78 protein-coding genes, 1 other RNA gene, 1 pseudogene and 1 riboswitch are annotated in these 89,555 nt (G+C 38.5%); of the genes and pseudogenes, 68 read left to right on the top strand and 12 right to left on the bottom strand.

Going from position 1 to position 89,555, the window contains the following annotated elements; genetic code table 11:
• The first annotated feature begins 521 nt into the window (after positions 1 to 521).
• A complete protein-coding gene (locus ACEN36_RS04245; protein WP_407126018.1) occupies positions 522 to 1,430 on the top strand; it encodes an alpha/beta fold hydrolase in 909 nt (302 codons plus the stop codon).
• A 351-nt stretch (positions 1,431 to 1,781) separates the two neighbouring features.
• Here the strand turns inward: ACEN36_RS04245 and ACEN36_RS04240 are convergent.
• Both ACEN36_RS04240 and ACEN36_RS04235 read right to left on the bottom strand, forming a co-directional pair.
• Positions 1,782 to 2,219, bottom strand: a pseudogene (locus ACEN36_RS04240) (IS3 family transposase); the annotation flags it as partial.
• A gap of 213 nt (positions 2,220 to 2,432) precedes the next feature.
• Positions 2,433 to 3,371 (bottom strand): NADP-dependent oxidoreductase, encoded by a 939-nt coding sequence (locus tag ACEN36_RS04235; protein ID WP_407126017.1) that lies wholly within the window; start codon positions 3,369 to 3,371, stop codon positions 2,433 to 2,435.
• Between the two features lie 171 nt (positions 3,372 to 3,542).
• Between ACEN36_RS04235 and clpB the strand changes: the two genes are divergently transcribed.
• On the top strand, positions 3,543 to 6,158 hold the full coding sequence (gene clpB, locus ACEN36_RS04230; RefSeq protein WP_407126016.1) for an ATP-dependent chaperone ClpB: 2,616 nt from the start codon (positions 3,543 to 3,545) through the stop codon (positions 6,156 to 6,158).
• A 71-nt stretch (positions 6,159 to 6,229) separates the two neighbouring features.
• Here clpB and ACEN36_RS04225 read toward each other — a convergent pair whose 3' ends face one another.
• Positions 6,230 to 6,412: a YjzD family protein gene (locus tag ACEN36_RS04225; RefSeq protein ID WP_407095309.1), complete on the bottom strand. Its 183-nt coding sequence runs from the start codon at positions 6,410 to 6,412 to the stop codon at positions 6,230 to 6,232.
• 212 nt (positions 6,413 to 6,624) lie between these two features.
• Here ACEN36_RS04225 and dnaE point away from each other — a divergent pair, with 212 nt between their 5' ends.
• The 22 genes from dnaE to ACEN36_RS04115 all read left to right on the top strand — a co-directional run bounded on the left by dnaE (position 6,625) and on the right by ACEN36_RS04115 (position 32,490).
• Positions 6,625 to 9,954 carry a DNA polymerase III subunit alpha gene (gene dnaE / locus ACEN36_RS04220; RefSeq protein WP_407101770.1) on the top strand — a complete coding sequence of 1,110 codons (3,330 nt, stop codon included), beginning with the start codon at positions 6,625 to 6,627 and terminating at the stop codon, positions 9,952 to 9,954.
• Positions 9,955 to 10,145: 191 nt separating this feature from the next.
• Positions 10,146 to 11,108: a 6-phosphofructokinase gene (pfkA, locus tag ACEN36_RS04215; RefSeq protein ID WP_407097611.1), complete on the top strand. Its 963-nt coding sequence runs from the start codon at positions 10,146 to 10,148 to the stop codon at positions 11,106 to 11,108.
• A gap of 115 nt (positions 11,109 to 11,223) precedes the next feature.
• Positions 11,224 to 12,981: a pyruvate kinase gene (gene pyk, locus ACEN36_RS04210; protein ID WP_407101772.1), complete on the top strand. Its 1,758-nt coding sequence runs from the start codon at positions 11,224 to 11,226 to the stop codon at positions 12,979 to 12,981.
• A gap of 131 nt (positions 12,982 to 13,112) precedes the next feature.
• Entirely contained in the window at positions 13,113 to 13,991 is an 879-nt protein-coding gene (locus ACEN36_RS04205) for a S1 RNA-binding domain-containing protein (protein WP_407101774.1), read from the top strand.
• A gap of 77 nt (positions 13,992 to 14,068) precedes the next feature.
• Complete coding sequence (xerD, locus tag ACEN36_RS04200) at positions 14,069 to 14,959, top strand: site-specific tyrosine recombinase XerD (protein ID WP_407097614.1); 891 nt, start codon at positions 14,069 to 14,071, stop codon at positions 14,957 to 14,959.
• 82 nt (positions 14,960 to 15,041) lie between these two features.
• The gene (gene deoB, locus ACEN36_RS04195) at positions 15,042 to 16,211 is read left to right on the top strand and encodes a phosphopentomutase (RefSeq protein ID WP_407126015.1); all 1,170 of its coding nucleotides are present in this window, start codon (positions 15,042 to 15,044) and stop codon (positions 16,209 to 16,211) included.
• A gap of 18 nt (positions 16,212 to 16,229) precedes the next feature.
• Positions 16,230 to 17,051: a purine-nucleoside phosphorylase gene (locus tag ACEN36_RS04190; protein ID WP_407126014.1), complete on the top strand. Its 822-nt coding sequence runs from the start codon at positions 16,230 to 16,232 to the stop codon at positions 17,049 to 17,051.
• A gap of 176 nt (positions 17,052 to 17,227) precedes the next feature.
• A complete protein-coding gene (gene lysA / locus ACEN36_RS04185; protein WP_407097623.1) occupies positions 17,228 to 18,547 on the top strand; it encodes a diaminopimelate decarboxylase in 1,320 nt (439 codons plus the stop codon).
• A 59-nt stretch (positions 18,548 to 18,606) separates the two neighbouring features.
• Complete coding sequence (locus ACEN36_RS04180) at positions 18,607 to 18,966, top strand: GNAT family N-acetyltransferase (protein ID WP_407097617.1); 360 nt, start codon at positions 18,607 to 18,609, stop codon at positions 18,964 to 18,966.
• A gap of 72 nt (positions 18,967 to 19,038) precedes the next feature.
• Complete coding sequence (locus ACEN36_RS04175) at positions 19,039 to 19,809, top strand: segregation/condensation protein A (RefSeq protein WP_407097618.1); 771 nt, start codon at positions 19,039 to 19,041, stop codon at positions 19,807 to 19,809.
• The gene (scpB, locus tag ACEN36_RS04170) at positions 19,802 to 20,386 is read left to right on the top strand and encodes an SMC-Scp complex subunit ScpB (protein ID WP_407097619.1); all 585 of its coding nucleotides are present in this window, start codon (positions 19,802 to 19,804) and stop codon (positions 20,384 to 20,386) included. Before ACEN36_RS04175 ends, scpB begins: the two co-directional genes overlap by 8 nt.
• A gap of 34 nt (positions 20,387 to 20,420) precedes the next feature.
• Positions 20,421 to 21,140, top strand: coding sequence for a pseudouridine synthase (locus ACEN36_RS04165; RefSeq protein ID WP_407097620.1), 720 nt, complete (start codon positions 20,421 to 20,423; stop codon positions 21,138 to 21,140).
• A 237-nt stretch (positions 21,141 to 21,377) separates the two neighbouring features.
• Positions 21,378 to 22,100 carry a response regulator transcription factor gene (locus ACEN36_RS04160; RefSeq protein WP_407126013.1) on the top strand — a complete coding sequence of 241 codons (723 nt, stop codon included), beginning with the start codon at positions 21,378 to 21,380 and terminating at the stop codon, positions 22,098 to 22,100.
• 12 nt (positions 22,101 to 22,112) lie between these two features.
• Positions 22,113 to 23,933: an ATP-binding protein gene (locus tag ACEN36_RS04155; RefSeq protein ID WP_407126012.1), complete on the top strand. Its 1,821-nt coding sequence runs from the start codon at positions 22,113 to 22,115 to the stop codon at positions 23,931 to 23,933.
• A gap of 82 nt (positions 23,934 to 24,015) precedes the next feature.
• Positions 24,016 to 24,144: riboswitch (FMN riboswitch) on the top strand.
• Positions 24,145 to 24,273: 129 nt separating this feature from the next.
• Positions 24,274 to 24,861: an ECF transporter S component gene (locus tag ACEN36_RS04150; protein WP_407126011.1), complete on the top strand. Its 588-nt coding sequence runs from the start codon at positions 24,274 to 24,276 to the stop codon at positions 24,859 to 24,861.
• Positions 24,862 to 25,010: 149 nt separating this feature from the next.
• Positions 25,011 to 26,087, top strand: a complete 1,077-nt coding sequence (locus ACEN36_RS04145; RefSeq protein ID WP_407126010.1) for a helix-turn-helix domain-containing protein — start codon at positions 25,011 to 25,013, stop codon at positions 26,085 to 26,087.
• Positions 26,071 to 27,522 (top strand): RecQ family ATP-dependent DNA helicase, encoded by a 1,452-nt coding sequence (locus ACEN36_RS04140; protein ID WP_407126008.1) that lies wholly within the window; start codon positions 26,071 to 26,073, stop codon positions 27,520 to 27,522. Before ACEN36_RS04145 ends, ACEN36_RS04140 begins: the two co-directional genes overlap by 17 nt.
• Before the next feature lie 60 nt (positions 27,523 to 27,582).
• Entirely contained in the window at positions 27,583 to 28,221 is a 639-nt protein-coding gene (locus tag ACEN36_RS04135; RefSeq protein WP_407097650.1) for a LysM peptidoglycan-binding domain-containing protein, read from the top strand.
• A gap of 210 nt (positions 28,222 to 28,431) precedes the next feature.
• A complete protein-coding gene (cmk, locus tag ACEN36_RS04130; RefSeq protein WP_407097651.1) occupies positions 28,432 to 29,109 on the top strand; it encodes a (d)CMP kinase in 678 nt (225 codons plus the stop codon).
• A 96-nt stretch (positions 29,110 to 29,205) separates the two neighbouring features.
• Complete coding sequence (gene rpsA, locus ACEN36_RS04125; protein WP_407097652.1) at positions 29,206 to 30,432, top strand: 30S ribosomal protein S1; 1,227 nt, start codon at positions 29,206 to 29,208, stop codon at positions 30,430 to 30,432.
• Positions 30,433 to 30,626: 194 nt separating this feature from the next.
• The gene (gene der, locus ACEN36_RS04120) at positions 30,627 to 31,940 is read left to right on the top strand and encodes a ribosome biogenesis GTPase Der (RefSeq protein WP_407097653.1); all 1,314 of its coding nucleotides are present in this window, start codon (positions 30,627 to 30,629) and stop codon (positions 31,938 to 31,940) included.
• A 274-nt stretch (positions 31,941 to 32,214) separates the two neighbouring features.
• Positions 32,215 to 32,490, top strand: coding sequence for an HU family DNA-binding protein (locus tag ACEN36_RS04115; protein ID WP_204210794.1), 276 nt, complete (start codon positions 32,215 to 32,217; stop codon positions 32,488 to 32,490).
• Positions 32,491 to 32,761: 271 nt separating this feature from the next.
• On the opposite strand, the gene ACEN36_RS04110 is transcribed toward ACEN36_RS04115, so the two are convergent.
• Entirely contained in the window at positions 32,762 to 32,947 is a 186-nt protein-coding gene (locus ACEN36_RS04110) for a hypothetical protein (protein WP_407126007.1), read from the bottom strand.
• A 408-nt stretch (positions 32,948 to 33,355) separates the two neighbouring features.
• Between ACEN36_RS04110 and ACEN36_RS04105 the strand changes: the two genes are divergently transcribed.
• Both ACEN36_RS04105 and ACEN36_RS04100 read left to right on the top strand, forming a co-directional pair.
• On the top strand, positions 33,356 to 34,624 hold the full coding sequence (locus tag ACEN36_RS04105; protein ID WP_407126006.1) for a tetratricopeptide repeat protein: 1,269 nt from the start codon (positions 33,356 to 33,358) through the stop codon (positions 34,622 to 34,624).
• Positions 34,625 to 34,667: 43 nt separating this feature from the next.
• A complete protein-coding gene (locus tag ACEN36_RS04100; protein ID WP_407097656.1) occupies positions 34,668 to 35,243 on the top strand; it encodes a ReoY family proteolytic degradation factor in 576 nt (191 codons plus the stop codon).
• A 118-nt stretch (positions 35,244 to 35,361) separates the two neighbouring features.
• Here ACEN36_RS04100 and ACEN36_RS04095 read toward each other — a convergent pair whose 3' ends face one another.
• From ACEN36_RS04095 to ACEN36_RS04085, 3 genes are all read right to left on the bottom strand, one after another.
• Positions 35,362 to 36,273, bottom strand: coding sequence for a YitT family protein (locus ACEN36_RS04095; protein WP_407103284.1), 912 nt, complete (start codon positions 36,271 to 36,273; stop codon positions 35,362 to 35,364).
• A 694-nt stretch (positions 36,274 to 36,967) separates the two neighbouring features.
• The gene (locus ACEN36_RS04090) at positions 36,968 to 37,102 is read right to left on the bottom strand and encodes a hypothetical protein (RefSeq protein WP_407097342.1); all 135 of its coding nucleotides are present in this window, start codon (positions 37,100 to 37,102) and stop codon (positions 36,968 to 36,970) included.
• Positions 37,103 to 37,281: 179 nt separating this feature from the next.
• Positions 37,282 to 37,686: a hypothetical protein gene (locus ACEN36_RS04085; RefSeq protein ID WP_407097341.1), complete on the bottom strand. Its 405-nt coding sequence runs from the start codon at positions 37,684 to 37,686 to the stop codon at positions 37,282 to 37,284.
• 167 nt (positions 37,687 to 37,853) lie between these two features.
• Here ACEN36_RS04085 and ACEN36_RS04080 point away from each other — a divergent pair, with 167 nt between their 5' ends.
• The 8 genes from ACEN36_RS04080 (at position 37,854) to nth (ending at position 46,724) form a co-directional block, all read left to right on the top strand.
• Entirely contained in the window at positions 37,854 to 38,198 is a 345-nt protein-coding gene (locus ACEN36_RS04080) for a nucleotide pyrophosphohydrolase (protein ID WP_407097340.1), read from the top strand.
• A 1-nt stretch (position 38,199) separates the two neighbouring features.
• Positions 38,200 to 38,991, top strand: coding sequence for a 4-hydroxy-tetrahydrodipicolinate reductase (gene dapB / locus ACEN36_RS04075; protein WP_407097339.1), 792 nt, complete (start codon positions 38,200 to 38,202; stop codon positions 38,989 to 38,991).
• On the top strand, positions 38,934 to 40,205 hold the full coding sequence (locus ACEN36_RS04070; RefSeq protein WP_407126005.1) for a CCA tRNA nucleotidyltransferase: 1,272 nt from the start codon (positions 38,934 to 38,936) through the stop codon (positions 40,203 to 40,205). The genes dapB and ACEN36_RS04070 overlap by 58 nt, the downstream gene beginning before the upstream one ends.
• Before the next feature lie 289 nt (positions 40,206 to 40,494).
• On the top strand, positions 40,495 to 43,296 hold the full coding sequence (dinG, locus tag ACEN36_RS04065; protein WP_407126004.1) for an ATP-dependent DNA helicase DinG: 2,802 nt from the start codon (positions 40,495 to 40,497) through the stop codon (positions 43,294 to 43,296).
• A gap of 80 nt (positions 43,297 to 43,376) precedes the next feature.
• Positions 43,377 to 43,853: a DUF5590 domain-containing protein gene (locus tag ACEN36_RS04060; RefSeq protein WP_407097336.1), complete on the top strand. Its 477-nt coding sequence runs from the start codon at positions 43,377 to 43,379 to the stop codon at positions 43,851 to 43,853.
• Between the two features lie 97 nt (positions 43,854 to 43,950).
• Positions 43,951 to 45,249 carry an asparagine--tRNA ligase gene (gene asnS, locus ACEN36_RS04055; protein WP_407102821.1) on the top strand — a complete coding sequence of 433 codons (1,299 nt, stop codon included), beginning with the start codon at positions 43,951 to 43,953 and terminating at the stop codon, positions 45,247 to 45,249.
• A 108-nt stretch (positions 45,250 to 45,357) separates the two neighbouring features.
• Positions 45,358 to 46,080 (top strand): DnaD domain protein, encoded by a 723-nt coding sequence (locus ACEN36_RS04050; protein ID WP_407126003.1) that lies wholly within the window; start codon positions 45,358 to 45,360, stop codon positions 46,078 to 46,080.
• An 11-nt stretch (positions 46,081 to 46,091) separates the two neighbouring features.
• A complete protein-coding gene (gene nth, locus ACEN36_RS04045; protein ID WP_407097333.1) occupies positions 46,092 to 46,724 on the top strand; it encodes an endonuclease III in 633 nt (210 codons plus the stop codon).
• A gap of 142 nt (positions 46,725 to 46,866) precedes the next feature.
• Here nth and ACEN36_RS04040 read toward each other — a convergent pair whose 3' ends face one another.
• Together ACEN36_RS04040 and recU are read right to left on the bottom strand one after the other, a co-directional pair.
• Positions 46,867 to 49,473 carry a PBP1A family penicillin-binding protein gene (locus ACEN36_RS04040; protein WP_407126002.1) on the bottom strand — a complete coding sequence of 869 codons (2,607 nt, stop codon included), beginning with the start codon at positions 49,471 to 49,473 and terminating at the stop codon, positions 46,867 to 46,869.
• Positions 49,474 to 49,643: 170 nt separating this feature from the next.
• Positions 49,644 to 50,267, bottom strand: a complete 624-nt coding sequence (recU, locus tag ACEN36_RS04035) for a Holliday junction resolvase RecU (protein WP_407097331.1) — start codon at positions 50,265 to 50,267, stop codon at positions 49,644 to 49,646.
• A gap of 68 nt (positions 50,268 to 50,335) precedes the next feature.
• On the opposite strand from recU, the gene ACEN36_RS04030 reads away from it, so the two are divergent.
• The 4 genes from ACEN36_RS04030 to ACEN36_RS04015 all read left to right on the top strand — a co-directional run bounded on the left by ACEN36_RS04030 (position 50,336) and on the right by ACEN36_RS04015 (position 53,017).
• Positions 50,336 to 50,878: a DUF1273 domain-containing protein gene (locus ACEN36_RS04030; RefSeq protein WP_407126001.1), complete on the top strand. Its 543-nt coding sequence runs from the start codon at positions 50,336 to 50,338 to the stop codon at positions 50,876 to 50,878.
• 137 nt (positions 50,879 to 51,015) lie between these two features.
• The gene (gpsB, locus tag ACEN36_RS04025; protein ID WP_407097329.1) at positions 51,016 to 51,354 is read left to right on the top strand and encodes a cell division regulator GpsB; all 339 of its coding nucleotides are present in this window, start codon (positions 51,016 to 51,018) and stop codon (positions 51,352 to 51,354) included.
• Between the two features lie 26 nt (positions 51,355 to 51,380).
• Positions 51,381 to 51,755: RNase P RNA component class B (gene rnpB, locus ACEN36_RS04020), an RNA gene on the top strand.
• 107 nt (positions 51,756 to 51,862) lie between these two features.
• Positions 51,863 to 53,017 (top strand): class I SAM-dependent RNA methyltransferase, encoded by a 1,155-nt coding sequence (locus tag ACEN36_RS04015; RefSeq protein ID WP_407102824.1) that lies wholly within the window; start codon positions 51,863 to 51,865, stop codon positions 53,015 to 53,017.
• A 162-nt stretch (positions 53,018 to 53,179) separates the two neighbouring features.
• Here the strand turns inward: ACEN36_RS04015 and ACEN36_RS04010 are convergent, their stop codons facing one another.
• The gene (locus ACEN36_RS04010) at positions 53,180 to 53,602 is read right to left on the bottom strand and encodes a ribonuclease HI family protein (RefSeq protein WP_407097327.1); all 423 of its coding nucleotides are present in this window, start codon (positions 53,600 to 53,602) and stop codon (positions 53,180 to 53,182) included.
• Between the two features lie 119 nt (positions 53,603 to 53,721).
• Here ACEN36_RS04010 and ACEN36_RS04005 point away from each other — a divergent pair, with 119 nt between their 5' ends.
• Entirely contained in the window at positions 53,722 to 54,162 is a 441-nt protein-coding gene (locus ACEN36_RS04005; protein WP_407126000.1) for an EbsA family protein, read from the top strand.
• A 147-nt stretch (positions 54,163 to 54,309) separates the two neighbouring features.
• On the opposite strand, the gene ACEN36_RS04000 is transcribed toward ACEN36_RS04005, so the two are convergent.
• A complete protein-coding gene (locus tag ACEN36_RS04000; RefSeq protein ID WP_079650851.1) occupies positions 54,310 to 54,513 on the bottom strand; it encodes a cold-shock protein in 204 nt (67 codons plus the stop codon).
• Positions 54,514 to 54,767: 254 nt separating this feature from the next.
• Here ACEN36_RS04000 and ACEN36_RS03995 point away from each other — a divergent pair, with 254 nt between their 5' ends.
• The 21 genes from ACEN36_RS03995 (at position 54,768) to ACEN36_RS03895 (ending at position 76,271) form a co-directional block, all read left to right on the top strand.
• Positions 54,768 to 56,438 (top strand): formate--tetrahydrofolate ligase, encoded by a 1,671-nt coding sequence (locus tag ACEN36_RS03995; protein ID WP_407102825.1) that lies wholly within the window; start codon positions 54,768 to 54,770, stop codon positions 56,436 to 56,438.
• A 200-nt stretch (positions 56,439 to 56,638) separates the two neighbouring features.
• On the top strand, positions 56,639 to 58,531 hold the full coding sequence (locus ACEN36_RS03990) for an ABC-F family ATP-binding cassette domain-containing protein (protein WP_407125999.1): 1,893 nt from the start codon (positions 56,639 to 56,641) through the stop codon (positions 58,529 to 58,531).
• Positions 58,532 to 58,587: 56 nt separating this feature from the next.
• Positions 58,588 to 59,535: a thymidylate synthase gene (locus tag ACEN36_RS03985; RefSeq protein ID WP_407125998.1), complete on the top strand. Its 948-nt coding sequence runs from the start codon at positions 58,588 to 58,590 to the stop codon at positions 59,533 to 59,535.
• 27 nt (positions 59,536 to 59,562) lie between these two features.
• A complete protein-coding gene (locus ACEN36_RS03980) occupies positions 59,563 to 60,063 on the top strand; it encodes a dihydrofolate reductase (RefSeq protein ID WP_407125997.1) in 501 nt (166 codons plus the stop codon).
• Between the two features lie 163 nt (positions 60,064 to 60,226).
• Positions 60,227 to 61,060: a GDSL-type esterase/lipase family protein gene (locus tag ACEN36_RS03975; protein ID WP_407102828.1), complete on the top strand. Its 834-nt coding sequence runs from the start codon at positions 60,227 to 60,229 to the stop codon at positions 61,058 to 61,060.
• Between the two features lie 38 nt (positions 61,061 to 61,098).
• Positions 61,099 to 61,719 carry a YpmS family protein gene (locus tag ACEN36_RS03970; protein WP_407102829.1) on the top strand — a complete coding sequence of 207 codons (621 nt, stop codon included), beginning with the start codon at positions 61,099 to 61,101 and terminating at the stop codon, positions 61,717 to 61,719.
• Between the two features lie 20 nt (positions 61,720 to 61,739).
• Positions 61,740 to 62,264, top strand: coding sequence for a peptide-methionine (S)-S-oxide reductase MsrA (gene msrA, locus ACEN36_RS03965; RefSeq protein ID WP_407125996.1), 525 nt, complete (start codon positions 61,740 to 61,742; stop codon positions 62,262 to 62,264).
• The gene (locus ACEN36_RS03960) at positions 62,261 to 62,482 is read left to right on the top strand and encodes a YozE family protein (protein WP_407102831.1); all 222 of its coding nucleotides are present in this window, start codon (positions 62,261 to 62,263) and stop codon (positions 62,480 to 62,482) included. Before msrA ends, ACEN36_RS03960 begins: the two co-directional genes overlap by 4 nt.
• Before the next feature lie 30 nt (positions 62,483 to 62,512).
• Positions 62,513 to 63,226 carry a purine-nucleoside phosphorylase gene (deoD, locus tag ACEN36_RS03955; RefSeq protein WP_407102832.1) on the top strand — a complete coding sequence of 238 codons (714 nt, stop codon included), beginning with the start codon at positions 62,513 to 62,515 and terminating at the stop codon, positions 63,224 to 63,226.
• A gap of 78 nt (positions 63,227 to 63,304) precedes the next feature.
• Positions 63,305 to 64,804: a S41 family peptidase gene (locus ACEN36_RS03950; RefSeq protein ID WP_407102833.1), complete on the top strand. Its 1,500-nt coding sequence runs from the start codon at positions 63,305 to 63,307 to the stop codon at positions 64,802 to 64,804.
• A gap of 118 nt (positions 64,805 to 64,922) precedes the next feature.
• Positions 64,923 to 65,465, top strand: coding sequence for a signal peptidase I (gene lepB, locus ACEN36_RS03945; RefSeq protein ID WP_407102834.1), 543 nt, complete (start codon positions 64,923 to 64,925; stop codon positions 65,463 to 65,465).
• Between the two features lie 22 nt (positions 65,466 to 65,487).
• Positions 65,488 to 66,156: a signal peptidase I gene (lepB, locus tag ACEN36_RS03940; protein ID WP_407125995.1), complete on the top strand. Its 669-nt coding sequence runs from the start codon at positions 65,488 to 65,490 to the stop codon at positions 66,154 to 66,156.
• A 121-nt stretch (positions 66,157 to 66,277) separates the two neighbouring features.
• On the top strand, positions 66,278 to 67,150 hold the full coding sequence (gene ylqF / locus ACEN36_RS03935) for a ribosome biogenesis GTPase YlqF (RefSeq protein WP_407102836.1): 873 nt from the start codon (positions 66,278 to 66,280) through the stop codon (positions 67,148 to 67,150).
• Entirely contained in the window at positions 67,143 to 67,943 is an 801-nt protein-coding gene (locus ACEN36_RS03930) for a ribonuclease HII (RefSeq protein WP_407125994.1), read from the top strand. The genes ylqF and ACEN36_RS03930 overlap by 8 nt, the downstream gene beginning before the upstream one ends.
• 120 nt (positions 67,944 to 68,063) lie before the next feature.
• Positions 68,064 to 68,936 carry a DNA-processing protein DprA gene (dprA, locus tag ACEN36_RS03925; protein WP_407102838.1) on the top strand — a complete coding sequence of 291 codons (873 nt, stop codon included), beginning with the start codon at positions 68,064 to 68,066 and terminating at the stop codon, positions 68,934 to 68,936.
• Between the two features lie 252 nt (positions 68,937 to 69,188).
• Positions 69,189 to 71,267, top strand: a complete 2,079-nt coding sequence (topA, locus tag ACEN36_RS03920) for a type I DNA topoisomerase (RefSeq protein WP_407125993.1) — start codon at positions 69,189 to 69,191, stop codon at positions 71,265 to 71,267.
• 228 nt (positions 71,268 to 71,495) lie between these two features.
• On the top strand, positions 71,496 to 72,395 hold the full coding sequence (xerC, locus tag ACEN36_RS03915) for a tyrosine recombinase XerC (protein WP_407097309.1): 900 nt from the start codon (positions 71,496 to 71,498) through the stop codon (positions 72,393 to 72,395).
• A gap of 34 nt (positions 72,396 to 72,429) precedes the next feature.
• Positions 72,430 to 72,972 carry an ATP-dependent protease subunit HslV gene (hslV, locus tag ACEN36_RS03910; RefSeq protein WP_407102839.1) on the top strand — a complete coding sequence of 181 codons (543 nt, stop codon included), beginning with the start codon at positions 72,430 to 72,432 and terminating at the stop codon, positions 72,970 to 72,972.
• A gap of 53 nt (positions 72,973 to 73,025) precedes the next feature.
• On the top strand, positions 73,026 to 74,450 hold the full coding sequence (gene hslU, locus ACEN36_RS03905; protein WP_407097307.1) for an ATP-dependent protease ATPase subunit HslU: 1,425 nt from the start codon (positions 73,026 to 73,028) through the stop codon (positions 74,448 to 74,450).
• Between the two features lie 18 nt (positions 74,451 to 74,468).
• On the top strand, positions 74,469 to 75,266 hold the full coding sequence (gene codY / locus ACEN36_RS03900; protein WP_407125992.1) for a GTP-sensing pleiotropic transcriptional regulator CodY: 798 nt from the start codon (positions 74,469 to 74,471) through the stop codon (positions 75,264 to 75,266).
• A gap of 126 nt (positions 75,267 to 75,392) precedes the next feature.
• Positions 75,393 to 76,271 (top strand): aldose 1-epimerase family protein, encoded by an 879-nt coding sequence (locus ACEN36_RS03895; protein ID WP_407097305.1) that lies wholly within the window; start codon positions 75,393 to 75,395, stop codon positions 76,269 to 76,271.
• Between the two features lie 251 nt (positions 76,272 to 76,522).
• Here ACEN36_RS03895 and plsY read toward each other — a convergent pair whose 3' ends face one another.
• Positions 76,523 to 77,125, bottom strand: coding sequence for a glycerol-3-phosphate 1-O-acyltransferase PlsY (plsY, locus tag ACEN36_RS03890; RefSeq protein WP_407102840.1), 603 nt, complete (start codon positions 77,123 to 77,125; stop codon positions 76,523 to 76,525).
• 412 nt (positions 77,126 to 77,537) lie between these two features.
• On the opposite strand from plsY, the gene parE reads away from it, so the two are divergent.
• The 8 genes from parE to ACEN36_RS03850 all read left to right on the top strand — a co-directional run bounded on the left by parE (position 77,538) and on the right by ACEN36_RS03850 (position 89,458).
• The gene (gene parE / locus ACEN36_RS03885; RefSeq protein WP_407097303.1) at positions 77,538 to 79,532 is read left to right on the top strand and encodes a DNA topoisomerase IV subunit B; all 1,995 of its coding nucleotides are present in this window, start codon (positions 77,538 to 77,540) and stop codon (positions 79,530 to 79,532) included.
• A complete protein-coding gene (gene parC, locus ACEN36_RS03880) occupies positions 79,522 to 81,996 on the top strand; it encodes a DNA topoisomerase IV subunit A (protein WP_407125991.1) in 2,475 nt (824 codons plus the stop codon). Before parE ends, parC begins: the two co-directional genes overlap by 11 nt.
• A 176-nt stretch (positions 81,997 to 82,172) precedes the next feature.
• Positions 82,173 to 82,715, top strand: coding sequence for a cysteine hydrolase family protein (locus ACEN36_RS03875; protein ID WP_407125990.1), 543 nt, complete (start codon positions 82,173 to 82,175; stop codon positions 82,713 to 82,715).
• 78 nt (positions 82,716 to 82,793) lie between these two features.
• Positions 82,794 to 84,017: an MFS transporter gene (locus ACEN36_RS03870; RefSeq protein ID WP_407125989.1), complete on the top strand. Its 1,224-nt coding sequence runs from the start codon at positions 82,794 to 82,796 to the stop codon at positions 84,015 to 84,017.
• 304 nt (positions 84,018 to 84,321) lie between these two features.
• Positions 84,322 to 86,550, top strand: coding sequence for a formate C-acetyltransferase (gene pflB, locus ACEN36_RS03865; RefSeq protein ID WP_407125988.1), 2,229 nt, complete (start codon positions 84,322 to 84,324; stop codon positions 86,548 to 86,550).
• A gap of 111 nt (positions 86,551 to 86,661) precedes the next feature.
• A complete protein-coding gene (pflA, locus tag ACEN36_RS03860) occupies positions 86,662 to 87,429 on the top strand; it encodes a pyruvate formate-lyase-activating protein (protein WP_407097682.1) in 768 nt (255 codons plus the stop codon).
• Positions 87,430 to 87,530: 101 nt separating this feature from the next.
• A complete protein-coding gene (locus tag ACEN36_RS03855; protein ID WP_407097683.1) occupies positions 87,531 to 88,478 on the top strand; it encodes a LysR substrate-binding domain-containing protein in 948 nt (315 codons plus the stop codon).
• Positions 88,479 to 88,528: 50 nt separating this feature from the next.
• Positions 88,529 to 89,458 (top strand): manganese-dependent inorganic pyrophosphatase, encoded by a 930-nt coding sequence (locus ACEN36_RS03850; protein WP_407125987.1) that lies wholly within the window; start codon positions 88,529 to 88,531, stop codon positions 89,456 to 89,458.
• Positions 89,459 to 89,555: the final 97 nt, after the last annotated feature.

Genomic DNA, 89,555 nt, shown 5'->3' with positions numbered 1-89,555 from the left:
CCATAAGTTGGGTCCTTTTTATTGGTCTTGGATAAGTCATCCAAGTTCAGTATAAAGGACTTTTTTGCATATTGGAATAGGATACATAACATTGTGAAACATATTATGTTTCATGCAACACTAGTGATCGGCTCTATTTTGTTTGTGATTATGCTTCCCATCATGAGTTGGCTTTTGTATAGAGAATTAAAAAAAATAGAGAGTTGCCCACCATATTATCTAAATGAACAGTTATTTAGTACCCGCTAATTATACTCGATTCTCAATCAAAAGCTGAAAAATAGAAGGTTAGGATGACAATGAACTAGCTTTATCGGGAACGAAGAGATTTTAATTAAGCTATATTCAAAAAAATAAACCGATAGTATTGCATGTGAGGATATTACCGGTTTGTTTTTTCACCTATTAGTATTCGTAAAAGACGACTAGAAGAATTATAATCAAAAAAGAGTATGGTGCTGTTATTCGCGAAACAATGTTTAGCATACAGCTTATGAGAAAATAGTCAGGAGTGTGATGGTATGCGAAAGACGCTCACCATTTCTTTCTTCATTATTTTATTCAGCTTGCTGAGTATAGGGTGCGGGAAGGAAAAAACGGAGCCAGTTAAAGAAAGCCGCACATCTGTTGTATCAAATTTAACGAATACTAGTGATGCTGTTCTTTCCAACAGTATTTCTCTAAACAGAAATCAGACAGCCATTCCGTCTTTGTTCATACATGGATATGGAGGAACAAAGGGGAGCTTTGATGGGATGTTGTCTCGTTTTGAATCCAACTATTTTGGAAAGAAGGTATTAACTGTAACTGTTCAGCCAGATGGAACTGTTTCTGCTACAGGGACTTGGGATGACCAGGTAGTCAATCCCATGATTCAGGTATTGTTTACGGATAATAAAAATAGTGAACTGAACCAAACCGAGTGGATCAAAGCTGTTTTAAGCTATTTAAATCAGACGTACCAGATTGAAGAGGTAAATCTAGTGGGCCACTCTATGGGTGGTGTGAGCAGTTTCCGGTATTTAATTACTTATGGAAAGGATGAATCGCTGCCAGTGGTCAACAAATTTATTGCGATCGGCGCACCGTTTAATAATTTTGTTTCAGGTAATGAAGAACAATCTATAGATGCATTGAATCAAAATGGTCCACTAGTCCTCAGTGAACGGTATAGTAACTATGCAGCTGGTATCCAAGATTACCCTAAAGCAACTAAAATGCTGAATATTGTGGGGGATTTAGAAGATGGATCAGAAGGAGATGGGACTGTCCCAAGCAGAAGTGCACTCGCCATTGGTTATTTAATGCAAATGAATGGATTAGAGTATCGAACTGAAATCATTACCGGGTCGCAAGCTCGCCACAGTCAGCTGCATGAAAATACTCAAGTGGATGAGCTTGTGGTGAATTTTTTATGGGATGGGCCATAAAAACACAATAAGGACAGTAGAATGTTGATATCCTACTATCCTTATTTTTGTGTTTTAGTTAGTAAATATAAACAGCTACTATTTCTAACTTTTCATTTAAAAAGACTAGTTAGTAATTTGATGGAGTCAATAATTCTGTTGTTGTTGCATCAGTAGACTGTCTAATCAAATTAGAATTTAACGTGATATTAAGTTCCTGCTTCTTTTCTATGGTGGTAGTAACTTCAGAATAGGGCAGGTTTACCTCATCAACCATGTCACTAAAGTTACCGTCTTGAAAAAGAACCCATAAAAGTTTCTTCATCATTTTGAAATGGACCCTATGTCAAGGACATTAAAAAAAAAGAGACCTTATGCAACATCCATAAAAAACTGCTTCCTGTATTGAGCAGGGGGCAATTTTTTTAGATTCCATTGTCCGCGTTCATTATTATAATAGTCAATGTAATTATCTACAATTGCTCGCAATCCTTTTAAATTTGTACACTCTTTATACTTCATTTCATCTTTCAAATGCCCAAAGAACGACTCTTGTGGAGCGTTATCCCAACAATTACCTCTTCTAGACATGGACTGCCCTAACTGATTAGCTGCCAACTTTTTATGAAATTTTGGACTAGTGTAATGGACACCTTGGTCTGAATGGATAAAGGCATCTGCGTGTAGCGTTGCGCCGTGGGCGCTTATTCATAAATCAACAGTATTTAAAGAAATATCCAGTTTTAGGTTATCAGACACATAATGAGATAGCACCTCTTTTGTCGTACCGTCTTTAATGGTCGATAAATAACCTATGAACAGAACAAAGGAGAGTATCAGAAAAAAGTTCAAGATTTTGTATCAGAGTATATATCGTAATTAAGCACGCCAACAGATTAGTGAATGGAACCATTATTAAAATAATACTTTTGAGCCATTAAAGAACCCCCGCTGAAGAATTTTCATTTCGAAAATTCTTCAGCGGGGGTTCTTATGCCCTAATCAGAATAACTCTGACGATTTTTATTTGCCTATCTGAACCACGATTTTTCCAACCACTCCGTGTTCTTCACTAACTCTATGAGCTTCACGCAGACCTTCCTCAGTAAAAGGAACAGTCTTACCAATGGTGACTTTCAATTCGTCATTTTTCATTAGTTCAGCTAATTCCTGCAATCTTTCTCCATCTGGTTCTAAGAAGAAATAGCCAGTCTTAATGCCTTTTTCAGCAGCTTTTTCTTCATCCGGCGGAGCAGCAATAGAGACTAATGTGCCGCCGCGTTTCAGCACCGAAAAACTCTTTTCTTGTGTTTCTCCACCTTGCGTATCTAGTACGATGTCGTAATCACTCAATAAGGTTTCAAAGTCTTGTTCTTTATAATTAATGAACTCATCCGCACCCATCGATTGAACAAAAGCTTCATTTTTTCCACTAGCGGTTGCGGCTACATAAGCGCCGAAATGTTTGGCGATCTGGATCGCTAAATGGCCAACACCACCAGAACCTCCATGAATTAGGACACGGTCGCCTTTTTTGATGTGTGCAATCTCTACTAACGCTACCCAAGCTGTTTGGCCTGTGAGCGGAATGGCTGCAGCTTCATCAAAAGAACTGTTTTCTGGAAGAGAACACACCAAATCCTCCTCAACAGCTACATATTCTGCATAAGTACCGGTTGGGTTGGTTTTAGGCCGTGCAAACACTTTATCTCCTGGTTGGAAAGCGGTCACCTGATTTCCAACTTTTTTTACGATCCCCGCTGCATCCCAGCCTAAAATGATTGGAAATTTATAAGGCAACATCTCTTTTAGATAACCTTCACGCATTTTCCAATCAACAGGATTGATGGAAGTAGCTTTTAACTCCATTAATACCTGGTCATCGTTTATTTCTGGAAGAGGTACCTCTTGTTCGACTAGTTCGTCAGCAGAACCGTATTGGTTGATAACGATTGCTTTCATAATGACATCCTTTCTATGAGTTTCTCGTAAGCTATCCGCTTGTATTTAGTATACACTTGTCATAGAATCTCCAAAAATAGTTTGTTTGAGCAATGAAAATGTTTGACCATTATTGACCAAAAGAGTAAAATAGACTTATAGTAAATCATTCAACTGAAAGTGGTGGAAAATATGGAGCTGAACAAATTAACAAGTACGATGCAAGAAGCCTTAAGCGAGGCACAACAGATCGCTGTGACTAGACAACATCAAGAGATTGACATTGCTCATTTATGGAAAATATTTTTGACACCAAATCATTTTGCAAAGAATATTTATGACCAAGTCGGCATCGATACGGATCAATTTGAACAAGTGATTGATCAGGAATTAGATAAAATATCGGTCGTTCAAGGAAGTAACCTTCAATATGGGCAATCGATGAGCCAAAATCTGTTTAACTTGATGACGGAAGCCGATAAAATCAGTGAGACCTTTCAAGATGAGTTTGTGTCTACGGAGATTTTTTTATTGGCCTTAATGAAACTTAAAAATCATTCACTGACGAAAGAATTAACGGCTCAAGGGCTGACAGAAAAAAACTTGCGCACTAAAATTGAAGAACTAAGAGGTGGGGAACGAGTGACTTCACAAAATCAAGAAGAAAACTATGAAGCATTGAAAAAATATGGGACTGATTTGATTGAAGCCGTTAAAAGCGGGAAACAAGATCCTATTATAGGAAGAGATGAAGAAATACGAAATGTGATCCGGATATTATCTCGGAAAACAAAGAATAATCCTGTCTTGATAGGAGAGCCGGGGGTAGGTAAAACGGCTATTGTAGAAGGACTAGCGCAACGCATCGTGCGCAGAGATGTTCCAGAGAATTTGAAAGATAAAACCGTTTACTCCTTAGATATGGGTGCTTTGATCGCTGGAGCGAAATACCGAGGCGAATTTGAAGAACGATTAAAAGCAGTTTTAAAAGAAGTGAAGAAAAGTGATGGACAAATTATCTTATTCATTGATGAAATTCACACCATCGTGGGAGCGGGCAAAACAGAAGGCAGCATGGATGCTGGAAACTTGCTGAAACCTATGTTGGCTCGTGGAGAGTTGCATTGTATTGGAGCAACGACGTTAGATGAATACCGTCAATACGTGGAAACGGATAAAGCGTTAGAACGTCGTTTCCAAAAAGTATTGGTTAATGAACCAACCGTTGAAGAAACCATTAGTATCTTACGTGGACTAAAAGAACGTTTTGAGATTTATCACAGTGTCAACATCCACGATAATGCTATTGTAGCGGCAGCAACCTTATCGAATCGCTACATTACGGACCGTTTTTTGCCGGACAAAGCCATTGATTTAGTTGATGAAGCTTGCGCAACCATTCGTGTGGAAATGAATTCGATGCCTACTGAACTGGATCAAGTCAGAAGACGTGTGATGCAGTTGGAAATCGAAGAAGCGGCTTTGAAAAAAGAGCAAGATGAAGCCAGCAAGCGAAGACTGGACATCATTCAAGAAGAACTGGCCGAGTTGAAAGAAGAAGCCAGTCAATTGCAATCGAAATGGGATGCTGAAAAGAATCAAGTAAATCATTTAAGAGATAAAAGAGAAAAATTGGATCAGTTACGCCATGAATTAGAGGATGCTGAAGGACGTTATGATTTAGAACGTGCAGCCGTCTTGCGTCATGGAGAAATTCCAGCGCTTGAAAAAGAATTGAAAGAGTTGGAAGACAGCCAAGCTCAACTCGATTCGAATGTGAATCGTTTAGTGCAAGAATCGGTTACGGAAGAAGAAATTGCCTTAGTCGTCGGTAGATTGACTGGTATTCCGGTTAATCGATTAGTCAAAGGCGAACGCGAAAAACTATTGAATTTGGCGGAGAATATGAAATCAAGAGTGATTGGCCAGGATGAGGCAGTAGAGAGTGTGACAGATGCGGTTATTCGAGCACGTGCAGGTATCCAAAATCCAAATAAACCATTAGGCTCATTCTTATTCTTGGGACCAACCGGTGTAGGAAAAACCGAATTGGCTAAAACTTTGGCTGAAAACCTGTTTGATTCCCAAGACCATATGGTGCGTATTGATATGAGTGAGTATATGGAGAAACACACCGTTTCCAGATTAGTCGGAGCACCTCCTGGTTATGTAGGGTACGAAGAAGGTGGGCAATTGACGGAAGCTGTCAGAAGAAGTCCGTATACGATTATTTTATTGGATGAAATTGAAAAAGCTCACCCCGATGTGTTTAATATCTTACTGCAAGTGTTAGACGATGGACGATTAACGGATTCTAAAGGTCGCGTAGTAGACTTTAAGAATACCGTCTTGATTATGACCAGCAATATTGGATCAGGTTTGCTATTGGACGGAACCAATGAAAAAGGCGAAATTGCGCAACACACGAAAGATGAAGTGTTGAACTTGCTAAGAGCCAGCTTCAAACCAGAGTTTTTAAATCGGATTGACGATACGATTCTATTTGCACCATTGAATTTTGAAGTCGTGAAGAAAATCGTGTTGAAAATGACTAAAGACTTAGAAAAACGGTTGCTACAGCAAGAGATCAGCTTGGATATCACGGAAGAAGCCCAATCTTGGATCGCTGAAAAAGCGTACGATCCAGCCTATGGAGCGCGGCCTTTGCAACGGTATCTGACAAAAGAAGTAGAAACGCCGATTGCCAAACAAATTATTGCAGGAACAATTTATCCTGGAGCGACAGCTGTATTAACTGTCAGAGAAGAGCATTTGGCCGTTGAGGTTGCCCAATTAGATTCAGAATAAGCAAAAAAGAAGCCGGGATTTAAATTCCGGCTTCTTTTTTTTGAGATGATTTCATTCAGTTGAATAGTAGATTAATGTTGTGTTTCTGGAGGTTTCGGAATAGCAGAAGTCAATAAGATAACCAGTACTGCACTCAATAAACCAATTAAAGTAGCTGTGAAAAAGGAATAAGTTCCGCTGGTTAAAGAACTTCCGATGTAATTCACTACTTGTCCTAAGCAAAATCCCCAAAATAATGTTGCGATATATTTCATGGTATCAACACCCTCTTTCTTCATCCTCATTCTACCACTTTTTTTTAAGAATGAAAGTAAAAGCTGATGATTTTTGAGGAGAATTTGCGGTTTTCCTCCACTTCAGAGTATAATAAAGAAGTGTGCAATTCGAAGACGAATCTTAGTAAAGAAGAGATGCAGTAATACATAATTGTAAAAAGGATTCAAACTTATGAAGAGGAGGATACCGGATGTCTTTTGTGCAATTACAGGTGAATAGTGCCTACTCATTGCTTCAAAGTACTTTATCTGTTGAAGAACTAGTCTTATCTGCTAAAGAAAGAGGCTATGAAGCTCTAGCTTTGACCGATCAAAATGTACTTTATGGAGCCGTCGACTTTTATAAATTGTGTCTCAAACATGAGATTAAACCCATTGTAGGGCTGACACTTGAAATGATGGGATCTGTCCAATCCGATCAAACATTTTCGCTGGTCTTACTAGCTGAAACAAACCAAGGTTATCAACAGTTGATTTCGTTGTCTACGAAAAAAATGCTGTCTCCTGATCAGCCTTTCTCTTTTGCAGAATTGGCCCCTTATATAGAAGGATTGATTGCTTTATCACCAGGAGAAACAGGGGAAATCGAACAATTATTGTTAAATGGACAATTTGATGAAGCTGGAACAGTGGCTAGGAAATACAAAGAACTATTTTCAGCCGATCAATTTTTGATCGGTATCCAACTGCACGAAGACTTGTCGTCGATCAAGGATCAGTTAATTCATTTAACAGAGGAACTAGCGATAGAGACGGTCGCTTTGAATGATGTGCGTTATTTAAATCAAGAAGATGCATTCAGTTTAAAAGTACTTCGATCGATTGATAAAGGAGAACAGCTGACAAGCCAAGACGGAACTTTATTTGGTACGCGCAATTTACCAGAATGTTCAGCGATGGAGCAGCAATTCAGAGAAGCTGGTCTAGAAGAAGCAGCTCAAAATACAGCTAAGATAGCTAAGCGTGTTGCAATGGACATCCCTTTGCAGCAACGATTGCTGCCTAAATATCCGATTGAAAATGGAAAAGCTACGACAGCTTACTTAGAAGAGTTATGTCAAAAAGGGCTGAAAAAAAGAGTTCCACATGCAGATGACCGCTATAAAAAACGATTGGCTTATGAATTGAGTGTGATTCAAAAAATGGGCTTTGAAGATTACTTCTTGATTGTTTGGGATGTCATGGCTTACGCTCATCAAGCTAAAATCGTTACTGGGGCAGGCCGAGGATCCGCAGCTGGTTCTCTCGTTTCGTTTGTACTTGAGATAACAGATGTAGATCCTATACGCTACAACTTGCTGTTTGAACGGTTTTTAAACGAAGAACGATACAATATGCCGGATATCGATTTGGATTTTCCCGATAATCGACGAGATGAAGTTTTACAATACGTCAAAAACAAATATGGAAAAGACCATGTCGCACAGATTATTACATTCGGTACGTTGGCAGCAAAAATGGCACTTAGAGATACGGCCCGTGTATTTGGGTTGAAACAAGAAGAGTCTAACCAATGGTCAAAAGCGATTCCTAGTCAGCTGGGCATTACTTTAGAAGAAGCTTATCGACAGTCTTCTGCTTTACAGCAGCTGGTCAATAAGAATAATCAAAATCAATTGATGTTCGAGACAGCTAAAAAAATCGAAGGGCTGCCCCGACACACTTCCACACATGCGGCAGGTGTAGTGATCAGCGACCAGAAGCTAGAGTCTGTTATTCCGCTTCAAGAAGGCAGCAATTCAATAGCATTAACACAATATCCGATGGGAAATGTAGAGGAAATTGGTTTATTGAAAATGGATTTTCTAGGATTGAAAAACCTGACGATTTTAGGAGAAGCATTGAAAATCATTCAACAAGACACCGGAACACCTCTCCAGGCTCAAGACATTCCGATGGATGATCCAGAAACACTGAAATTGTTCCAACGAGCAGATACAGTAGGGATTTTCCAGTTTGAGTCTGGTGGTATCAAAAATGTATTGCGAAAACTCCATCCCGAATCGATAGAAGACATTGCAGCGGTCAATGCTTTATATCGTCCAGGTCCAATGGAACAGATCGATGTATTTGTCAAACGGAAGAAAGGCGAATTGCCGATTGAATATCCGCACGAAAGTTTAAAAGAGATTTTAGAAGTGACTTATGGAGTAATGGTTTATCAAGAGCAAGTTATGCAAGTGGCTTCTAAAATGGCAGGGTATTCTTTAGGACAAGCTGATATCTTACGCAGAGCTATCGGGAAAAAGAAAAAAGAATTGATTGATGCTGAAAGAGTCCATTTTGTAAAAGGGGCTAAAGAACAGGGGTACGCTGAACAAGACGCTAAAAAAGTGTACGATTATATTGAACGCTTTGCCAACTATGGTTTTAACCGTTCCCATTCGATCGCCTATTCTTTTATCGGGTATCAAATGGCCTATATCAAAGTGCATCACCCACAAGCTTTCTATATCGCGCTGTTAAATTCAGCGCTGCACAATACCACTAAAATGAAAGATTATTTGTTGGAAGCGAAAAAAAGGAAAATCCCTGTATTTAATCCAGACATCAATCAAAGTTATTCGCATTTTACCAAAAAAGGATCCGGCATTCTCTTTGGTTTAGCTACTATAAAAGGATTGAGAAGAGACTATGTGTCTGAAATCATCCAAAAGAGAAGAAATGAAGGATCGTATAAAGACTTTATTCATTTTTTGAGAAGAATGGATACGAAGTGGTTGAAAGAAGAATTTATCTTGCCGTTGGTTTATGTAGGAGCATTTGACGACTTCCAATATTCCAGAGGGACGTTGATCCATTCACTGGAAAATATTCTGACAAGCGTCAAATTCAGCGGTGACAATGTAGGACTGTTTGATGTATTGCAGCCTAAGTACGAAGAAGCTCCTGACATGACTGCAGCTGAAAAATTGGAAGCAGAAAATACGTATTTAGGAGTGTATTTGTCTGGACACCCTACTGAAAAATACGATGATTTGCGCAAAGTAAAACAAGCTTCTTACATTAAAGATCTGGTCAATGGAAAGACCGCAAAACTAATCGGACAAGTAAAAGAAATCAAAAAAATCACCACTAAAAAAGGTGAACCGATGGCTTTTGTAGAAATCAGTGATACTTCCGGAGACATCTCTTTGACATTGTTCCCAAAAGTTTACCGTAAATACATCCAATCGCTCGAAAAAAGCAAAGTGTTGTACGTGGAAGGAAAGGTAGAAGCCAGAGCGGGACAAGGTCTGCAGGTCTTGGTACATCAAATACAAGAAGCCGAGAAGTTGGAAGAAAACCGAGAGACGAAAAAATGTTTTATTCGCATAGAAGAGACCAATGAAGACAACGCTACTCTAAACCGATTACAAGAATATTTAGCAGATTATCCAGGTGCGATTCCGGTTATTTTATATTATGTCAAGACCAATAAAAAAATGGGATTGCAAGAGAAATTTTGGATAAAAAATTCTCCAGAACTCGTAAAAGCAGTTGAAGATTTATTAGGCAAAGGAAACATTGTGATCGAGTGAGATTAAAATATTCTAAAAAATGAAAAATATCTGAAAAGAATAACAGAATTCATAAGACAATTTATCTGAAAAATGGTAGAATGTCCTTGTTGGCTTATTTATGTATAAATAAATATCACATTATTTATACAGGATCATCTTTATATTTATATTTTTTGTTTACTATAACTTTTATGAGGTGAAAGTGGAATATGAAACGTATCGCTGTTTTAACAAGTGGAGGAGACGCTCCTGGAATGAACGCAGCTATTAGAGCTGTTGTTCGTAAAGCTCTTTACGAAGGAATGGAAGTTTTCGGAATCAATTATGGATATGCTGGCTTAGTAGCTGGAGATATTCGTCAATTACACCATAACGATGTAGGAGATATGATTTCTAGAGGGGGTACTTTTCTTTATTCAGCACGTTATCCTGAATTTGCTACTGAAGAAGGGCAATTAAAAGGGATTGAACAATTAAAGAAATTTGGTATCGAAGGCTTAGTAGTTGTTGGTGGAGACGGTTCTTATAGAGGCGCTCTTGCTCTTACAAAACATGGGTACCCAACTATTGGTCTTCCAGGAACAATCGACAACGATATTCCAGGAACTGATTTTTGTATTGGATTCGATACTGCTATCAATACTGTTTTGGACTCTTTAGATAAAATTCGTGATACGGCTACTAGTCATGTTCGTACTTTTATTGTAGAAGTTATGGGACGGAATGCTGGAGACATCGCTCTTTGGGCAGGCGTATCTGGTGGAGTAGAACAAATCATCATTCCGGAGAAAGAATTTGACATGGCTGAAGTAGCTGCTAAGATTACTGAAGGCCGTGAAAAAGGGAAAAAACATACGATTATTATCCTTGCTGAAGGGGTAATGAATGGGAATAATTTTGCAGAAGAATTGTATAAATTTGGAGATTTCCATGCTCGTGTAACTGTTTTAGGACACGTTCAACGTGGAGGATCGCCTACTGCCAGAGACCGCGTTTTAGCTAGCCAATTTGGAGCTAGAGCTGTTGACTACCTAAAAGAAGGTATGGGCGGACTTTGCTTGGGAATCGTGAACAATAAAATGATTGCTTCTGATATCGTTACAACCTTGGAAAAAGGAATACACCAACCAGATGTTTCATTATACAAACTAAACCAAGAAATTTCTAACTAAAGATTTCTTCAAAAAGTGGATTTACTTATTTTTCTGCGGTAAGATAAATAGTGAATCCAATAATCATGTGTATAAAATTTAAAAAGTTAAACTAATAAGTTAGGAGTTTTGAATAATGAAAAAAACAAAAATTGTTTGTACTATTGGACCAGCAAGTGAGTCCGTAGATTATTTAGTAAAGATGATCGATGCAGGAATGAACGTTGCACGATTAAATTTCTCACACGGGGACTTTGAAGAACATGGAGCAAGAATTAAAAATATTCGCGAAGCTTCAAGAATCACTGGGAAAATGGTTGCTCTCTTATTAGATACAAAAGGACCAGAAATACGTACTCACAACATGAAAGAAGGAAAAGTAGTCTTTTCTACTGGAGAGGTTGTACGCGTTGCAATGAACGAAGTTGAAGGAACACAAGAAAAGTTCTCTGTAACTTACGCTGAATTGATCAACGATGTAAATCCTGGTTCTCACATTTTATTAGATGATGGTTTGATCGATTTATTGGTAACTGATATTGACATGGACAACCAAGAAATTGTAACGACTGTACAAAATGCCGGAACATTGAAAAACAAAAAAGGTGTAAACGTACCAGGCGTTTCTGTTAACCTTCCTGGTATCACTGAAAAAGATGCTGCTGATATCCGTTTTGGTTTAAGCCAAGATATCGATTTTATTGCAGCAAGTTTCGTACGTCGCGCTACTGATGTATTAGAAATCACTCAAATTTTAGAAGAAGAAAACATGACTCATGTTAAAATCATCCCTAAAATCGAAAGCCAAGAAGGCGTAGACAATATTGACGAAATCTTAAAAGTTTCTGATGGTTTAATGGTTGCTCGTGGAGACCTTGGTGTAGAAATCCCAACGGAAGAAGTTCCTATTGTTCAAAAAGACTTGATCCGCAAATGTAATGCTTTAGGTAAACCAGTTATTACAGCAACACAAATGTTGGATTCAATGCAAAACAATCCTCGTCCAACACGTGCTGAAGCAAGTGACGTGGCAAATGCTATCTTTGACGGTACAGATGCAATCATGTTATCTGGTGAAACAGCTGCTGGAGATTACCCAGTTGAAGCTGTTCAAACAATGGCACGTATCGCTGTTCGTACTGAAGAAGCATTAGTAAACCAAGATTCATTCACATTAAAAGCTTACGACCAAGGCGATATGACAGAAGCTATTGGACAATCTGTAGGATATACAGCCCGTAACTTGAACATTGATACTATCGTTGCGGCAACTGAATCAGGACACACAGCTCAAATGATTTCTAAATACCGTCCAAAATCTACTATTGTAGCAGTTACTTTCTCTGAAAGAACTATGCGCGGATTAGCTTTATCATGGGGTGTTTACCCAACAGTTTCTGAAAAACCAGAATCCACAGACGATATGTTCAACTTAGCTACAGGTATTGCTCAAGATAAAGGGTATGCTAAAGAAGGCGATTTGATCATTATTACGGCTGGTGTTCCAGTTGGAGAACGTGGAACAACTAACTTGATGAAAATTCAAATGATCGGTTCTAAACTAGTACGCGGACATGGCGTTGGTAATGAATCTGTTATTGGTAAAGCTGTTGTAGCTTTAAACGCTCAAGAAGCTAATGAAAAGAGTGTAGAAGGTTGCGTATTAGTAACTAAGACTACAGACAAAGATTACTTGCCTGCTATCGAAAAAGCTGCTGCAATTATTGTTGAACAAGGTGGTTTAACAAGTCATGCTGCAGTAATTGGGATTGCTATGGGAATTCCAGTTATTGTTGGTACAGAAGATGCAACTAGTGTTATTTCTGACAATGAATTGATTACAGTAGACTCTCGCCGTGGTATCGTATACCGTGGAGCTACATCTGCTATCTAAGTTCATTCAAGCAATAAAAAAGGCAACTCTCAGAAATCTACTTTCTGGGAGTTTTTTCGTTTTAATTTGTATTTTACATAATAAAATTATGGTAAACTAAAAAAAGAAAAAACTTTAAGGAGTGTATAACTATGAATCAATCATTAGGAACAATTATTACGGGAATCGTAACCGATATTAATGACAAAGCTTACTTTGTGCAAAAGAGCGGTATTACTTATGAGCTGCCAAAGACGGAAACAACGTCATATGAACTTGGAGATGCTGTAGAAGGGTTTGCCTATGTTTCTTTAAACAAGGATTACAAGCTAACTCAAGATCTTCCTAAGGTACAAATCGGACAATATGCTTTCAGCAAAGTTATTGATGTACGCAGAGACTTAGGTGTTTTCGTGGATATTGGATTACCCGATAAAGAAATTGTTGTTTCGCTGGATGAATTGCCGACAGAAAAACAATTATGGCCTAAAAAAGGCGATCAATTATTAGTAACCCTTCGCGTGGATGAAAAAGACCGGATGTGGGGCGAATTAGCGGATGAAGAATTTTTTGTTTCATTGTCAAAAAAAGCTTCGGAAGAATTAGTCAATAAAGACATTAAAGGCATTGCTTACCGTTTAAAAGTTGTTGGAACCTATGTGTTGACAGAAGGCAATCATTTAGGCTTTATCCATCCTTCTCAAAGAGATGCAGAACCCAGACTAGGAGAAGAAATTTCTGGTCGTGTCATTGGAATCGGACAAGAAGGAACCGTCAATATTTCCTTAAAACCTAGAGCCCATGAAGCTATTCCTGAAGATGCGGCTATGTTGTTAGCCATCTTGGAACGTTCAAGAGATGGCAGCTTCCCATATACAGATAAAAGTTCTCCCGAAGAGATCAAATTGCATTTTGGAATCAGCAAAGGCCAATTCAAGCGCGCTATCGGAAACTTATTGAAACAACGAAAAATTGTTCAAGTTGACGGTGAAACACGCTTAGTAAAAAACGATTCAGCTGAACAGGAATAATGTTTAGACCGAATAGCGCACTTTTTGAAAAAGGAATTAAGAACCGACCTTTTTAAGCGGAATGGAGCGGATTTTAAGTGAAGGAAGATTTAGAAGAATACATCCGTTATTTGAGGATTGAACGTGGCTTAGCGGATAACACTATTGAAAGCTACAACAGAGACTTAAAACAGTATTTGGATCATTTAGCAAAAGAAGCCATAGACGATTGGCATCAAGTGGATCGGTATACGATATTATCTTTTCTACAGCACTTAAAAGAGCTGAAGAAGTCTTCTGCTACCGTTATTCGAATGGTTTCCAGTTTAAGAAGATTCCACCAATACTTGAAACAAGAACAACGGTCTTCTGTTGACCCGATGCTGCATATTGATACTCCAAAAAAAGCACAGACCTTACCAAAAGTGTTGTCGATGACAGAGGTCGAAAAAATGATTGAAACACCAAATGTGGATGAAGTTTTAGGCCTGAGAGACAGAGCTATTTTGGAAGTCATGTATGCGACAGGCTTGAGGGTATCCGAGTTGACGGAATTAAAAATGGATGATCTGCATTTATCTTTGGGGTTGATTCAGACCATTGGAAAAGGGGATAAAGAGCGGATCATTCCAATCGGTGATCTGGCTATCAAATGGATCGAAAACTATCTGAAGTATAGCCGAAGAAAACTAGAAAAACCGGATAAGAGAAGCCCTTATTTGTTTTTGAATCATCACGGAAGAAAATTAACTCGGCAAGGCATATGGAAAAACTTAAAAGCTTTAGTAGAAAAAGCTGGAATAGAAAAAGAAGTGACACCTCATACATTGCGGCATTCATTTGCGACACATCTGCTCGAAAATGGGGCTGATTTAAGAGTGGTGCAAGAGTTACTGGGGCATTCGGATATTTCAACTACTCAAATTTACACACACATTACTAAGCAGCGGATGGCAAAAGTATATAAAACCTATCATCCAAGAGCATAAAGACAGCGAAAACTCTCGATATTTTATCCGTTTTCATCTATAATTGGAGTGTCATACAGATAAGTTATAAGGAGGAATTATGTTGGAATATAAAAGAGTACATTTGATCGTAATGGATTCAGTAGGTATCGGAGAAGCTCCCGATGCTGATAAATTTAATGATGTAGGCAGTGACACATTAGGTCATATTGCTGAAGAAGTTGGGTTAAAGATCCCCCATTTAGAAAAATTAGGACTGGGAAATATTCGTCCTTTAAAAGGTGTTCAAAATATAGCTGACCACCTAGGTTACTACACTAAACTAGAAGAAGTATCTGTCGGAAAAGACACGATGACTGGACACTGGGAAATCATGGGATTGAATATCCAAACACCTTTTAGAGTATTTCCAGATGGTTTCCCAGATGACTTGATCCATAAAATCGAAGAACATACAGGACGTAAAATCGTTGGGAACAAACCAGCTAGTGGAACAGAGATTATTGATGAATACGGCGAACATCAAATGAAAACAGGTGATTTGATCGTTTATACATCAGCAGATCCTGTTCTTCAAATCGCAGCTCATGAAGAAGTCATTCCGTTAGAAGAATTGTACAGCATTTGCGAATATGTAAGAAACATTACTTTAGAAGATCCTTACATGATCGGCCGCATCATTGCCCGTCCATACCTAGGAGAACCAGGAAACTTCACGCGTACCAGCAATCGTCATGATTATGCGTTAGATCCATTCGGCAACACCGTCTTGGATTCCTTAAAAGATGCTGGAAAAGATGTGATCGCAATTGGTAAAATCAATGATATCTATAACGGACAAGGCATCACAGAGTTTGTTCGTACCAAGAGCAATATGGATGGCGTAGACCAACTATTGAAAATAATGGATAAAGAGTTTACCGGGTTAAGCTTTTTGAATCTAGTAGACTTTGATGCAGCTTTTGGTCATCGTCGTGATGTAAAAGGTTACGGTGAAGCTATTGAAGACTTTGACGGACGAATGGAAGAGATTCTTGGCAAATTGAGAGAAGACGATTTACTGTTGATTACAGCAGATCATGGAAATGATCCTACAGCACCAGGAACCGATCATACACGTGAATATGTACCATTATTGGCTTATTCTCCATCAATGAAACAAACAGGAGAAATGACTCAAGGACATTTTGCAGATATTGGAACCACTATTGCAGAGAATTTTGGTGTGCCTAGCACAGGATTTGGCGAAAGTTTTCTCGATCAATTAAACTAAACTATTCAGGAGGATATTATGACTCAAACCATGCAAGAAAGAATTACAGAAGCAGCAGCTTACATTAAAGAACAAGGGGTAACTCAAGTAGATGTAGGATTGATTCTTGGGTCAGGGCTTGGAGAATTGGGCGAAGAAGTAGAACAACCTGTTGCGATCCCTTATGAAACGATTCCCCACTTCCCGGTGTCTACAGTTGTGGGACATGCTGGACAATTAGTATACGGTACATTAGGCGGACAAATGGTGTTAGCTATGCAAGGAAGATTCCATTACTATGAAGGGTATTCGTTGGAAGAAGTGACTTTCCCGGTTCGTGTGATGAAAGAATTAGGTATTCACTCTGTTGTTGTCACGAATGCTGCAGGTGGAGTCAATACATCATTTGAACCTGGCGATCTAATGATGATCACAGATCAAATCAACTTCACAGGCGTCAATCCTTTGTATGGCCCTAACGATGAGAATCTAGGACCGCGTTTTGCAGATATGAGTCATGCTTATGATGCGGAATACCAAGAAATAGTGCGCAAAGTAGCACAAGAGCAAGGTATCGCTTTACAAGAAGGAGTTTACATGGGCTTTTCTGGTCCAACCTACGAGACGCCTGCAGAAATCAGAATGGCTCGTACTTTTGGAGCAGATGCAGTTGGAATGTCAACTGTACCGGAAGTAATCGTAGCAAATCATGGTGGATTAAGAGTCATGGGTGTTTCTTGCATCACTAACTTAGCTGCTGGCATGCAAGCTAACCTGAATCACGAGGAAGTGGTTGAAACCACTACTCGCGTAAAAGAAACATTCAAGTCTTTTGTAAAAGCTATTTTAGCGAATATGTAAATCCGCAACAATTTTAGAGGGGTACAAAATCAGCAAGGTGTTAGATCAAAATCACTATTTGATCTAACACCTTCCTATTTGCACAGAGCCAAGCTGTTGTTTAGGCACGTTGTGAAAAACCGTATATTATGATACAGTATCTAAAGTATATTAAGGGAGTAAGGGGTATGGTAAAGATGAATGAAAATATGTTGACTGGAACAATGAAAATCAATGCTGACAATCATTTAGAGATCGGCGGAGTCGATACAGTGGATTTAGTCCAAAAATACGGTACTCCCATCTATGTTTACGATATTGCACGAATAAAAGCACAAGCAAATGAATTTAAAACAGCTTTCGCAGATAAAAATGTCACTGCACAAGTCGCTTATGCGAGTAAAGCTTTTTCCTGTTTAGCCTTGTATCAAATCTTAGCTAAAGAAGGCGTTTCATTAGATGTGGTTTCTGGCGGAGAATTGTATACTGCTATCCAAGCGAAATTTCCAAGTCATAAAATCCATTTTCATGGGAACAATAAGTCTGAAGAAGAAATACAAGCTGCATTAGACTATCAAATCGGCTGTTTTGTAGTAGATAATTTTTATGAATTGGACCTATTAGATAGGTTGACGCGGAACTGTGAACAACATACGAAAGTTCTTATTCGAGTTACACCTGGAGTGGAAGCTCATACGCATGAATATATATCTACTGGTCAAGTGGATTCAAAATTTGGATTCGATATGAATAGTGGACAAGCCGAACGGGCTCTTCAATTGATTTCCAAAATGCCTTATCTTGAGGTATTAGGGTTACATAGCCATATCGGATCGCAAATTTTTGAGACGGACGGCTTTAAAATGGCTATCGAACGACTATTCAGCCAAACTAAAAAGTGGCAGACAGATTTTGGTTTCGAGTTGAAGGTGCTGAATCTCGGTGGCGGATTTGGTATCCGTTATGTGCCGGAAGATGAACCTCTAGCTATTGAAGAACATGTAAAAGCGATTATTTCGGAAATGGAGTCCAGTACAGCACGCTTAGATTTGCCTATACCAGAAATTTGGATCGAACCAGGCCGAAGTTTAGTGGGAGATGCAGGAATTACGTTGTATCAAACAGGTTCACAGAAACACATTCCAGAGGTGAGAAATTATTTGGCTGTGGACGGAGGTATGTCAGATAACATTCGTCCAGCCTTATATGATGCAAAATATACAGGTATTTTAGCAAATAGAGCCGGTGCCCCTGTCGATGACGTGTATTCCATAGCAGGAAAAGCCTGTGAATCAGGTGATATGCTGATCTGGGATTTACCGTTGCCTAAACCGGCGTCTAAAGATATTTTAGCTGTTTTCAGTACAGGTGCATATGGCTATGCAATGGCAAGTAATTACAATCGTATTCCTCGCCCGCCAGTGGTTTTTGTCGAAAATGGAAAAGACTTCTTGGCAATTAAACGCGAAACGTATGCAGATTTAATGAAATTAGAGCAATCTATTGTATTAGAGTAATTTTTAGATACTGTAAAAAAGCTGTTTGTTCAAGCTTTTTGAAACATCAGGAGGATAATATGTTAGTAGGCTATAAGAAAAACTATAAAAAAATCACGATGGGATTATTATCGTTTATTCCAGACTTAAAAGACATTCAACGATTGAATGATGAAATGGAATGGTATGAACGAGAAGAAAACCGGCAACTGTACTTGTGGTCAAGTGAAGAAACAAGTGATTTTATTGGAGTAATAGGGGTAGAAGCTGGAGAAGAAATGGTATTGCTTCGTCATATTGCTATCAATCCTTCGTATCGTAATGAAGGGATTAGTTTTGATATGTTAAATGCTTTAGAAGAAATGTATCCAAATCAAAAAATTATCAGCACCTTGGAAACAGGTCAAATCGTTGCGAAATGGGAATTAGAAAAGAAATGATGAGAAATTAGGGGGGATTTATGTTCCAACGTTGGAATATGGAAAACCTAAAGTATAAGGAGGATAACATCAATGTCAGAGATCACTATAAAAATTGATGTTTTCGAAGGACCTCTGGATTTATTGCTGCATTTAATACAGCAATTAGAAGTAGATATTTATGATATTCCAATTGCGGAGATCACTTCTCAGTACTTGGCATACGTCCATACAATGAAAATGTTGGAACTGGACGTGGCAGGAGATTATTTGATCATGGCAGCCACTTTAATGGCCATAAAAAGCAAATTATTATTGCCGAAGCCGGATTTAGATGAAGAGGAAGATTTCTATGAAGAAGGAATAGATCCAAGAGAAGCACTAGTGGATCAATTGTTGGAATATCAAAAATACAAACAAGCGGCTTCTATGTTGAAATCAAAAGAAGAAGAGAGAAGTCTTTATTTTACAAAAGAACCCAGTAATTTAGAAGATTATCAAATCGATATTGAACTGGAGCCGGAAAAAGTTCAAGTGATCGATTTAGTTTTGGCATTTCAAGAAATGTTGTCTAAAAAGAAACTAAAAGCGCCAGTTCAGACTAGAATTGTTTCTGAAGAAGTGACTTTAGAAGAAAAAATGGACACCATCATTCATAAAATAAAACGTCACGGGAAAAGCAACCCGATTTTATTTTCAGAATTATTTGATTCTGGTGACCGAAATGAAATTGTACTGACTTTTTTAGCCTTATTGGAATTAATGAAAGGCAAAGAAATTGAGATCCAGCAGGAGAAAGCATTTGAAGAAATCAAGATTTTTTCAACGGATTCAGAACGAATAGGAGCGAGTATACATGGATGAAGCGGCAATTGAGGCATTGCTTTTTGTTGCAGGAGATGAAGGTTTGTCTTTAGAAGAAATTGCCTCCTTATTGGAAACCTCAACCCAAACAGTCTATGCTGAGTTAATGAAGTTGCAAGAAAAATACAAAATCAGTGAAAGCGGTTTGACTTTATTGGAAGTTGGAAACCGATTTGAATTAGCTACCAAGAAAGAGTATTCGACGGTTGTAAAAAAATATGCTGCTTCTCCTTTCGCTACAAACTTATCCCAAGCTGGACTAGAAACCTTGGCTATCATCGCTTACAAACAGCCAATCACGCGAATGGAAATCGATGAGATCCGTGGTGTGCAGTCTAGTGGATCTTTACAGAAGCTGGTTTTAAGAGGATTGATCAAAGAAAGAGGACGAGTGGAAACTCCCGGTCGTCCAATTCTGTATGGAACAACCGATTATTTTATGGATTATTTTGGGTTGAAAAAACTGTCAGAATTGCCGGATATAACTGAACTGGACATGGAGAATGAAGAGAAAGAAACGGATTTGTTTTTTGAACGTTTCAATGAGCAGTTCAATGATGCCATGAACAATCATTAAATAGAATCGTATAAAAAATAAGGGGTGAAAACGTGTGGAAAGATTACAAAAGGTAATGGCACATGCGGGCGTGGATTCACGACGCAAATGTGAGACTTTAATTACACAAGGACGTGTAAAAGTAAATGGAAAAGTAGTAACTGAGTTGGGCGTTCAAGTCAATCAAAGTGATTTGATCGAAGTGGACAATATTCCAGTTGATCGGGAAGAACCTGTATACTTTTTATTGAATAAACCGAGGAATATGATTACAGCCGTTTCAGATGACAAAGGAAGACCAGTCGTAACGGATTTATTTTTTGGTGTTGAACAACGCATCTACCCTGTGGGCCGCTTAGATTATGATACTACAGGTGCACTGATTCTGACCAATGATGGAGAATTTTCTCAATTATTGATGCATCCAAAACATGAGATAGAAAAGGTCTATGTGGCTAAAGTAAAAGGCTTGATTCAACGTAAAACATTGCGTCAACTTGAAAAAGGTGTCGTGATTGAAGGGAAAAAGACTGCTCCAGCCTCAACGAAATTGTTGTCTTCAAATGTTGAAAAACAAACTTCTATTGTACAGATTACTATTCATGAAGGTAGAAATCGACAAGTTAAAAAGATGTTTGAAGCAGTAGGGCATCCCGTTCAAAAATTGACTAGAGAAGCCTATGGAAATCTAAATTTAAACGGACTTAACTCAGGGGACTGGCGAGAATTAAAACATTTTGAAGTTCAGCAATTGCGTGAATTAGCAAAAGATTAGTCAACTCTGCTAAAAAGCATTCGCTTTTTGATTTTTATCAAAAGCGAATGTTTTTTTTGAACAAATTGTGTCTTAGGTATGTTATGATTAATTTATGCTTTTTAATAAGAAAATGTAAGTGCTGCCGAATTGGAGTTTATTCAATTGGATGAAAGCGAATCAGTTGATTAAGATACTTTACGTTCTGTATAATGAACTCAATAAAGTATACACTTGGCGAAAGGGTGTAAGATTATTATGAATAATGAAACAGTAAATATACTTGTAGTGGATGATGAAGACCGTATTCGTCGTTTGTTGAAAATGTATTTAGAACGCGAAAACTATGTGGTCTCCGAAGCATGTGATGGTGAAGAAGCTTTAGAAATGGCTTTAGAAAATGATTACGATTTGATTTTATTGGACTTGATGATGCCGAACACGGACGGTATTGAAGCAGCAGAAAAGATCAGAGAAGAAAAAGCGACACCTATTATGATGATCACTGCTAAAGGAGAAGAAACGAACCGGATCCAAGGGTTTGAAATTGGAGCAGATGATTATATCGTTAAACCTTTTAGTCCTCGTGAAGTGGTTTTAAGGGTCATTGCTGTATTGAAAAGAACACATGTGGAGAAAAAAGATGAAGAGGATTCCGATGTGATCACAACGCCTCATATCGAGATTGACAACCGGTCGCATACCGTTTTTGTCGACAAAGCTGTTATCAATCTTACACCAAAAGAATATGATCTTCTGCTTTATTTAATGAAATCTCCCAATCAAATTTTCGGTAGAGAACAATTATTAAGAGAAGTATGGAAATACGAGTTCTTTGGTGATTTAAGAACGGTTGATACCCATATCAAACGCCTAAGAGAAAAATTAGCCAAACAATCTAAAGAAGCATCAAAAAATATTGTAACGGTTTGGGGTTTGGGGTATAAATTTAATGCGTCTCCTGAGGACTCAGAAAAGTAGGTCGAGAAGTAAATGAGAGTAACCAACATTTCTACAAAAATATGGCTGATTATTATGGGGATCATAGGATTGTTTTTTTTTACATGTATCTTGTCTTTTCGTTCTTTGTACAATCAAAGTATAGAACGGCAATACATCACAGAGTTTGAAGAAACGATTCTGGAAATAGAAAACTATGTTGAAACAAATCCACAGCTGTTCTTAGAGCAGCTCGATAATATTAATAATGCCAGTATGCATATTCAATACAGAGTATTCAACAATGAGGATTTAGCTCAGCAAGTTGATTTGAATAACCTTGGTTTAACGGATTTTCAACAAAAGGTGATTGAAGATCCCAAAGTACTGACTATTTTAAAAGAAAGAGATGACGCACAGATTGTTCAAACGGTACGTCAAGAAAACCGTTTAAAAGCTCCTTTTATTCTGCGTTTATATAATTTTGAGGCAAATCAACAAGACATGCTGCTCATCTCTTTCGGAGATTTATCCTTCCTGAATGAAATGCAAAGCAGTTTTAGAGATTGGATAGCGATTATCATCGTATTTTATTTGATTATTGGAGTCTGGTCGTTTTATTATTTGAGGAAACGTCTAGGTGAACCTGTGACTGAACTTCGAGATATTGCTTTTGATTACGCTACAAATGATTTTAGTCGAAAAGCTCAAGTGAGGCATAAAGACGAATTGTCTCAATTAGGTTTAGCAATGAATAAAATGGCTCGTTCTTTAGAAACCAGCGGTGCAGCAACAAGACAAGAAAAAGAGTTACTGGAAAATATCGTTACCAGTATCACCACCGGGATTTTATATTACAATCAGGATAAAACTTTATTGATGTCCAATCCCAGTGGAGAAGAGTTTTTAGAAAACTCCGAACAAGGGTATTTACCAGAAGACATTCGAGTACCAAGTTTTTTACAAAAAAAAATCGAAGAAGTGATTTCAACTTCAGAAAAAATACATTTTGAGCATATTGCCAATGATTATTATTATGAAGTCTACATTATCCCTTTGTTTGATGAAAATATTGAAAGTGTACGGGGTGTTCTGGTTTCTGCGCAAGATGTCACTCAAGAACGGCGTCTGGACACTATGAGGATCGATTTCATCAACAATGTTTCTCACGAACTGCGGACTCCTTTAGTGATGATCCAAGGGTACAGTGAAGCAATTGTAGACGATATTGCAGAAACAAAAGAAGAAAAACAGGAGATGGCGAAGATCATTGGAGAAGAATCACGCCGAATGAATCGTATGGTCAATGAAATGCTTGACTTATCAAGAGTAGAGTCCGGGTACATTACCCTAGAAAAGACCAAGGTCAATCTTCCGCAATTCTTCAATCAATTGTTCTCACGATTCAGTACGATGGCTTCCAATGGAAATGTCGCTTTGAGTTTAGACATACAGCCTGATTTAGAAACGTACATTATGGATAGAGATAAAATGGACCAAGTTTTTGTCAATTTAGTAAACAATGCTATCCGTCATACGATTATGGCTGACCGAGAAAAAGGACAAGTTAAAATCAAAGTATATTTAGATGTTATCGTGGATGAAGTTCTTATGGAAGTACAAGATAATGGAACAGGCATTCCCGAAGAGGATATCCCCTTTGTTTTTGAACGATTTTATAAAGCGGACAAGTCTAGAGCTACTCAAAGAGATAACCGTATTGGAACGGGAATCGGCTTGTCATTGGTCAAAAATATTGTAGAAGCACATGAAGGCTATGCAGAAGTGAAAAGTGAATTGGGCAAAGGTTCCAGTTTTATTGTTCATATGCCTTACATTGATGAAAATGAAATTGATATTGAGGAAAATAAGTAATTTACTAAAAAAAAGTAAGTGGAGTGCTTGATTTTTTTTCACAATAAGATATAATGTTTTATGTAAGGAAAATAAAAAATTGATTCGTCTTCAGGGGCAGGGTGTAATTCCCGACCGGTGGTAAAGTCCACGAACTGAATGAGCTTACTCATTCTGGTTGAACTGGTGTAATTCCAGTACCGACAGTAAAGTCTGGATAAAGAAGATGGGGTTATTTGAATCGTTATATATTCAAATGCTCCGTTTGCTATTCTGAAGAAGAGCAGACGGAGCATTTTTTATTTCTATTCGTATTAACCGCAAGATGCTCACGCTGATGAATCCTTTTAGGAGGATTTTTATGCAAACAAGAAATACAAAGAAAATGGTTGGAGTAGCTATATTAGGCGCTATGTCGTTTATCCTGATCAACTTCTCTTTTCCATTAGTACCAGGAGTCTCTTTTTTGAAAGTAGATTTCAGCGATATGCCTAGTATCATCGGAATGTTTTTATACGGTCCAGTTGGCGGCATTGCTATCGCGTTTATCCGAAGTTTATTACATTATGTACAAACTGGTGGAGATGCTGGATTCCCAATTGGAGATGCTACAAGCTTTATCGCTTCCGTAGCGTATCTTCTTCCTCTTTACGCGGTTGTCCGTGCAAAAGGAACATCTTTGAAAGGTCTCATCCTAGGTAGTGCTGCTGGAACCATTGTCTTGACGATCGTGTTGTCAGTATTGAATTACTATGTTGTTGCACCACTTTACATGATGGTCTTAAATTTTGATGTTGGTCCAATGATAAATTACGTATTGTATGGAGTACTTCCATTTAATATTGCAAAAGGTTTCTTGATCAGTGTAGTCTTTATTGTATTATTTGGTAAATTAAAACCATGGCTTTTACGAAATAGCCAATACAAACAGGTTTCTGTAAATAAATAATCACACAAGCAAAAAAACTGCCTTTAGGGCAGTTTTTTTTGTACCAAAAACAATATTTTAGGTCTATATTTGGTATAGTAAGGTTAAGAGATCTCAACTGCCTCTTTTAATGAAACAGAAATTTAACATGTAAAGGCTGGAAAAAAGTCATGGCACTCACATATAACGACTTATTTATATTAGCTCTTTTTTCTAACACTCAAGCTAAAAAAGGGTCAACGGTATTTCATATTCTGCAAGGGAAGCGGACAGCTTCTATTTTATATCGTGCAGTAGATTATTCCTTGGAACCTTTTTTTGGTTTTTTCCCACAACTAGATCGTTCAGTGTTTTATCAAAAATTAGAAGAGTTGACCTCTAGTGGGCATTTATTGTATACGCATAACAGCAAAGAATACCTTCTATCACAAACAGGTGAAAACAGTGTTCGACAATATCTTTCAGATCATTATCAGCCACATCATTTAAACTGGTTGACACAAGGTCGTATGGTACGAGACGTTCAACGAAAGATCTATTTTATTACCCAAATTCTCTCGGAAATCCGGTATGAAAATAAACGCTATTTACCTGTAGAAAAAGAGTATGATATTCAACAATGGGTCAAGAGGTGGATTGCAACACAATCCAAGCCCCTTAAAGAGTTGGCAGCTGCCTTTGGGATGGAGTGGAAAGTACTCCTATCTAATTTAGAAACAGAAAATGCGGTTATTTTAGTTCATCTGATGTCGGGACATGATATCGTAGGTCTGACCAAAAAACAACTGGCACAACAAATGAATATCCCGGAATTGGAGATAACGGTAAGGCAATACGATGCTATGAGTTGCCTTATCCAACAAATCCATGAAATCCATCAACAAGTTCCTTTATTTGCCTCTATCGTAAAAGACACGGCTGCTCCTAATAAAAATGGGTTGTCACATAGCGCCAAAGAAACAGCTTTGTTACTGGAAAAAGGGTTCTCTATTGAAAAAATTGTTCACATCCGTCGGTTAAAGAAAAGCACCATTTCCGAACACTTGATAGAGTTGGTGATTCTTTTTCCAACAGTAGAGATTGAGCCATTTATACCAAAAGAAATCTACACTTCTTTAAAGACATTGCTGGCAGATTCTCCGGAAGTTTCATTTCAAGAAGCTTCAGACCGTCTTGTTAATTTGGAATTCTGGTGGTTTCGATTAATGCAAATTGAAAGGAGGAGAGCAAATGAAGGAAAAAACTGATATATATCAATTGTTAGCCGACAAATTTGGTTTCCACAGTTTTAGAGAAGGGCAAGAAGAAGCGATAACAGCGGCTTTGTCGAGACAACATTCACTAGTGATGCTGCCGACAGGGACTGGAAAATCGATTTGTTACCAATTGACTGGCTACGCCTTGGGCGGTACTACCGTTATCATCTCTCCTTTGATTTCATTGATGCAAGATCAAGTAGAACAATTAAAAATGAACGGCGAAAAAAGAGTGGTTGCACTGAACAGTATGCTTCCATCCAGATACAAACGGCAAGTACTGAACCAATTGCATCAATTTAAATTTATTTATTTGTCTCCTGAGATGCTGCACCAGCCAACGGTTTTAGAAGCGCTGAAGAAAATCCAGTTGAGTTTATTTGTGGTGGATGAAGCTCATTGCATTTCACAATGGGGAATGGATTTTAGGCCGGAATATTCTACTTTAGGAGCGGTGCGAAAAGTCCTTGGAAACCCTCTGACAATGGCTTTAACTGCTACAGCTACTCCGCGAGTAAGAGAAGAGATTTTAACGAGTTTAAAGCTGGATCGCAGCACTACTCAACAGGTACTTTATTCTGTCAATCGACCCAATATAGCATTTGGAACGATTTTGTGTGAAAATAATAAAAACGAATTGATTATTGAGCAACTGCAAAAATTACAGAAGCCAGGTATTATCTATTTTTCAAGCAAAAAGAAAGCTGATGAAATCGCTGGGATGATTCGAGCGAAAACGGCTCTGTCAGCAGAAAGTTACCACTCCAGTTTAGAGACAGAAGATAAAATAAAAATCCAAAATCAGTTTATCCAAGATCAAATCGACATCATTTGTGCAACCAGTGCTTTTGGAATGGGAATCAATAAAAACAATATCCGGTTTGTGTTCCATTATCATTTACCTGCCAGTCCAGAGGCTTATCTGCAAGAAGTAGGAAGAGCTGGAAGAGACGGTGACCCTAGTATAGCTTTGCTATTTTATGAACGAGGAGATCATTTTATTCATCAGCGGTTCCAAGAAGAAGCACTTCCGTCAGATGAGGTGATCGAAATGGTGTACCGGGATCCGTCTAAATTAGATTTGGTCCACAAAGATGATGTTCATAAACAATTGTTGAGTTACTTTATAGAGACTCAGCAACCTATCCAAGAAGTTAAACAGAAAATAGCTTTGCAGCGACAAATAAAAGAAAATCAGCTCTATTTTATGCTGCACTACATTCAAACAGCGGATTGTAAACGAGAGATGCTGCTGCATTATTTCGAAGAGACCTTGCAACATAAGCCTGAACAGTGTTGTATATCTTGTGGGATCAATTTCGAAAAATATGAGCTGCCTCATGAAAGCAGAGAACATAGTCATAAAGAGTTCAAAAATGAATGGGAAAACAGCCTAAATGACTTATTTTTGTTGAAAAATTTATGAGGAAAAGAGACTAATCCTATGCTATAATAATCTAGAAGTTTAGAAAGGAGAGGGATTAAGATGGCCAGAAAGAAAAAAGGTCATTCAAATGATACAGACGAATTATGGTCTCGTACATTTGATGAAAATGAGGGATATACAAATGGCAATTACTCAAGAACGGAAAGAAAAAAAGCGGATAAAGCTATATCACCTGTATTGAAGTCATTATGGATATTTTTAGCCCTTTTTATTATTTTACCAACTAGTGCTTATATTTTTTATACTCACAACGCTCAAAATACAACTGAACCTGAAACTGAAAAATTAGTGGTTAAAGAAAACGAATCAAGCGAAAGCAGTCAAGCAGAAGAATCAGAAAGCGAATCAATGGGTTCAGAATCGGAAGAAGTTGAGGAGTCTAAAGCAGTTCAATCTGAAAGTGAAACTACTCAGGCCGAGGCAGCTTCTAGCGAACCGGAAAGTGCTGCATCTTCTAAAGTTGTGGAAAGCGAATCTCAATCTGTTCAAGAAAGTACAGTCAGTGAAGAATCTACAGAAGTTGTTGAATCTCAAACGACTAATACTTATACGGTTAAAGCAGGCGATAACTTATACAGAATCGCGTTGAACCATGGTATGTCGACCGATCAATTAAAATCGTTAAATGGATTAACAACGGATGAAGTGTCAGTAGGCACTACACTTGTCGTAAACTGATGTAGAGTAAAAGGAAAATTTCCTGTTACTTAGTTGAATCAGGAGCTTGTCTTTTTTTTCAGACCGTTAACAATAAATAGTCTTTTAAAGGAGCTGTGACACAACTGTCTTGGCTCCTCTATTTTTGCGCAAAATTTTTGTGAGTAAATCGCTTATCTGATGTATAATAACAGATAGTGATATTTTGTAAGAACAGAAAGTAGGTTAATCATGAATAAAAAAATTAAAATTGCGATTGATGGTCCAGCATCTGCTGGGAAAAGTACCGTAGCCAAAATATTGGCCAGTGAATTAAATTACGTTTATTGTGACACAGGAGCAATGTACCGCGTGCTGACATTGCAAGCATTGAGACACGAAATAGACGTAGAGGATGAAGAAAAGCTGGTAGCTTTACTAAAAGATACTCAGATCTCATTTGAACCGGACGAAAATCAACAAAAAGTATTTTTGAATCATGAGAACGTTACGGCGGATATCAGACAACCAGATGTGACCAACAATGTTTCAGCTGTCTCTGCTCATAAAGGTGTTCGGGAAGAATTGGTACGCCGCCAGCAGGAGATTGCTCAAGCAGGCGGCATTGTAATGGATGGCAGAGACATTGGAACCGCCGTCTTGCCAGATGCTGAAGTGAAAATTTTCTTAGTGGCCAGTGCAAAAGAAAGAGCTGAAAGAAGATACAAAGAAAATATCGGTAAAGGGATTACTACTCCATTAGAGGTATTGCAAAAAGAAATAGAAGACCGTGATTACAAAGATTCTCACCGAAAAGTGTCTCCGTTGGTACAAGCTGAGGATGCCATTCGTTTAGATACGACTAGTCTGTCAATCGAACAAGTGGTGGAGAAAATGAAAGAATTGATGAGTAATTTCATTGAATTTTAATCTTTTTTAGGAAATGCATGTCTTTTATTGGCATTCTGCTGTATAATTCGGTAAAATAAACATGTAGGATTTATTTGGTTATTAGGAGGAAGTCACATGACAGAAAATGAGAACATGCATGAAGTAGAAGAACAACAATCTATGTCAGAAGTAATGAAGGATGTTGAAGAAATCAATATCGGCGACGTTGTCCAAGGCGAAGTGTTAGCAATTGACGAAAACAAACAAGCAATCGTTGGGCTAGGCGGCGGACTAGAAGGAGTTATTCCACATAATGAATTGTCGGCATCTCCTTTTGAAAATGTGTCAGATGTCATCACTGTAGGCGAAACGCTTGATTTAGTGGTCATCAAAGAAAGCAAAGATAAAGAAAATGGCAGCTATATGTTGTCCAAACGACGCATTGATGCGAAAAAAGTTTGGGAAAAAATCCAAAAAGAATACGAAGAAGGCACTATTATTGAAGCTCCAGTTACGAATGTCGTAAAAGGCGGCCTAGTAGTAGATGTTGGCGTTCGCGGTTTTGTTCCTGCTTCTATGGTAGAAGTACAATTTGTAGAAGATTTTTCTGAATATAAAGGAAAAACATTGACCTTTAAAATCATTGAAATCGAACCAAGCGAAAATCGTTTGATTCTTTCTCATAAAGCTGTTGTTGAAGCTGAAAATGAAGCTAAAAAAGGCGAAGTTCTTGACAGCTTAGTAGAAGGCGACGTGGTCAAAGGAACAGTGGCTCGTTTAACAAACTTTGGTGCTTTTATTGATCTTGGCGGAGTTGACGGGTTGGTTCATATCTCTCAAATTTCTTACGGTCACGTGAATGAACCAGGTGATGTATTGACTGTGGGAGAAGAAGTGGACGTGAAAGTCCTTTCTGTCAATAAAGAAGAAGGCCGTATTTCACTATCTATTAAAGATACCTTGCCAGGACCTTGGGAAGATATTGAAGAGCGCGCTACTGCAGGGGCAGTACTTGATGGTGAAGTGAAACGTCTAACCAGCTTCGGAGCTTTTGTGGAAGTATTCCCGGGAGTAGAAGGATTGGTTCACATTTCTCAAATTTCACACAATCATATCGCAACACCGCATGAAGTATTAAATGTGGGAGATAAGATCAAAGTGAAAGTATTGTCTGTCAGTCCAGAAGAACAACGCTTGTCATTAAGTATCAAAGCGTTAGAAGCTAAACCAGAGCGTATCCATCAAGAACCTAAGGCTGAGGAAGTTCCAGAAATGGACGAAGATACCGGTTTTACATTAGGAGATTTGATTGGAGACCAACTAGCAGATCTTGACACAGAAGATCAAAACGAAGACAACTAATTCTTTATAAATAAGCGTATGGTTCTAGTTGGAACCATACGCTTATTTTTGTATCAAAAAATAAAAATGAGAAACTTGTCCATAATGTAACAATAAAATGGTAAAATAGGGTAAAATACAATTGGTGTTTGCAAGTTTAAAGGAATTCAACTAAACTAGTAAAGTACTAAAGTAGAAAAAGAGGAGGCTAGAACATGGCAAAACCAGTAATCGCCATCGTTGGTCGTCCAAATGTAGGAAAATCAACAGTTTTTAACCGTATTGTCGGAGAACGTGTTTCTATCGTTGAGGATATAGCAGGGGTAACCCGTGACCGGATATATTCTCCAGCAGAATGGTTAGGAAAAGAATTTAATGTGATTGATACAGGTGGAATTGATATAGGGGATGAACCCTTTCTAGAGCAAATTAAACAACAAGCAGAAATTGCTATTGAAGAGGCAGATGTGATCGTCTTTCTTACTAGTGTAAGAGAAGGTGTAACGGATGCGGATGAAAATGTAGCTCAAATATTGTACCGAAGCAATAAACCCGTATTATTAGCGGTAAACAAAGTTGATAACCCTGAAATGAGAGCAGAAATCTTTGAATTTTACTCTTTAGGATTAGGAGATCCGTACCCTCTTTCTGGAAGTCACGGAATTGGGTTAGGAGACTTACTAGACGCAGCCATTAAGTTTTTCCCTGAAGAGGAAGAAGAAGAATACGATGATTCTGTCATTAAATTTAGTTTAATCGGAAGACCGAATGTAGGGAAATCTTCATTGGTGAATGCTATTTTAGGTGAAGATCGTGTAATCGTGTCGAACGTAGCGGGAACAACACGTGATGCAATTGATACTTCTTTCACATCAGCTGACGGGGAAGAATTTGTGATGATCGACACTGCCGGTATTCGTAAAAAAGGGAAAGTGTACGAAAATACAGAGAAATACAGCGTTTTAAGAGCCCTTAGAGCCATTGAACGCTCAGATGTCGTCCTAGTGGTCCTGAATGCAGAAGAAGGCATTAGAGAGCAAGATAAGAAAGTTGCCGGTTATGCACATGAAGCTGGAAAAGGGATCATTATTTTAGTCAATAAATGGGATGCGATCGAGAAAGAGAACTCTACAATGAAAGAATTTGAAGAAACTATTCGAGAAGAGTTTGCCTACTTAAGCTATGCGCCTATCATTTATGTATCAGCTTTGACAAAACAAAGATTGCACAAATTGCCGGAACTGATCAGCATGGTCAGCCAAAATCAAAAACTGCGTATCCAATCTTCTACATTGAATGAAGTTATCTTGGATGCAGTAGCGATGAATCCGACACCGACAGATAAAGGAAAACGTTTGAAAATCTACTATGCTACTCAAGTGGCGATCAAACCGCCTACTTTTGTCGTGTTTGTGAATGATTCTGAAATGATGCACTTTTCTTATGCGCGTTACTTGGAAAATCGTCTTCGTGATACCTTCTCGTTTGAGGGAACACCTATCCGTTTGATTACTCGTAACAGAAAATAAAAGAGCAACCAAAAACTGGTAAACGGCATTTTATCACAGTTTGTGATGAAGTTCAATAGTTTTGAAAGATTAACGCAAACCTTGCGAAAAAATGCCGAAAATCAGTAAAAAACATTGCAGTATCAACTTTTGTGTGATATCTTTTTAATTGAAATGTCATTTAGATCAACTAATTTTCATTTCGCTGGATGTCATTTTTGGACCACTCAAAAATGGCTTAGGATGTTTACAAAAACAAAACATCGAATCTTCTTTTCGAGGAGGTGAAATATAAATGGCTAACAAAGCACAATTAATCGAAAGCGTAGTATCTAAAACAGATCTTAACAAAAAACAAGCAACTACAGCAGTAGACGCAGTTTTCGGATCTATTCAAGAACTATTAAGCGATGGCGAAAAAGTTCAAATCATCGGATTTGGTAACTTTGAAGTACGTGACCGTGCAGCTCGTAAAGGACGTAATCCTCAAACTGGGGAAGAAATCGAAATCGCAGCAAGCAAGGTCCCTGCATTCAAACCAGGTAAAGCGCTTAAAGATTCAGTTAAATAAGACCAGCAAAAAACCCTTGAGAAATCAAGGGTTTTTGCTATGTCTGGAGAATCAATAGTATTGTAAAGGAGCACAAATTTTCAACTTCTCGGATTAAAGAACGATCATCCTCATTTTTAATATCCAATACAGAACATAGGTCTTTACCTAAGCAGCTATTCGATGTGTAGAAGTCATTGACAGAGTTCGTTTCTTCCTAGTTGTTGAAACGGACTCTATGCATACTTTTAAATATGGGGCAGCTGTTTAGATGTATTTAAAAACCCATGTTTTACTGGAATGGAGAAAGGTCGTTTTGGGTCTGTTTTTTATAAATTGCATATAGTTGCGACAGTACCATAGGATCTTTGATGGTCGTATCTAAAAAGTAAAGGATCGAATCGATTATTTTTGTATCGTTATTGTGTTCGATCATATCTTTGATCACAAAATTGTAATCGTACAATTTCTCCAACATGTGGTGATAGTCTTCAATAAAACACCTGAAATTTAGCCTATCTTGCAAAGCTTCTTTAGTGAACCGTTTTTCTTATGGAGACATAGAAATTACTCTTCTTTGGTCAACGTTAAATTACTTACAAATGCTTCAATATCCTGAGATTCTTCCTTTGTAAAATCTAAATGCATGATTAAGTACCTCCTAAGATGGATTGATAAATTTTTCGTTTTTAGAGTACAGCACTATTTCTATTTTGTAAAGGTCTAGACCAAAAATAATTGTGAAATTTTAAATTTGTTGGAATATTGTTCAAACAGTGCCATTTATTTTAGATCAGTGACTGATCAGGACAACTATTTTTATCTTAAAAATTGTGTTAAACTGGTGAATAACTAAATGAATTGAACTGCGAAAGAGGTTTTAGGAATGTCATACGGAAAAAAAATGATTCAGGCTTTACATGATAACGATTTAGGAGAAGCTACTGAGCTGTTCCGACAAGCCATGAAACAAGATTCAGATGAAGAATTGTATCTTTTAAGTGATAGTTTATATCAACTTGGATTTAACGAAGAAACCAAAGCAATCAATGTGCATTTGCTTGAACTATACCCAGAAAATGATGAATTAAAAGTGAGTTTAGCAGAAATTGCTATCGAAGAAGGCGATATGGAAGCAGCCTCTGACTGGTTATTGCAAATCAAAGAAACCAGCGACGCTTACCCTCAAGCTTTATTGGTGTTGGCAGATTTGTACTATGTACAAGGATTATATGAAGTGAGCGAACACAAACTGCTTCGTGCTAAAGAAGCAATGGGAGATGAACCGGCCGTAATTTTTGCGTTAGCTGAATTACATTTTTCAATGGGGAAATACGCTCAAGCCATCAAAGGCTATGAAGATTTATTGATTCAAGGACACGCAGAATTATCCGGAATCAACTTGGCGGCCAGATGCGGTGGAGCATATAGCGCCTTAGGTGATTTTGAAGAAGCTGTCAACTACTTGAAGCAAAGCTTAGAAGAACATGAACACGTGGATACTTTATTCCAATTAGGATTTACGTATTTGCAACAGAAAGAATTCCAACGCGCAAATGAAACCCTGTTTAAATTGAAAGAGTTAGACCCTAGCTACACTTCTGTGTATCCTTACTTGGCTAAAGGGCTAGAAGAAGATCTGCGATTAGATAAAGCAATAGAAGTGATTCAAGAAGGACTACAGTACGATGAATTCAATCCTGACTTGTACCTTCAAGGAGCAGCGATCAATCTTAAATTAGAACGAGAAGATGCTGCGGAAGAATACTACCAAAAAGCGATTGAACTTGATCCCGATAATGCCGGATATTTACTGGCCTATACAAACTTACTAAATAAACAAGAACGATTTTCTGAAACGATCGACTTTATCCAACAAGCGTTGATGGATGAAGAAGCAGATCCACAATTTTACTGGAACTTAGCGATTGCCAATGAAGGTATCGAGGAATATGAAGCTGCAGGAAAAGCTTTCTCTAAAGCCTATCCGGCATTCCGCCAAAATCCTTCGTTCTTGAAAAGTTATGTTGGCTACTTGAGAGAAGAAGGCGACCGAACGGTCATTAAAGATGTTTTAGAGGATTATTTGCAAGTAGAACCTACTGATGAAGAAATGTTGAATTTCTACGAGTCAATCAATGGCAACTATTATTAGACTAGGGTATACTATACTAAAGGAGTTATAAGGAGGTTTTCCTATGAACATCCAAGTTTCTTTAGAAGAAAAAAAATCCTTCATCGGTTGGTTTTTAGATCGTCATCAACTAAAAAGAAGAGAATCTATGTGGATCTTAAATTATCTGCTCAATCATGATATTGTATTAAATAAGGTTCATTTTGTTGAGGATGTGGAAACGACTCCTAGAGGGATTATGATGTCGACTGTTGGTATGGATAACGAACCGTTTTTGTTTTATAAAGACGGACAAGCGTTTAGTGACCCTGAGCAAGCTTTTCATGAAGTGCGACTCAATTGGCAGGAAGATATGTATTTAGAACTGGTATTCAGAGAACCCTGGAAAACAGAACAATATCTTGCGATTTTAGAAGATAATCCTTATCACCGCTGGAACGAAACTATTCCCCAAGATCTTATTCGCGAAGTAGAACACGCCATTACAAAACTCTCTTTGAACGAAAAAAAACATTTGATGTTGAACTTAATTGATGAAGCTTTGGAAAATGGCAATCGAGAGGAATTTATTGAATTTTCTACTGAATTGAAAGAAATCGAAAAAGAATTATTGGATCATCAAAAAAAGACTAGTTTATAAGGCTTGTGGCTCTTAACAGATTTCAGCTGTTGTGAAATTTGTTAAGAGTTTTTTTGTGGAAATAGAAAGAAATGTTCTGGACCTTTCGCTAAGGTCCAGAACATTTTTGTGTGAATATTTATGATTTAATGTGTTTTTGCGCAGTTTGTTTATTCTTTTGAAAACGACCTTTAGGTTTGGGGTCATAAGAAAAGCCTTCTCCTAACACTTCGTGAACGGATAAAATCGAAATAAAGGCATTCGGATCGGTTTGATTAATAATGTTTTTCGCTGCTACAATTTCATGTGAGCCCATAACACAATACAGAATATTTTTTTCTTGTTTGGAATAAGCCCCTTCAGCTTTAATGTAAGTTACACCACGTTCAAGTTCAGCTAAAATGTTGTCTGCGATCGCATCGCTTTTTTCGGAGATGATCAATAGGCCTCGACCGCTATAAGAACCTTGTTGCATGAAATCGACCATTTGCGTAAAGACAAAAGAGGTCAATAATGTATACATCATGTGCGGCAAGTCGATATAGGTCAACGACAGGACAAGGACCAGCACGTCAAAAGCCAGTAAGCTTTTTCCCATCGCGATTCCATACTTCTTTTCCGCGATCCGAGCAATTATATCTGAACCGCCTGTTGTCCCACCTGAGCGATAGATCAATCCGCTTCCGATTCCTCCGGCAAGACCAGCTAATAGTGCGGCAATCAGTAAATCGCCTTTAGTCGGAATAACAACCGGTATTCGTTGCCAGATCTCTAAGAAAAAAGAAAGCATAAATGTTCCATAAAGAGTATAAATCAATGATTGATTCCCTAATAATTTCCATCCGATTAAAATCATCGGCACATTTAAAACAAGGATCGAATAAGCAGGGTTGATATCAAACAAACTATTTAAAATCAACGTAAGTCCTGTAAAGCCGCCTTCAGCCAATTGGTTAGCAATATTGATATTAACAAGACTAAAGCCGAATAAAGCGCAGCCAATTGTGATCAGGAAAATATCTTTTGCTATCTCCAATTTATTTTTCTGCATTGTCGTATTCCTCCATTTCAACAAAACGGTATTTATTGTTTTTGTCTGCTGTCGCAATTTAAGCGACACTCTTAGAATCATACATTTTTTTTGAAAAAGAAGCAATAAATGCTCTTGAAGAGTATCTGTCAACTATTTATCGGTCGAGTTAGTAAGACAGGAAAGCAACTTGTGTTTACGGCACTTTTTTTATATTCCCTCCATAGACCCATTTCTGAAACCAAAATACATTTTTTTGTCTCAGCCCTTTACTGGAGGTGAAGTATCCTCCGGAATGCTTTGTTTGCTTTTGTAGCCATGGTACCGCCTGAAGCCTGTAGTCTCCAGACTTTCAAGCTTCAAACTAAGCGTCAGTGCTTCAGCGCTGACGCTTAGTAATTCACATTTCATACTTTTCACGGCTACAAACAAACACGCTTCCTCGGGATTTTCAAGTTTGCGGATTAAAATACTGCATTGACACTAGAATTGATTCGTTCAGTTGTATGAGATCAGAGAAAAGTTTCAGCCTTAGCTGACTAGAAAAACTGTTTCTTTCAATACTTCAGCTTCTTACTTCGTTGGTTCTTTTTGAGCTTTACCTGCTTCTTGCATCAGATCGTTCAAAAAATAAGCTGTGTCTTAAAAAGTCATTTTAGGAGCTATTTCTGCGCTTTTGTAAGTGACATAGTCACTATATTTTTTCTTTTTCCCGTTAATTTCCCACCCTGTACTTCATCCAATGGATACTGCGGTTTGCTTTTAAGCCATACATCATTGTCCGGTTGACTGGTACTGAACCAAAACCATTTCGACCTCTATTTTCTGTTGTTGGTTTAGTCGTTGACATACGGGTAATTTCCTTCTTTTTTATCTCTTTTCAATCACCTCGATAAATATTATAAGCATACTCTTGAAGGATCTGAAGATAAGTTGAACTCGTCAAAAAAAGAAGCCGGAAAAGAATTTCGACTTCTTTGATGTAAGAAAGAAGAGCTAGTAATAAGGTAAACTATCCAATCTTTCAGATTAAAAATGCAGTTTTTCTATGATACGTTTAACATTCTCACCTTGCCATTTATAGCCGGCAATTTTTTTATTGACTTGATACTTGTCTTTTTTTCTTTTTAGCGGATCCTGGAACTTGATGACCATATTGTAAAAAATGAGCTTATTTTTAAATTCCAGCTTATCAATGTCTGAAAAAGGAATGACATAAATCTCTTCTGGCAATAATTTCCCCGTAAAAGATAACGGCAATACGACAATCTCCTGTTGGTTGTTAAAATTCAACAACTGAACTTTAACTTTTGCGGCGTTCATGTTTGGAGTCAATACGCTCCCTTTGTGTTCTAAATTTCCCATAATAGTTTGCCCTAATTCTGCTAGATAACCGTTCTTTTGCAGAACTGAAATCACTTCTTGTTCTTCCATATCGATTCCTCCAAAAAAAAGTTGTTTTCTGTAATAAGTATAGAAATTATAGACATCAGAAGCTACTTTTTTGCTTTTGATCCCTTAAAGAATTCAATTTTAATGAAGAGATGCAAGTTCCCTTCTTGATTTTTGACCGGATAAAAGAGAAAATAGACGAGAACTAAATGGAATTTGGGGTGATATTTTTGGAAAAGAGTCTTTCATCAATACAACAAGAAGTAGATGATTACATCCAACAATTCAAGACGGGTTATTTTTCTCCCTTAGGTCAACTTGCTCGGCTTACGGAAGAAGTGGGTGAATTGGCAAGGGAAATCAACCACCATCATGGTGAAAAGCAGAAGAAAGCTTCTGAAGGCACCAAAGAATTAAAGGAAGAGTTGGGGGACACCTTATTTGTCCTCATTTCATTAGCCAATTCATTAGAGATCGATTTGACGGAATCTTTTGACTTAACGATGAAAAAATTCAATGAACGAGATGCGAATCGTTTTGAAAGGAAAGAATAAGATGATAAAAATCGTAGTAGCAGGTTTCAAAGGGAAAATGGGCAGTACAGCAACCAAGATGGTATTGAAGCATCAAGAATTTATACTAGTGGGTGTTTTAGATCCATACGCTGAGGAAAGCAAGTTAAGTGAATTAGCGGATTATCCTTCGGTCGATGTGCCAGTCTTTACTGATAAGCAAAAGTTGATTGATAGTGTGAAAGCGGATGTGTGGATCGATTTTACTGTACCAGAAGTAGCTTTGGAAAATACACAATTTGCTTTACGCCACAGTATCCGTCCAGTTGTAGGTACTACAGGCCTTAATGAAGACGATGTGGCGGATTTACAGAAGATGGCAGAAGAAAGCCGTACAGGTGGCTTAATTGCTCCTAATTTCGCTATTGGAGCTGTGTTGATGATGCAATTTGCTGCTCAAGCTGCAAAATATTTCCCGGATGTTGAGATTATAGAGTTGCACCATGATCATAAATTGGATGCACCAAGCGGAACAGCGATTAAGACTGCAGAAATGATTGCAGCAGAACGTGGATTCCATCAACAAGGTCATCCAGAAGAGAAAGAAAGTATTAAAGGAGCTCGAGGAGCAGATTACCAAGGAATGAAAATCCACAGTGTACGTTTGCCTGGCTTAGTGGCCCATCAACAAGTTCAATTTGGAAGTAATGGGGAAGGCTTGACGATCCGTCATGATTCGTATGATCGTTCGTCCTTTATGACTGGCGTAGCTCTCGGATGTACGAAAGTGATGGAAAAAACGGAATTGGTTTACGGATTGGAAAATTTATTATGATAGAGCTCGACCACACTTTTAAAGAAGCTTTGCCGATAATTGAAAAAATTGAAAAAGCAGGTTTTGAAGCTTATTTTGTAGGCGGAAGCGTCCGAGATGCTTTGTTGAAAAAAGAAATCAATGATGTAGATATTGCCACCAGCGCCTTTCCTGCAGAAATCAAACAGATCTTTCATAAAACCATTGATGTAGGAATCGAGCATGGGACAGTTATGGTCTTGTGGGGAGGAGATTCTTATGAGATCACCACTTTTAGAACTGAATCTGCGTACCAAGACTTCAGACGTCCAGATAAAGTAGAATTTGTGCGCTCTTTAGAAGAGGATCTAAAACGACGGGATTTTACAGTCAATGCTTTAGCGATGGATAAAAACGGGCATATCATGGATTATTTTGAAGGACAAAAAGATTTAAACAATCGTGTCATTAAAGCTGTGGGGTCACCGCAAGAACGGTTCCATGAAGATGCTTTACGAATGATGAGAGCTGTTCGTTTTGTAAGTCAATTAGGCTTTACGATGGAGACAAACACTCAAAAAGCAATCGCTGACCACCATGCGTTGCTGGGGAAAATTTCAATTGAACGTATTTCCGTAGAGTTCATGAAATTGATGCAAGGAAAAAGTCGATCAAAAGGGCTTGAATTGTTTATTCATACGGAATTGTATGCCTATTGTCCTGGATTAGAGCAGCATAAGGATAAATTAGAGAAATTTGCCCGATTTGAAGGAAGTCTATCTACTCGCTCAGCGGCTTGGACGATGCTGATTCACTTTTTAGAGATTCCAACTGCTGAAGTGACAAAATTTTTGAAATTATGGAAATGCTCGAATAAAGAAATGCATGAAGTACAGTTGGAAGTGAAAACAGTGCGATCCAGACTAACGCACCCTTATACAGCTGTTGACTTATACCAATCAGGCTTGACGATTGCTTTAGAAGTGGAACATATCTTGGAACAAATGCATTTTCCAGCCAATATAGAGCTAGTGGTTGAGCAGTATGAAAATCTCCCAATTAAAGAGAAAAAGGATGTCCAAATCAGCGGGAATGAGATTTTAGCAGCATTGAAAATAAAACCTGGAAAATGGTTGGGGCAGCTGCTGGAAGAAATCGAAATGTTGATCGTTACCGGGCAATTAGCAAATGATTCTGAAGCTATTCTATCTTGGGTGAAAAATCAATCAGGGATAGGAGACCGTTCTGTGAACTGATACTAGAACAGCATGAAAAATCCATTTTTTCTTTTCAATTCAAAGCATTGATGGATGGTCAGATGATTGCTTTTGGAATTCATAAGCGAGCATGCGTACACAGAAAGTTTTCTCCAAAAAATACAACACTAGAATCTGCCCCGCCGTTTTCAATGTCCATCTGAAAGCGGCAGGGTTTCTTTTGTTTGTGCTGGATATTTATCTGCAAACGCAGGAAGAATCTCCATACACAGTTAAAATATGGTATGATGTAATGGATGTAAATTGAGAAAAGAATTAGGTGACAAGAATGGATGAAATGACCACATATGCTGTTGTGGATATTGAAACAACAGGAGGAAATGTTCAAAGTGGAGATCGAATCATTCAATTTGGCTGCGCATTGATTGAAAATGATCAAATCGTACACCAATTTGCAACTGATGTGAATCCGCTGAGAAGCATTCCCAAAGAAATTGAACATTTGACTGGAATCTCAAACCAATCTATTGCGCATGCTCCTTATTTTGAGGATGTCGCGGCAACCATTTATAATTTATTAGATGGATGTATCTTTGTTGCGCACAATATTCAGTTTGACTACCATTTTCTTTCAGAAGAATTTGTTCGTTGCGGTTTGCCGCCGCTTACTTTAAAAGGAATTGATACAGTCGAGTTAGCGCAAATTTTATTGCCTACTGAACCGAGTTTTACATTGAATGATTTGATGAATTCTCAAAATATTGTGCACAAAAACCCGCATCAGGCAGACAGTGATGCTTATGCGACTGCAGAGTTGTTCTTGTTACTTAAACAAACATTAAAAAGCCTTCCATTAGTGACTGTAGAAAAACTAGCTGCTATAGCCCCTAACTGTACAATGGATACAGAAATTTTTATCCGTAGTAATCTGAAAGAAATGAAGCAACAAATCACCGACTTGCCAGAAGGATTAATGATCAAAAAAGGATTAGCCATTCGTCAAAAAGAGGTTTCTTTTGAACAACACGTTCATCGCGAGATCAAAGAGTATCCGCAAGGGCAGCAAGAAAAGGCGAACTTGTTTCAACCGCGTTTTGAACTGCGGAAAACGCAGATCGAAATGATGGATGCTGTCCAGCAGTCGTTTGTTTCAGATAAAAAAGAGCACATGATTATTGAAGCCCCAACTGGGATCGGAAAAACATTTGGTTATTTATTGCCAGCGGTCTACAACGCTTCTAGTGAAGATCCAATCGTCATCAGCACTTTTACGACATTGCTGCAGCAACAGCTGTTCCACAAAGATTTAGCACAGCTGCAAGAAATGATCTCATTTCCGATACAAGCTGCTATTTTAAAAAGCAAAAGCCATTATATTCATTTGTCTAAATTCGAAAGTTTGTTGAAAGAACCGATAATGCAAAAGTTAGAAGCCATTTACCAGATGCGGATCTTAGTGTGGTTGACTCAAACTGAAACAGGAGATCTGGATGAACTGAATTTGACCAATTACAATCAACCTTTTTGGAGTAAAATACGCCATCGGGGCTGGTTGGGAAATGAAACAGAAGATGACTGGTATGAAGAAGACTTTTTCCTTCATGCTCAAAAGCTGGTACAGCATGCTGGAATTATTGTAACGAATCATGCTTATCTATGCCATGATTTGCAAAAAGAAGACAAGAGACTGAAGAATTTTCAGCGATTGATCGTTGATGAAGCTCATCATTTAAGTGAAGTCGCCCAACAATCGACCAGTCAAATTTTTCGTTATTATTATTTGCAAAAGTTGTTCAAATGGTTGGGTAAAAAAGAAGATAAAAGCAGCCTGATCGGACAACTGACGATATTAGCAGATAAAACAACTGCATCGATCACCCATCAATTAGAGAATATTGAAATGAGTGTGTACTTTTTAACCGAGGCGCTGTCAGCATTCGTTGATGAATTGCTTCAGTTTTGTTGGGAACACATTCCTCAGGATGATTACAAAGATCGATACGACATACTTTACGATAGAGAAGAGCATGCTGTCAGGTTCAAAAGAACCACTAAAAAGATTTTGTCTTTGATGAATGAAGTCAGTTATTTAGGGTTTGAAGCAGTTGCTGCATTGTTCAACGAAAGAGAACGATTTACTCAAACTGAATTGCATGTAATCACTGACTTTTATGATTGCTTGACCGATCTGAAAAAGCAACAAGATATTTTTGATGCCGTTTTTCAGCAGTCTGATGAGCAGGAAGTAACGTGGTTTTCTTTTGCAGAAAAATCGCCTAAAAATAGTTTCGCTGCACAACAATCTTATGTGTTCAACTCCCATTTTTTAAAAGAGCAGCTGGTGGATAAGGTTCCGACCATTATTTATACCGGTGCTACGTTAGAAGTAGACGGCAGCTTTGACTATTTCCAAAATCAGATTGGTGAAACAAATGTCCATACGTTAAAATTGGATTCTCCGTATGATTATGGAAAACAAGTTAAATTTTGGGTTCCAGAAGGAGTCAAGCCGGTCAAAAGTATGACGAAAAAAAGGTATGCTCAAATGATCGTCCAGTATTTAAGTACGATTTGTAAAAATTCAGATGAAAATCTCTTGGTGCTGTTTACTGCTTTTGAACCGTTGCATGATGTTTATGAACAATTGCAAAGAAAATCTGATTTTTTCGGAAGAGAGATATTGGCACAAGGACTATCAGGCAGCAGAGAGAGGATTCTCAAACGCTTTTTCAGATCTCAGGGGGGCATTTTACTAGGAGCAGACAGCTTTTGGGAAGGTGTCGATTTACCGGGTAAAGCGCTCAGCATTCTCGTAGTGACTCGACTGCCTTTTGAATCACCAGAACGGCCTTATGTAAAAGCCAAGCATTACTGGATGAAGAAGAATCACTTAAATCCCTTTTACGTTGATACATTGCCTAAAGCTACTTTACGATTAAAACAAGGACTGGGACGTTTAGTAAGGTCTCCATCAGACAAGGGTGTTTTTATCGTATTGGACGAAAGACTGTTGTATTCCAATTTTGGCAAATTGATGCAGCGTTCGTTGCCCCAAGGGATGAAGATCGAAGAAATTGCTGAAGAGAAAATGGAATCAGAACTAAGTAAATTCTTAACAGATGACCTGTAGAAAAGAGCTTTTATTTCTGCTATACTAATCTAATTAGAGAGACTATTTTTGATAAAGAAAAGACGGGATTGTTTGAAAAAATGAAAAAAAACATTTTTATTGTTTCTATCGTTGTGATGATAGCGGTGATTGCTTTTTCTATTTCAGTGTATCAAACTGCCAGCAGTCCTTTACATAAAGCTGAGGATGAGGCATTTGCTGTGGCGAAAAGCAGTGCCGGCTTAACTAAAGTAGACGATTTCTATTGGTACAATGGAACCAAGACGTACTTTACTGTCACTGGTACAAATCAGGAAGGCGAAGCAGTTATTGCAATCGTTGCTCAAGATGGAGGAGCTGCTACAGTATATAACCAAGCTGATATCATTACTGAAGCAGAAGCTGTTCAGCTGACCAAACAAGCAACAACGCCAAAAAAAATTCTTGAAGCTAGAATCGGGATGGAAAATGGAACGGCCATTTGGGAAGTTGCCTACAAGCAGGAGAATGGCCGTTTGGGTTATTACGTCATGTCTTTAGAATCAGGAGAATGGATAAAAGGAATCGAGAATATTTAAAATTCCTTTTTCAAATGCTTTTCCTGTAGTACAATGAATGAGGTAAAGTACTATGAAACGTTAAGAAAAATTCAAATGCAAAAAGGAGATTACTAAGTTGAATCGTATTAGAATTATTGACTCTAAAAACCATGTGGGTGAAGAAGTGGAAATCGACGCTTGGATCGCTAACAAACGTTCAAGTGGAAAAATAGCTTTTCTGGAATTAAGAGATGGCTCTGCCTTCTTTCAAGGGGTCATTGTAAAGAATGATGTTGAAGAAGAAACGTTCCAATTAGCAAAAAGCATCTCACAAGAATCTTCTGTTGTGATCAGAGGAATCATCCAAGAAGACACTCGCTCGAAATTCGGTTATGAAATTTTAGTGAAAGATATTCAATTGATTGGCGAGAGTCATGATTATCCAATCACGCCTAAAGAACATGGTGTGGAATTTTTGATGGATCATCGTCATTTATGGTTGCGTTCTTCTAAACAACACGCCATCATGCAAGTTCGGAATGAAATCATTCGCGCAACCTATGAGTTTTTCAACAAAGAAGGATTTATCAAAATCGATCCGCCGATTTTAACAGGTAGTGCAGCTGAAGATTCAACAGAACTTTTCCATACAGAGTACTTTGATCAAGATGCTTACTTATCTCAAAGTGGCCAATTGTATATGGAAGCTGCAGCTATGGCTTTTGGAAAAGTATTTTCATTTGGGCCAACATTTAGAGCAGAGAAATCAAAAACTAGAAGACATTTGATCGAGTTCTGGATGATGGAACCTGAAATGGCCTTTACCTCTCATGAAGAAAGCTTAGTTGTTCAAGAAAACTATGTTGCTTATATCGTTCAACAAGTTATCGACAACTGCGAACAAGCTCTTCATACTTTAGATAGAGACGTAGAAACGTTGCGCAAATATACACAACTGCCTTATCCAAGAATCAGCTATGATGATGCTGTTACATTACTGCAAGAGAATGGATTTGAAGACCTTGAATGGGGAATCGATTTTGGTTCTCCGCATGAAACCTTTATTGCTAGCCAATACGACAAACCCGTGTTTATCGTAAATTATCCAAAAGCAATCAAAGCGTTTTATATGAAGCAACACCCAGAAAGAACAGATGTCGTTTTATGTGCTGATATGATTGCACCTGAAGGTTATGGAGAAATTATTGGAGGCAGCGAACGTGAAGAAAACTTAGATCTTCTAAAAGCCCGTCTTCACGAATTCGGTCTGAAAGAAGAAGACTACGATTGGTATTTAGATTTGCGTAAATACGGTAGTGTCCCTCATTCAGGATTTGGTTTAGGTCTGGAAAGAACCGTTGCTTGGATCACTGGAACTGAACACGTACGTGAAGCTATTCCTTTCCCACGCTTATTGAACCGTATCTACCCATAGAAAGAATCACACGAAACCCGAATGGGAGCTGGGATAATCATCCTGGCTCCTGTTTTTATTCATCTAATGAACCAGTGCAGTGAGAAGTAAAAGAAGGGAGTGGAGTTGATGAGTCTTTCACTCATTCAAAAATGGATAAAGTTGGGCGATACAACTATTTCGAATGTATTGTTGCAACACTATCGTCAACTAGGTATCACCAACAACCAATTGATTTTGATTATCCAATTGAAATCTCTCATGGATAGTGGGAGTGATTTTCCGGATATCGAGATCATTGCTCAACGGATGCAATTGCCAACGGCTAAAGTATTTACCGCTATCCATGAATTGATTCAGCAAAAATATTTGACTATTGAAACCAGTATAGATAAAGAAGGCAAATCAAAGGACAGCTACCAGCTGGATTTTCTTTGGGAGCGATTAGCGACTTTATTGGAGCAAGAAGAAAGAACGATCAAAAAAGAAGAGCAGCAATTGACTGAGAAGGACTTATTCAATCGCTTCGAATCTGAGTTTGGCCGTCCTTTGTCGCCAATGGAAATCCAAACTATCGGTATGTGGCTGGATGAAGATAAGTATGAAGTTGATTTGATCGAAATGGCTTTAAGAGAAGCAGTTTTGAGTCAAGTGTATAATTTGAAATATGTAGACCGGATCTTATTGAACTGGGAAAAGAAAAATATCAAAACAAAAACGCAAGTTGTTCAAGAGTCAAAGAGAAGACGCAATCACCAAACAAATATGCAACAACCTGCGCCTACTAATGAAACAACAGTTAAACCGAAAGTACCATTATACAATTGGTTAGAAAATCAGGATAATCATTAAGGAGGGGTTTCTTGCTTTCGAAAAAGAAAACCATTCAAGTCATTGAAGCTATGGGGCAGATTTTCCCAGAGGCTAAATGTGAATTGATTCATCGCAATGCGTTTGAGCTGCTGATATCGGTCATGATGAGTGCTCAGACAACAGACGCAGCTGTAAACCGTATTACTCCAAAGTTGTTTGAATCCTATCCGACACCTGAAGCGTTTGCTGATGCACCAGTGGAGGAAATTCAAGAACACATTAAAACGATCGGTTTGTACCGCAATAAAGCAAAATATATCAAAGGCTGCTGCGAGAAGTTGATTTCAGATTTTAATAGTAAAGTTCCGAGAACTAGAGAAGAACTGGAGACATTGCCTGGAGTAGGTAGAAAATCCGCCAATGTGGTATTAAGTGTCTCTTTTGATATTCCTGCAATAGCGGTAGACACTCACGTGGAACGAGTGACTAAACGCTTAAAGATCGTACCTCAAAAAGCCAGCGTCAGAGAAGTAGAAGAAGTCCTGATGAAGAAATTGCCTCCTGAGTTATGGGGCAAAGCGCATCATCGATTGATTTTCTTTGGCCGCTATCAATGTCCAGCTAGAAAACACGATCATGAAAAATGTATTGAACTGCTGGAAAACCATATGTCAGAAGAATAAGGTGAAAGATTGATCCGGAAGCGAATCAGTCTTTTTTATAGAACTTATTTCAAAATAAAAGCAAAAAAGAAAGCTGTTTGATCCAGATCCAATAGGATCAAACAGCTTTCTTTGGTTTATTTTAATCACAGAAGAAGAAAAATTAATCTTCATCTGTTTGTGATTCTTGACTGCTCTGTGAGGAGCTGGCTTGAGAGCTTTCAGAAGCTTGAGAAGAACTAGAACTGCTTTCATCTGATTGGCTAGAGGAGCTTTCAGAACTTGACGACTCTGAAGAAGCACTTGATTCAGAAGAGCTTTCGCTTTCTTCACTTTCGGATTCTTCTTCACTCTCATCGCTTTCTTCCTCCTCACCGGAAGGAGGAACCACAACACTGACTGAAGCCGTTGGACCGGTCTTTCCATTAGCCCTTACAGCAACTGTGATGCCAACCGTACCTTCAGAAGGGTTTTGAACGACATACCCTAAATCTTTAGTTGTGGCTGTTTGGCCGCCCACAGTCAATTCATAAGTTGGTTCTTCATCTGAATGGCTTAAAGAATAAGCATCCCAGTTAATAATGATTTCATTTGCTTCAGCATCATAAGAAGCTTTTAGTCCGCTTGGTGCAGTCAATTCTTCTCCATAATTCGTTGATACTGAAGTAGGTTCTGTACCTCTAACAAATAGTTCTCTGACAATTTCTGAGCTAGGAGTATTGGGGCCTGGAAGAGCAGCCGGGTTAGATCCTTTTTCAACTGCCACTTCAACTACAGAACTCGGCTTAGTCCAATCTGAATTTTCAACAGATTCTGAAAGTTGGGCCATAACTTCACGATAAATTTTTCGCGGTATTTCTCGTGTACCGTCATCATCAGAAAGCCAGTGACCTTCTTCAAATATATTCGTGTATCCGCTCCAAACAGAAACAGAGTAATTTGTAGTATAACCTACATATGCAGAAGCAGGAACCGCTCCATTAGGAATATTGTGCTCTGCCATCTGATCAGAAGTATAATTTGCCGTCCCGGTTTTTCCAGCTTGTGGAACTCCTGGGATGCTGACTAAACGAGAAGTTGTTCCGACATCCACAACGTCTTTCAACATATCTGTAATCATATAAGCTGTAGAATCACTCACAGCTTTTGTTGTAGAAGGTGTTAAATCGATTTCTTCTCCATCAGCGGTAATCACTTTTGAAACTGTGTAAGGCTCAGTATATTCTCCGCCGTTTGCAAATGGTGCATAAGAAGCTGCCAAATCAATTGGTGATAACGAGCCACTAAAAGAATCTGCTTCATAAACGGTGTTATCTTTTGCTAAACTAGGGTAGTCAGAAAGGCCTACATTAGTTAAGAAATTTTTAACATTTTCTTGTCCAACATCTTTAAAAATCTTGTATGTCGGCACATTACGAGAATCCACTAAAGCGCGTCGCATGCTGATTTGTCCTTCATAGTCTCTGTCCCAGTTATTGATAGTTTGACCAGACTCATAAGTGGTCGGTTCATCTACTACTTGATGGTATGTTGAGTAGTCTAGATACTCGATTGCTGGACCGTAAGTTGTAAGAGGTTTAATGGTAGAACCGATTTGTTTTATTTCAGCAGCATGATTAAAGAGCATTTGACCTTCTTGTTTACGCGATCCGCCGATAGCTTTCAACTGTCCTGTGTTGACATCTACGACTGTTACTGCTGACTGCATGTCGTCGTTAGGGAAGATGTTGTAGTCATCTGAATTTAAGACGTCATAAACTTGTTGTTGAGCATCCATATCTATATTGGTATAGATTTTCAATCCAGCAGTTTGAGGATCTAAGCCTGTTTTTTCTTTGACCTCTTCAATGACGGTGCTTAAGTAACTATCAATGACTTGAGTATCTGCTGAATTACCTTGGTTTTCTACCAATCCTTCAGTAATAGGCACATCTTGAGCCGCATTCATCTCTTCTTGAGAAATTTTTTCATTTTCATGCATCATATATAAAACGGTGTCTCTTCTTTGTTTAGCACGATCAGGATTCGTATAAGGATTGTAAGCATTCGGAGCTTGCGACATACCCGCTAATAAAGCAGCTTCATGCAATTCCAATTCGCTTACAGGCTTACCGAAGTAATACTCACTAGCGGTGCCCATCCCGTATTGGTTGTCAGACATATAAACTTTATTGATATAAAAAGTCAAGATCTGTTCTTTTGAATACTCTTGCTCTAATTTTACAGCTAACCAAGCTTCTTGAGCTTTACGCTTTATTGTTTGGTCTTCTTGTTTAGTAGAAAAAACAGACAGTTTGATCAATTGCTGGGTGATGGTACTTCCACCTTCAGCACCAAATCCATCGGTTACGTTGGCTAAAACAGCTCCTGCAATTCGGATGGGATCAACTCCGATATGATTATAAAAACGTTGGTCTTCAATAGATAAAACAGCGTCTACTAAAACTTGGGGAATTTCACCAGCTTCTACTAGAACTCGTTCTTGTCCGCTAGAATATAACTCATTACCTTCTGGGTCGTAAAAAGTAGTAGAAGGATTGTCTACTAGATCATCAAGTGTGATTTCTGGTGCGCTAGAAGCATAATAAGTGAACAATCCTACACCGCTTAGCAAAGCAATAATGACCAGTGCGACAAGAGCGATCAAAATCCGTTTAAACCAAGATTTATTAACTTTCTTTTTTTTCTTTTGTTGGTTCTTTTTCCGGTTTCCAGATTTTTTCTGGTTCTTTTTCTTGGAAACACGAGACATTTCATTATTTTCTGGCATATCTTAATTCTCCTTAACAAATATCCATGGAGGTAAAAAAAGATCTCCATTTCTTATGTGCAATTTTTACTTGACCTGTGTATGGCTAGTCTTACTTTGGATACGTCAAATCTATGTAAGCCTAGCAAACTTTCCATACTGAATTTCCTTTGACAACGCAGTTCTATTTCCTATATGTTAGATAGAGAGTAGTCAATCAATTGATCCACCACGTCCAAATAGGGAATACGCGGCGAAAAACCATAATACATCTCATACCCGTTTTTTTCAAGTTCTGAAATGGGAATAGATTTGCGTCCATCTTTTTGATCGTCCCAGTAAGTGAGCAATAGCTTAGCTTCTAGGAGAAAAAGGCGATTTATTGACGAAAATCGTAAAATAACGAAACAAATTCCTTTTTGTTTCAAGCACTGATGCATATGGGTAATTTGATGCTGATGAAAGTTCTTTAAAGGAAACGATAATTTGTTTTTGGTTTCTTTAGCTTCAAAATCCAAATAAAAACCACGGTAAACTCCATTGTAATCGGTAGTAGACGCTTGTCTGAAATATGCTTCTTTAATGACAGCTGCACTTCGTTTAGGGTAGTCTACGTTGACGATTTGTATAGGTGTAGGTTTCTTATGAATCACCGCCCGTTCTTGTCTTAAATAACTGATATTGCTATCATTGATATCATCTTCTAAAGACATTCCTCGATTACTAAACGTAGTCAGTTTGTTTTTTTTCTTACGCGGTGTTGGCTTTGTTTCTGGTTTAGCATACTGCTTACCATTAGGATAATTTACTACCATTTGCATCACTTCCTAGTTTGCATTATACCAAATATGATACTTGAAAGAAAAGGAGATTCAAATAGTTTATGACAAACTTATATATTAGCGGCTATCGAACCTATGAACTAGGCGTTTTTTCAGAAAAAGACGCCAAAATTGATGTCATAAAAAAAGCTCTGAAAAATGAAATTACCAGCTTTATCGAAAATGGCGTCGATTGGATTTTAACTAGTGGTCAATTAGGTGTGGAGCAATGGACAGTAGAAGTAGTCGACGAATTGAAAATGGATTATCCTGAAATCCAACAAGCCATTATTTTTCCGTTTTTAGAGTTCGGTTCCAACTGGAAAGAAGATAAACAAATAAAATTGAGTGAACTGAAAGAATTAGCGGATTATATTGAATCGACTTCTCACCAACCATATAAAGATCCTTCCCAATTAAAAAATCACCAACATTTTTTATTGGAGCATACCAGTGCTGCCTTGTTAGTGTACGATAGAGAATTTGAAGGGAAAACGAAGTTTCTTTATGAAGAGATACAAAAGAAACAAGAACACAGCTCTTATGAATGTCGTTTAATCGATTTTGATCAATTGCAAAATACGATTCAAAATGAAAATGAGTAGTCCGATTTATTAAAAAAGTGAGAGAATCCATTTAAAATTCAGTTTGCTATTTTTTTTTAACCGTATCTTTGTTATAATGGTGAGGAAGAGAAGAGTTTCTAAAATATTGGAAAAGTTGAAACGAATGAGGTGCAATTATGGCGAATAGAACTTTAACGACTAAAGACATCCTACAAAAAGAATTCAAAACAGGTATGCGTGGATACAGTCCAGCAGAAGTCGATGAATACTTGGATGAGGTTATTCGTGATTATGAATCATACAATAAAGAAATCAGTCAGTTAAAAGCAGAGAACGAACGTTTACATAGTAAAGTAGACGAGCTGACTAAGCAAGCAGCATTGCAAAAACCAGGACAATCTGGTCAATCCAGCAATACAGTAACCAATTTTGATATTTTAAAAAGACTGTCAAACCTTGAAAGACATGTATTTGGTTCTAAATTAGATACAGATAATTCAAGTGACTTTGAATAGTCAGCATGGTTAAATAGATATTTGTAAATTTCGGGCAATCGCGGTCTAGCTAGACTAGGCTGAGGAAAGTCCATGCTCGCACAAGCTGAGATGCTTGTAGTGTTCGTGCTTAGCGAAATCATAAGCTAAGGCCTTTAGTGCAAACTAAAGTGACGGCAGAAAAAAAAGCTAAGGTGGCAACACTATGCTTGAGTATTCTTGAAAGTGCCACAGTGACGAAGCAATAGGGGAAACGCTATTGGTGGAACGGGTAAACCCCTCGAGCGAGCAACCCAAACTTTGGTAGGGGCACTCTTTCTATGGAAATGAACAGATGAGAGAGGCAATTCATTGCAGACAGATGATTGCCCCCAGATAATTTGTGCCTGAAAATTATCTGGGACAGAACATGGCTTATAGAAATTTACAATCAGGGAAACCCTCCTTTTTAAGGAGGGTTTTATACATATTTTTTGCTTTTCACCTAAAAAGCAGTTTAGTATAGTAGAAAAAGAATGGAGCATTCTACATGACAATAGAAAAATTTAAACTCGTTGCTACAGCAGCAAGCGGGATTGAAGCGTTAGTTGGAAAAGAATTACGCCAGCTTGGTTATGAATGCCAAGTTGAAAATGGAAAAGTTTATTTTGAAGGCGGATTAGAAGACATTGCACGGACAAATCTTTGGTTAAGAACAGCCGACCGCATCAAAATAGTGGTTGCGGAGTTTGAAGCTTATACATTTGATGAGTTGTTTGAAAAAACAAAAGCTGTTGCTTGGGAAGACTTGATTCCTATGGATGGAGAATTTCCAGTAGCGGGTAAATCGATCAAATCTAAGTTGTATAGTGTGTCAGATTGCCAAGCGATCGTAAAAAAAGCAATTGTGAACCGTCTAAGTGACGTTTATCACCGCAGCAGCCGCTTGCCTGAAACCGGGGCTTTGTTTCCTTTAGAAGTGGCTTTGTTAAAAGACAAAGTAACCATTACTTTGGATACCACCGGATCAAGCTTATTCAAACGTGGGTACCGTACTGAAAAAGGGGGAGCACCTTTAAAAGAAAATATGGCTGCAGCTTTGATTCTGTTGACTACTTGGCGCAAAGATAAACCATTTCTTGATCCAATGTGCGGTTCTGGTACTATTCCTATTGAAGCTGCTTTGATCGGACACAATATTGCTCCTGGATTCAATCGCTCTTTTGTCAGTGAAGGATGGGACTGGTTTAATGAATCTGTGTGGGAAACAATCCGTGAACAAGCAGAACAAGAAGCTGATTACGATGTTGAATTGGATATTCAAGCTTCTGATATAGATGGACACATGATCGAAATAGCGAAACGCAATGCTACTGAAGCAGGTGTTTTAGATAGTATCTCCTTTAAACAAATGCAAGTAGCTGATTTCAAAACGGATAAAGAATATGGGGTGATAGTGGCGAACCCCCCTTATGGTCAACGTTTAGGCGAAGAAGAGTCGGTAAGAAAAGTTTATCGTGAAATGGGAACAGCCTTCCGTCCATTAGAAACATGGAGCAAATATATTCTGACCAGCGATTTAACGTTTGAAAAAGAATATGGTCAAAAGGCTACGAAAAAACGTAAATTATACAATGGTGCCTTGCGGACTGATCTGTTCCAATATTGGGGAAAACGTCCACCTCGTCAACCTAAAGAGCAATAAAACAGCCTTTTAAGTGTTTAGTTGTTTGGTACAACTAATAAAAAACGAATCTATATTTGTCATCTGCCCATTAGTTGCTGTAGACAACTGATGGGCAGATTTTTGTTTTATCAGGAAAATAAAAGGATGCAGCTCTTTTGTTGTTGTAGAGACAAAAATAAGTTATGCTTTAGTGGAGTCGAAATTCTTGAGAGCCGTTCTTAGTGCTTGGCGAGCCAAGTTGTCTGCACCTTTGTTTTTTGCATCGGGGATCCATTCAATGAGGTACAATTCAAACTGATTTAAGAGGCTTTTTAATTGGTGCAAATGAGGTTTAAAGACTTCATTTTTCACATAGCTTTTTTGGATAGCCGAAACAACTATTTTGCTATCTGAAAAAATTTGAAGAACCTCTTTGTTCAGTTTATGATCTACGAGATAGGACAAGCCTGTAACTAAAGCGATAAACTCAGCTTCATGATTACTGTAGGTACCTTCAAGAGGTACGGCAGTTTGTTGATAGAGATCTTCGCCAACTAAAACAAAACCTATTCCACTGGGACCGGGATTGCCTTTAGTTGCGGCATCTGTATAAATTTTTATCATTAGAAAAAACTCCTTAAAAAGTACCAATTTATTCAAACTTAACTGCTACTATTATAGTACTACATTTGAATAAAATTGTTTATGTATTAAGATACATAGGATGAATGTGAGGGAATTGTGTGAAACGGTCAAAAAAATCAAAAATCATTCTTTCGTTTGAACCGGCTTATCAAATAATCTATTGGTCGATCTGTTGGTTGACTTTTTTTATAGCTGTAATAGCTGCATTGGAGTACACAGCAATTAATTGGATAAGTATTGTCTTTGGTGTATTAACTATTGGGTTAGTTGCTTTGACTAGGACCATTCATTTGAAGATAGAAAAGGAGCAGCTGATTTTTTCGGGTTGTTTGAAACAAAAAAAGACGCTCTCTATTTCAGCTATTCATAAAATTGCTTTTTCTAAAATGAGAGTCATCATTTTATTGAACAGCAATGACTCTGAGCAATACCGTTTTTATTTAAACCAAAAAAACAAACAAATTTTTTTAGCTCACATGAAGGAACACTATCCTGCAATTATTTTAGAAGAACAACAAGCTGCTTCTAGTGAATATTAGTTGGAGCTGAAGTAACTCAAAAGCATTAAAAAAGAGCGGGAAATCCCGCTCTTTTTTAATGCTTTTGTTGACCAGATAGTGAGCAATGATTGTGTAAAAAATATTCTGATCCCCCTATGTGTAACGCATGGAAATAAAAGGGCAATGCTACTTTGCTATTCTTACTTTGGTCGCTTGTGGACCACGATTTCCTTCAGCGATATCAAACGTTACTTTTTGTCCTTCAGCCAAAGATTTGTATCCTTCTGCTTCGATGCCTGTAAAGTGTACAAAGATATCTTCAGCATCGTTGTATTCGATAAAGCCGTAACCTTTGTCATTGTTGAACCATTTAACAATACCATTTTCCATGATAGGTTTCCTCCTAATAAGGGGATTTTTCAATTGTAAGACGATAGAGATTAGAATGCTATGTCTTTCAATCATTATATGAATAAACAAATAATCCGTCAATGGAAATCTCCTTATAGAAAAACGCTTTCTGTTTGTGCAGGTATTTTTTCATTTGCAGACAAGAGAAAGTTTTTTTCAGTTTGCGAATGCGGTATACTAGTTAAGAGAGAAAAGGTGTTTTCCATAATGGAAATTGAAAGGATGATGAATCAATGCTGACAGATATTCAAATTGCACAACAATCAAAGAAGAAAAAAATCAAAGAAATTGCGCACAAGATAGGTTTAAATGAAGAGGATCTTGAGCTGTACGGCAATTATAAAGCAAAAATTCAATTAGAAACGATTCAACAATTGAAAGATAAAGAAAACGGAAAGTTGGTACTAGTAACATCGATCAATCCCACACCTGCTGGAGAAGGAAAGTCCACGGTATCCGTTGGGTTGGCAGATGCATTGAATCGGGTAGGAGAATCCACTATTCTGGCTTTGCGCGAACCTTCTTTGGGTCCTACAATGGGAATCAAAGGTGGGGCTGCTGGAGGAGGTCACGCACAAGTTGTTCCTATGGAAGACATTAATTTGCATTTTACAGGAGATCTGCATGCTTTAACTTCTGCTAATAATGCATTATCGGCATTTATTGATAACCATATTTATCAAGGTAATGAATGCAACATCAATCCTACGACAATCAGTTGGAAACGGGCGGTTGATTTGAATGACCGAGCTTTAAGAAATGTGGTGGTTGGATTAGGCGGAAGATTGAATGGTGTACCTCGTGAAGACGGATTCGATATCACAGTGGCCAGCGAATTAATGGCCATCCTTTGTTTAACTACTGGTCTTCAAGATTTAAAAAATCGTTTAAAACAAATTGTGGTTGCTGAAACCTACGACAAACAACCTGTTACTGTAGCAGACTTGCATGTAGAAGGAGCTTTGGCATTATTGCTGAAAGACGCTATCAAACCAAATTTGGTTCAGACGCTGGAACATACGCCTGCTTTAGTGCATGGGGGGCCTTTTGCCAATATTGCTCATGGATGCAACAGTGTACTGGCTACCAGCACTGCAATGAAATTAGCGGACTATACGGTGACAGAATCGGGATTTGGAGCTGATTTAGGTGCCGAGAAGTTTTTAGACATCAAAGTTCCCAATTTGGAGAAAGCTCCTGATGTTGTCGTTATTGTAGCAACGATCCGGGCACTGAAGCTGCATGGCGGAGTGAAATTGGATCAGTTAGAAGAAGAAAATAGCAAAGCGATCACTAAAGGGTTTGCTAACTTAGAAAAACACATTGAAAATATCAAACGCTACAATTTACCCGTTGTAGTCGCTATTAATGAATTCAGTAAAGATACTCCAGCTGAAATCAATCATCTAGCTGCCTTATTGAACAAACAGCAAATCCCTGCTGCGAACACTTCCGTATGGGCAAATGGGTCGAAAGGCGGGATTGATTTGGCGAATAAAGTCATTTCCGCTGCCAACCAAGGACATGAAGACTTTCAACCTTTGTATGAAGACTCTAGCAAGGTCGTCGACAAAGTCCAAAAGATCGTAACCGAGATTTATGGTGGACAAGAAGTGTACTTCACTAAAAAAGCCTTATCTCAAATGAAATTATTTGAACGACGTGGTTGGGACGAGTTGCCGATCTGTATGGCGAAAACTCAATATTCTCTTTCAGATGATCCTAAAAAATTAGGCAGACCAACTGGTTTCGCTGTTACCATTCGAGAATTTATTCCTAAACTAGGAGCGGGATTTATTGTGGCATTAACAGGAGACGTATTGACTATGCCAGGGTTGCCTAAAAAACCAGCAGCGTTAAATATGGACATCAAAGAAAATGGAGATATCACCGGCTTGTTCTAATCAGCCGATAAAATAAGCTGTTTCAACACCTTGACCAACGTTAAACGGGTCAAGGTGTTTTTTTCGTATGGTGTAAAATCCAGAGGAAGTTTTTTAAAATACCTGACGAGGGTTTCTATTTGATATAAAAATGGTAAAATAAGAAAGACCTCATGTAAAACGGAGTATGTATTAAATGAAATGAAAGAGTTGAACTCATTATGAAAGAATTAAAAGCAGAAAACTTAACGCGTACCTATGGAGAAAAAGTCCTATTAAACCAAGTGAATTTTTCTATTATGGAAGGCGATCGTATAGGTTTGATCGGTGTAAACGGTTCTGGCAAGACTAGTTTATTGAACACTTTGACGGGAAGAGACAAAGCCGAACAAGGATCGATTCAAACACCAAAGGAATATCGTATTGGGTATTTAATGCAAGACCCAGATCTGGATACAGAAAAAACGGTCTTTGATGCGGTATTTCAAGGGGAAACACCGATTCTAAAAGCCGTTCGCGAGTATGAACAAGCTTTGGAGAAATTGAACGAAGATACACTGAATTCCGCTTATCAAGAACGTTTTTCTAAAGCAGAACAGCGGATGACTCAGGAAGATGCTTGGATCGCAGATACGAATGCAAAGATCATATTGACTCAATTAGGCGTTTTCGATTTGAATCAACGTGTGTCGACTTTATCGGGAGGGCAAAAAAAACGTGTCGGTTTAGCTCAAGTGCTCATTCAATCTCCAGATTTATTGATTTTAGATGAGCCCACCAACCATTTGGATTTTGAAACCATCAATTGGCTGGAAACTTACTTGAGTCAGTATAAAGGGGCTTTGTTATTGGTAACCCACGATCGTTATTTCCTAGATCGGGTAGTGAATCGAATCATCGAATTGTCTCATGGCGATTTGTACTTCTATAACGGAAATTACATGCAATACGTGGAAGAACGCGCTGTCCGTCAAGAAGCGGCTATTCAAGCTGAACACAAGCGGAATCAATTGTATAAAAAAGAATTGGCTTGGATGAGAACAGGGGCTAAAGCCAGAACAACTAAACAACAAGCTCGGATCGACCGATTCCAAGATTTAGAAGACAATTTGAATCAAGTCAAAACGGATGGACAAGTGGAAGTCAATCTGGAAGGTTCTCGTTTAGGGAAACGTGTCTATGAATTAAAAGAGGCTACACTAACGATCGACCATAAACTAATTTTGAAGGAGTTCAACTTACTGGTACAAACAAAAGATCGAATCGGCATCACAGGTAAAAATGGGACTGGTAAATCTTCTTTATTAAATGTACTGGCTGGTAGAATAACCTTAGATTCCGGTGTTTATACTGTCGGAGAAACAGTCCGAATGGCTTATTATACACAAGAAATCGAAGACATGGATCCTACGAAACGAGTGATCGCCTATTTGCAAGAAGTGGGAGAAGAAGTCTCTACAAGTGCGGGTGAAAAGATTAGTGTCACTAACTTGTTGGAACAGTTTTTATTTGAACGCCATACTCACGGGACTCAAATCGGAAAATTATCTGGTGGTGAGAAGAAACGGTTATACTTGCTGAAATTATTGATGCAGCAGCCAAATGTTCTGCTGCTGGATGAACCTACAAATGATCTGGATATTGCTACATTAACCGTTTTGGAAGACTATATTGAAACCTTCCCGGGTGCTGTGTTAGCTGTTTCGCATGATCGTTATTTCTTAGATAAAATGGCAGAAAAAATGTTGATTTTTAAAGGAAATGGAGAGATTATCACCCATTACGGCAATAGCAGTTCTTACATGGAACAAGAAAAAGAAGATGAACAAGCTGCTAAACCTGGAAATACCAAAACTCCAACAGAGTCAGTTGTAGAGGATAAACCAAAAGAAAAAGTGAAATTGACTTACATGGAGAAAAGAGAATGGGAAACAATCGAAGACGACATCGCTGAGATAGAAAAATCGATTGAAGCTATCAAAGAAGAAATGATTGGAAAAGGGAATGATTTTGCGAAGTTGCAAGAATTGCAAGAAAATCTGACTGCACAAGAAAATCATTTGGAAGAAAAAATGGAGCGCTGGGAATATTTAGCTTCGTTTTCTGAAATGTAACAGCATTTGCAGGACCGATAACAGCAGAAATGAGAGTTAAAAGCGGAGGGATACTAGTGGAAGAAGCTTATTTATCATTAGCGAGAAAAATTTTAGCAGAAGGAGCAGATAAAAGTGATCGTACGGGGACTGGAACAAAAAGTATTTTCGGTCACCAAATGCGTTTTGATCTGCAAGAAGGTTTCCCTTTATTGACTACGAAACGTGTTCCTTTTGGATTGATCAAAAGTGAATTGTTGTGGTTTATTAAAGGAGACACCAACATTCGCTACTTACTTGAACACAATAATCACATTTGGGATGAATGGGCGTTTGAACGCTATGTGGCGAGCCCAGAATACGCCGGCCCTGACATGACTGATTTCGGTAGACGTTCATTAGCAGACGCTGCTTTTAAAGAAGTGTACCAACTAGAAATGAAAAAATTTACGGAACGTATTTTAAACGATGCTGCATTTGCTGAACAATACGGAGAATTAGGGAACGTCTATGGTTCACAATGGCGACAGTGGAAAACGACTCAAGGGGAAACCATTGACCAGTTAAAAGATGTTATTGAAATGATTCGTACAAATCCGGATTCTAGACGCTTGATTGTCTCCGCATGGAATCCAGAAGATGTGCCTAATATGGCATTGCCGCCTTGTCATACGTTGTTTCAATTTTATGTAGCAGAAGGTAAGTTGAATTGTCAGTTGTATCAACGTAGTGCGGATGTCTTTTTAGGAGTACCGTTCAATATTGCCAGCTATGCTTTATTGACGCATTTGATTGCTCACGAAACAAATTTAGAAGTTGGAGAATTTGTGCACACTTTTGGAGATGCACATTTATACAGCAATCATGTCGATCAAATCCAAGAGCAATTGTCTCGTGAACCTAGATCCTTTCCAAAGCTGGTATTGAACCAAGAAAAAAGCAGTATGTTTGATTTTGAAATGGAAGATATCCGCATCGAAGGATACGATCCGCACCCGAGAATAAAAGCTCCAATAGCGGTATAATAAGTATAAAGTAGGAAGTGGTAATAGATGATAGCTTTTTTATGGGCAGAAGATAAAAATGGTCTGATTGGAAAAGGCGGAACATTGCCTTGGTATCTGCCGAATGACCTGAAATTTTTTAAACAAATGACGATAAATCAAGCCATTGTAATGGGGAGAAAAACATTTGAAGGAATGGGGAAACGTCCTCTTCCAAATCGCATCAACATTATTTTAACGTCAGACTCCTCGTATCAAGCCGATGGCGTGGAAGTCATGTCTAGTCGTGAAGAAGTATTGGCTTTCGCAAAAGCTTATGAGAAAGATACCTTGATCACTGGAGGCGCTGGTGTCTTTCAGCATTTTCTAGAGGATGTCGATATCTTGCATCGGACAGTCATTGATGGAGAATTTGAAGGGGATACCTATATGGTTCCTATCAATTGGGACGACTGGACCTTAACACATGTGGAAGAGGGCGTGAGAGACGAAAAAAATGTTTATTCGCATCGTTTTGAGACCTATCGCCGAAAAAACAGCTCCAAATAAAGAAGATAAAAGCTTTGCTGCAGATTTTATGCGGTAAAGCTTTTCGTCCCTGAAAAAAATAAAAAAGAATCGAGGAATAGGCGATCTAGTACTTATTTTTTGTGAGATAAAATGGTAAAATGAACCAACGTAAAAAAATGGAAAGGAACAGAGTGCATTTGATATGAAAAAAGTACGTTCATCACTGCTCAGTTTACTGTTCCTATTAATAGGCAGTTTATTGGTGGTATTGTTGCTCAATGCTTTCTTTAATACACCTGGAGAGGAACAGACAACTCCTGAGAGCATACCTGAATCGGTCGAACTTGTGGCTATTGGTGATTCATTGACAGAAGGTGTCGGTGATAGTCTATCCAGTGGCGGTTATGTTTCTCGGGTCGCTGATTTGTTAGAAGAAAAGAAAGAAGTTGCTGAAGTTACCACACAAAATTTTGGGGTCAGTGGAAACCGCAGTGACCAAGTGCTTTCCCGAATGGAATCCGATTCTGAAATAAAGACAGCTGTTAAGTCAGCTGATATGGTAGTATTTACGGTAGGTGGAAATGATGTTATCCGTATTTTTAAAGACGAGCTGCTCAATGTTCAGTTGGACAGTTTTATCCAACCGCTGCAAGTATATCAAGAGAATTTAACAAAAATGATTCAACTGGTCCATGAATGGAATTCAGAAACAGACATTTATATTTTTGGCATCTACAATCCGTACGCCATTTATTTTTCAGAAATCGAAGAAATGCAGCGGATCGTTGATGAGTGGAATCAAGCCACTCAAGATACTGTTGCCGCATTTGAGTATACCCATTATATTCCAATAGATTCAGCTTTTACGGTTGAAGATCCAAATGCCTTGGCACAAACGAAAGCAACGAATGAAGTGATTGAAAATCCGTATCTTTACGAAGAAGATTTATTCCACCCCAATGATGCTGGTTACAGCAGAATGGCCGCTTTATTGCTGACAGAAATGGAAAAAACGGAAGCCTTTTTGGAAGAATAAACAGGCAGCTGCTATAATGCAACTTAAAAGGAGGTACTATGGACGAAAAAAGAATGGATAAAGAAAGAAAAGAACCGCTAAATATATGGAAATGGGCATTCTTGACCTTAGCAGCTATTCTTATAGGAACAGGAATCTGGTTTGTTCAACAACTGCAACCGGTCAGATATGGAGAAGTCAATGAAAGACCCGTAAATACAGAAGATGTCATGACCTTTAGCGTAGCTGCTCAGAAAGAAGAAGTCACACAATTGATGAACCAATACATTGATGAGGAAGTAACAGGAAGCAATGTAAATTATGAGGTCTTGCTGGATGAGAATTTTCAACTTGCAGGAAGTTTTGAAGTATTTGGCTTTGAGGTGCCGTTTAATTTGTATATGGATCCATTTGTAACCGATAATGGAAATATACAACTAAAAGCAGACCAGTTGTCTTTAGGACAATTGAATCTGCCGATTTCATTTGTAATGAATCAACTGGGTAATCAGTTGTCGATTCCCGAATGGGTAGTGATCGATGGGGAAACAGAAACGATCACCTTGAACTTAAATGATTTCCAATTAGATAGCGGTATTTTCTTCTCCGCCGAACGAATCGATTTAGTAGAAAACGAACTATTGGTGAATGTCCATATCCCGGCTTCAACCACTGAATAAAAGAAATGAGGTTAATGAACATGACAGAAACAGCTATTTTTGCTGGTGGATGCTTTTGGTGCATGGTATCCCCTTTTGATCAACAACCCGGTATTGAATCGGTGATTTCCGGCTATACTGGCGGTCAAACTGTTGATCCTACTTATGAAGAGGTAAAGTCGCAACTGACTGGACATACAGAAGCCGTTAGAATTACTTTCGATCCAGAGATAATCTCTTATGCGGATTTAGTCGAAATTTACTGGAAGCAGACAGATCCTACAGATGCTATGGGACAATTTATGGACCGCGGCAGCAGTTATCGGCCAGTGATTTTTGTGCACAATGAAGCTCAACGAACAGCTGCCGAAGCTTCTAAACAGGCACTGCAAGACAGCAGGAAATATTCTAAACCGATTTTGACGACCATTGAAGACAGCTGTCCTTTTTATGAGGCAGAAGAAGAACATCAAGAATTTTACCGCAAAAATCCTGAACGCTACCAACAAGAAAAAGTGGAGCGCGAGGCATATGCGAATAAACAACAAATGGGGCAAGTACGATGATACGCACATTCTACCAATATCTGATGACTGAAAGAGATGCAGATATGAAAGATCCGGTGACGATTTTTGCGAATTCAGCTTTTCGAGACTCAAGTTTTCCAAAGCAATCCAAGGATTACCATGAACTTTGTCACTATTTAGAAATGAACGGTTCGTATTTAGAAACGATGACCATATTTGATGAAGCATGGGAACGGTATTTGGCTACTAAAAAATAACAAACTGAAGACTAAATGGAGGGATTAGATATGAGTGTACATATCGAAGCAAAAGAAGGACAAATTGCAGAAACGATTTTATTACCAGGAGATCCATTGAGAGCAAAATACATCGCGGAAACTTTTTTAGAAAATGTAGAGCAGTACAATTCGGTTAGAAATATGTTTGGTTACACAGGGACATATAAAGGGGAACGTATTTCTGTACAAGGTACAGGGATGGGGCTTCCTTCTATGATGATCTATGCAGAAGAATTGATGACACAATACAATGTACAGAACTTGATTCGTGTGGGAACTGCTGGAGGAATGAAGGCTGACATCAAAGTTCGCGATGTGGTTTTAGCCCAAGCAGCCACTACCGATTCAAGTGCAGTAATGAATACATTCAATGGACAAGTTCAATTTGCACCGATTGCTGACTTTGATTTGCTGAAAGCAGCTTATGAGATCGGAACTGAAAAAGGATTGAAAATGCGTGCTGGCAATGTATTGTCTGCGGATCGCTTTTACAATGAAGAGTTAGATAAGAAAAAATTGGCAGACTATGGTGTAATGGCTGTAGAAATGGAAGCTGCTGGACTGTACACTTTGGCTGCCAAATACAACCGCAGAGCATTGACGATCTTAACCATCAGTGACCATTTGATCACTGGAGAAGAAACGACAGCTGAAGAGCGTCAAACTACTTTTAACGATATGATTGTTATTGCCTTAGATGCTGCTTTAAAAATCAAAGGATAGTCATTTTTTTAGGTAAGTGGTACACTTTTTTCAAGGAATTAAATCAAGCGACTATTATCAAGCAGAAAGGAGCTATCTATGAATAATGATTCGAACAAGAAAAAAAGAACGCGTATTCATCCAGTAGCGTATGTGGTGTCTCTAATTGTGGTAGCATTGCTTTCTGTAGGGTTTACTCTTTTAGCAACACATGCTTCTATCTCTGCACCAACGGAACCCGAATCATCTAATGCAGTTTCATCTAGTCAATCAGAATCTGCCGTCACCAGTACAAGCGGGATCGATTATACAAAGTTTGAACAGGTCTATAACACGTTGATGACAGAATATTTTCAAGAAGTGAGCAGTGAAGACTTAATGGAAGGTGCTCTTTCTGGGATGACAAATGCTGTAGGAGATCCTTATACGCAATATTTAGATTTATCTGATTCTGCTGTTTTGAATGAGAGCATTGATGCTTCTTTTGAAGGCATTGGCGCTGAGGTCCAAAAACAGGGGGATTACATTATGATCGTGTCCCCAATCGCTGGTTCTCCAGCAGAAAAAGCTGGTTTGATGCCGAATGACATTATTTTAAAAGCAAATGACCAAGAATTGAGCGGCCTTTCTTTAAATGAGGCAGTGTCTTACATTCGTGGAGAAAAAGGGTCTGAAGTCGTTTTGACAATCCAGCGAGGAGACAATACGTTTGAAGTTACGCTGACACGAGATACGATTCCGGTAGAAACGGTGGTCTATAATTTAGATGAATCAGATCCGACAGTCGGTTATGTCGGCATCACGAGTTTTTCTACACCAACCTATACCGAATTGGTCGCCGCCGTGGAAGACTTGAGAGCTCAAGGAGCTACCTCATTTGTCTTTGATGTCCGCCAGAACCCAGGCGGTTTATTGGATGCAGCCATTAATATTTCCAATATGTTTTTAGAAGATGGTGAGACGATTGTTCAAACTCAAGAACGTGATCAAGAACCAGTTCCCGTTGTTGCAGATGATGCTTCAATGGGAGATTTTCAAGTGACAGAGCCATCTGTTCTGTTAGTTGATGAAGGAAGTGCCAGTGCATCAGAGATTTTAGCAGGTGCACTGCAAGAATCTGCTGATATCACTGTTATGGGATCGACGACATTTGGAAAAGGGACAGTACAATCTGTGATTCCTTTTGCAGATGAAAGCGAGTTGAAATTAACGATTGCCAAATGGCTGACGCCAAACGGAAATTGGATCCATGATAAAGGTATTGAACCTGATATTGCAGCGGAATTACCTGAATATGCTTATCTTTTAATGATCAATTCTTCGGCCACCTACCAAGAAGGTGACACATCTGAAGAAGTGGCGAATTTAGAAAAAGTGATCGATGCTTTGAGTTATGATGTAGGTGAAGTGGATGGACATTTTGATGAAGCCACTGCTGAAGCAGTTGAAACGTTCCAAGCTGATCAAGAGTTGACGGTTGATGGTGTCGTGACAGAAGAAACGGCTATTATGCTGATTACAGAATTGCGCAATTTGATTGATTCAAATGACACGCAGTATGAGGAAGCTTTGGACCATTTGCAACAATCAGGTGAATAGAGAAAGAAAGAAGATGGAGGTAGTTCTGTCTTCTTTTTTTCGGAGCGGCAACAAAAACATAGTTATTTCAGCACTTTTTTAGTATGATAAAGATAAATAAAGTTTGGAGCGAAATGATATGAAGAAATATTGGAAGGAAAATGGCAAAGGATGGTTGAAAGCAGTGCTCTTTGCAGCAATTGCCGTATCGATTATCAAGTATTTTATTTTTCTTCCAGTTTCCATTGACGGCTCTTCGATGTTTCCTACATTTCAACAAAACGATCAAATTATCGTTGAAACTATTCACCAAATCAACCGATTTGATGTGATCGTTTTTCGTGATTCTTCAAATCGGACATTTGTAAAACGAGTGATTGGTCTTCCTGGAGAAAGTATCCGGTATGAAAATGATCAGTTGTTTATCGATGATGAACCGATCAATGAGCAGTTTTTGGAGAACGATTATGTCAAAACAGCGGGTGGCGTTTGGACTTCAAATTTTACCCTTGAGAATCTGACGGGAGAAGCATTGGTTCCAGAGGGACATTATTTTGTATTGGGAGATAATCGGCGCTTGAGCCATGATAGTCGTTATTATGGACCTATACCAGCGGAAATGATTATAGGGGAAGCGGTTATGGTATACTATCCATTTGAACGTATATCTATCGTAAATTAAAGGATGAAGGTAGGAGATAGCAATGAACAATAACCGTGATGCAGAACAAGGACAAATGAACCAGTCCTATGAACCTCGAAGAGACAAATACCCTTCAAAAAAAAGAAAGACTGCCCCACCGGAAAATACGCCTTGTAATAAATGGAAAGAATTTTTTAGTACCTTACTGTATATTGTGGTCGCTTTAGTGATTTTTATGCTGGTACGCCACTTTTTGTTTGCTGCAGTAAGTGTTGAGGGCGATTCAATGGTTCCGACGTTACACGATAATGATCGTCTGATCTTAAACAAGGTAGCGGATATCAATCGATTTGATATTGTTGTATTCGATGCACCTGATGATCCAGGGAAACAATACATTAAACGGGTGATCGGAGTGCCTGGGGACACGATAGAAGTACGAGATGATGTTTTATTCGTTAATGGGGAAGAAGTACCAGAAGAGTATTTGGCAGCTGAGTATTTTACCTTAGATGAATCAGACAACTTTACGGATGACTTTAATTTGTCTATCTTGACTGGAATAGAAAAAGTCCCTGAAGGACAATACTTTTTATTAGGCGATAACCGAATCAACTCAAAAGACAGCCGTTACTTTGGGTTTGTGGAAGAAAGTGCGATTGTTGGTACAACTGATTTAAGAATTTGGCCGTTAAGCGATATTGGAGATATGAATCCAGCAAATGAGTAGCACACAACACTGTACAATAGGATAAAACTAATCAAGAGATTCTAACCAGAAACTTTTTGGTGGAATGGAAAGGTTAGTTTTTCTTTTTGGAACAATGATTGAAATAAAGGACGTGAATGGTATGAAAGTAATACAATGGTATCCAGGTCATATGGCCAAAGCCAAAAGAGAAGTATCTGAAAAAATAAAATTAGTGGATGTCGTTTTTGAGCTGGTGGATGCAAGACTGCCGATTTCCAGTCGAAATCCGGTGTTGGATGAAATCATTCAACACAAACCACGCATCATGATCTTAAACAAAAGTGATTTGGCCGATAAAAAAGCTACGCAGCAATGGGTCAACTACTTCGAAAACCAAGGCATTCCTGCTATTCCGATCGTAGCTCAAGAAGGCAAAGGGGTTAAAGAGATTACTGCCAGAGCTAAACAATTGATGCAGCCTAAATTTGATCGTATGGCTGAAAAAGGCATGAAGCCCCGTCCGATTCGAGCCATGAGTATCGGAATCCCCAATGTTGGGAAATCGACCCTGATCAATCGTTTAGTGAAAAAAAATGTTGCAAAAACTGGAAACAGACCAGGGATCACAAAAGCCCAACAATGGCTTAAATTGGGAAAAGAAATCGAATTATTGGATACTCCCGGAATTTTATGGCCGAAGTTTGAAGATCCCGAAATAGGGAAAAAACTGGCATTGACAGGAGCTATCAAAGATACGCTGTTGAATATAGATGACATTGTATTATATGGATTAGGGTTTTTGAAAGAAAATCATCCTGCCGCTTTAGCCAAACGCTACAATTTGACAACAGAAGAATTAACTCTTGATAATCCAGAGTTATTGATGTTGATCAGTGAAAAACGTGGCTTTAGAGATGATTACAATCGAGCTGCAGAAATGGTCTTATACGAGATTCGTGATGGAAAAATAAGTCCATTTACTTTAGATGTTGTACCTGTACAAGAATCTGAAGGAGAAGAAACGAATGATTGATGCCAATAAACCACTTAGTATCGCAGAAATAAAAAAGGTTTTACAGACGATCACGGATCCGTCAGATGAGCGTTTAGATGCTTTTCGATTAGATTCTCGCAAAGGTGCCCTGACCGCCTTAAACAGTTGGGAACGAAAAATAGAAAAACAACAGTTGAAAGAAATGAAGCTTCAGGAAATGCTGGTTTACGAAAAACGAGCGTGGTCTCATGGAAAAAAACTAGTTGCCGGGATCGATGAAGTGGGCCGCGGGCCTTTGGCAGGGCCTGTTGTATCTGCTGCTGTCATTTTACCAAAGGATTTTAATGTCATCGGTATAAATGATTCTAAGCAATTGTCTTTAGCTAAAAGAGAAGAACTCTTTGAGGTGATTCAATCTGAAGCATTAGCCATCGGTATTGGCATCAAAGACACAACGGTCATTGATCAAGTGAATATTTATGAAGCATCAAAACTGGCCATGATCGAAGCTGTGGAACAATTAGAGGTTCAACCAGATCATTTATTGATAGATGCTATGAAATTGCCTCTTTCATTTCCTCAAGAAAGCATTATTAAAGGGGATGCCAAGAGCGTTTCAATCGCAGCGGCTAGTATTATTGCCAAAGTAACCAGAGACCGTATGATGGAAGAGTATGATTCCATTTATCCAGGTTATGGATTTTCAAAAAATGCTGGGTATGGGACTAAGGAACATTTGAATGGTTTAGATCAATTAGGTGTTACTCCTATTCATCGCCACAGTTTTGCGCCTGTACGAGAAGCTTATCGGCAACAACACTCTTCATTATAATAAGTAGAAACAGAAACTAGGACCAGTGTCCTAGTTTTCTTTGCGTGGTCAAAAACATTTCAAGGATTAAAAAAATTTCTCTATTTCTACGTATGTTTAATTAAAGGGAGGGACAGAGAGATGTTGAATATTGAACAGTTAAATTTAATTATGCTCCATTTATCCTTATGCAGAGGTGTGGATTCCAGCCAACGTATCATGATGATCGTGGCCGTTATGGAAAATCCGGATTGTACATTAGCAGAATTGGCCGACAGTGCAGGACTCGTAGAACAGAAAAGAACTCTTTTTTACGAGAGTTACCAGTCTATTCCGTTAGCAGAAGTAGTCCAAGAACACCAAAAAAAGAACATTCATTGGGTATCCATTTTCGATCCTCGTTTTCCAGAATACCTTAGACACATTTATGATCCGCCTGCCTTATTATTTTATAAAGGCGATATCAGCCTGGTAAAAGAAAATTTGCTGTCTGTGGTCGGTTCAAGAAACCATAGTCCATACACTACAGAGGTGCTGAAGCAATTTGTACCAACTTTGATCGAGAAAAAGTTGGTACTTGTCAGCGGGTTAGCTAAAGGGGTAGACACCCAAACACATCAATTAGCTCTTCATCATTCAGGTAAAACGATCGCTGTTATTGGTTGCGGTTTGGATTGTTACTACCCTAAAGAAAACCAAGAACTGCAAGATGAGATAGCTGATAATCATCTGCTGTTGTCTGAATACCCTATAGGAACCAAGCCATTGAAACATCATTTTCCTATGCGGAATCGAATCATTGCTGGTCTCAGTTCAGGAACGTTAGTCATTGAAGCCAAATACCGCAGCGGCAGCTTAATAACGGCTAATTTAGCCTTGCGTGAAGGGCGGGAAGTATTTGCTGTGCCGGGAGCTATTACAAATCCTTTTTGTGCGGGGACCAATGACTTGATTGTACAAGGTGCTACTTGTGTATTGAATGGAGAAATGCTGACACAAAACTATCGTTTATAAAAAAAACTTTTCTTTTTTTATTTTTCTCGAAAGATAAATCTAAAAAAACAAAACAAAAGACTGCTGCTTCAGCTTTTAGCTGTCTTTTTTGAGCCCCTCTTTTTTAGACGTCATTTCTAGAAAAATTAAAAAGCTTTCATTTGAATAGTTGACAAATACCACTTGAATAGCATAAGATGATTTACGATTTCAGTTAGTTATTCAAACCAGTGATAAATACAACGAATACGTTCAATTGAAAGGAGTATTTTATTGGCCTATAAATATTTGGTGATCGTGGAATCACCTGCTAAAGCAAAAACAATTGAAAAATATTTAGGAAGAAATTATAAAGTAGTGGCCAGTTTAGGTCACATACGTGATTTACCTAAGAGCCGCATGGCGATCGATACGGAAAATCATTACCAACCAGAATACATTTCCATTCGAGGCAAAGGACCTTTGATCAAAGAATTGAAAAAATACGCAAAAAAAGCTGAAAAAGTTTTTCTCGCAGCTGACCCGGATAGAGAAGGGGAAGCTATCGCTTGGCACTTGTGTTATCTGTTGGGCTTAGATATAGAAGATAAAAATCGTGTAGTCTTTAATGAGATTACGAAAGACGCTGTAAAAGGGGCTTTTAAAGAACCTCGTTCCATTAATTTAGACCTCGTCGATTCTCAACAAGCCAGACGTGTATTAGACCGTTTAGTAGGGTATACGATTAGTCCTATCCTATGGAAAAAAGTCAAAAAAGGGTTGAGTGCAGGTCGTGTCCAATCGGTCGCATTAAAATTGATCTGTGATCGTGAAGAAGAAATTGCCGCCTTCGAACCTGAAGAATACTGGTCAATTGATGGAAATTTCAAAAAAGGAACTAAAAAATTCAAAGCAGCTTTTTATGGAGTAAACGGTAAAAAGACAAAGTTGACGAATGCGGAAGAAACCCAAAAAGTGATTCAGCTAATTGATGGCGATGAATTTGAAATAACAAAAGTGGTTAAAAAAGAACGTAAACGGAATCCATCGCTGCCATTTACCACCAGCAGTATGCAACAAGACGCGGCCCGTAAAATCAATTTTAAAACCCGTAAAACCATGATGACCGCGCAACAGTTGTATGAAGGAATCGCTCTTGGACGTGGTGGAACAGTAGGCTTGATCACTTATATGCGTACCGACTCTACACGGATCTCGGATACTGCTAAAGGCGAAGTTCATGACTTTATTAATGAAAATTATGGTCCGGAATATGCCAATGCGAAACCTCGTGTGGGAAAAAAATCAGAAGGCTCCCAAGACGCCCATGAAGCAATCCGTCCTTCCAGTGTGAAACGGACGCCGGAAGAAATCCAAAAATATTTGTCCAAAGACCAGTATAAATTGTATAACTTGATTTGGTCTCGTTTTGTAGCCAGCCAAATGAAACCAGCTGTTTTCGATACGATGACAGTAGATTTGGAGCGAAATGATGTATTATTCAGAGCAAATGGACAAAAAATGAAGTTTCCGGGGTACCAAAAAGTGTACATTGAGTCCAGTGAAAGCGGCAAAACAGAAAAAGACAACATTTTACCACCTATGGAAGAAGGCGAGACGGCTAAGACAGTTGATATTGAACCTAAGCAACATTTCACTCAACCGCCAGCTCGTTTCTCTGAAGCAACGTTGATCAAAACGTTGGAAGAAAATGGTGTTGGACGTCCGTCTACCTATGCCCCTACATTGGAAACGATCCAACGAAGATATTATGTTAAATTAGCTGCCAAACGATTTGAACCTACAGAATTGGGAACAATCGTCAACGGACTGATTGCAGAGTACTTCCCTCAAATCGTAGATGTTCACTTTACCGCTCAAATGGAAAAAGATTTAGACCAAGTTGAAGACGGAAAAGAAGAATGGGTCAATGTCATCGATCGCTTCTATCAACCATTTGAAAAAACGGTTGAGATTGCTGAAGAGCAAATGGAAAAGGTCCAAATCAAAGATGAACCAGCCGGATTTGATTGTGAGGTTTGTGGTCATCCGATGGTCATTAAAATGGGAAGATATGGAAAATTCTATGCTTGCAGCAATTTTCCGGAATGTCGTAACACGAAAGCCATTGTTAAAGACATCGGCGTTACTTGTCCAACTTGTGGAGAAGGCCATGTTATTGAACGCAAATCGAAAAAGAACCGTATTTTTTACGGATGTGATCGTTATCCTGAGTGTGAGTTTGTTTCTTGGAACAAGCCGATCGGTCGAAATTGTCCTAAGTGCGAGCATTATCTAGTAGAGAAAAAAGTTGCTAAAGGCAAACAAGTTATCTGCAGCCACTGTGACTACGAAGAAGAATTGCAAAAATAATCTATTGATAAAACAAGGATCAAGCAGGACCTTTTCAATTTTATGGAATGAAAAAATTGCTTCACGAGTTTTATCAAACGCCACAGCTTGAAGTGGTTTAGATTCATTTAATCGGTCAAAGAACTATGATTTTTATCGGATTAAGTTTCGTTTAAAGAGTTCCCAATCGATTGTAATCCCTTTGCTGGTATGATAAAGTTACTTTGTCGTACGAGTGGAGGGATTTTTGTGAACAATCAAAAATTGATCGAGCTTTTTTTAAATTATTTGATTTCAGAGCGGGATTATTCCGTTCTCACAAAAAAAGCTTATCAAGAAGACATTGAACAATTTAATGCATTTTTAAATCAAACGGGAGAATCGGCGTTTAATACAGTCTCCATCCAAGATGTCAGGATTTTCTTGGGAGAATTAAATGAAAAAAAATTAAGTCGAAATAGTGTTTCTCGAAAAATATCGAGTCTGCGAGCATTTTATCAATTTTTATTGCGCAATGAACTCGTGACAGACAATCCTTTCTCTTATGTTCACTTAAAAAAGAAAAATTTGAGATTGCCAAGATTTTTTTATGAGAAAGAAATGGATGTCCTTTTTCAAACCGTTCAAGGAGATGGGCCATTAGACATGCGCAATGAAGCTATCTTGGAAGTTCTCTACGGTACAGGTATTCGTGTCAGCGAGTGTGCCGGTATTCAGTTACAAGATATTGATTTCGAGTTAAATGTATTATTGGTCCATGGAAAAGGCAATAAAGAACGCTATGTTCCATTTGGACATTATGCGGCAGTTGCGATGCAGCATTACTTGGAAAAAGGACGTAAACCGTTGATGCAGAAGCACCATAAAGAACACAAGACCTTATTTGTGAATCACCATGGAGATGGGATCACACCTACAGGAATTGAATACGTGTTGAATCAAGTCATCAAAAAAAGCAGTCTTACATCAGACATTCATCCGCATATGCTCCGACATACCTTTGCGACACATTTGTTGAACAACGGTGCAGACATGCGTACTGTTCAAGAACTCCTTGGACATTCAAGCTTATCATCGACCCAAATTTATGCTCATGTAACAAAAGAAAGCTTACAAAAAAATTATCGTCAATTTCATCCTAGAGCTTAAGAGAGCCTGGGTGTAGTTAAATGGAGGAATTAATATGACAGAGTTTCATTCTACAACTATTTTTGCTGTTCAACATAATGGTAAAAGCGCGATGGCTGGTGACGGTCAAGTAACAATGGGCGAACAAGTCATCATGAAAGGCACTGCCCGTAAAGTAAGACGCTTATACAACGATGAGGTAATTACAGGATTTGCCGGCAGTGTGGCAGACGCTTTTACACTGGAAGAAAAGTTTGAAAACAAACTAAATGAATATAAAGGCAATCTGACCCGTGCAGCTGTTGAATTGGCTCAAGAGTGGCGTACAGATCGCGCGTTGCAAAAATTAGAAGCTTTATTGATCGTCATGAATAAAGATGAAATGCTATTAGTTTCAGGTAACGGTGAAGTGATTCAACCCGATGACGGTATTTTAGCGATCGGGTCCGGCGGGAATTTTGCATTAGCTGCAGGAAGAGCGCTAAAAAAACATGGATCAGACCTTTCTGCTGCTGAAATCGCACGTGAAGCACTGGAAACAGCTGCAGATATTTGTGTCTTTACCAATCACAATATCATCGTGGAAGAATTCAACTAAACCTTAAAACTTTCAAATAAGATAGAAAAAAAGATACAAGGACGTGAAGGATAATGAACGAACTAGATAATATTACTCCAAGACAAGTAGTCACAGAATTAGATAAATATATCATCGGACAAGACAAAGCAAAAAAATCAGTGGCTGTTGCCTTGCGCAATCGCTACCGTCGTTTACACTTAAGCGAAGAAATGCAACAAGAGATCACTCCTAAAAATATCTTGATGATCGGAGCAACGGGTGTAGGTAAAACAGAAATTGCCAGACGATTAGCTTATATTGTCAAAGCGCCATTTGTCAAAGTTGAAGCTACTAAGTTTACTGAAGTGGGCTACATTGGACGCGACGTAGAATCAATGGTTCGGGATTTAGTGGAATCAGCGGTCCAAATCGTGAAGAAACAACAATATTCCAGAGTATACGTTCAAGCTGAAAAAAGAGCGATTGAACGTGTGGCTAAAATTTTAGTGCCCGGCATCAAAAAAGAACAGCGACAAGCAAATAATGCGAACAATCCTTTCGGAGCAATGTTTCAAAATATGGGCATCAATCCAAATCAGTTTGATCCGATGGAAGAAGAATCAGAAGAAGTCACTCCTGAGATTTCTACCAATCGCGCGAATATCCAACAACAAATTCGTGATGGGATTTTAGACAACCGCGAGATCACAATTAAAGTAGACGAACAAAAGAAAACGATGAATTCGCCAATGAATGCCGGTTTGGAGCAAATGGGTATCGATCTTTCTGATACATTAGGCGCATTGTCTCCTAAGAAAAAAGTGGAACGAAAAGTAACGGTTAAAGAAGCGCTAGAAATCTTTGTTCAAGAAGAATCTGAAAAACTGGTTAATGCGGAAGATATCCATGCGGAAGCCGTTAAATTGGCTGAAAATTCCGGTATCATTTTTATTGATGAAATCGATAAAATCACTTCTAAAGGAAAAAATGATGGCCAAGTTTCTCGTGAAGGAGTTCAAAGAGATATATTGCCTATCGTAGAAGGGTCTACCGTCAGCACAAAATATGGAACTGTCCAAACAGATCACGTACTGTTTATCGCTTCAGGTGCTTTCCACGTGTCTAAACCAAGTGACTTGATTCCCGAGTTGCAAGGACGTTTCCCGATTCGCGTAGAATTAGATGATTTGACGAAAGATGACTTTGTTAAGATTTTAACGGAGCCTAACAATGCCTTGGTCAAACAATACCGAGAATTGCTCAAAACAGAAAATATCACCGTCACCTTCACGTATGAATCCATTGAACGAATGGCGGATATTGCGTACCAAGTGAATACGGAAACGGATAACATTGGTGCCCGCAGATTGCATACCATTTTAGAAAAAGTATTGGAAGACTTATTGTTTGAAGCTCCTGATATGCAAATGGGTGAAATCACAATTACGGAAAATTACATTGATGATAAACTGCAACATATTGTTGCCGATAAAGATTTGAGTCGTTATATTCTGTAACTTGGTGGTGGATGAAAAATGGAAGAACTACTAGAAAAAATGCGCAACATGAATCGCCTCCTTCAAACAGTTGGAGGAATCGTTGATTCAGGAAATAAAGATACCGATCAACTGCCTTTTACGAATTTAACTAAAAATTTAGGCGATATTTTGAAAGTCAATACGTATTTGATTGATGAAAAAGGAAATTTGTTAGGATTCTTTGAAAAACACGCGATCAACAATGATCGCGTCAAACAAATGTTGATCGAAAAGAAATTTCCGAAAGAATATGCAGACAGCATGTTGGAAATAACTCTCACTACGGCAAACATCGGTATTGAGAGTGATTATACGGTTTTCCCTATAGAATCGCGGGAAAAAGTTACGTCAGGGCTGACCACGATCATTCCTATTTTTGCCAGCGGAGAACGCCTGGGAACGCTGATTTTAGCGCGTGAAACACCTGAGTTTGACAACAGCGACCTGATTCTTGGAGAACATGCCGCCATTATTGTAGGGATTGAAGTCTTGAACATCAAGAAACAAGAAGTGGAAAAAGATGCTCGAGACGATGCTACGGTTCAACTGGCTTTAAATACGTTGTCTTACAGCGAATCAAAAGCTGTAAAAGCTATTTTCAAACAATTAGATGGATTGGAAGGACGTTTAACGGCAGCCAATGTGGCTGATGAAGTGGGCGTTACCAGGTCTGTGATTGTCAATGCCTTAAGAAAATTAGAATCTGGCGGAATCATTGAGTCTAGATCGCTTGGTATGAAAGGGACTTACATTCGTATCAAGAACGAAAAGTTAGTGCACATGCTTGAAAAATGATGACCGGGCTGCAGTGAGCAGCTCGATCAACTAGAAAAAAGCCTCCATGTTCGGATGTGAGGTTATTTTTCTTATTCTAAAGCAAGCGCTTAGTCAACAATTAGAGAATTATAGGAGATGATGTAGATGACCGTCAGCATAAAAAACAACTACTTAACTGTAGAGATTGCTTCAAAAGGGGCAGAACTGCAAAGTATCCGGAGCAACGGAACGGAAATAGAGTACTTATGGCAAGGAGATAAAGAGTATTGGAATAGAAAGTCTCCGGTGTTGTTTCCGATAGTAGGCCGATTAAAAGAAGATTCCTACACCTATAGAGGCCAGACTTATTCTATGACACAACATGGATTTGCTCGAGACGAAGACTTTGAATTGGTGGAACAAGAAGAGCAAAAAGTCGTTTTCCAATTGACTTCCAGCGAAAAAAGCAAACAACTGTATCCGTTCGATTTTGCTCTCCTTATAGCTTATGAAGTTATCGAAAATACAGTACAAGTATCCTATTCAGTTAAAAATACAGCTGACAGTGAACAGATGTACTTCTCTATAGGCGGACATCCTGGATTTAATGTACCTTTGACTGAGTCTACTAAGTTCGAAGATTATTACTTGAGCTTTTTGCCAAGACGATCTCGAAAACAAATTCCGCTGCAGGGTCCTTATGCAGATACCGCTCATACAACTTTAGCTCAAACAAACACTACATTGCGTTTGGATAGAGAATTGTTTGATAACGATGCGTTAGTATTTGAAGTGAAAAACAGCAATACTTTTAGCATACAATCTGATAAAACGCCTCATTCTGTAGAGGTTACATTTGAAAATCACCCTTATGTTGGGGTATGGTCTGTTCCTGGGAAAAAAGCTCCTTTTGTATGTATTGAACCGTGGCATGGAATAGCCGATACCGTTGATGCTTCAGGTAAGCTGGAAGATAAACTAGGCATTCAAACGCTGCCCGCTCAAGAGACATTCCAAACGAAATATTCCATCCAAGTTAATTAACGACTGTTTTCCGGTCGTTTTAAAAAGCAGGAAAAGGGGCTCTTCATATGCTGGCGATGGCAAAGAAATTGTTGGGGATGAGTTTCTAAAAGGTTCAACTGAAAAGGAAACTATTTTTTATTTGCCAACGTCAAAGAGTATAGAACAAGAAAAAGGCTGTCTCAATTTTGAGACAGCCTTTTTTGCGTCTTTGACTTTGAAAACAAAAGAGAAGCTGCCTGCTTCGCTGGTTTTTATAAGAACAAGACAGATCAGTTTTCATTTTTATAACGAAACCCAAATGGAACTTTGCTTTCAGTCCCATTCTTGATACGGGTGATATTATCTCGGTGACGATACGTAATAAATATTGTCAGGATAAAGGCAATGATTGTTAACACCCAGTCGTGTATGAACAAAGTGGAAAAAGTAATGAGAACTAAGGCCGTCATACTGCTTAAGCTCACCATGCGTGTAAAGTACAATAATATACCAAACAATGCAATACAATAGATAAAGAATGGTGGATTATAGGCCAGCAATACCCCTGCACTGGTCGCAACTGCTTTACCGCCTTTAAACTGGGCAAATAAAGGATAAGTGTGTCCCAAAATAGCTGCAAGCCCCACTACCATAGGGTTTAAATCAGAATGAAAAAAATAAGGCAGACTAGCGCCTAATGTCCCTTTAAGAACATCTGCTGCTAAAACAGTTATTCCTGCCTTTACTCCAAGCACTCGAAAGGTATTGGTAGTCCCTGTGTTGCCGCTTCCATATTCACGGATATCTGTATTGTAAAACTTTTTCCCAATCCATACGCCTGAGGGAATCGATCCTAAAAGGTACGATAGAACAAACATGAGTATTGTTGTCATCGATCAATTTCTCTCCTTACCAACTTGATTTGCTGCGTACGACTCATTTTACCATTTATTCTTTTAAAATACTACACAGGATAAAAGAGAAAAAGGATTGTTTTCGGGAAAGAAAGTGGTTTCGAAAAAGCTGATTTGAAGGAAAACTGCCATTTTAGAGAAATTTTTGGTATAATAAACCGAACACCTATTCGGTTTAGTTTGGTTGACGGAAATAGAAAAGAGTCTGTTCCTCGACTAGTTGACTAAGATTCATAAAATAGGTATGATTTGAATGTTCTTTTTAAATGCTCTGTAAACGGTATAAGTATGTTAAAATGACTTGATACATGATGTAAAGTTCATTCAAAAAAATAATCAAAGCAATACATGTAAGAAAAGAATTTGTATGGTGTAGGGAGTTTTGAAAGATATGGCAAAAGACAAATATGAATATAATGACTCTTCCATCCAGGTATTAGAAGGATTGGAAGCCGTCCGCAAAAGACCAGGTATGTACATCGGGTCTACGGACACCAGAGGATTGCATCACTTAGTTTATGAGATCGTAGATAATTCAGTGGATGAGGTCCTTTCGGGTTTTGGGAATGAAATCAAAGTGACTTTGCACAAAGACGATAGTGTGACAGTAAGAGACAATGGTCGTGGGATGCCTATAGGAATGCACTCTTCGGGGATTCCAACGATCCAAGTTATTTTTACCGTTTTACATGCAGGTGGAAAATTTGGTCAAGGCGGCTATAAAACATCTGGTGGTTTACACGGTGTAGGGGCCAGTGTGGTCAATGCACTTTCAGAAAGACTTTCCGTAACGGTGTATCGTGATGGTTCACAATACACGCAAGAATTTATCAATGGCGGTAAAGCTAAAGGAAATATGATTAAAAAAGCTACTCGAGAGAAAAATGGGACGACTGTCCACTTCAAACCGGATCCGTCTATTTTTTCTACGACGACTTTTTCTTACGATGTTTTGTCTGAGCGCTTAAGAGAATCGGCCTTTCTACTGAAAAATGTCCGCATTGAATTGATCGACGAACGCAATGATCAATCAGATGTTTTCCATTATGAAGAAGGCATCAAAGAGTTTGTGGATTATTTAAATGAAGACAAAGATACATTAACACCTGTAGCGTATTTTGCTGGGGACAGCAATGGTATCGAAGTCGAGTTTTCTTTCCAGTACAACGATGGCTACTCAGAAAACATCTTATCATTCGTTAACAACGTACGGACAAAAGACGGCGGTACTCATGAAGCTGGAATGAAAACTTCTTTGACCAAAACCTTTAATGAATACGCCCGTAAAGTGAATCTGTTGAAAGAAAAAGACAAAAATCTTGAAGGCAGTGATGTTCGTGAAGGATTAGCTGCTGTTATCTCGGTTCGGATCCCTGAAGACCTGTTGCAGTTCGAAGGGCAGACTAAAAGCAAATTAGGAACCCCTCAAGCCCGTTCAGCAATCGATTCAGTCATCAGTGACCAAATGAACTATTACCTCACAGAGAACGGCGAATTAAGCCAACAGCTCGTTCGTAAAGCGATCAGAGCTAGAGAAGCGCGTGATGCTGCTCGTAAAGCGCGTGACGATTCCAGAACAGGGAAAAAACGCAAAAAGAATGACGGCTTGCTTTCTGGTAAATTGACACCGGCACAAGGTAAAAATGCGAAGAAAAACGAATTGTATTTGGTGGAGGGAGATTCGGCTGGCGGTTCAGCGAAACAAGGTCGAGATCGTAAATTCCAAGCTATTCTGCCCTTGCGCGGAAAAGTCGTCAACACTGAAAGAGCCAGCATTCAAGATATTCTGAAAAATGAAGAGATCAACACGATGATCTATACGATTGGTGCTGGAGTAGGTCCAGAATTTGATATTGAGGACTGCAATTACGATAAAGTCATTATCATGACCGATGCGGATACGGATGGAGCGCACATCCAAGTATTGCTGTTGACGTTCTTCTACCGTTACATGAAACCATTAATCGAAGCTGGAAAAGTTTACTTGGCATTGCCTCCATTGTATAAGTTATCCAAAGGGTTCGGCAAAAAAGAAAAAGTCGCTTATGCTTGGACAGATGATGAATTGGTCGACGTAACGAAAGACTTTGGGAAAAATTATGTCTTGCAACGGTACAAAGGGTTAGGGGAAATGAATGCGGACCAACTATGGGACACCACAATGAACCCAGAAACCAGAACCTTGATTCGGGTGCGCATTGATGACGTGGCTCAAGCTGAAAAACGGGTTTCCGTATTAATGGGCAATAAAGTGGAACCAAGAAGAAAATGGATCGAATCCCATGTAGAATTTTCTCTTGAAGAAGGCGGAAGTATTTTGGAAAATTCACAAATCATGAACGACAATGAATCAGAGAACGAAGGAAGTGCGCTAGATGGAGAATAAAAATGAGGTTCAAGAGCTTACATTAGAAGAAGTCATGGGAGATCGCTTTGGACGGTATTCCAAATACATTATTCAAGAACGTGCCTTGCCGGATATCCGTGACGGCTTAAAACCCGTCCAAAGACGGATTCTTTTTTCCATGAATGTGGAAGGAAATACTTCTGAAAAAGGTTTTCGGAAATCTGCTAAAACAGTGGGTAACGTTATCGGGAATTACCACCCTCATGGGGACTCCAGTGTATACGAAGCGATGGTACGTTTGAGTCAAGATTGGAAGCAACGTCAAGTGCTGATCGAGATGCACGGGAATAACGGTAGTATGGACGGAGACCCTCCAGCGGCTATGCGGTATACGGAAGCACGCTTGTCTTCTATTTCGGATGAATTATTACGGGACATTGATAAAGACACCGTAGAGTTTATGCTGAACTTTGACGATACTACAGAGGAACCGACGGTACTGCCTGCTCGTTACCCTAATTTATTGGTCAATGGGGCGACAGGTATTTCTGCAGGTTATGCAACGGATATCCCGCCGCATAACCTTAGCGAAGTCATTGATGCCACTATCTATTATGTGGATCATCCAAATGCCACCACCGAAAAATTGATGGATTACATCAAAGCTCCAGATTTTCCAACAGGAGGCATTATCCAAGGAATCGACGGCATTCGTAAAGCCTATGAAACCGGTAAAGGTAAAATAATCGTCCGTTCAAAAACGGAGATTGAGGAACTGCGCGGTGGTAAACAGCAAATTACCATTTCGGAAATCCCTTATGAAGTGAACAAGGCTAACTTGGTCCGTAAAATGGACGAGATTCGTCTGAACAAACGGATTGAAGGCATAGCCGAAGTACGGGATGAAACAGATAGAGAAGGACTTCGTATCGTTGTTGAGTTGAGAAAAGAAGCCAATGCGGAAGGTATTTTAACGTATTTATTGAAAAATACCGACTTGCAAGTCAATTACAACTTCAATATGGTGGCTATCGACAATAAACGTCCTATGCAGGTGGGCATTGCTCGCATGTTGGGAGCTTATTTGGAACATAAAGAAGAAGTCATCACTAAACGGACGCATTACACATTGCGTAAAGCAGAACATCGACAACACATTGTGACTGGATTGATCAAAGCTGTTTCTATCATGGATCAATTGATCGCGACGATTCGTAAGAGTACCGATAAAAAGAATGCTAAAGAAAACATCATGGCTCAATTCGGGTTTACGGAGATCCAAGCGGAAGCTATTGTCTCCTTACAGTTGTACCGCTTGTCCAATACAGACGTTACGGCGCTAGAAAAAGAAGCCAAAGAACTGCATCAAGCTATTGAAAGCTACCAAAAAATCTTAAACAGCCCTGCCGAAATGAAACGTGTGATCAAGGCAGAATTGAGAGAGATCAAAAAGAAATATGCTACACCGCGCTTGACTCAACTGGAAGATAAAATTGAAGAATTGAAAATCAATAAAGAAGTGTTGATTCCAGAAGAAGACGTTGTAGTGGTCGTCACTAATGAAGGATATATCAAACGAACCAGCCTGCGTTCTTATACAGCTTCACCTGCGGAAGATGTGGGAATGAAAGAAGGAGACTACCCGATCTTTGTAGACAAATTGACTACATTGGAACACCTCTTGATTTTCACGACCAAAGGTAATGTCATTTACCGATCCGTACATGAACTAAGCGATTTAAAATGGAAAGAAATGGGAGACCATCTATCTCAATACATTAGTTTAGAGCCGGATGAAAAGGTCTTGAAAGTTTTTGGCTTCAATGATTTTGTTGCTGGACCAACTTTTACGTTGATGTCAAAAGAAGGGTATATCAAACAAGTAGAAGCGAATGTGTTTAAACCATGGAGAAGTTATAAGACGAAATCGACTAAAGCAATGAAGTTGAAAACAGAGACCGATCGTGTGGTCAATGTTGAAATAACCGAAAATGCATTGATGCAGGACGTCTTTTTGGTAACCCATCTTGGTTTTGGATTGCGTTATTCACTGAGTGAAGTTCCTGTCATAGGAGCAAAAGCTACTGGTGTACGTTCAATCAATTTGAAAGAGACAGATTATGTTGTTAACGGCGTATTGATGAACGTAGAGGCGCCGAAGACGGACGTTATGGTCATTTCTCAAAGAGGAGCCGTTAAGAAAATGGATCTGGCAGACTTTTCTGTTCTAGGAAGAGCGAAACGTGGATTAATGGTCTTTAGAGAACTGAAAAAAAAACCACATCGGATTGCGTTGTTGACAAAAGTAACAGGAGAAGACAATGAACTGTATTCGATTGTCACGACGAAAGACAAATTGATCGAGATGAAACCTGAAAATTATGTAGTCAGTGATCGATACAGCAATGGTTCCTTTATCTTGGATCAAGTTGCTGATGGCGAGCCAAAAGCGATTAAAGAAAATAATATTGTGTACCTTAAAGAAGACGAACCAACAAACTAGAGAGTCATTTAAACCAAGCTGTATTACGGGCTTGGTTTTTTTGTACTTGAAATGGAAGTGAATAAGCATTAGATAAATTGTAATCAGGCTTTCAATTTAGTAAAATGAATGAACACAAATGTGAGCTTTTTTATTCTTTAATTCAAATCATTGTCAAAATTTTAGGAGGGATTTACATGCCAAAAGAAGCTTTATTAATCGTTGACATGAGTAATGATTTTGTTGCTGATAATGGAACCTTAACAGTGGGGAGACCTGCACAGGAAATCAGCCCTTATATCCAGGAACTAGCCACTGAATTTTTAGCAGGTGGTCATACAGTTGTCGTTGCAATGGATGCCCATCAACCAGATGACCCACATTTTGAATTATGGCCGCCTCATAATGTTGTAGGAACGAATGGGCAGCTCTTATACGGAGAATTAAACGATTGGTTTCAGAAACATCAAGGCCATGAAAATCTTCTCTATCAACCAAAAACCAACTATAATGCTTTTTTCAAAACTGGTCTAGCGGATACATTGAGAACTTCAGGAGTAGGTAAAATTCATGTAGTAGGTGTAACAACAGATATTTGCGATTTTCTAACTGTGGCAGGAGCTGATGCGGAAGGGTTCAAAACTGCCCTTCATAGACGAGGGGTAGCGACATTTACGGATCTTGGAGAGACTATGATCGAGCATATGGTACGTTGTTTCCATACAGAAGTAATTAATTGATTAAATGCTTTTCGAGAAGGATATTGCTAATATTATTTCGCGAAACAACAGTGTTTAGAAGAGAAATGGGTTGAAAAAATGAATGCACACCGACAGCAGCATCCGACGAACTGGTTAAGGAATATTACTCTCTTTCTAAGCAGCCAAACGATTACATTGTTTGGTTCGTCTCTTGTTCAGTATGCCATGTTGTGGCATGTCACCTTAACAACAGACTCCGGAACAATGATGACACTGTATATTATTTGTGGTTTTATTCCAACATTTCTATTGTCCCTAGTTGCAGGAGTATGGGCAGACCGCTATAACCGAAAAGTACTCATCATGTTATCAGACGGGTTGATTGCATTTGCGACGTTGATTCTTGCCATTCTTTTCTTTCTAGGGTCTGGTTCCATCTGGTTGCTTTACTTGATGGCCGCTATTCGCGCTTTTGGTGCTGGAATTCAAACGCCAGCAATCGGTGCGATTTTACCACAGATTGTTCCCGAAGAAATGCTAACGAAAATTAATGGAATCAATGGTACTATCCAAGCGATGGTCATGTTTATTTCGCCAGTAGTTAGTGCCGCTTTGTTAGATATTGCGACGATGGAAATGATTTTCATGATTGATGTAGTTACCGCAGCATTAGCTATTGCTGTCTTATTGATTTTAAAAGTACCAACTCACTACAAAGCGGCAACAGAGGAAATGAATAGCTATTTTACTGATTTTATGCAAGGAATCAGCTATATCCAGCATCATGACTATTTAAAAGTTTTCTTCTTTTTCATGTCTGTCTTATTCTTGTTGATTGCACCAGCTTCATTTTTGACTCCGTTGCAAGTAACACGTACCTATGGAGAAGAACTTTGGCGGTTATCGGTGATTGAAATTGCGTTTTCCATTGGTATGATAGCAGGAGGAGCCCTCATTGCTGTTTGGGGCGGGTTTAAGAATAAAATTATTACAATTGCTTCCGCCAGTATGGTAATGGGACTTTGTACGATTGCTCTCGGTGTACTGCCGAATTTTTGGTACTATCTTTTCTCGTTTGGTGTATTTGGAGTTGCACTTCCTGTTTTCAATACACCTGCGACTGTCATGTTACAGGAAAAAGTGACAGAAAATTATTTAGGGCGAGTATTTGGTATTATGAGTATGATATCTACTTCTATGATGCCATTAGGGATGCTTGTGTTCGGCCCACTTGCCGATATGCTGAAAATAGAATGGATCTTGGTAGGGACTGGTATTTTGATTAGTATACTGGCTATTTTTCTGATTCAAAACAAAACGCTTATAAAAGCAGGGAAATAACTATCTGCAATGATAAGCAATGGTTCTCCAGTATCATCCTGAGCGATGATACTGGTTTTTTTGTAGATAAAGAGTTTTATGTGATTTTAAAAACTTGACTATTTTTGATTTTTTATACCTTTTTCACAAATTTTAAAAGCTTATTTTAAAGTATAAAATGAGTAAGGCTCAGCGGGAGGAGACAAGCTATTGTTAAAAAAGTTCTATATAAGAATTGGATATTTTTTATTTATGTGATATAATGAGCGTGTAAAAAAGTTTGTTAGACTAAAACGACTCACATTAGATATACGGAGGTAAGGAAATGGAACAATGGAAAGGGTTTAAAGGTAAGGTTTGGAAAGAAGAAGTAAATGTAAGGGATTTTATCCAACAAAATTATCATCCGTACGATGGCACAGATGAATTTTTAGAGGGCGCAACAGAAGCGACTACTGCCCTTTGGGATCAAGTCATGGATTTAAACCGTCAAGAACAACAAGCAGGCGGAGTATTGGATATGGATACAAAAGTTGTTTCTACCATTACATCTCATGCTGCTGGTTACTTAAATAAAGAATTGGAACAAATTGCGGGATTCCAAACAGAAAAACCTTTCAAACGCAGTTTACAACCATTTGGCGGTATACGTATGAGTGAACAGTCTGCAGAATCTTATGGCTACGAAATAGACCCAGAAGTTTCTCACATTTTTCGTGATTACCGTAAAACTCATAACCAAGGTGTTTTTGATGCCTATACACCTGAGATTCGTGCTGCTCGTCGCAGCGGAGTCATCACTGGTTTGCCAGATGCATATGGACGTGGACGGATCATTGGGGATTATCGTCGTGTAGCGCTATATGGCGTAGATTATTTGATTAAAGAAAAGAAAGCAGATCTAGACACTAAGGGTTACGATACAATGAGTGATGACATCATACGTGACCGTGAAGAGATCAATGAACAGATTCGGGCTTTGGGCGAATTGAAAGAATTAGGACATATCTATGGTTTTGATCTCTCTCAACCTGCTGCTACAGCGAAAGAAGCTTTTCAATGGTTGTACTTGGGTTATTTAGCAGCCGTCAAAGAACAAAATGGTGCTGCAATGTCATTAGGACGTACATCAACTTTCTTAGATATTTACATGGAGCGTGATCTAAAAGCTGGTACTTTAACTGAAGCAGAAGCGCAAGAAATCGTAGATCACTTTGTGATGAAATTGCGTTTAGTAAAATTCTCTCGTACACCGGATTATAACGACTTATTTTCAGGTGATCCTACTTGGGTAACGGAAGCTATCGCGGGTGTGGGGATTGATGGCCGTCATATGGTGACTAAAAACAGCTATCGGTTCTTACATACTTTGTCTAATCTGGGACCAGCTCCAGAACCAAACTTGACTATCCTATGGTCTAAACAGTTGCCGGAGAATTTCAAAAAATTCTGTGCCAAAGTGTCTATTGCTTCCAGTGCTGTTCAATATGAGAATGACGACATCATGCGTGTGGAATGGGGCGATGATTACGGGATCGCTTGCTGTGTATCTGCTATGCGTATCGGAAAACAAATGCAATTCTTCGGAGCTCGCGCCAACTTGGCTAAAACGTTATTGTATGCGATTAATGGCGGGGTAGATGAAAAATCTAAACAACAAATTGGACCTAAGTATCAACCGATTGCTTCTGAATATTTGGATTATGATGAAGTTATGGAAAAATACGATACAATGATGGAATGGATCGCAGGGCTGTATTTGAATACATTGAACATCATTCATTACATGCACGACAAATATTCTTATGAACGCATCGAAATGGCGTTGCATGATAGCGATATCCTTAGAACAATGGCAACGGGTATTGCTGGATTTTCTGTAGCCATAGACTCATTATCTGCTATCAAATACGCTAAAGTTAAAACCATTCGTGATGAAGATGGTTTAGTAGTGGATTACGAAATCGAAGGCGATTACCCTAAATACGGAAACAATGACGACCGCGCTGATGAAATCGGGATCTGGTTATTAAAAACGTTCATGGGCAAAGTAAAAAAACATCCTGCTTATCGTGGAGCTACACATACGACTTCTATTTTGACCATTACCTCAAATGTCGTGTACGGTAAGAAGACGGGCAATACACCTGATGGACGTCGTTCAGGAGAACCTTTTGCACCAGGAGCTAACCCAATGCACGGCAGAGATACTCATGGAGCATTGGCTAGTTTGACATCAGTAGCTAAAATCCCGTACAAATATTCGTTAGACGGTATCTCAAATACATTCTCTATCATTCCAAAAGCATTAGGTAAAGAAGATGACGTACAACAAGAAAACTTAGCTAGTATGTTAGACGGATACGTATCTAAAGGCGGACATCATTTGAACGTAAACGTCTTTAATCGTGAAACGTTGGTTGATGCTATGGATCATCCTGAGAACTACCCTCAATTAACGATCCGGGTATCAGGATACGCTGTAAACTTCATCAAATTAACACGCGAACAACAAATGGATGTTATCAATCGCACCATGCATGCCAGCATGTAAGACAGAAAATCATTAAGCGACCGTTGCTGTCATAGCATAGCTAGTTTAAGTAAAAAGGAAGGGCTAGGAAGAATATCTTCTTAGCCCTTTTACAAAAAGGAGTCAAATACAATGAGTAATGAACCTGTCATCGGATATGTGCATTCGACAGAAAGTTTTGGTTCAGTTGATGGTCCTGGTATACGTTTTGTTACGTTTATGCAAGGGTGCCGTATGAGATGCGAGTTTTGTCATAATCCGGATACTTGGAATATGGGAGGAGGTACGCCTTATACGGCTGATGAATTACTGGATGAAGCGTTACAGTATCGTGATTATTGGGGTAAAAAAGGCGGAATTACGGTTAGTGGAGGTGAACCCTTGCTGCATATTGATTTTTTGATTGAGTATTTCAAAAAAGCCAAAGCAGAAGGGGTCCATACGACATTGGATACTTGTGGCCAGCCCTTTACACGGGATGAACCTTTTTTTAGTCGTTTTGAGGAATTGATGTCCTATACAGACTTGTTATTGTTTGATATTAAGCACATTGATGCAGAAAAGCACAAGCAGTTAACGATGCATTCTAACGAAAATATCCTAAATATGGCACGTTATTTATCTGATATAGGGAAACCTGTGTGGATCAGACATGTATTGGTTCCGGAACGTTCGGACTTTGACGAAGATCTTATTCGACTAGACCAATTTATAAAAAAACTGAAAAATGTCGTGAAAGTGGAGATTCTCCCTTACCATAAACTAGGACTTTATAAATATGCAGCGTTGAACATTCCTTATAAATTGCAAGGGATTGAGCCGCCTACACAAGACAGAATCGATAACGCCAATCGATTATTGCATATCGAAGATTATAAATTGTACCAATTTGTTCAATAAGTGAATAAATATTCTATTAAAAGAGCAATTTAAGATTGCTCTTTTTTAGTTGTTTGCTTATGATGAAGGTAGGGGAAAGGTTAAAGAGGAAGGGAATCAGAATGAATTTAAAAGACCAGAGTGTGTTTTCAGGAAAAACATTGGATTATTTTATTCAATTAACTGAAACCATGAACTATACATATGCTGCACAAAAGTTGGGTATCTCACAACCCGCTTTAACGCAAAGAATCAAAAAATTTGAAAGAGCATTAGGTGTTCCTTTATTTTATTTCAAAGGCAGAGAGATGCGGTTAACGGATGCTGGGCGAGTTATGGTCAGAGCCACACAATCGGTTCAAACGACCTTTAAAAACGCCATTGAAGACATAGAATACTTAGAAAATGAAAAAAACGGCCACTTAAAAATAGGTTTACTGTCATCGATAGAAGATGGAGTCTTTATGGACTTTATAGCGTCTTATTATGGAACCTTTCCTACTTGCAAAGTATCGTTGTATTTGTTGTCCAGAGAAGAAATCTGGCACCAATTAGAAAAGAATCAAATCGATTTCGCTATTTTGTGTTTGCCGGAAGACACGATAAAAAATTGGACTCATTATTCATCCAAAATCATAGTAGCTGAAGAATTATTTCTACTGCATCAGAGTGCTGAGTTAAAAGATCGTGTCTCCGTTCGTTTAAACGAAACGACTAATCATAAATGGGTTTTTTATCCACGGAATTTTTATGTCAATGATATTTTAAGGTTTAAATTTGTCCAACATAATCTTGATTTGCCTTTAGTTTCGGGCTATTTTTCAACGCCAAGACAACTACAGTTATTTAGTCAAAAAACCAATTCTCTCTCTGCATTACCTAAATCGTATATTGATGCTCATCCTTTAGAAAACGATCAACAGATGCTGCCATTTGATCCACCTATTACATATACACTGGCATTTGTGTATCAAAAAGAGAAAAGAACACTCGATCGTGTGAATCAATTTTTCACCTATTTTGACAAATTTTTAGAAGAAAAAGACTATGCCTCTAGACTAAAAAGCTAATTTGTTCTACTATAAAAGATGTGAATCAAAATAAAGGAGTGTCATGACAAATGAGCAAAATTTTAGTTTTTGGACATCAAAACCCAGATACAGATGCTATTGCATCAGCTATCTCATTTTCTTACTTGCAAAATGAATTAGGAAAAGATACAGAAGCGGTAGCTTTAGGAGAAATAGGGGAAGAGACTGCATACGCATTAAAATACTTTGGTATGAAAGCACCACGCGTCATTGAAACAGCAGCAAATGAAACCGACACGGTTTACTTAGTGGATCATAATGAAGCACAACAAAGTGTTTCAGATATTCAAGACGTTGAAATCGCATCTGTTGTAGACCATCACCGTATCGCAAATATTGATACAGCAAATCCTTTGTACTACCGTGCAGAACCAGTTGGTTGTACAGCAACGATTGTATTGAAAATCTTTAAAGAAAACAGCGTAACCATTCCTAAAAACATCGCTGGTTTAATGTTGTCAGCCATTGTTTCAGATACATTATTGTTTAAATCACCAACGTCTACAGCTGAAGATGAGGCAGCAGCAAAAGAACTTGCAGCTATTGCTGAAGTCGATTTAGATGTATATGGTTTAGACATGTTGAAAGCTGGAACAAACATGAGCGACAAAAAGGCTGAAGAATTGATTGATATGGATGCAAAAAGTTTCCCAATGGGCGACAAAAACGTCCGTATTGCACAAATCAATGTGGTTGATGTAGAAGATGTCTTTTCTAAACAAGCTCAATTAGAAGAAGCTATCCAACAAGCCAATTTAGATAACGGTTATGATTTATTTATTTTAGTTGTCACAAATATCTTAGATAGTGATTCAGTGGTTTTGGCTATCGGTAATCCGATTGCAGCTGTTGAAGAAGCCTTTAACGTAAAACTAGAAAACAACAAAGCAGTCTTAAAAGGTGTCGTATCACGTAAGAAACAAGTGGTTCCACAATTAACAGAAGCTTTAACTAAATAAGCTGTAAAGCAATCAAACATCCTGAAGGCTGATAAAAAATCAGTCATCAGGATGTTTGTCGTTAAAAAACATTTACGGACAGACGGCAGCAAACTAA

It is taken from the genome of Desemzia sp. FAM 23989 (assembly GCF_045528345.1).
Classification (GTDB): Bacteria; Bacillota; Bacilli; order Lactobacillales; family Carnobacteriaceae; genus Desemzia.
Note: the sequence above shows the minus strand (reverse complement) of the source record. Positions and strands in the feature narration are given on the sequence as shown.

Bases quoted from the DNA above. Each gene is read 5' to 3' on its own strand.
- ACEN36_RS04245 (WP_407126018.1), top strand. From the start codon at position 522: ATGCGAAAGACGCTCACCATTTCTTTCTTCATTATTTTATTCAGCTTG.
- ACEN36_RS04235 (WP_407126017.1), bottom strand. From the start codon at position 3,371: ATGAAAGCAATCGTTATCAACCAATACGGTTCTGCTGACGAACTAGTC.
- clpB (WP_407126016.1), top strand. From the start codon at position 3,543: ATGGAGCTGAACAAATTAACAAGTACGATGCAAGAAGCCTTAAGCGAG.
- ACEN36_RS04225 (WP_407095309.1), bottom strand. From the start codon at position 6,412: ATGAAATATATCGCAACATTATTTTGGGGATTTTGCTTAGGACAAGTA.
- dnaE (WP_407101770.1), top strand. From the start codon at position 6,625: ATGTCTTTTGTGCAATTACAGGTGAATAGTGCCTACTCATTGCTTCAA.
- pfkA (WP_407097611.1), top strand. From the start codon at position 10,146: ATGAAACGTATCGCTGTTTTAACAAGTGGAGGAGACGCTCCTGGAATG.
- pyk (WP_407101772.1), top strand. From the start codon at position 11,224: ATGAAAAAAACAAAAATTGTTTGTACTATTGGACCAGCAAGTGAGTCC.
- ACEN36_RS04205 (WP_407101774.1), top strand. From the start codon at position 13,113: ATGAATCAATCATTAGGAACAATTATTACGGGAATCGTAACCGATATT.
- ACEN36_RS04190 (WP_407126014.1), top strand. From the start codon at position 16,230: ATGACTCAAACCATGCAAGAAAGAATTACAGAAGCAGCAGCTTACATT.
- lysA (WP_407097623.1), top strand. From the start codon at position 17,228: ATGAATGAAAATATGTTGACTGGAACAATGAAAATCAATGCTGACAAT.
- ACEN36_RS04180 (WP_407097617.1), top strand. From the start codon at position 18,607: ATGTTAGTAGGCTATAAGAAAAACTATAAAAAAATCACGATGGGATTA.
- ACEN36_RS04175 (WP_407097618.1), top strand. From the start codon at position 19,039: ATGTCAGAGATCACTATAAAAATTGATGTTTTCGAAGGACCTCTGGAT.
- scpB (WP_407097619.1), top strand. From the start codon at position 19,802: ATGGATGAAGCGGCAATTGAGGCATTGCTTTTTGTTGCAGGAGATGAA.
- ACEN36_RS04160 (WP_407126013.1), top strand. From the start codon at position 21,378: ATGAATAATGAAACAGTAAATATACTTGTAGTGGATGATGAAGACCGT.
- ACEN36_RS04155 (WP_407126012.1), top strand. From the start codon at position 22,113: ATGAGAGTAACCAACATTTCTACAAAAATATGGCTGATTATTATGGGG.
- ACEN36_RS04150 (WP_407126011.1), top strand. From the start codon at position 24,274: ATGCAAACAAGAAATACAAAGAAAATGGTTGGAGTAGCTATATTAGGC.
- ACEN36_RS04145 (WP_407126010.1), top strand. From the start codon at position 25,011: ATGGCACTCACATATAACGACTTATTTATATTAGCTCTTTTTTCTAAC.
- ACEN36_RS04140 (WP_407126008.1), top strand. From the start codon at position 26,071: ATGAAGGAAAAAACTGATATATATCAATTGTTAGCCGACAAATTTGGT.
- ACEN36_RS04135 (WP_407097650.1), top strand. From the start codon at position 27,583: ATGGCCAGAAAGAAAAAAGGTCATTCAAATGATACAGACGAATTATGG.
- cmk (WP_407097651.1), top strand. From the start codon at position 28,432: ATGAATAAAAAAATTAAAATTGCGATTGATGGTCCAGCATCTGCTGGG.
- rpsA (WP_407097652.1), top strand. From the start codon at position 29,206: ATGACAGAAAATGAGAACATGCATGAAGTAGAAGAACAACAATCTATG.
- der (WP_407097653.1), top strand. From the start codon at position 30,627: ATGGCAAAACCAGTAATCGCCATCGTTGGTCGTCCAAATGTAGGAAAA.
- ACEN36_RS04115 (WP_204210794.1), top strand. From the start codon at position 32,215: ATGGCTAACAAAGCACAATTAATCGAAAGCGTAGTATCTAAAACAGAT.
- ACEN36_RS04110 (WP_407126007.1), bottom strand. From the start codon at position 32,947: ATGTTGGAGAAATTGTACGATTACAATTTTGTGATCAAAGATATGATC.
- ACEN36_RS04105 (WP_407126006.1), top strand. From the start codon at position 33,356: ATGTCATACGGAAAAAAAATGATTCAGGCTTTACATGATAACGATTTA.
- ACEN36_RS04100 (WP_407097656.1), top strand. From the start codon at position 34,668: ATGAACATCCAAGTTTCTTTAGAAGAAAAAAAATCCTTCATCGGTTGG.
- ACEN36_RS04095 (WP_407103284.1), bottom strand. From the start codon at position 36,273: ATGCAGAAAAATAAATTGGAGATAGCAAAAGATATTTTCCTGATCACA.
- ACEN36_RS04090 (WP_407097342.1), bottom strand. From the start codon at position 37,102: ATGTCAACGACTAAACCAACAACAGAAAATAGAGGTCGAAATGGTTTT.
- ACEN36_RS04085 (WP_407097341.1), bottom strand. From the start codon at position 37,686: ATGGAAGAACAAGAAGTGATTTCAGTTCTGCAAAAGAACGGTTATCTA.
- ACEN36_RS04080 (WP_407097340.1), top strand. From the start codon at position 37,854: ATGGAATTTGGGGTGATATTTTTGGAAAAGAGTCTTTCATCAATACAA.
- dapB (WP_407097339.1), top strand. From the start codon at position 38,200: ATGATAAAAATCGTAGTAGCAGGTTTCAAAGGGAAAATGGGCAGTACA.
- ACEN36_RS04070 (WP_407126005.1), top strand. From the start codon at position 38,934: ATGTACGAAAGTGATGGAAAAAACGGAATTGGTTTACGGATTGGAAAA.
- dinG (WP_407126004.1), top strand. From the start codon at position 40,495: ATGGATGAAATGACCACATATGCTGTTGTGGATATTGAAACAACAGGA.
- ACEN36_RS04060 (WP_407097336.1), top strand. From the start codon at position 43,377: ATGAAAAAAAACATTTTTATTGTTTCTATCGTTGTGATGATAGCGGTG.
- ACEN36_RS04050 (WP_407126003.1), top strand. From the start codon at position 45,358: ATGAGTCTTTCACTCATTCAAAAATGGATAAAGTTGGGCGATACAACT.
- ACEN36_RS04040 (WP_407126002.1), bottom strand. From the start codon at position 49,473: ATGCCAGAAAATAATGAAATGTCTCGTGTTTCCAAGAAAAAGAACCAG.
- recU (WP_407097331.1), bottom strand. From the start codon at position 50,267: ATGGTAGTAAATTATCCTAATGGTAAGCAGTATGCTAAACCAGAAACA.
- ACEN36_RS04030 (WP_407126001.1), top strand. From the start codon at position 50,336: ATGACAAACTTATATATTAGCGGCTATCGAACCTATGAACTAGGCGTT.
- gpsB (WP_407097329.1), top strand. From the start codon at position 51,016: ATGGCGAATAGAACTTTAACGACTAAAGACATCCTACAAAAAGAATTC.
- ACEN36_RS04015 (WP_407102824.1), top strand. From the start codon at position 51,863: ATGACAATAGAAAAATTTAAACTCGTTGCTACAGCAGCAAGCGGGATT.
- ACEN36_RS04010 (WP_407097327.1), bottom strand. From the start codon at position 53,602: ATGATAAAAATTTATACAGATGCCGCAACTAAAGGCAATCCCGGTCCC.
- ACEN36_RS04000 (WP_079650851.1), bottom strand. From the start codon at position 54,513: ATGGAAAATGGTATTGTTAAATGGTTCAACAATGACAAAGGTTACGGC.
- ACEN36_RS03995 (WP_407102825.1), top strand. From the start codon at position 54,768: ATGCTGACAGATATTCAAATTGCACAACAATCAAAGAAGAAAAAAATC.
- ACEN36_RS03990 (WP_407125999.1), top strand. From the start codon at position 56,639: ATGAAAGAATTAAAAGCAGAAAACTTAACGCGTACCTATGGAGAAAAA.
- ACEN36_RS03980 (WP_407125997.1), top strand. From the start codon at position 59,563: ATGATAGCTTTTTTATGGGCAGAAGATAAAAATGGTCTGATTGGAAAA.
- ACEN36_RS03975 (WP_407102828.1), top strand. From the start codon at position 60,227: ATGAAAAAAGTACGTTCATCACTGCTCAGTTTACTGTTCCTATTAATA.
- ACEN36_RS03970 (WP_407102829.1), top strand. From the start codon at position 61,099: ATGGACGAAAAAAGAATGGATAAAGAAAGAAAAGAACCGCTAAATATA.
- msrA (WP_407125996.1), top strand. From the start codon at position 61,740: ATGACAGAAACAGCTATTTTTGCTGGTGGATGCTTTTGGTGCATGGTA.
- ACEN36_RS03960 (WP_407102831.1), top strand. From the start codon at position 62,261: ATGATACGCACATTCTACCAATATCTGATGACTGAAAGAGATGCAGAT.
- deoD (WP_407102832.1), top strand. From the start codon at position 62,513: ATGAGTGTACATATCGAAGCAAAAGAAGGACAAATTGCAGAAACGATT.
- ACEN36_RS03950 (WP_407102833.1), top strand. From the start codon at position 63,305: ATGAATAATGATTCGAACAAGAAAAAAAGAACGCGTATTCATCCAGTA.
- lepB (WP_407102834.1), top strand. From the start codon at position 64,923: ATGAAGAAATATTGGAAGGAAAATGGCAAAGGATGGTTGAAAGCAGTG.
- lepB (WP_407125995.1), top strand. From the start codon at position 65,488: ATGAACAATAACCGTGATGCAGAACAAGGACAAATGAACCAGTCCTAT.
- ylqF (WP_407102836.1), top strand. From the start codon at position 66,278: ATGAAAGTAATACAATGGTATCCAGGTCATATGGCCAAAGCCAAAAGA.
- ACEN36_RS03930 (WP_407125994.1), top strand. From the start codon at position 67,143: ATGATTGATGCCAATAAACCACTTAGTATCGCAGAAATAAAAAAGGTT.
- dprA (WP_407102838.1), top strand. From the start codon at position 68,064: ATGTTGAATATTGAACAGTTAAATTTAATTATGCTCCATTTATCCTTA.
- hslV (WP_407102839.1), top strand. From the start codon at position 72,430: ATGACAGAGTTTCATTCTACAACTATTTTTGCTGTTCAACATAATGGT.
- hslU (WP_407097307.1), top strand. From the start codon at position 73,026: ATGAACGAACTAGATAATATTACTCCAAGACAAGTAGTCACAGAATTA.
- codY (WP_407125992.1), top strand. From the start codon at position 74,469: ATGGAAGAACTACTAGAAAAAATGCGCAACATGAATCGCCTCCTTCAA.
- ACEN36_RS03895 (WP_407097305.1), top strand. From the start codon at position 75,393: ATGACCGTCAGCATAAAAAACAACTACTTAACTGTAGAGATTGCTTCA.
- plsY (WP_407102840.1), bottom strand. From the start codon at position 77,125: ATGACAACAATACTCATGTTTGTTCTATCGTACCTTTTAGGATCGATT.
- parE (WP_407097303.1), top strand. From the start codon at position 77,538: ATGGCAAAAGACAAATATGAATATAATGACTCTTCCATCCAGGTATTA.
- parC (WP_407125991.1), top strand. From the start codon at position 79,522: ATGGAGAATAAAAATGAGGTTCAAGAGCTTACATTAGAAGAAGTCATG.
- ACEN36_RS03875 (WP_407125990.1), top strand. From the start codon at position 82,173: ATGCCAAAAGAAGCTTTATTAATCGTTGACATGAGTAATGATTTTGTT.
- ACEN36_RS03870 (WP_407125989.1), top strand. From the start codon at position 82,794: ATGAATGCACACCGACAGCAGCATCCGACGAACTGGTTAAGGAATATT.
- pflB (WP_407125988.1), top strand. From the start codon at position 84,322: ATGGAACAATGGAAAGGGTTTAAAGGTAAGGTTTGGAAAGAAGAAGTA.
- pflA (WP_407097682.1), top strand. From the start codon at position 86,662: ATGAGTAATGAACCTGTCATCGGATATGTGCATTCGACAGAAAGTTTT.
- ACEN36_RS03855 (WP_407097683.1), top strand. From the start codon at position 87,531: ATGAATTTAAAAGACCAGAGTGTGTTTTCAGGAAAAACATTGGATTAT.
- ACEN36_RS03850 (WP_407125987.1), top strand. From the start codon at position 88,529: ATGAGCAAAATTTTAGTTTTTGGACATCAAAACCCAGATACAGATGCT.